Source organism: Noviherbaspirillum album, from assembly GCF_035916955.1.
In the GTDB taxonomy this organism is placed as follows: domain Bacteria; phylum Pseudomonadota; class Gammaproteobacteria; order Burkholderiales; family Burkholderiaceae_D; genus Noviherbaspirillum; species Noviherbaspirillum album.
The window spans coordinates 57,672-169,653 of the sequence record NZ_JAWIIV010000005.1; the positions used below are offsets into that span (position 1 = coordinate 57,672).

The following is a 111,982-nucleotide window of genomic DNA, read 5'->3' on the forward strand; positions in this document are numbered from 1 at the left end:
AGGTCGCGATGCGGTAGCGTCCAGCGCCGCGGCGCAGGGCGGCGACGCTCGGAACGATCCCCTCAACGCATAGCGTAAAAGCTTGTCGCATGTCGACATGCGGACACCAGCCGCATGCGAGGATGCGCTGGCTCCGGGCCTCGGGAAGCGGTGGTGCGATCCCGCGCACTTCCGTGCCCATCGTCGGTCCGACATGCGCCGTGCAGCAATCCGGTATCGCATGCAGTGCCATGCCGGCTTGCCAACTTGCCAGGAAACAGATGACAGAATTTCTACCTATCAGTACCGGCTTCGTCTGGCCGCTTGCCGTGGCGATTGCCTGGGTGCTCGGTGAAATCGTGCACCGCTCGACCAACCTGCCGCGCATCAGCGTCTACAGCCTGACTGGCGTGGTGCTCTCCTATGCGCAGACCGGCATGCTGCCGCGTCCCAGCGAAGGCGAAATCACGCTGATCGCCAACATGGCCTTCGGCCTGATTCTTTTTGAATTCGCCTATCGCATCAACCTGCGCTGGCTCAGGTTGAACTGGTGGCTGGCCGCCAGCGGCCTGGCGGAGTCAGTCGCCACCTTCGTGCTGGTGTACATTGTGGTGGGAATGTTCGGCATTACCGGGCTGCCGGGCCTGCTGATTGCGGCCCTGGCGGTATCCACCTCGCCGGCTGAAGTATTGCGCGTCGTGAACGAGCAGCGCAGTTCGGGCCAGGTGACGGAACGCGTGCTGCACCTGGCGGCGCTCAACTGCCTGTTCGCGGTCTTCATCTTCAACCTCATCGTCGGCCTGTGGTCGTTCCAGCATTCCGGCAGCGTCTGGAGCGCGGTATCGAACAGCCTGCTGGTGCTCGCCGCATCGGGCGCGCTGGGGGTTGCCTTCGGTTATGCGGTGCCGGTGCTGCTGCGCAAGCTCGGCATTCTCGCGCAGGACGCAACCCTGGCATTTTCGATCGCCGTCATTCTGCTGGCCGCGCTGGCCCAGGCTTTCAAGATTTCGCCCATCCTGGCCACGCTCGGCTTCGGCCTGATGGTACGCCACCGGCGCGAAGCGCTCAGCCCGGCGCAGCGCAATTTCGGTGCGCTCGGCGACCTGCTCACCGTGCTGCTGTTCGTCTTCATCGGCGCCAGCCTCGCATGGCCGAGCATCGTGGCCGGTGCGGATATCGCATTGGCCCTGCTCGGCGCGCGCTTTCTTTCCAAGCTGGCCGGCGCCACGCTGTTCGCGCGCTTCAGCGGCACCACCTGGCGCAAGGGCCTTCTGACTGGCGTCGCGATGTCGCCGATGTCGGTGCTGGTGATCGGGCTGATGGTGCAGACCCGGTCCATGGGCATCGATCTGATGGACCAGCTCGCGCCATTGGCCACTGCCACGCTACTGCTCGCAATCTTCGGTCCGGTGCTGACCCAGCTCGCATTGAAGTTCGCCGGCGAAACTTCCGAACCCCAGGAGAAATGACATGCCGCTCGAATCCTTTGGCGTATCCAAACCCCTGACGCTGGGCGTCGAACTCGAACTCCAGCTGGTGAGTCTGAGCGACTTCGATCTCGTCGACGCCAGCCCCGACATGCTGGCCCTGCTGGCGCGCCGCAAGTTTCCCGGCAACGTGGTGCCGGAAATCACGGAAAGCATGATTGAAATTTCAACCGACGTGCACACCAATCATGCGGAGCTGCTGGCGCAGCTGCGCGAGATCCGCGATACCCTGGTGCGTGCCGGCGACATGCTCAATGTCGGCGTCTGCGGCGGCGGCACGCATCCTTTCCAGAACTGGTCGGAGCGCAAGATATTCTCCAAGCCGCGCTTCAAGGAAGTCTCCACGTTGTACGGCTACCTGGCCAAGCAGTTCACCATCTTCGGCCAGCACGTGCATATCGGCTGCAGCTCCGGCGACGTGGCGCTGCGCCTGCTGCACAGCCTCAACCGCTACGTGCCGCATTTCATCGCGCTCTCGGCATCGTCGCCGTATGTGCAGGGCAGGGATACCCTGTTCAATTCCGCGCGCCTGAATTCGGTGTTCGCCTTTCCGCTGAGCGGCCGCGCGCCCTTCCTGCTGACCTGGGAGGAATTTCAGACCGAGTACTTCGCCAAGATGGAAAGCACTGGCATCGTCAAGAGCATGAAGGACTTTTATTGGGATATCCGTCCCAAGCCGGAATTTGGCACGATCGAACTGCGCGTCTGCGACACGCCGCTGACGGTGGAGCGCGCCGCGGCGCTGGCCTGTTACCTGCAGGCGCTTTGCTGCTACCTGCTCGAAGGCATGGAAGCCGCTCCCCGCGAAGAGGATTACCTGGTCTACAACTACAACCGCTTCCAGGCATGCCGCTTCGGTCTCGACGGTACGGTGGTCCATCCGCAGACGCACGAGGCAAAGACGCTGCGCGAAGACATTGCGGCAACGCTGGATCGCATCGAGCCCTTCGCCGCGGCGCTGGGCAGCCAGCAGGCACTGGACCACATACGGCAAACCGCACAGGCCGGCAGCGATGCCAGCTACCTGCGCGACAGGCGCGCGCAATTCGGCAGCACCGAAGGCATGGTCAACGAGGCGGTGCGCCGTTTCCGTGAAGATTTCGTGATCGGCTAGAGCGGATTGCGGGAGGATGTAGGGAAGAATCGGTTTGTCCTGGGATGCAGGGCAAGGCGAAAGGGGCGCTGTGTGGCGGGCGACACAAGCGACGAACAACGCTGCCATGGTGAAGTGGGCCCAAGGCAGGCCGAAGCGACCGTACACCCATTCGCAATCCGCTCTAGGACCGGTTCGCGCATTACGCAAACGACGGCGCTGCCAGCATCTCGGATAGCCGGGCCGCCGTCACCGGCTTGCTGTAGTAGTAGCCCTGCACCTGGTCGCACGAGGCAGCGTGCAGGAAGTCGCGCTGCGCTTCGGTTTCCACCGCTTCGGCCACCACCGTCACGTTCAACGTCTTGCCCATGGCGACGATGGCTCGTGTAATGCCGGCGTCCTTTGCGTCGGCGGGCAGCCCGCGCACGAACGCGCCGTCGATCTTGAGCGTATCGATCGGCAGGTTCTTCAGCGTGGACAACGAAGAGAAGCCGGTGCCGAAGTCGTCGACCGCGATGCGCACGCCCGCTTCCTTGAGCCGCTGGATCGTCCTGAGGCTTTCCTCGAAGCGGTCCATGAACATGCTCTCCGTGATCTCGAGTTCCAGCCGCGTCGGGTCCATGCCGGTCGATTGCAGGATCGCGGCGATGTCGCGATGCAGTCCCTCGTCTCCGAACTGGGAAACCGACAGGTTGACCGCGATGTTCAGATCCCCCAGGCCCTGTTCGCGCCAGGCAACGGCCTGGCGGCAGGACTCTTCGATGGCCCAGCGGCCGAGCTGGCGAATGATGCGGGTTTCCTCTGCCAGCGGAATGAAGCGGCTGGGCGGCACGATGCCCAGCTTGGGATGGGTCCATCGCATCAGCGCCTCGACGCCGACGATGCGGCCGCTTTGCAGCCCGACCTTGGGCTGGTAATGCATCGAGATTTCCTGGCGTTCGATGGCCGTGCGCAGGTAGGTTTCCAGCGTCAGCTTTTCTATCGCATGCTCATTGAGCTCATTGCAAAAGAAGCGGAAAGCATTCTTGCCGTCATCCTTGGCCTTGTACATGGCGATATCCGCGCAGCGCAGCAGCGATTGTTCATTCTGGCCATCCTGGGGAAACAGGCTGATGCCGATGCTGGCCGTCACGTAGAACTCCTGTTCGCTGATGACGAAGGGCCAGCGCGCCACCGCCAGTATCTTTTCCGCGACCACGGCGATCGCCGCCGGCGTATCCACATCCTCCAGCATCACCACGAATTCATCGCCGCCCAGCCGCGCGATGATGTCGCTTTCGCGCAGGCAGTGGCGGATGCGGGTGGCGACTTCCAGCAGCAGCTGGTCGCCGGCCTCATGTCCCATCGTATCGTTGACGGTCTTGAAGCGGTCGAGGTCGATGAGCAGCAGGGCGAGCGTCTTGCCTTGCCTCTGCGCCTGGTTCACCGCATGCAGCAGGTGGCTGCTGAGCATGCGCCGGTTGGGCAGGGAGGTGAGCGTGTCATGGTAGGCAAGATACGCCACCTTCTGTTCGGAGCGGATACGCTCGTCGATTTCCTGGCGCAGCTGGCTGTTGGCCTGCATGAGGTCCGCGGTATTGCGTTCGAGCTCGGCATTCATCTTTTCCAGCTCCAGATTGTGCTGGCCGGAGCGCGCGGCCAGGTAGGAATCGACCATGGAAAGATGGAAGCTGGTCGCAAGGAGCAGGAAAGCAACGCCGCCCACCGCCCCGGCCAGCCACCAGGCATTGAATACCCCGTTGTCCGTGATGCAGACGGCGCCGGCGGGAATGTGCGCGGCCGCCATGCCGGTGTAATGCATGCCGGAGATCGACAGGCCCATGATCAGCGCGCCAAGCAGCTTCAGCGGCAGGCTTGCGGCAAGCCTGTCGCTGCGCACGCGGCGGTTGATCCACAGCGCGCCGGTGGAAGCGGCGGCGGCAATCAGGATGGAAGCCAGCACCAGCCAGGGATCGTAGCGAACAGCGGGATTGAATGTCAGCGCTTCCATGCCGACATAGTGCATGGCGACGATACCGCCGGCCATCACGGCGCCGGCGACAATCAGCTGCGGCGCCCGGCTGGATGCGCGATTGAGGATGTGCAGCGAGTAGCCGCTGGTGCCGATGGCGATCAGCAGGGACAGGACCGTCATGCCGATGCCATAGGCGACTGGAATCGCCAGCGTAAGGGCGAGCATGCCGATGAAATGCATCGCCCAGATTCCGGTTCCCATGCACACCGCGCTGCCCGCAAGCCAGCAGGCGGCGATTCGCCTGGTCCTTGCCGCTGCGACGCGGCTGGTCAGGTTGAAGGCGACAAAGGATGCAAAGACTGCGATGGCAATCGAAAGCATGACGAGCCACGGCTCGTACTGTGATTCCATGTTGTGGTTTTATCCGGCTTGAATTTGGCCGGCTGACCCCATGTCGTCCCGGCGCACCCAGATCAGCGCGCAGCGTACCTGGAAGGCGTGCCTGCATCAGCATTCGGGATGTGGGTCATGATAGCCCGAGCCGTATCCTGCAGGCATCTGTTTTTATGTGGAAACCGGCTGATTTACGACATTTAACGGCGGATTTGCGTCAATCGATGCCGACCTCATGCCGGTTCAGTGAAGATTTGGCATGAAAGTTTTCCTCCGATAAAGGCTTGACGATTCGGCACTGTGATCGGAGAAGTCTGTCAGCTCAGCGGAAAGTGCCAATGGCGATAGGCTCGGCCGGCAGCTGCGCAGGCCGCTTCGTGGTGGCATTGACGATCGAATCGAAGCGGGGCGCACCCACGGAGCCGCATTGGCGCTTGACATTGGGCTGACGGCCGAGAGGCAGGACATAGCCGATACGCATGCTGGTGCTGTCGCTGGCGCCATTCTGCTCGCGAATGAAATGCAGATTCCATTTGTCGCGGGTAAGCGTCAGGTCGAAGCGTTCGGCGCTGGTTGTGCTGGTAAAGCCGCCATGCAGCTGCAGGCAGTTCCCGAAGAAATGGGAATAGCGGATCCGGCTCGAGGATTGCGAGTCGCTGCGGATTGCCGTGGCGTCGGTGAACACGCTGGCCTGGCTCAGGTCATGCTTGAGTTCGAGTTTCGATTCGGACGAGGGCCGCAGATTGAGGCTGAGCTGATAGCCGTCGGTGCGTCCGGAAGAGGGCAGCTGCATGCCGGCCACGCCCGCATCCAGGGTGTCCGGGTCGGTGAGCGTCGATACCGCCGAAGAGGCCGCGGCACTGGCTTCGACCGAATAGGCCGAAATGCCGAGATCGGACAGGTATTGGTAACTGTCCCAGTATTTTTTCGCGCCCAGCAGATACCCCTGCTGCTGTACCGAATCGACTCCCGGCATGCCGGCAGCGTCGCTGCGCAGCTGCGATCCGGCGATGCGGAAGCGCACATTGTTCTTCGGCGCGAAGATGCCGTTGACCACTAGCTCGGATTGCGCTTCCCGGTGGGTGAGGGTGCCGCCGGCGCCAAAGCGCCGCGACAGCGCGCGGCCATAGTCCACGGTCAGTGCCGGAGCGACCGTGTACTGCTCCAGCCTGGCGTCCCATTTCTCCTGCCGGCTGGCATAACCGATCATCGCGCGGTCGCGGGCGAGGCCGAAATAACCGGGTGCATGCATGCCTTCCTGCAGGTCGGGCAGTTGTTCTAAAACATCGACCGGTGTCGAATTCATCCCGGCTCCCATCGCATGGCTCGACAAGGCCAGCATGCCTAGGCCGGCATGCAAACCAGTGCGATTAAAAAATTGAAAAAGCATCCGGCTCCTCCGCTCCCGCTTCCGGCGTCAGGCATCGTGCATCGCGCATCGACATCAATGCGCCTGAAAATTCCGCGAGGAATTGACAGCACTTGGCGGCGATAGTTGCATTGAAAAAACTTCAATACCGGAAATCCGAAAGCCGCGAACTTGCGCGCGGGCAGGAAGCGGACATGACGCGAAAAAAGCTTCTGTCAATTCATTGTCCATGACAGAACGCTTCGCATACAATGTTGGCATCTCTCGCACTGCGCACGCATTGCTCAACTCTCGTACGCCTATTCATATGATTTCTTGCGATGACATTTGACACCAGTCCGCTCAGCATCGGCTCGGTGGAGCGCGAAACCGGTTTGTCCAAGGACACGCTGCGCATCTGGGAGCGGCGTTACGGCTTCCCCCAGCCTGGGCGCGATGCTTTCGGAGAACGTGTCTACGCACTGGAAGATGTGCGCAAGCTTCAGTTGCTCAAGCGGCTGATCGACATCGGCCATCGACCGGGAAAGATCGTTGATCGCAATGTCGAGGAATTGCAGGCGCTCGCGCAAGGCATTCCCCGGACTGCGTTGCCGCTGCAGAACGAGGACGGCGAACGGGAAGAACTGCAGCATTACCTTGAACTTTGCAAGACACACCGCTTCGAGGATTTTCGCCGGGCCCTCGCGCAGGACCTGCTGCGCATGGGACTGTTCGGCTGCGTGGTTAACATCATTGCGCCACTCAACCACATGGTGGGCCGGCACTGGGCCAATGGCAGCCTTGCCGTGTTCGAAGAGCATCTTTATACCGAATCGGTCCAGGTCGTGCTGCGCAATGCGATTGCCGCCATTCCCCGGCACCACGGCGCGGGCGGGCAGCCGCGCGTTTTGCTGACGACATTTCCCCAGGAACAGCACGGCCTCGGCTTGCTGATGGCCGAAGCCATCTTTGCGCTGGAAGGCGCCAACTGCATTTCACTCGGCGTGCAGACACCGATCACCGAGATTGTCAGGGCTGCGCAAACGCAGCATGCGGATATCGTTGCGCTCTCGTTCTCTTCGGCGATGAATGGCAACCAGGCACTCGAGGGATTGCGCAATCTGCGCGCGAGCCTGCCGGCGGATACCGAAATCTGGATTGGCGGCGGCTGCGCATTGCTGGCCCGCCGCCCGCCGCCGGACGTCATCGTGCTCGACCTGCATGATCTGGCGGGGCAGCTTGATGGATGGCACCGACGCCGCAACCCGCAATGAGTGCTTGCTGATCTAACATGCCGAAATGGCATGCATTTCCGGCACTCGGGGCGATTGTTGTGGTCATACTGGGTAATGCCGGAAAAAAGCCCGGTTTTCATTGGCACGGGGCACTTCGGATGGCGGTTGTCATGCTTCAGGCGCGCCGGAAAATCTTCGCCGCCGGACATGTTTGCAGCTTGGACAGACACGATTGCAGAGGTATTCGATTGAAGACATTCCTTGGAGGACTGCTCGGCGATCGGTCCCGTCAAACATGACCGGATGCAGGTTACCGTGCTTTTCTTTGGTAGAATCAATCAGTTAACTAACCTCGAAGGTGCGTGATGCTGTACCCAGAATTATTCAAATCGCTCGAACAAGTCCGCTGGAACATGGAAAAAGACATTCCATGGGACCAGTTTGATGCATCCAAATTGTCAGACGAGCAAGCTCAGACCATCAGGATGAATGCGATCACCGAATGGTCTGCATTGCCTGCCACCGAAATGTTCTTGCGCGATAACCGCGGTGACAGCGATTTCTCCGCGTTCATGTCTGTCTGGTTCTTCGAAGAGCAGAAGCATTCGCTCGTACTGATGGAATATCTGCGCCGCTTCCGCCCGGAACTGGTTCCGACCGAAGAGGAACTGCACAATGTGCGTTTCGAGTTCGATCCGGCGCCGCCGCTTGAAACCCTGATGCTGCACTTCTGCGGTGAAATCCGCCTGAATCACTGGTACCGCTGCGCCTCCGACTGGCATACCGAACCGGTCATCAAGGCGATCTACAAGATCATCAGCCAGGATGAGGCCCGTCATGGCGGAGCCTATCTGCGCTACATGAAGAAGGCGCTGGGCGAAGTCGGCGATTCCGCGCGTGCCGCATTCGCGAAGATCGGCGTACTGATGGCCTCCGCGCGCCGCACCGAAAAGCCGCTGCATCCGACCAACCTGCACGTCAACCAGTCGCTGTTTCCCAACGACACCGTCCAGAGCCGCCTGCCGGATCCGAACTGGCTGGAACGCTGGCTCGACGGCCAGATCAAGTTCGATGGCGAGTGGGAAAAGAAGGTCGTCGACCGCATCCTGCACAACATGTCGCTGCTGTTCGAGCGCACCTTCGAATCGGTGCAGGACCTGAACCGCTACCGCAAGGAAGTCACCGCGCGCCTGCAGCCCGGGCAGCTGAAGCCCGCAAGCTGATCGCCGGCGACCGCAAGGCTGCATGGCGTTATACCCGAACCCGAGGGCCGCAGGCAGTATGCCGCGGCCCTTTCCTTTTGATACCAGGTGATTGTTGTTCCATGCCCGAATTTGAAAAGAAACTCTGTGCCCGCGAAGAACTCGCCGAGCGCACCGCCCGTCTTCCCAAGCCGGTGGTGCTGACCAACGGCGTCTTCGACATTCTGCATCGCGGCCATGTCACCTATCTCGCGCAGGCCCGTGCCCTCGGTGGGTCGCTGGTCGTTGCCGTCAATACCGACGCTTCGGTCAGGCGTCTCGGGAAGGGCAGCGACCGTCCAGTCAATTCCTGCGAGGACCGCATGGCCATCCTGGCGGCGCTGGAATCGGTCAGCATGGTGGTGCCTTTCGACGACGATACCGCGCTGGAAGTGGTGCAGGAGGCGCGGCCGGACATCTATGCCAAGGGCGGCGACTATGACATGAACGCCATTCCTGAAGGACGTGCCGTATCCGCGTACGGCGGCCGGGCGGTGGCCATCGATTTCGAGCATGACCGTTCCACCACCAAGCTGCTGTCCAAGGTGCGGCAGTCTTAAAGGAAAACGCAATGGCGCTGGCTCCCATCGTACCCCTGGTTGAAGCGACCCGCGGCGGGCATACGGAATCGATCCACTACGGCGCGGTCGCGGTCGTCAATGCGCGCGGCAAGCTGCTGTATCACGCCGGCGATGCCGATTTCCCGACCTTCACCCGTTCGACCATCAAGCCTTTCCAGTCCCTGCCCTTGCTGCAGGGCGGCGGACATGAACGGTTCGGCTTCGATGCTCGCGAACTGGCGCTGCTATGCGCCAGCCATTCCGGCGAAGCCATGCATACCGAAACCGTGGAACGCATGCTGCGCAAGGCGGGCTGCGATGAGCATCACTTGCGCTGCGGCTGCCATGTCCCCATCTTCTATCCGACGCACGACAAGATGCCCGAGGCGGGAACGAGCTTCAATCAGCTGCACAACAATTGCAGCGGCAAGCATGCCGGCTTTCTTGCGTGGTGCATCCAGCACGGCGCGCCGCTGGACAGCTACGTGGAGCCAGCCCATCCGCTGCAGCAGGCGGTAAGGCAAAGCCTCGCCGAGGTGGCCGGCCTGGCGCCGGATGCCATGCCGACGGGCATCGATGGCTGTTCAGCGCCGAATTTCGCGCTGCCGCTGTCACGCCTTGCGCTGTCCTATGCCCGGCTGGCGCAAGGTGGGCGCGACCCGGTCTACGGCAGCCTGATGGAAGAATTGTTCCAGGCAATGACCATGCATCCGGAACTGGTGTCCGGCACCGGCCGCAGCGATCTTGCGTTCATGCGCACCGTGCCGGGCGACTGGGTCGCCAAGATCGGGGCCGAGGCAGTGCAGGCGATCGGCATCCGCTCGATGGGCATCGGCATCGCCATCAAGATCGCCGACGGCAACACGCGCGCGCTCGTTCCCGCCGCCATTACCGCGCTGAAGCAGATCGGTGCCCTCGGCGCGGTCGAAAATACGCCGCTGGCTCCCTGGGCCAATCCGCAAATCGACAACTTCAGGGGAATGCATACCGGCGATCTGCGCGCGGTTTTCTCCCTTGCCAAACATTGAAGAGGATTATGATGGACAGAAGAACCATATTGAAGGCGTCGCTGGCCGCGCTGCTGGTGCCTGCATCCGCCCGCGCCGCCGCGCCTGTCATCCAGGTTTACAAGACGCCGACTTGCGGATGCTGCCATGCCTGGGTGGACCATTTGCGCGCCAATGGCTTCGCGGTAAAAGCGACCGACGTGGAAGACACGTCGCCGTATCGCAGCAAATACAAGGTGCCGAACGAATTGGCTTCCTGCCATACCGGCGTGGTGGCCGGCTATGCGCTGGAGGGCCACGTGCCGGCAGCCGACATCAAGCGACTGCTCGCCGAGCGGCCCAAGGCTCATGGCCTGGCAGTGCCGCGCATGCCCATGGGCTCGCCGGGAATGGAAGGCGACCGCAAGGATCCCTTCGATGTCATCCTGATCAGGCAGGATGGCAAGCATGCCGTCTACCGGCATTACGGCGCTTGATACTGCTGGCGGCCGGCGAGCGCCGCTTATTGCTTAATGCTCGCTGCACGCCGTCCAGCAATCAATGGTGATGGTGAGAAGCCGCTGGCTTTGTGGCGGAATCGACCTGGCCGGCCGGCTTGGCGGTTTCTTCCACCACGACCGATACTTCGGCCTTGCCCGCCTTTTCAAAGCTGAGCGTCAGGGGAATCTTGTCGCCGGCCTTCAGCGGCCGGCTCAGCCCCATCAGCATGATGTGATAGCCGTTGCCCGGCTTCATCTCGACCTTTGCGCCGGATGGCAGGCTGATTTCGCCGGCTTCGCGCATCCTCATCACGTTGCCGTCCATCGACATGGTGTGGATCTCGGCCGACTTCGCCGCCGGCGTCGCCACGCCGATCAGCTTGTCGGCAGTGCCGCCCCGGTTTTCAATGCTCAGGTAAGCCGCTCCGCTGGGCTGGTGCGCGATGGTGGGGCGCGCATAGGGATGACCGATCTGCAATTCTTTCACGGTGTATTCGTGGGCATGCGACAGACTGGTGAGCAGCAAGGCGAGCGCGAGCGAGGGAACGTGATGCAGCTTCATGAAAAATCCTGATAAAAAGATGAATAAGCTTAACTTCCGCCGGCGAAGCCATTTTGCCGCCAGGCTTCGTAAACGACTACGGCAACCGTATTGGACAGGTTGAGGCTGCGATTGTCGGGCCGCATCGGCAGCCGGATGCGCTGAGCAGGCGCGAATGCATTGCGCAGTTCCGGCGCCAGGCCGCGCGTTTCCGAACCGAACACGAAGATGTCGCCGGGACGAAAGGCAACGCTTGCGAACGGCGTAGAACCATGGGTCGTCATCGCAAACATGCGCTGTGGGTCGGGCGACTGCGCGGCGAGAAAGGCATCCCAATTTGCATGCACTTTCATTGTCGCGTAATCATGATAATCGAGGCCCGCACGCCGCATCTTTGCGTCATCGAGCGGGAAACCGAGCGGCTCCACCAGGTGCAGCTGTGCGCCGGTATTGGCGCACAGGCGAATGACATTGCCCGTGTTGGGCGGTATTTCGGGCTCGACCAGAACCACATGAAACAAGACGGCCTCCTTGCTAGTTGATCAATGTTGCGGTGTGCGGGCAAAGACGAAGTTCGTCACCCGCGCGGCACCAAAGCGCTTGAGTGTCGCTGCGACTTCATTCAGCGTATCGCCGGTTGTCATGACGTCATCGACCATGCCGACATGGCGTCCGCGAACCAGGTCGATGGATTGCGCGGATACTACGAATGCACCGCGCACGTTCTTTTGCCGCTCGTCGGGGTGCAGCAGCGACTGGGCGCGGGTCTCGCGCTGCCGCAGAAGCAGTTGCGCCTGCAACGGCACGCCAAGCATCCGCGACAGGGGACGGGCGATTTCCAGCGCCTGATTGAAGCCGCGCTCCGCAAGTCGAGCATTTCCCAACGGGACCACTGCGAGCAATTGCGGCAACTCGAGCTTGTCCTGCTGCAGCATGGCGTCGCGTATTACAGCGGCCATGAGCGGCGCAAATTGCAACGATCCACCGAATTTCAATCCAAGCGCCAGCCGGTCATGCGGAGCGGTATAGTTGCAGGCGACGACAGTCGCATCAAAGGAAGGTGTCTTTCGCAGGCATTGACCGCAGATCTCATGTTTGCCGGCCGCCTGGGGCAGTGCCATTGCGCAGCTGCGGCAGCGCGGCGCATGCATCCCGAAAAACCTGCTCTTGCACGCGCCGCACAGATTGTCGCGCGCTGATGCACCGCACAGCGCGCAGGAAGCCGGGAGGAGCAAGGGCAGTCCTGCCAGGGCGGAGCGGGACAAGTGGCGCAGGCTGGAAAGCATGGAGCAGATGGATGTTCAAACGTGTAAACTGGCCGCATTATCTCATTGCTAGACCGGATTTTTCCTTGGCATCATCACATTCTTCCGATAGCGCCGCTTCCAGCGGGCCGATCGACCTGCGGGTAGTGCGCCGGCTTTTTTCAGAGCCCGCGCGAATCCGGGAATCGAATTTTCTCCGTCGCGAGATCGCGCACCGCATGCAGGAGCGCCTGTCGCTGATCAAGCTGCAGCCCCGCGCAGTGCTGGACCTGGGCTGCGGCGAGGGTGCCGACCTGGGCGGGCTGCAAGCGCAATACCCGCAGTCGCGCATCATCGGCATCGACGCATCTCTTCCCTTGCTTGAAGAGGCCCGCCGGCAGCGCGCGCAAGCCAGCTCGTCCGTGCAGCGGCTCTTTGCTAAGTGGCTTCCCGGCAAAGGCGGCGCCGGCGACGCGGCGCACATTATCTGCGGCGACTTCGCCCGGCTGGCGCTTGGGGCGGGCTCGGCCGACCTGGTATGGTCCAACCTCGCGCTGCACTGGCATCCGCAACCCGACCTGGTGTTCGCTGAATGGCGCCGGGTCCTGCGTGTTGACGGTCTGCTCATGTTTTCCTGCTTTGGACCGGATACGTTTCGGGAAATCCGGGAGGCCTTTGCCGGAGTCGATGAGGCGGCCCACGCCTTTTCTTTCGTCGACATGCATGATTTCGGCGACATGCTGGTCAACGCCGGCTTTTCCACGCCGGTAATGGATATGGAAAAAATCACGGTGACCTATGACACGACCGCGAAGCTGCTGGCCGACGTGCGCGCCTGGGGTGGCAACCCCTTGCTGACGCGTCGCCGGGGCCTGCTCGGCCGCGGCGCGCATGCCAGGATGTGCGAGGCGCTGGAAAGCCGGCGCAACGCCGAAGGCAAAATCCCGCTGACCTTCGAGGTGGTCTACGGGCACGCCTTTCGCCCCGCGCCCCGCACCACGTCGAGCGGGGAGGCGATCATCCGCTTCGATCCGCAACGAAGATCCTGATATATACCCGCGACCGGCGGGCGAATCGAAATGTGGCCAAAACATCAATGCCGGCCGTCGAACAAGGACGCTCGAAGCAGGCGGATGCGAGGACGCGGCGCACTCGCATCGAGATGGCAGCGGGAGCCAAAGTGGTTTTTTTCCGCTTGATAAGCGGCTAAGTCTAGCTTTATACTTCCGTGGTTTTGCGTAGTGATTGTGTCCCTTAGTCCGTAGCCCGCAAGTTAGGATTTTCTTATGGCGTCGCGCGAGTGGATCTTGAGGCGCAATTGTTCGATTTCACCGCGGCAGCTGATTACTGTTTATACAGCGCTGTGCATGACCTCGCTGCTCATTGCGATGGTGTTTGCAGTGCGCGGTGCCTGGTACATCCTCGGCTTTGCCATGCTGGAAATGTTGGCGGTTGGAACTGCCTTTTTCCTGTATGCTCGCCATGCCAATGACCGGGAGCGAATCGAACTGGCAGACGACTGCCTCCTCGTCGAGCTGATCCAGGTGGAGCGCATACGACAATTCAGGCTCGATCCGCGCAGCACGCGCGTTGCATCGCCCGAATCGAGACATGCGCTAATTTCGCTGGAAGCACGGAATGGCAGGGTGGAAGTCGGCCGCTTCTTGACAGAATGGAAGAGACGGGAGCTTGCCCGGGAATTGCGGAGCGAGCTGGCGTCGAGAAAAAATACAGGAATCCAATTTTAGGTTTTTGAGGAAAATATGAAACTTGCGAAGCGCCTCCAATCACTGATGCTCGGTGCGTCGCTCCTGATGGCCGGTATGCCAGCATGGGCGGTGGTGGACAGTCAGGGCGGTCCTGCCGTGCGTCAGTTGAATTTCCAGCAGCCGGTTACGAAAATCGCCGAAGAGATCTATTCGCTGCACAACCTGATGCTGGTCATCTGCCTGGCGATCTTCGTCGGCGTGTTCGGCGTCATGTTCTATTCCATCCTCAAGCATCGCAAGTCACTCGGCCACAAGCCTGCCACTTTCCACGAAAGCACCGCCGTCGAGATCGCATGGACGGTCGTTCCCTTCCTGATCGTCATCGGCATGGCTTTGCCCGCGACCAAGACCGTGGTGGCAATGAAGGACACTTCCAATGCCGACATCACCATCAAGGCCACCGGCATGCAGTGGAAGTGGGGCTATGACTACCTGAAGGGCGAGGGTGAGGGCATTTCCTTCCTGTCCGCACTGTCCACGCCGCGCGAGCAGGTGGTCGACGCCACCAAGGTCAAGAGCGACAATTACCTGATTGAAGTGGACAACCCCGTCGTGGTCCCGGTCAACAAGAAGATCCGCATCGTCACCACCGCCAACGACGTCATCCACGGCTGGACGATCCCGGCATTCGGCGTCAAGCAGGATGCGATTCCCGGCTTCGTCCGCGATACCTGGTTCCGCGCCGAAAAGACCGGTGTCTACCGCGGCCAGTGCGTCGAGCTGTGCGGCAAGGAACATGCGTTCATGCCTATCGTGGTCAATGTCGTGACCGAAGATGAATACAAGAAGTGGGTCGACGGCAAGAAGAAGGAAAGCGCGGCCCAGGCCGACGATCCCAACAAGACCTATACCGTCGACGAGCTGAAGCAGCGCGGCGAAAAGGTTTACGCAGCCAATTGCGTGGCTTGCCACCAGGCCAACGGCAAGGGTGTGCCGGGTGCATTCCCCGCGCTCGACGGCTCGCAGAATGTCATCGGTCCCAAGGGCCCGCAGATCGACATCCTGCTCAACGGCAAGGGCGCGATGCCGCCGTGGAAGGGTGTGCTGAACGATACCGATATCGCCGCCGTGATCACCTACACACGCAACTCCTGGGGCAATAAGGCCAAGGAAAACATTGTTCAACCGGCTGAAGTGCTGGCTGCGCGCAAGTAATAGAGAATTAGGAGATTGAGATGAGCACCACCGCAGTTGATCACGCCCACGATCACTCTCACGACCACGCGCACGACCATCCTCACGGCTGGCGGCGCTGGTTGTACGCAACCAACCACAAGGACATCGGTTCGCTGTACCTGTGGTTCTCCTTCATCATGCTGCTGTCCGGCGGCGTGCTCGCGCTGGGGATCCGCGCCGAGCTGTTCCAGCCCGGCCTGCAACTGGTCCAGCCGGAGTTCTTCAACCAGCTGACCACCATGCACGGCCTGATCATGGTGTTCGGCGCGATCATGCCGGCCTTCGTCGGCTTCGCCAACTGGATGATTCCGCTGCAGATCGGCGCCTCCGACATGGCGTTCGCCCGCATGAACAACTTCTCGTTCTGGCTGCTGCCGCCGGCGGCGATCCTGCTGGCCGCATCCTTCCTCGCGCCCGGCGGCGCGACGGCTGCCGGCTGGACGCTGTATGCGCCGCTGTCGACCCAGATGGGCATCGGCATGGACATGGGCATCTTCGCGATGCACATCATGGGCGCATCGTCGATCATGGGTTCGATCAACATCATCGTCACCATCCTCAACATGCGCGCTCCCGGCATGACGCTGATGAAGATGCCGATGTTCTGCTGGACCTGGCTGATCACCGCCTATCTGCTGATCGCCGTGATGCCTGTTCTGGCCGGCGCCATCACCATGACGCTGACTGACCGCCACTTCGGCACATCGTTCTTCAACGCCGCTGGCGGCGGTGACCCGGTGATGTACCAGCACATCTTCTGGTTCTTCGGCCACCCCGAGGTCTACATCATGATTCTGCCGGCGTTCGGCATCGTGTCGCAGATCATCCCGGCCTTTGCCCGCAAGCAGCTGTTCGGCTATGCGTCGATGGTCTATGCAACCGCTTCGATCGCGATCCTGTCGTTCATCGTCTGGGCGCACCACATGTTCACCACCGGCATGCCGGTGACCGCGCAGCTGTTCTTCATGTACGCCACCATGCTGATCTCGGTGCCGACCGGCGTGAAGGTGTTCAACTGGATCGCCACCATGTGGAAAGGCTCGATGACCTTCGAGACGCCCATGCTGTTCGCGGTCGGCTTCATCTTCGTGTTCACGATGGGCGGCTTCACGGGCCTGATCCTCGCGGTCACGCCGATCGACATCCAGATGCAGGATACCTATTACGTGGTGGCGCACTTCCACTACGTGCTGGTGGCCGGTTCCCTGTTTGCCCTGTTCGCCGGCTTCTATTACTGGGGGCCGAAGTGGACTGGCTTCATGTACAACGAAGGCCGTGGCAAGTTCCATTTCTGGGGTTCGATCATCACCTTCAACATCACCTTCTTCCCGATGCACTTCCTGGGTCTGGCCGGCATGCCGCGTCGCTATGCCGACTACCCGGCGCAGTTCACCGACTTCAACATGATCGCCACGATCGGCGCGTTCGGCTTCGGACTGATGCAGGTGTACTTCCTGTTCGCCGTGGTGATTCCGTCGATCAAGGGCGGCAAGCCGGCGGAAGCCAAGCCGTGGGATGGCGCGGAAGGCCTCGAGTGGACCGTGCCGAGCCCGGCGCCGTTCCATACCTTTGAAGTGCCGCCAACCGTCAAGTAAGATGAGGTCGAGGGGCAGGATGCAACTCCTGCCCCAACGCACATATGCCGGATTCGAACAAACCCAAAAACCTGAAGACCGCGCTGATTATTGCCTCGATCGCCGCGGCATTTTTCATCGGTATCTTCATCAAGCGCATCTGGTTCACCTGATATGGAACAGCACCAGCCAAACCCAAACGGGCATCATGGCAGCAAACTGAACAGGCAGATGCTTGGCAAGTTGCTCGTGGTGGCGGTCATGATGTTCGGATTCGGCTATGCACTGGTGCCGATCTACAAGAAGATCTGTGAAATCACCGGCATCAACCTGCTGACGCCGAAGGATTCGATGGTCGGCGACATCAAGAATACGCAAGTCGACAAGACTCGCACGATCACTATCGAATTCGATGCCAACGTGCAAGGGCCGTGGCGTTTCCGTCCGACGGTATCGAGCATGCAGGTGCATCCGGGCGAGATGGCGCAGGTCGTTTATGAAGTCGTGAATACCCAGTCCCGCAGCGTGGATGCGCAGGCAATTCCAAGCTATGCGCCGCAGCAGGCATCCGGCCATTTCAAGAAAATGGAATGTTTCTGCTTCAAGCAGCAGACGCTGGGCCCGAATGAGGCGAAGCAGATGCCGGTCGTGTTTTACATCGATCCGGCCTTGCCAAAGGATGTAAAGACGATAACCTTGTCCTATACCTTCTTTGAAATCGGCGGACTTGGCAAAAAGGCCAGTTGAGCATGGATGACATGGACAAGCCGACGCAGCGCAAGGCATCGTTCGGCGCGACGGTCAAGGCGGTGCTCTGGTCCTTCTTCGGCGTCAGGAAGAAAAGTGACTACGAGAGGGATGCACAGCAGTTGAATCCCGTGCATGTGATCATTGCCGGGATCATTGCCGCAATCATATTCGTCGTGACGCTCCTGCTCATCGTGAAGAGCGTCGTGGCACAGTAATTCAAGTAATCCAAAGTCATTATCTAAAATTTGTATTGGGAGATGGAAATGAGTTCTCAGCACGCAGCAGGCAAGGCACCGTACTATTTCGTGCCCGGTCCTTCCAAGTGGCCGGTTCTGGGAGGTGCTTCGCTGCTCCTGACGATGGCAGGCGCATCGGCATGGATCAACGGCTACAACTGGGGGCCGGCAGCCAACATCATCGGCATCATTGCAACGGTGATCGTGTTGCTGAAGTGGTTCGGCGAGGCATTCGCGGAGTCGGAGAGCGGCCTCTACAGCGCCCGTATCGACGTGTCCTTCCGCTGGAGCATGAGCTGGTTCATCTTCTCCGAAGTGATGTTCTTCGCGGGCTTCTTCGGCGCCCTGTTCTATGCGCGCAGCGTGACCATACCCTGGCTGGCCGACATCGACCACAAGCTGCTCTGGCCCGATTTTTCCGCGCAGTGGGGCAATACGCCGGCGGGAACGATCGACCCGTTCACCAAGATGGGCCCGTTTCCGATCCCGACCATCAATACCGCGCTGCTGCTGCTTTCCGGCGTGACGCTGACGATTTCCCATCATGCACTGCGCGCCGGCGAGCGCGGCAAGACCGCCTTCTGGCTGCTGGCCACTATCGTCCTGGGTGCCATCTTCATGGGCTTCCAGGTCTATGAATACATGCATGCCTACAGCGACCTGAACCTGAAGCTCACTTCCGGCATCTACGGCTCGACCTTCTACATGCTGACCGGCTTCCACGGCTTCCACGTGACGCTGGGTGCCATCATGCTGGCCGTCGTGCTGTACCGCCTGATGAAGGGTCACTTCACGCCCGACAATCATTTCGGTTTTGAAGGCGCCGCATGGTACTGGCACTTCGTCGACGTCGTCTGGCTCGGCCTCTACGTCGTCGTGTACTGGCTGTAACAGATTTGCACCAAAGAAAAAGCCGCACTTCGGTGCGGCTTTTTTACTGCTCCGGCTGAACGAATTGCCATTGTTCTTGCAGTTTTACTGTGCACAGTGACCTTACCGTATCCCGGTCGGCTGGATCCAGCCCTGGCTGTGCGCAACCAGGATCAGGAGGAACAGCATGATCGAAAAGCCCACGCGGAACGCCAGCGCTTTCACGGTACGATCGCTCTTGCCCTTGTCCTTCATCAGAAAGAGCAGTGCGGAGCCGAGACTGGCAAGAATGAGGACAAAGGCAATGGCAACAAATATTTTCATCAACGTATGCGGGACGAATGACCGGTGCCACGTCGCATCGTCGGCGCTTCCCCGGTCCGGTTAAAAAGACATTGTAATGCCATTGACCTTCCGCTTTCGCTGGATTCCCTTCATTGCCGCGGTGACAGTCGCCGCGATCGGTCTGATGCTCGGCAATTGGCAGACGCGCCGCGCCCATGAGAAGGAAGCCATCGAAGCGAAGCTGCTCGAGCGCGCGCAGGCACCGACTGTTGTTGTCGACGCCAAGCCGAAACATCCCGGCGATATGGAATACCGCCGCGTCAGCGTCACGGGAAATTTCGTCGACAACTGGAACATCTATCTGGAGAACCGGCCGCACCAGGGCGTCCCGGGATTTTATGTGCTCACCCCGTTGAAAATCGCGGGGTCCGGCACGCATATCCTGGTAGTGCGAGGGTGGATCAGGCGGGATGTCGCCGACCGCACCCGGTTGCCGCCAATCGCAACCCCGAGGGGACAGGTCGAGATCGGCGGCATCGCGCGCGCCGGCACCGGCCATGTTCTCCAGTTGGGGACGGCGGAGCCTCTGAAGCCGAACGCGATCGTGCAAAATGCCGGCATAACGGACATCGGTCGCGCCGCCGGCATTGAACTGCAGCCCTTCGTGATCGAACAGACATCGGACGCGGCAGACGGATTGATTCGCGACTGGCCGCGCCCGTCGTCCGGCGCGGACAAGCACCGCGGCTATGCTTTCCAGTGGTATGCGCTGGCAGCCACTGCCCTTTTATTTTTTGTTGTCACAGGATTCCGACGTGGAAGAAGCTCAACGTAAAAACTCCGGCCGCTGGAAGCTGTTCGCGGTGCTGGCCGTGTGTGCATCGCCGCTCATTGCCTCCTACCTGACCTATTACGTGATCAAGCCCGAGGGGCGTACCAATTACGGCTCTCTGATCGACCCGCGCGCCCATCCGATGCCTTCGCTCAACACGACCGCGCTTGACGGCAAGCCTGCCGGCCTGCAGCAGTTCAAGGGCAAGTGGATCATGATGTTCGCGGATGGCGGCGAGTGCTCCGAATCATGCCGCAAGCGCCTGCATGACATGCGGCAGCTGAGGCTGGCCCAGGGCAAGGAAAGGGACCGCATCGAACGGGTCTGGCTGGTGACCGACAAGCAGCCGCTCGATACCGTGCTGATGCGCGAGTACGACGGCACCCACATGCTGCGCTCCGACCCGGCAATGCTGAAGACCTGGCTGCCGAGCGAGCCGCCCGCCGCCTTTACCGACCATATCTACATGATCGATCCGCTCGGCAACCTGATGATGCGCTTCCCGAAGGACGCCGACCCTAACAAGATCAAGAAAGATCTTTCCAAGCTGCTCAAGGCTTCACGGATAGGCTAGGTGCGCACATGCTGATTCAACTTGGATTGATGGGCCTGCTTGCGGCATTGCTGCCGCTGGCGATCGTCTGGGTGTCCGGCGATGCCAACAAGTACCGCAAGCTGGTCTGGGTCACCGTCTTCCTGACCTTCGACCTGATCATGTTCGGCGCCTTCACCCGCCTGACCGACTCCGGGCTGGGTTGCCCCGACTGGCCGGGCTGCTATGGCCACGCCAATCCGCTGCAGGCGCATGAACAGATCCGCGCCGCCGAAGCCGCCATGCCGACGGGACCCGTGACCGTGGCCAAGGCCTGGATCGAAATGACCCACCGCTATTTCGCGATGGCGGTCGGGGTGCTGATCATTGCCATCATGGCAATCGCCTGGCGCGGATGGATCAAATCGCGCCGATCCAATCCGCGCTTCGCGCCGTGGCTGCCGACTTTCCTGTTCGGTTTCGTCTGCCTGCAGGGCGCGTTCGGCGCCTGGACGGTCACGCTCAAGCTGCAGCCCGTGATCGTCACAATCCATCTGCTGCTCGGCCTGCTGCTGCTGCTGCTCCTTGCCTGGCTGGGGGAGCGCGAGAACGTCCATGCCGCCGTATCGCCCGAGGCTGCCCGCCTGCGCGTACCGGCGACTGTCGCGCTCGTGCTGCTGTTCGTTCAGATCGCTCTGGGAGGATGGGTCAGTACCAATTATGCGGCGCTTGCCTGCACCGACTTCCCCCTGTGCCACGGCAAACTGCTTCCCGACATGGATTTCGCCAACGGATTCACGCTCTGGCGCCACCTTGGCATGACCGCCGAAGGCGACTATTTGCCGTTTCCGGCACTCACCGCAATTCACTGGGTACACCGCAACTTTGCCTTTGTCGTGATCCTGGCCGTTGCCTGGGCCGGGTACAAGGCATTGCGCACGGAAGGCCTGCGCAACCTGGGAAAGTGGCTGCTGCTGGCCTTGGCATTTCAATTCCTTACCGGCATGTCAACGATTTTCCTGAAGTGGCCGCTGGCGTTGGCGGTGGTGCACAACGGTGGCGCGGCGGTCCTTGTGCTGCTGCTGACCATGCTAAACTATCGGGCTAAGATTCCCCATCAGGCCGCTGCGAGCCGCAGCGCAGCGCAACTTTCGGCCGCATGACACTCAAGTGACTACCCTGACCGTACAAACCAACCGCCTGGCCCAGTACTGGGCCCTGACCAAGCCGCGCGTCACCCAACTCGCCGTGTTCTGCGCGGTCATCGGGATGTTCCTGGCCGTGCCCGGGCTGCCGGACTGGCGTATCGTCGTTGCCGCCACGATCGGCATCTGGCTGCTGGCGGGTGCCGCATTCGCGGTGAACTGCCTGGTCGAGCGCGAGATCGATTCGCGCATGGCGCGCACCGCGCGCCGTCCGATGGCCCGCGGCGAAATCACGGTAGGGCAGACGCTGGTGTTTTCCGGCGTGATCGGCGGCGCCGGCATGTGGATCCTGTTCAATTTCGTCAATCCCCTGACCATGTGGCTGACCTTCGCCACCTTCGTCGGCTACGCGGTGATCTACACCATGCTGCTCAAGCCGGCGACACCCCAGAATATCGTGATCGGCGGGCTGTCGGGCGCCATGCCGCCGGCGCTCGGGTGGGCGGCGGTCGCCAACGACGTGCCGATGCAGGCCTGGATCCTGGTACTGATCATCTTTGTTTGGACGCCGCCGCATTTCTGGGCACTGGCCCTGTACCGGCGCGACGATTATGCGAAATCCGGCCTGCCGATGCTGCCGGTGACCCATGGCTTGAAATTCACGCAATTCCATATCTGGCTGTACACGATTGCGCTGGTCGCCACCACCATGCTGCCGTATGCGGTGCAGATGAGCGGCCTGATCTATCTCGCGAGTGCGGTCGTGCTGGGCGCCATCTTCCTCTGGTATGCATGGCAGATCTACCGCCACTACACCGATCTGATCGCCCGCAAGACCTTTGCCTATTCCATCATCTACCTGTCGCTGCTGTTTGTTGCTCTGCTGGTCGACCACTACTTCAAAATCTGACATATGCGATATCGAATTCCGCAACGTGCCGCAGCACTTGTCCTGGCCAGCCTCGGTCTTTTGCTCTCGGCTTGCGACAGGCAGAGCGAAGGCGGCCAGATGCTGCTGTCCCCGGTGCAGTCGAGCTTCAAGAATACCGACGTGACAGGACTGGAGTACGCCAAGGATTTCTCCCTGCCCGACTTCAACGGCAAGACACGTACGCTGGCAGATTTCAAGGGCAAGGCGGTGGTCGTCTTCTTCGGCTATACCCAGTGCCCGGATGTCTGTCCGACCACCATGGTGGAAATGGCCAACGTGATGAAGCAGCTCGGACCGCAGGCCGACAAGGTGCAGGTCATTTTCGTTACGGTCGACCCGGAGCGCGATACGCCGGAACTGCTTTCCAAGTATGTGCCCGCATTCGATGAGCGTTTCATCGGACTGGTCGGTGACAAGGCCGCGACCGAAAAGGTCGCCAAGGACTTCAAGGTGTTCTTCCAGAAGGTGCCGGGGAAGGAGCCGGGCAGCTATACGATGGACCATACCGCCGGCAGCTACGTGTTCGATCCGCAAGGCCGCATCAGGCTGTTCATCCGTCACGGACAAGGCACCGAGCCCATCGTGCATGACTTGAAACAATTGCTGTCCTGATGCTTCGGCTGATCGGGGCGCAATAAGAAAGCATCAGTAAAGGCAGCAAAAGAAAAGGCGGTAAAAGAAAAGGCGGTAAAAAATAAAAGGCGCTCCGGAGAGCGCCTTTTTGTTTGCTGCATCAAGTTCGGCAAGCCGTCTCGGCCAACCATCCTGCTTCAGGCATGTTCATGCATATGCCGCCAGCGTGCCCTTCATCTTCTTCAGTGCCGCGCTTTCGATCTGGCGAATGCGCTCGGCCGATACGCCGAACTCGTCGGCCAGCTCATGCAGCGTGGCGCCCGAACCGTCATCGTTGGCAAGCCAGCGCGCTTCCACGATACGGCGGGAACGCGGGTCCAGCTTGCCCAATGCCGTTTCCAGACCTTCCGTTTGCAGGCGGTCATACTGCTGGGCTTCCAGGGCACGTGTCGGCTCCTGGGCTTCCGAAGACAGATAGGCGATCGGCGCGAACTTGTCGTCCTCGTCGTCGCTGGGCGCATCGAGAGCGATATCATGGCCCGACATGCGGGTTTCCATTTCAATTACTTCCTCGCGCTTGACGTTCAGAGACTTGGCCAGATCTTCCACCTGTGCCGGTGTCATCGCATCGAGGCCTTCCTTGTGGCTGCGCAGGTTGAAGAACAGCTTGCGCTGCGCCTTCGTGGTCGCTACCTTGACCAGCCGCCAGTTTTTCAGGATGTACTCATGCATTTCCGCCTTGATCCAGTGCATCGCATAGGACACGAGACGCACGCCTTGGTCCGGATCGAAACGCTTGACAGCCTTCATCAGGCCGATATTGCCTTCCTGGATCAGGTCGGCATGCGGCAATCCGTAACCCAGGTAACCCCGGGCGATTGACACCACCAGGCGCAGGTGCGACAGCACCAGCTTCTGTGCCGCGCCAAGATCGTTTTGCTCGCGGAATTCACGCGCGTACCGGGATTCTTCCTCTTGCGTGAGCATGGGGATGCGGTTGACTGCAGAGATGTAAGCCTCGATGTTGCCAAGGTTGCCGGAAAAGCCCAGCGCAAGCGCGCTGTTATTGCTCATCGGAACCAGTGCAGACTGTGCAGATGCTTTCATCGTTTCTCCTTCCTTAACGCGAAACCGCCCAAAAGCGGGCGATTCGCTGTTTGAACAACATATTAGCACTCCCAAATGAAGAGTGCTAATCGTGGTTCTCAACATTCCTCATAGGACCAGTCTATTGCAAGAATGGAATAATCCAGCAAGGAGACTTTAGGCCACAGGCTGGACGGGAAGTTGCGAGGTATCAAAGAAAAAAGCGGGAAAGCGCAAAAAATGTGAAGCGCGGAAACTTGTTCATGGCAGTCTGGCGAGATGCCGGCGAACGCAAAGCAGGGCGCCGATGAGGCCCAGTCCTGCGCTTAGCGACAGCAGGCCCAGTTGCGTTAGTGGCGCCAGCGGGACGAGGCGGAATTCCGATGCGTAGAGTCTTGCAAATTCCGTGATCGCATTGTTCAGCGGCCCCAGCGCCAGGGCGACCGCGCACAGGGCAACGGCGCCCGCCAGCAGTCCCAGCAAGCCGCCCGAATAATAGAAAGGGCGGCAGATGAAGGCATTAGTGGCGCCGAACATGCGGGAGACGGCAATCTCTTCGCGCTGCGTCATGACTTGCAGGCGGATGGTATTGAACACTACGGCAACCACCACCACGCCGAGCGTCACCGCAAGAAACAGCAATGCCAGGCGCAATACCTGCATCAATGCCGCCAGCCGCTTTACCCAGGCGGAATCGATCTGCACATATTCGACGCCGGGCAGCGCCTTGAGCTTTGAGGCAAGCATTTCCACGCGGGTTGCATCGGCAGCATTTTGCACGCCGGACAGTTTCAATACATAGGCATCGGGCAGGGGATTTTCGCCGAGCGCGGTGATGGTGTCCGACAAGCCGGTTTTATCCTTGAGCAGGACCAGTGCCCTTTCGCGCGGGATGAATTCCAGTCTGCCGGCGCTCTCGGATGCCTGGACCACATTGCGGATCTGCGCCGCCAGTGCCGTCGAGCGTTCGCGAGGCGTGTCCATCGACATGAAAATGCTGATTTCGGGCTCCACCGCCAGCTGCTCGGACACCGGCCTCACGTTTTCCAGCAGGGTCAATCCCGCGAAGGGCAGGGCTAGGGCAATGGCCACCACCAGGACGTTAAGGATGAAACTGCCGGTCGACGAAACGACATGGCGCAGGGCATCGGTAAAGGCGGCGGCATGTTCGGCAATCCAGTTCATGACATGGCTCCCGCGAGGCCGGTGCCGATGCTGAGTTCTGCGCCGGATACGACCCGTCCTTTCTCAAGGCGTATCACTCGCCTGGCGCCCTGGAGGATGGACTCGTCATGAGTGGCGATCAGGCAGGTGACGCCCGCTTCATGGAAGGCCCTGAGCGCATCCATGACCTTGTCCGCCGTGCCGCGGTCCAGGTTGGCCGTCGGCTCGTCGGCAAGAATGATCTGCGGACGGTTGACGATGGCGCGGGCAATCGCCACGCGCTGCTGCTCGCCGCCGGACAGCGCAAGAGGTGCCGCCGGGGCCTTGTCTTCCAGCCCTACCCTGGCAAGCGCGGCACGCGCCCGCTTGTCGGCGTCGGCCCGGCTCGCCCCGGTCACCAGCAGCGGCAGCATGACATTGGCCAGCACGCTGCGGTCGTTCAGGAGATCGGCGGGCTGGAACATCAAGCCGAGCTTGCGGCGCAGATAAGGAATGCCGGACGCGCCCAGGCGGCCGATATCCTGGCCGTTGACGGAGATCGTGCCGCTGCTGGGGCGCTCCATGGCGGCGATCATTTTCAGCAGGGTCGACTTGCCGGCGCCGGAAGGCCCGGACAGGTAGACCAGTTCCCCTGTTTCGATGGACAGGCTGACTTCGGACAGCGCGGCGCTGCCGCCGGCGCTATCGCCACGGCTACCATACTGCTTCGACACCTGGCGAAACTCGATCATGTCAGCAGCGCGTCGACGAATTCTTCTGCATTGAACGGCTGCAGATCCTCGATCTTTTCGCCCACGCCGATGAAGTACACCGGAACCGGGCGCGTCTTCGCGATGGCTGCCAGGATTCCGCCCTTGGCGGTGCCGTCAAGCTTGGTCACGACCAGCCCGGTCAGGGTCAGCGCGTCATCGAAAGCCTTGACTTGCGCCAGCGCATTCTGGCCGGTGTTGCCATCGATCACCAGCAGCACTTCATGGGGGGCCGATTCCATGCCCTTGCCGATCACCCGTCGCACCTTTTTCAATTCTTCCATCAGGTGCAGCTGGGTCGGCAGGCGGCCAGCGGTATCGATCATCACGATATTGGTGCCGCGCGCGCGGGCCGACTGCACCGCATCGAAAGACACCGCCGCCGGGTCGCCGGATTCCTGCGCGATCACGGAAACATTGTTGCGCTGGCCCCAGACCGCGAGCTGCTCCCGCGCCGCCGCCCTGAATGTGTCGCCCGCGGCGAGCAGCACCGACTGGCCATGCGACTGCAGGTGCATCGCAAGCTTGCCGATGGTGGTGGTCTTGCCGGCCCCGTTGACGCCGGCGATCATCATCACCAGCGGCTGATGGCGCCCCAGCACCAGCGGCTTCTGCAGCGGCGTCAGCAGGTCGACCAGCAGGACGCGCAGCGCGGCCTTGACCTGCGCGGCATCGGTCAGCTTCTCGCTTTTGACCTTCTTCTTCAGCGCATCGAGGATGTACTGGGTGGCTTCAACGCCGGCATCCGACATCAGCAGCGCGGATTCGAGTTCCTCATACAGGTCGTCGTCGATCTTGGCGCCGACGAACAGCGTGGTCAGGCTGGTCGATGTCTTCGACAGGCCAGCCTTCAGGCGCTGCATCCATGACTGCTTTTCCCCGGGTGCGGCGGCCGGTGCGGGGACGATCTCGCCTTCGTCGCCTTCTTCATCTTCGGCCGGCGTGCCGGCAACGCTCGGTTCGGCGACCGGTGTCGCGTCGGCAACGGAGGGCTCGACCGGCGGCGCGACGTCGCGCCTGAACAGGCCGAACCAGGATTTCTGCTCCGTCTCGCCCGCGTCCTGCGACTTGGCCTCGGCGTTGATATCAGTCTCGGTGCCGGTCAGTGCGGGCAGCTCCTTCGCGTCCTCCTGGGGCGCTGCATCCTGAGGAGCGGGATTGTCTTTCGATTTTTTCTTGAAGAAACTAAACATCGGCAAAGGGAAGCACTGGGAAGGATGGGCGGCCGGCATGCGGAGAGCCGCGTCGCCGAAAGAAGATACAATCGGAACCACATCTTTATGCGCGACGCCGCAAATGCAACAGAATGCGTGTCGCAGCATCAAACAATTCCGTATTTTATCAGAGCACACAATATGAAATTCCGGATCGCCTCAATGCTGGCGGCGTGGGCCCTCTGCTGCTTCCAGGGTTCCGCAGTTGCCGCAGAGACCAGGACTGCACAGGAGTTCATGCTGAACAACGGCATGAAAATCATCGTCAGGGAAGACCGCCGGGCGCCTACCGTGGCTCACATGATCTGGTACAAGGCCGGATCGATGGACGAGCAGAACGGCACCACCGGCCTGGCGCATGCGCTTGAGCACATGATGTTCAAGGGAACCAAAACGCTCAAGCCGGGCGAGTTCAGCCAGCGCGTCGCGGCACTCGGCGGCCGCGAGAATGCCTTCACCAGCAAGGACTACACCGCCTATTTCCAGCAGATCGAAAAATCCAAGCTGGAAAGCGTGATGTCGCTGGAAGCCGAGCGCATGGTTAACTTGAAGTTCGACAAGGACGAGTTCGCCCGGGAAATCCGGGTCGTCATGGAAGAACGCCGCTGGCGCACCGAGGACCAGCCCATCCCGCAAGTGTATGAACTCCTGAACGCGACGGCCTTCATTGCCCATCCCTATCACCATCCGATCGTGGGCTGGATGGCCGATCTGCAGAGCATGACCGTGCAGGATGCCAAGAACTGGTATGACCGCTGGTATGCGCCCAACAACGCGGTCATGGTGGTGACCGGCGATGTGGATGCGAAGCAGGTGTTCAAGCTTGCGCAAAAGCATTTCGGCAAGATTCCCCGCAAGGCAGTGCCCACTACCCGGCCGCAGGAAGAACCGGAGCAGCGCGGCATGCGCCGGGTGGTCGTCAAGGCGCCTGCGGAAAACCCGTATGTAGTACTGGCATTCAAGGTGCCGGCGTTGCGCGATGTCGAGAAGGACGACGAGTCGCATGCGCTTGACGTGCTGGCGGCGATCCTCGACGGCTATGACAATGCCCGCCTGAACGCCAAGCTGGTACGCACCGACAAGGTGGCCAACTCGGTCGGGGCCGGCTATTCGAACGTGGCTCGCGGGCCGGTCACTTTCCTGCTCGACGGCACGCCGGCCAACGGCACCACCACCGAACAGCTTGAAAAGCTGCTGCGCGCCGAAGTCGAGCGGATTGCGAAGGAAGGCGTGTCCGAACAGGAGCTCAAGCGGGTGAAGGCGCAGCTGGTCGCCGGGCAGATCTACAAGCGCGATTCCATCTTCGGCCAGGCGATGGAGATCGGCGTGATGGAAATGAGCGGCCTGTCGCATACCAAGATCGACCGCGTGATCGAAAAACTCAGGGCTGTCACCGCCGAGCAGGTGCAGGCCGTCGCCCAGAAGTACTTCGGCGATGAAGCCCTGACGGTCGCCACCCTGGTGCCCCTGCCGCTGTCCGAAAAGAAAGCAGCCCCGCCGCCGAAAGGCTTGCGTCACTAATGCCGGAATCCAACATGATGAAGCGATTTTTCCTAGTACTGAGCCTGGCATTGAGCCTGGCGTTCATCGGCATCGCGCCGGCGCGCGCAGCGCTCCAGATCCAGTCCTGGACCCTGTCCAACGGCGCCCGCGTCCTGTTCGTCGAAAGCCATTCCATTCCCGTACTCGACCTCAGCGTGGAATTCGATGCCGGCTCACGGCGCGATCCGCAAGGCAAGCCCGGCGTCGCCGAACTGACCAATGCGATGCTTGCCCGCGGCTTGCGCGAGGCTGACGCAGGTGCCGCATCGTCTGCATCGTCTGCATCGGCTGCATCAGGCGCGGAGCCGGCGATGAGCGAGGCGCAGATCTCCGACACCCTCGCCGATACCGCCGCGCAGCGCGGCGGCGGAGCGGGCGCGGACCGTGCCGGCGCTTCGCTGCGCACGCTGGTCTCCCAGCCCGAGCGCGATACGGCCGTCAGGCTGCTGGCGCGCCTGCTCGCGCATCCGAGTTTCCCGGAGAATCTGCTGGCGCGCGACAAGGCGCGCATCACCGCCGCCATCCGGGAAGAGGACACCAAGCCGGAAGCCATCGCGAGCAAGGCATTCTGGCGGCTGATGTACCCCAGCCATCCTTACGGCCTGCAGCAGACGGTGGCCTCGGTGGAATCGATCACGCGCGACGACCTGGTGGCGTTCCACAATACCCACTATGTCGCCAACCGGGCCATCGTTTCCATCATCGGCGACATCAGCCGCGCCGAAGCCGATGCCATCGCCCAGCAGCTGACCGCGCGCCTGCCCCAGGGCGCGCCGCTGCCCGCGCTGCCCCCGGTGGAATCGCCGCCGGCGCGCAATGAAAGCATCGCGCATCCCGCCTCGCAGGCGCATATCCTGCTGGGCATGCCGGCGATCGCGCGCGGCGACCCGGATTACTTCCCTCTGCTGGTCGGCAATTACACGCTCGGCGGCGGCGGATTCGTATCGCGGCTGACGCGCGAAGTGCGGGAAAAGCGCGGCCTGTCCTACAGCGTCTACAGCTATTTCAACCCAATGGCGCAGCCGGGCCCGTTCCAGGCAGGCCTGCAGACGCAGAAGGACCAGGCCGGCAATGCGCTCAACGTGGTGCGCGACACCATCTCCACCTTCCTGCGCGACGGACCGACCGAGCAGGAACTCAAGGCGGCGAAGGACAACCTGACCGGCGGCTTCGCGCTGCGCATCGACAACAACAGGAAGATTCTCGACAACGTCGCCGCCATCGGTTTCTACAACTTGCCGCTGAATTACCTCGACACCTGGACCGCCAATGTCGCCAAGGTCAGCGCGGCAGACATCAAGGCGGCATTCAACCGGAATCTGGCGCTGGACAAGATGTCAACCGTGGTGGTCGGCAATGGCCAGTAAGCCCATGAGAGAGTCCATGAGAGCGGCATCCAGGCCGGCGCCTGCGCCGCCAAAGCGAGGCGGCGGCCCGGCGCGCCAGGTACGCATCATCGGCGGCCAGTGGAAGCGCACGCCGCTGCCGGTGCTCGACGCCGAAGGCCTGCGGCCGACGCCGGACCGGGTGCGCGAGACAGTGTTCAACTGGCTGAATCATCTGTTCGACGGCGCATGGAGCTCGGTCGACTGCCTCGACCTGTTTGCCGGCACCGGCGCGCTCGGTTTCGAGGCGGCCAGCCGCGGCGCCGCGTCGGTAACCATGATCGAAGAGAATGCCGCCGCCGTCAGGCAGCTGGAAGCCAATGCGGCAAAGCTCAAGGTCGGCGCCGGGCAACTGAATATCCGACGCGGCGACGCCCTGGCGGCCGCCCAGGCGCTGGCCGCCCGCGGACAGCGCTTCCGGCTGATATTCCTGGATCCGCCCTATCACCAGGACTGGCTGGTAAAAATACTGCCCCTGTGCCGCCGCCTATTGGCCGATGGCGGCTTGGTATATGCTGAAGCTGAAATACCTCTGGATGGCGAGGATGCACCGGATTGGCTGCAGGGCTGGTCGGTGGCGCGGGCGGACAAGGCGGGCATGGTGTATTACCACTTGCTGCATCGCAATAGCGCGCCCGAAATTGAGGCATAATGCGCGTTCCGATTTTGTTTCGTTACTGGACAGGGAGCCAAGATGGTCACAGCAGTTTATCCGGGCACGTTCGATCCACTTACACGCGGCCACGAGGATCTGGTCCGGCGCGCATCGGGGCTGTTCGACAAGCTGGTCGTCGGCGTTGCCGACAGCAAGAACAAGCGTCCGTTCTTTTCGCTCGATGAGCGGCTGTCGATCGCCAATGAAGTGCTTGGCCATTATCCCAACGTGCAGGTGGAAAGCTTTTCCGGCCTGCTCAAGGACTTCGTGCGCGCCAACGATGCGCGCGTGATCGTGCGCGGCCTGCGGGCGGTATCCGATTTCGAATACGAATTCCAGATGGCGGGCATGAACCGCTACCTGCTGCCGGACGTCGAAACCCTGTTCCTGACGCCGTCGGACCAGTACCAGTTCATCTCCGGCACCATCGTGCGCGAAATCGCCACCCTGGGCGGCGATGTCTCCAAATTCGTTTTCCCTTCGGTCGAGAAGTGGCTGAAGGACAAGATGGCTGCGGGCGGCAAGCAAGGCTAAACCGGGCAAGGCAAGGCCGGAGCGCTTGCGATCCTGCAGCGACCATAGAGGTTGTCATGGCATTAATGATCACGGACGAGTGCATCAATTGCGACGTATGCGAGCCCGAGTGCCCGAACGACGCGATCTACATGGGTCCGGAAATTTACGAGATCGATCCGAACAAGTGCACCGAGTGCGTCGGGCACTTCGATGTGCCCCAGTGTCAGCAGATATGTCCGGTCGAGTGCATTCCCTTCAATCCGGCGTGGCGGGAAACGCCGGAGCAGCTGCTGGCGAAATACGAGCGCCTGCAGGCCGAGGCGGATGCCAAGGCTAGCGCCGTCGCCGACAACAGCACCGACCAAGCCTAGGCCGCGATCACGCGGTTGCGCCCCGCCTGCTTGGCCTTGTATAGCGCCTGGTCGGCGCGGGCAACCAGCGCCTGCGCGACGCTCTCCACCGCTCCGCCGTCCACCGGCGATTCCAGCGCGGCCACGCCCAGCGATACCGTCACATCGAGCTTGTCGCCGTTGATCAGCATGACCGGATGTTCCGCGATCCCGAGCCGGATGCGTTCAGCCACGTTGATGGCATCGGCCTGTTCGGTATCGATCAGCAGCACGATAAATTCCTCGCCACCGAAACGGCCGAGCGCATCGCTCAGGCGCAGCTCGGCCTTGATTCGCGCCGCCACGCCGCGCAGCACTTCATCGCCGGCCTGATGGCCGATGCGGTCATTGATCTGCTTGAAATGATCGATGTCGATATACATGCAGGTCAGCGCGTAGCCCTGCCGGCGGGAGCGTCCGATTTCCTCCAGCATCCGCCGTTCGATATAGCGGCGGTTGTTCACGCCGGTGAGCGGATCGGTCAGGCCGATGTGCTTGAGGCGCTCGGTGTTGATGACGTTCTCGACGCAGATCGCCACGATGGAGGCGAGATGTTCGATGAATTCCGTGCTCAGGTTCGGCGCAAAGCGCGCACCGTCGGCGCTGCCTAGGTTCATGCAGCCGATCAGCCGGCCATGCCGTATCAGCGGCAGCACCGCCACGCTGGCCGGCGGCGTGATCGGTTCCGGAAACATGCGGCCGTGCAGCTGCTCGGCATAAGTGCCGAGCACCGGCTTGGCAAGTCGTTCCGCCAGTTCGCCGAACTCGGCTTCCTCCTGCATGAAGAGCAGATGCGGCAATTCGGTCAGGCGGATATTGAGGTCGACCAGGATGCGGCGGATGTCGTAGTCGGGGTCCAGCAGGCACAGGGTAACCACGTCGAGGCCGGCGGAGGTGGCAAAGGTATGGAAAACCGTATGGAGCAGTTCACGGAAGCTGTCGGCCGAGATGAACTGCAGGTCGAAGGCCTGGTGCCGCTGCAGGATGGCCTGGTTCTGCTGCGCCTGCGCCAATAGCTGCGCCAGCTGCTCGCGCAGCCTCCGGTTCTCAGCGACCAGATCTTGCGTCATTGGCGAAGCTCGCTCTCAGGACTTGTGGGACTAGGACTAGTGGCTTGGGGCTTGAAACGGCCTATGCGCCCGAATGTTTCCGCATAGTACCGTGTCGTACCTCAGCTCACAAGGCTCACCGGGCCTGGAGCGGCGCAGCGAATGTTCAGAAGGCAAGCGTGAGGTCGATGTCTTGTCCGATTTTCAACAGCTGGCCTTCACCCTTGAGCAGGATGGCATTCATGCCGAAGCTGATGCCGCCGTCGAGCCTGGGATTGGCGCGATAGGTCCGCAGGATGTCGATCGGGTCCGGTCCGAATTCCCCGGTCGCTTGGTCGATCGAAGGCATGGGGCAGCGCGCGCACGGCTTGACCGGCTTGAGCACGGCCTCGCCGATCGTGAGCGATTCGGCGACATCCTCGTCGAAAGCCTCGACGCCGCCGATGACGATGTTGGGGCGAAAGCGGTTCATCGGCAATGCGGAACGTCCCTGTGCCTGCAGCTTGCCGTTCAGGTCGTCGAGCGACGCCTGCGATATGAGCAATACCGGGTAGCCGTCCGAGAACAGCGTGGGCGCCTCGACGCCGGCGGTCCATTTGGCGCTCGCAAGGCGCTTGGCTTCGGCATGGAAACGCACCAGCCGGCACGGCACGCCGAGGAATTTCGAAAACCAGGTGGCGGTCACTTCGTCGCAGTCGTAGGCCTGCAGCGATTCATCCCATATCGTCACCGTCAGCGTCTTTTCATCCTCCGGATCGGGCAAGCCCAGCGGCACCTCCAGGCGCAGCATGCCGGGCGCGCGCAGTTCCAGCGTATCGGCCTTGATGCGCGGGGTGATCAGTGCCATCCGGGGAAAGTCGCGCTGTGTCATGTAATGACCCTGCGCGTCGACAACCATCCATTCGCGGTCATAGATGTGCTCGCTCATCAAGCCTGCTGCGGTGAGGGTGGCTTCGCGCAACGAGACGGCGGCGCAGGACTTGACGGGGTACAGGTTGAGTTCGGTGAGGATAGGCATGGACAGGGACGTTCCTGGAGCGAGATGAGGCCTTTTCCGGCAGGCCGCGGTCCAGCCTGCCGGAGGGCGCGATGAAGTTAGACGTTGAACAGGAAGTTCAGCACATCGCCATCCTTGACGACATACTCCTTGCCTTCGGCGCGCATCTTGCCGGCCTCCTTGGCGCCTTGCTCGCCCTTGAAGGCGATGAAGTCCTCGAAGGAAATGGTTTGAGCGCGGATGAAGCCGCGTTCGAAGTCGGTGTGGATCACGCCGGCCGCCTGCGGTGCGGTGGCACCGACGGGGACCGTCCAGGCGCGCACTTCCTTGACGCCTGCGGTGAAGTAGGTCTGCAGGCCGAGCAGCTTGAAGCCGGCGCGGATCAGGCGGTCCAGGCCGGGTTCTTCCATGCCCATGTCGGCCAGGAAGGCGCCCTTGTCCTCGTCTTCCAGGTCGGCGATCTCGGCCTCGATGGCAGCGCAGATGGCGACGATGGGCGCGTTCTGCTCCTTGGCATAGGCGCTCAGCTGGTCGAGCAGGGGATTGTCCTTGAAGCCAGTATCGGAGACGTTGGCGACATACATGGCCGGCTTGGCGGTGATCAGGCAGAGCGGCTTGATTAGCTCCATTTCCTCGGCATCGAGGCCCAAGGCCCGTACCGGCTTGGCATCGTTCAGCTGCGGCAGGATACGCTCGAGCAATGCCACCAGCTTGACCGCGTCCTTGTCGCCCGACTTGGCTTTCTTGTTTTCACGATGTATCGCTTTCTCGACGGTGCCCATGTCGGCCAGCGCCAGCTCGGTCTGGATCACGGCGATGTCGTCGAGCGGGCTGACCTTGCCGGCCACGTGTACGACATTCGGATCCTCGAAGCAGCGCACGACGTTGACGATGGCGTCGGTCTCGCGGATGTGGGCAAGGAACTGGTTGCCCAGACCTTCACCCTTGGACGCGCCTGCCACCAGGCCGGCGATGTCGACGAACTCGACCACGGCCGGAACGATGCGCTCGGGCTTGACGATCTCCGCCAGCTGCTTGAGGCGCGGATCGGGCACCTCGACGATGCCGACATTGGGCTCGATGGTGCAGAACGGATAATTTTCCGCAGCGATGCCCGCTTTGGTCAGCGCATTGAAGAGGGTGGATTTGCCGACGTTAGGCAGGCCGACGATGCCGCATTTGAGACTCATGGTGTGTACTTCGCTAAGTATATGAATTAACCCGGTATTTTACCGTAGCCGCCGCTGATCAGATCGGCTGCACGACGGCGGTGTCCGGCTTTTCGATAAAGCTTGCCAGCGCGTCTCGCAGGCGTTCGCCTTCGCTGATGGCGAGTTTCCAGTTTCGTATGCGGGCCGCATGGTTCAGGCCGTAATAATGAAAGTCATTGCGGTCGGGAAGCTTGCCCAGAGGCAGAGTCTGCAGGAAGGATTGCGACGGCGATACCAGAATGACATTTTCCAGCCAGTCGCGGTTCGGCCCCCGATGGGCGCGCCGCCATGGCAACGATTTATCCAGCCAGCCCGGCACGATATGGTCGGTGAAATGCGGATAGAGCACCAGGCCGCCGTCGGGATTGTGCGCGATCCGGGAGTAGGGCAGCGCGAGATGGTAATCGATCAGGCCGCCGTCCCAGTAGGTGCCTGCGGGTGCCATCGGGATATCGCATACCGGTTCCATGGTGAATGGCAGGGTGCCGGACGCCAGCAGCGCGCACTGCAGGTTTTCCGCCGTGAGGGGAGCGAACTGGGTGTCGAAGGCGTCGAATTTCGCCTTGAGCCAGAACGCCGGGTCGCGCTGGTCGCCGACCACCACGCGCGCAAGGTGGCGCGCGAGTTCCGAGCGCGATGTCAGGTTGCCGAGGATGGCGAGGCCGAAACCGGCGCCGATGCCCAGCCTGCGGCCGGGCGTCTTCAGCAGGCCGCGTCCGCGCGAGACGAGGATCTGCATCCGGTGCCAGGGATGCGCCGCCGCGTCATGCTCCCTGCCGCCGAGAAGTCCGCCGAGTACGGTATTGCAGGTTTGCGTCACATATGCTGCCGATGGACGTCGCGGATACGTTTGCTCGCAGTACAGGTCTCCCAGGCGTTCGAATGCCGCAACCGGCTCCGGATGGCAGGCGGCAGCCATCCGCCAGGCGCCGATGGAAGCGCCGATCAGGGTGCGCTCGCGCGGCGCCGATGGCAGCCAGCTGCCGAACAGCCACTGGTCGAGTTTCTGCAGGATCAGCCCCTTGGGGCCGCCGGCGGCACCCGGAACGATGGCCACGTCCTGCGCGCGCAGCCCGTGCGTACGCAGATGCGAACGCGCCTTTGCCCCCGCATGGATGACAAGCGGGTTCATTTAGAGGAATGCAGTTTCATCATCGCCGCTTCGAATTTGCCTTCGCAAAGCATGGGAATGATATCGATGCTCTTGCCGATGGCCTCATCGATCAGCGGCTGTTCCTCCTTGCGCGGGCGGTGCAGCACGAAGTCAACCACCGGCTGCTGCAGGTTGAGCGTACGCGGATGGCCGATGCCGATGCGCAGGCGCCAATAGTCCTGCGTGCCTAGCGCTGCGGTGATGTCCTTCAATCCGTTGTGTCCGCCGGAGGAGCCGCCTTTCTTGATCTTTGCCGCGCCGGGCGGCAGGTCGAGCTCGTCGTGCACCACGAGGATGTCATCGGCGGGTATTTTGTAGAAGCGCGCCAATGCGCCGACGGACTGTCCGGAGCGGTTCATGTAGGTCTGCGGTTCAAGCAGCCAGACTTCCTGGCCCGCGATGCTGGTTTTCGCGGCCAGCGCGTTATAGCGCGATTCGCGCACCAGACGATGTCCCGCCAGCTGGTCGACCAGCCAGAAGCCGGCGTTGTGGCGGGTCTGTTCATATTCCGGGCCCGGGTTTCCGAGGCCAACGATCAGGCGGATAGGCATGCTTGAAATCGCCCGCGGCCGTGCAGGTCGGCGGCAGCCAGGCGAGAAGTAAAAGACTGCGATTATCGGGGAAACGGGCGGCTTGCGTCCAATTTCCCCGTGAATGGAGGGCGACGGAAACAAAAAACCCTGCCGCCAGGGCAGGGTTTTCAGGATGCGGCAATGGTAATCGAAGATTACTTCTTGTCGGCTTCGCCTTCGGCAGCGCCGTCAGCCGAAACCTGTCCGGCGGGGATGCTTGCGGTGGCGATGGTCGGGTTGTCCTGGCCATGCAGCACTGCGGTCACGCCCTTCGGCAGCGTGATGTCGGACAGGTGAACCGATGCGCCTGCTTCGACCTTGGACAGGTCGACTTCGACGAACTCAGGCAGGTCGCCCGGCAGGCAGCTGACGTCCAGCTCGTTCATCACGTGGCTGATCACAGCGCTGCTCAGCTTGACGGCCGGGGAGATCTCGGCGTTCACGAAGTGCAGGGGCACCTTGACGTGGATCTTCTGGTTCTGGTCGACGCGCTGGAAGTCAGCGTGCAGCACCAGTTGCTTGAACGCGTGCATCTGGAAGTCGCGCAGCAGAACCTTTTCTGTCTTGCCTTCGATTTCCATGTCGAGGATCGACGAGTGGAATGCCTCTTTCTTCAGCGCGTGGAACAGCGCATTGTGATCGAGAGCGATAGCGACCGGCGCAGCCGTGCCACCGTAGATGATGCCCGGTGTCTGGCCAGCATTGCGCAGGCGGCGGCTCGCTCCGGACCCCTGCTCTTTGCGTGGGAATGCAACAACTTTCATTTTCATACTCCAGTAATGGCAAGGCAAAGCCTCGCGTTGTCGTCCCCCGCGACCAGGAGACGAAAAAACCTGCGGCCTTTCGGGGCCGCAGGGAAATTCTGATTGCTTAGTCGATGAAGAGCGAGCTGACCGAGTCGCCCTTGGTGATGCGCTTGAATGTCTCGGCCAGCAGTTCCGCGGCGGTCAGCTGGCGGATCTTCGGGCATGCCCGGGCGGCGGCGGTCAGCGGGATGGTGTCGGTGACGACCAGTTCATCGAGCGGGGAAGAGGCGATGCGCTCGATCGCGGGGCCCGACAGCACCGGGTGGGTACAGTAGGCCACCACCTTCTTCGCGCCGCGCTCCTTCAGCACTTCGGCCGCCTTGGTCAGCGTGCCGGCGGTATCAACCATGTCATCCATGATCACGCAGTTGCGGCCTTCGACTTCGCCGATGATGTGCATCACCTCGGAGACATTGGCCTTCGGACGGCGTTTGTCGATGATGGCGAGGTCGCAGTTCAGGCGCTTTGCCAGCGCGCGGGCGCGGACCACGCCGCCGACGTCCGGCGACACGACCAGCAGGTCGTCGTAGCTCTTTGCCACCAGGTCGGACAAAAGGATGGGGGACGCATAGATGTTGTCGACCGGGATATCGAAGAAGCCCTGGATCTGGTCGGCATGCAGGTCCATGATCAGGACGCGCTCGACGCCGGCCTGCTGCAGCATGTTGGCAACGACCTTCGCGGAAATGGCGACACGTGCGGAACGCGGGCGGCGATCCTGGCGCGCATAACCGAAATAGGGAATGGCAGCGGTGATGCGGCCTGCCGATGCGCGCTTGAGAGCATCGACCATCAGCATGATTTCCATCAGGCTGTCATTGGTGGGTGCGCAGGTCGACTGCAGGACGAACACATCCTTGCCGCGGACGTTTTCGTTGATTTCCACCATCACTTCACCGTCGGAGAACTTGGAAACGACGGCCTTGCCAAGCGGGATGCCAAGCTGCTTGGCCACTCCCGCGGCCAGCTCCGGGTTTGCGTTGCCGGTAAAGACCATCAGGTTTTCAAGCGCCATGGAACACCTAGGTGAAAGATAGGGTTAAAAATTTGAAAAGCCGCCAAGGCTTTGACGTGTCGTCTTGCGTTGGCGGCTTTTGGTTTCTTCTGTATTTAATGGCAGAGGAGGAAGGATTCGAACCTTCGAATGCCGGAATCAAAATCCGGTGCCTTGACCAACTTGGCGACTCCCCTACGCAACCTGGTGCTCAATCTTGCCGATACACCGGCAACACTGAACGAATCCTTGACTTGCTACCGACCTAACAAATGCGAGAGCGGGTGATGCTCGATCGCCTGGGCCTTCCATGCTTTCCAGCTCGAACGCCCGGTTTTTCTCGCAGCTTGAAGCGCCTCATCTGCCTCATTTTCTTGCGAAAAGGCGCAAAACACACATGCGCCGGAACCAGTCATTCTTGCGTCGCCATATTGTCGTAGCCATTGCAGTGCTTCGTCAATCGGCGGATACAGCTTGGTCGCCACGACTTGCAGGTCGTTTTTCCCGAATTGATTTGTCGCTTCAGGAAAGTCCGTTATTCTGACGGCTTTCGTATCTCTTGTCAATTCCGGATCGGAAAATATCGCAGCCGTCGGCGCAGCGATGCCGGGTTCAATGACAATGTACCAAAGTTTGGGTGTGCTCAGAGCGGTCAATTCCTCTCCGATGCCTTCCGCAAACGCATTGGTGCCGAAGATGAAAAACGGCACGTCGGCGCCGAGTTTCACGCCGAGCCCCATCAGCGCCCGGCGGTCCAGTCCGGTTTCCCACAAGTGATTCAGCGCGATCAGGGTGGTGGCGGCGTCGGACGATCCGCCGCCCAGGCCTCCGCCCATCGGCAATATCTTGTCGATGCCGATATCGGCGCCCAGGGAAGTGCCCGTCGCCGATTGCAGCAGGCGCGCGGCGCGCACCACCAGATCTTCAGCCTCGGCCACGCCCGCCACCTCGGTGGTGCGCCGGATCGTGCCGTCGCCGCGCACGGAGAAATGCAGGGTGTCGCCCCGGTCCAGCAGCTGGAATGCGGTCTGCAGCAAATGATAGCCATCCGCCCGGCGCCCGATGACATGCAGAAAAAGATTGATTTTCGCGGGAGCCGGGCAGTTGTTCAGTGTTCTTGCCATGTGTCGATTGCAATACGGATGGAAACCTCGCCAGCCTGCTGCGTATTGCGGACGAGATCGATGCGTCTGGGCCTTGCCTGCGGCGACACGGTATCCGGCTGCCAGTTCGCATAGCGGATACGCCAGCCGTCTTGGGTGGTCACTTCGCTGTCCTGCGGCGTGGCAATGAAACGCTGTCCGGAAGACGTAAGCGCAATGCCTTGCAGCCATTCCCGCAGTCCGGAAACCGGCAAGGGCCAGCCGAGCGTCTGCGCGGTCAGCGCATCGACATCGGCGGCACGCCGCACCGGCTGTCCCGCCTGGCTGAGGCTGGCACCTTGCGGCGACGCTTCGATGAGCGCGATGGTTTGCCCGAGCGGGGAAAGCAGGGTGATCCGGGTTTGCGAAGGCGTCTGCATCCAGGTGAAGCTGCCATGCACGGCTTCTTCCCTCTGCGTACCCTGGTAGCGTAGCGACAGGCGTCCGGCCACCTCGATGTCCTCGGCAAGGCGGCGCTCGGCAGCGGTGGATGCAGAGGGCGTCGGCGTTGTCGAAGTGGTCGGCGGAACAAGAGTGCTGCAGGCGGCAAGCGGCAGCAGCAGCGCCACGCTCAGCGTGCGCCGCCAGTTGGGCAGTGATTTCATAGATTTACGTTAAGCCGCGCCAGCGTATTCTTGAGCGTGTCGTTCTGCGGGTCCTTGTTCCGGGCATCGCGCCAGAGCTTTTCGGCGTCGGCGCGCTGTCCCTTGACCCAGAGAACTTCGCCGAGGTGGGCGGCAATTTCGACATCCGGGCGTATTTCATACGCGCGCCGCAGCAGGGCTTCGGCTTCCTTCAGCCTTCCGAGCCTGAATTGCACCCAGCCCATGCTGTCCATGATGAAAGGATCGTCCGGTGCGAGCTTGAGCGCCTTGTCGATCAGCGTGTAGGCTTCCTCAAGCCGGATATTGCGCTCGGCCAGCGAGTAGCCCAGCGCGTTGTAGGCATGGTGGTTGGCCGGTGCCAGCTGCATGATCTTGCGCAGCGAGGCTTCCATCGTGTCCCACTGGCTGCTTTTTTCCGCAAGCATCGCATAGTCGTACAGCAGATCGGTATTGTCCGGAGATTGCCTGATCCCTTCCTGCAATACTTTCATTGCTTCCGGCACCTGATTGGCGTCCCGCAACAGCTGCGCCTCGGCCAGTATGACCTGCCCCTGTTCGCGCTCTCCGCTAACGGTGATTTCATGCAACAGTTTGCGCGCCGCTGGAAGGTCTCGCTTGGCGATTACCTGGGCACGTTTCAGCTGCGCATTGAGATAGGCTTCGCCCGGCTCGATCTGCGACAGCCATTTGAGAACGCCTTCAGTATCCTTGCGCTCTTCGGCGATTTGCGCGAGCAGGAGCAGCGCCTGGGATGGATCCCGTTCCTCATCGGGATTGGCGGCCAGTACCTTCAGGTAGGTGGTCAGGTGCTGTTCGGCCGCATTGAGATCATTGGCCTGCACTTCCAGCACGCCGAGCGCGTAGAGCGAGGTCAGATCCTGCGGCTGTTCCTTGAGCAATGCTTCGAACTGGGCGCGCGCCTTCGCATACTCCTTCTGCTCAACCAGCATGCGGGCATAGGCCAGGCGCACTTCCCGCGTCTTGGGGTTCTTTGCAATGAAGTCCTGCAGGATTTTCCCGGCCTCGGTCTTGTCCGGGGTGACCTGCGCCAGCGCCAGCACGGCGATCTCCGAATCGGGCTTGGCCGTGAGGGCCAGTTGCGCTTCCCTGCGAGCCCGCTGGCTGTCGCCCGCGGCGAAGGCGCCTTGCGCAAGCGCGAGGTGCGCCTCCGGCATGTCGAGGTAAGGAGCGAGGACTTCGTCGAGCAAGGCCAGCGCCGCCGCCTTGTCTTTTGCGCGGGCCAGCAGCCGCTGCATCTGGAATGCCAGCAGTCCGCGCGTCTGCGGACGGGCCTCCCTCAACCTCTGCTCGAGAATCGGCTTGGCTTCGGCAAGATTGTCGCCGAGGATGATGAAGCTCAGGTAATACTGCGCCGCTTCGTCGGAGTTGGGCGCCAGGCTGCGCCACAGCCGCACCGCATTCATCGCTTCGTCCACCTGCTTGGCGCTCAGGGCGATTTCGGCGGCCCGCTTGGCCAGGCGCGGGTCGCGCGTCTGCTGCGCCGTGCCCAGGGTAGTGACATAAGCGCTCTGCCAGTCTCCGCGCTGGAAGGCGAATTCCGATGCGAGCAGCTTGTAGAGCAGTTCGTCGGTCAACTGCACCGTGGGCAGGCCTTCATCCTCGTTCTGCTCCGCCGGGCCGGCGCCTGTCCTGCGTACTGCGGAAACCGGTCTGCGCATCGCAGCGTCAGCCGTCTGGACGGCCGGTGTCGCCGCGGACGCAGCCGGGACGGCACCCGATGCTGCGGGCGCATTCATGCCGCCGGTGGCGCAGGCCGACAGCGCAATCGACAGCGTTACAATAGGAAGAGTGTTTTTCAAGGGATATTCCCGGCTAATCTAGCAGATTCCAATTCTACGCCTAAGCCTGCATGCTTTGCCCGCTGCGTGAAACCGGGCCCGAACATGCTTCCATTCGGCGGCATCGCCCCCAATTAGGAACTGAGTCCAGTCATAACATGCTTGTTCCCCATCAAATTTGTCTTTCTACAAAGAGTCTTTCCAACCATGCCTGAATTACCCGAAGTCGAGGTCACGCGGCGCGGCGTCGCCCCGCATTTGGAAGGCCGCACGGTAACGGGTGTAACCCTACGCCATACCGGGTTGCGCTGGCCTTTTCCGGAAGGCCTCGAGCAAATGCTGCAGGGCAGGAAAATTCTTGGCACCGGTCGCCGCGGGAAATACCTGCTTATCGTTTTCGAACATGGAACGCTAATCGTCCACCTCGGCATGTCCGGGCACCTGCGGATTTTGCAAGCCGGCGAGCCGCCGCAAAAGCATGACCATTTCGACCTGCTGGTCGGCGACCAGCTACTGCGCATGACCGACCCGCGGCGTTTCGGCGCTGTGCTCTGGCATGCGCATGATGAGGGCGAGGTGGACGAACATGTCTTGTTGCGCAGCTTGGGCGTGGAACCGCTGGACGATGCCTTTTCCGCATTGATGCTGTATCGTCAGACCCGCAAGCGCACCGCGCCGATCAAGCAAGTGTTGCTGGCAGGAGACATCGTGGTCGGGGTGGGCAATATTTATGCGTCCGAAAGTTTGTTCAGGGCCGGCATCAATCCCAGAACGCCGGCCAACCGGATCGGCCTGGTCCGCTATGAAAAGCTGGCCATCGCCATACGCGAAACGCTGGCAGCCGCGATAGAGAAGGGCGGCAGCACGCTGCGCGACTTCATGGCAGCCGACGGACAACCCGGTTATTTCCAGCAAAGCTACTTCGTCTATGACAGGACCGGGCAGCCTTGCCGACAATGCAGTGTCGAAATTCGCCAACTGAAACAGGGCCAGCGCTCCACTTTCTACTGTCCAAATTGTCAAAAGGTGTGACGGGTGCTAGATTCTTGGCTACAACTCAGATGAATTGGGGAAACTGTGAGTGAACTGGTACAACGCTTCCAAGAGTACAGCAGCTGGCGCAACGGAGTGCTGGCGTCCTTGGAACGCTATCGCGCATGCGTCGGCGCATCGGATCTGGCGGATGCCGCCAGCGACCAGCGCTTCGCTCGGCTGCAGGCGCGGCTGGTCGACGACAAGCTGTCGATCGCCTTCGTCGCCGAATTTTCCCGGGGCAAGTCGGAACTGATCAACGCGATCTTCTTCGCCGATTACGGCCAGCGCATCCTGCCATCGTCGGCGGGGCGCACGACCATGTGTCCGACCGAACTGCTGTACGACGAAACCTTTCCTCCTTCGATCCGCCTGCTGCCGATCGAAACCCGGGCGGAAGCGGCTTCCACCAGCGATTTCAAGGAACAGAGCCATGTCTGGACGGTGCTGCCGCTCGATATTTCATCGGGCGAAGGCATGCTCGAAGCCTTCAAGCAGGTCAGCCTCACCAAGCGCGTCAGCATCGAGGAGGCCAAGCGCTACGGTCTTTACCAGGAAGACGATCCCGATGCCATGCTGTCGGTGGACCAGAACGGACTGGTCGAGATTTCGCAATGGCGCCATGCCATCGTCAATTTTCCGCATCCGCTGCTCAAGCAGGGCCTGGTCATCATCGACACTCCGGGCCTCAACGCCATCGGCACCGAGCCCGAGCTGACGCTGAACCTGATTCCGAATGCGCATGCGGTACTGTTCATTCTCGCCGCCGACACCGGCGTCACCAAGAGCGACATCGACGTCTGGCGCAATCATATCGGCTCCGGGCCGGCGCGCATGGTCGTGCTCAACAAGATCGACAGCATGTGGGATGAACTGCGCAGCGCGGCCGAAGTCGAGCAGCAGATCTCGCGTCAGGTCGACACCGTGGCCCAGACGCTCGGTCTTGCCAGCGACCAGGTGTTCCCGATCTCCGCCCAGAAGGGATTGGTAGGCAAGGTGAATCACGATCCGGCTCTGCTGGCGAAAAGCCGCCTGCCGCTGCTGGAATCGGCCTTGTCCGCGGAACTGATCCCCAGCAAGCAGGAGATCGTGCGCGAACAGCTGCTGGCCGACCTGAACGAAATGGCGGCCGCCAAGCAGGCGCTGCTGGCATCGCGGTCCCGCAACGTGGTTGAACAGCTGGTCGAGCTCAAGAGCCTGCGCGGCAAGAACCAGAACATCATCGAACACATGATGAAGCGGGTCGACCTGGAGAAGAAGGACTTCGACAGCAGCCTGCTGAAGCTGCAGGGCACGCGCGCGGTCTTCACCCGCCTTTCCACCGAAGTGTTCACCAGCCTTGGCATGGATATCCTGAAGGAAGACATCGCGCTCACCCGCGAGGACATGGAAAAGAGCAGGTTCTCCACCGGCCTGCGCGCTGCGGTCAAGGATTTCTTTGCGCGCATCCGCAACAATCTCGTCGTATCGGGCCGCAAGACCGAGGAAATCACCGAAATGATGACGATCATGTACCGCAAGTTTTCAACGGAACATGGTCTGGCTTTGTCCGCGCCCATGCCTTTTTCGCTGGACAAGTACCTCAAGGAGATCGAACTGATCGAAGGCGTGTATCACAAGCAGTTCGGCACTGCGGTCATCCTCACCACGCCGCAGGTCGTGCTGATGACCAAGTTCTTCGATTCGATCGCGTCACGCGTCAAGCAAAGCTTTCTGCAGGCGAACCGTGATGTCGAAGCCTGGCTCAAGGTCGTGATGGCGCCGCTCGAAGCGCAGATCTGGGAGCACAAGGCGCAGTTGAAGAAGCGCAGGCAGTCGATCGAGCGCATCCACATGGCGACCGAAAGCCTGGAAGAGAAAGTCGAAGCGCTGGAGCAGATGCAAGCCGACCTGGATGCCCGCAAGAAGACCCTGTCGCTGCTGGAATCCGAACTGAGGAATGCCATCATCATGGAACTGGCGGCACTGAAGGCCGCAGCATAGGATGAAGCAAGTCGTCGAAGCGCCGGACCGTGCAGCGTCCGGCGCGAAGAAGGCCCGCCCGCGGGCCGCGCGCCCCGCCGTCAACCATTCCGTCGACTATGCCGACCCGGGGTTTTCCGAAGCGGTCATCCGCTGGCAGAGACAGCATGGACGGCATTCCCTGCCCTGGCAAAATACCCATGACGCCTATCGCATCTGGCTGTCGGAGATCATGCTCCAGCAGACCCAGGTCGCGGCGGTGATCCCCTATTACCAGCGTTTCCTCGATCGCTTTCCCAATGTCCAGGCGTTGGCCGAGGCACCGTCCGAGGATGTGATGGCGCACTGGGCCGGCCTCGGCTACTACACCCGCGCGCGCAATCTGCATCGCTGCGCGCAGCGCGTCGTCGCCGAACATGGCGGCATCTTTCCCCGCGATCCCGGCCTGCTCGCAGAATTGCCGGGCATCGGCCGCTCCACCGCTGCGGCGATCAGCGCATTCGCTTATGGCACGCGCGCGGCGATCCTGGACGGCAATGTCAAGCGGGTCTTCTGCCGGGTGTTCGGCATCGACGGTTTTCCTGGGGCGAAGCCGGTCGAAGACCAGCTATGGCTGCGCGCCGTCGCCTTGCTGCCCGAGCAGGACGTCGGCGCCTATACGCAAGGATTGATGGACCTGGGCGCCACGCTCTGCACGCGCGGCAGGCCTGCTTGCGAACGTTGTCCGCTGGCCGCGCAGTGCGTGGCGAGGGCCACCGGCCGCACCCACCTGCTGCCGACGCCGAAGCCGAAGAAGGCAGTGCCGGAAAAGAGCACGACGATGCTGGTCATCGCCGACCGGTCCCATGTCCTGCTCGAGCAGAGGCCGGACAGCGGCATCTGGGGTGGCCTGCTGTCGCTTCCGGAGATCGATGTGCTGAGCCCCGACGATGTCGACGCGGCCGGAAGGGAGGAGCGCCTGGCGCCGGCGGTCGCCAATTACGGATTGCCCCGGTCTTTCGACAGGCTGCAGCCCTTCACCCATGTCTTCACGCATTACAAGCTGCATGTCTGGCCGTACCACGTGCGGCTGGACAGCCGCCGCGAATTTGCCGGCGAAGGCAATCGCGTGTGGTATCCGGTTGCCCGGCTGGCGGATGCGCCGTTGCCGGCTCCCGTAAAGAAGCTGCTGCTGGCGATATTCGGCGAGCCTGACCTGCTGTCATGAGGCGGTGATAGGAAGGAGGGGCAGGACGGGCAGGACGGGCAGGACGGCGGCGCTTATTGGCCTTCTATCCACTCCACCCGGTTGCGTCCCATCTGCTTGGCCTGATACAGCGCCGAATCGGCGCGCGATATCAGGTCTGTGATCTTTTCCCCGCTTCGGTACTCGGCTACGCCGATCGACAGGGAAATGTTTTTCTGGACGAGCAACTCCTGGAAGTCCAGGAAGTGCGTATACACGCGCAGGCGTTCGGCATGCATTACCGCACCCTTGATGCCGGTGTCCGGCAGGATCAGCAGGAATTCGTCGCCGCCGTAGCGACCCAGGATATCGGTATCGCGGATGCTTTCCCGCGCTGTCCTCGAGAAGTCCTTCAGGATGGTGTCGCCGGTCAGGTGGCCATTCCTGTCATTGATTTCCTTGAAATGATCGATGTCGATCAGGCAGATCGAAAACGGCGCTCCCGACGTATCGGCATGCAGCCGGGCCTGCGCCAGTTCGGTCTGCAACTGGCGGCGGTTGTACAGGCCGGTCAGTTCGTCGCGCGCGGATTTTTCCTCATAGTGCTGGAGCTGGTAACGCGTCGCGCGCAGTAGCTGGCGCATGTTCTGAATCTGCTTGCCGACCAGGATCATGCCCGGCAAGGTCAGGGCCAGCACGCACCACTGCACCAGGTCGGTGCGGAAAGCCTGGACGAAGCCTTCCGCCTGGCCGCGCAGCAGGATGATGCTCAGGTAGGCAGCAAGGCAGGCGAGGGATAGCCCGATCAGCGAGGCGGTCGACAGGCGGAAGATGCCGAACGAGAATGCGATCAGCATGAAGGGGACGAGCGCCATCTGTGTGGTCCGCTCGACGTAGGCGACCACCAGCATGATGAGCAGCGATGCCGCCAGCTGCGGCAGCATCAGGCTCGGCTCCCGGAAGCGCTGATTCAGGCCGAATCGGAAAATTCCATAGAACAGGACGACGACGGCAAGAACAATGGCGGCCACGCTGATGAAGGTCGCGCCGCTGATGAATCCCTGTCGATAGAAGATGTAAAGGCTGAGCGCGTACAGCAGCGAGATCAGGCTGATGGGCGAGATCTGCGGAATACGCACGGACGGCATATTCTTGCGGCGGTTAATGGATTCTGTCCGCATGGGTTCGCGTGCGTCATCCAGAAGCATAGGGTTAGCGCTCAAGGTAATCGGGTCGGGGCTGCTGGCTTTACGAAAGGGATTGCTGAAACGGCGGGCGACTGTGCATTTATCCTATGAATGCAAGTTCGCGATTTTGCGCGGTAACAAACGAGTGGAAGAAAAGAAAGGCCTGCGCCGCCTCGCGAAATACGCTTATCGGAAATGACACATGGCTGGACGGACCAGCGTTTGAACGGCCGGTCGGTGCATGCGGTTGGGCTTATAGATCCGGCTCGAAAAATGAGCTTTTTTCGGGCCGAATCAATAATTGGATGGACACCGCCGAAGCGGTCAGAGAATCTGGTGCTGCTTCAGGTACTGATGAACAATTGACAAGCGTGTCTGCGCATCGTCAAGTTCGAGCAGCTTTTGCCTTGCCTTCAAGGGGATGGGCAGGATCTCGCACCAGCGGTTGGCGACCCAGCCGGCGCTGTCGAGGCGAATGGGCTGCGCGAACGGGCTGATGAATTTTTCGCCGTCTTCGAGCCGACCCTTCTGGTCGACATCGTCGATAACCGTCTTCAGCGCCTTCGCGCATTCGACATGCATGTCGCTGACGGGCGGAGAAGAATCGGCGGGCAGCATCGCGGTGCGCGCTTCGAGCCGCTGGTCGGGGAGCACCCGCGTTTCAAGTATGCGAAAGCGTTCTCCGCCTTCGGTGCGCAGCATCATCACTCCGAGGTTTTCCATGTCCCAGTCCGTGATGCGCGCCAGGCAGCCGGTCGATTCGGGCTCGGCCGCCTGTCCGACTTCCTGTCCCGACTTGATCAGCACCACGCCGAACGGCGCGTTGCGTTTCATGCAATCGCGCACCATGTCGATGTAGCGGGTCTCGAACACCTTCAGCGGCAGCACGCCGCCGGGGAAGAGCACCGTCTTCAGCGGGAACAGCGCAATCCAGTCGTCGTTGGGCAGCATGGTGGGAGTAACCTTCAGTTCAGCCTGCTCAGCTCGGTTCGCAGCTCAGTTCGGCAAGTTCAGTTCGCGGTGGCGCAGCAGGACGCGCTCGCTCGCGCGGAAATGCCTAGCCAGCTGTTCGACCATGTACACCGAACGATGCTGGCCGCCGGTGCAGCCGATGGCCACGGTCAGGTAGCTGCGGTTGTCGTTCTTGAAAGCCGGCAGCCACTTTTCGACGAAGTTGCGGATATCCGCCAGCAGTTCGGCAACATGGGCCTGGGTGTCGAGAAAGGCAATCACCGGCTCGTCGCGGCCGGTAAGCGGGCGCAGCGCCGTGTCGTAATAGGGATTCGGCAGTACCCTGACATCGAATACCAGGTCGGCGTCCAGCGGCACGCCGAATTTGAATGCGAAGGATTCGAACAGCAGGGTGAGCGGCGTGCGGTCGGTCTCGACCAGGTCCTTGATCCATGCCCGAAGCTTGTTCGCGGACAGGCCGGAGGTGTCGATGACATGGCCGATGCCTTCTATCGTCGACATCATTTCCCGTTCGCGGAAAATGCACTCGGTCAGGGTCGGCTGCCCGCCGGGACCGGATTCGGGCTGGACGCGGTGCGACAGCGGATGGCTGCGGCGGGTTTCGGAAAAGCGCGTGATCAGGGATTCCGTCTTCGCGGTCAGGAACAGGACCTTGACATCATGGCCTTCCTCCTTGAGCGCACGGATATCGGCGGGCAGGCCGGCAAGGGAATCGGCACTGCGCGCGTCGACGGCTACGGCAAGGTTGTCGCCGCCCTCTTCCTGGCGGGTTTCAACCAGGTGTCGCAGCAGTTTGGGAGGCAGATTGTCGACGCAGAAGTAACCTGCATCTTCGAGAGCATTGAGTCCGACCGATTTCCCTGAGCCGGATATGCCCGTAATAAGGATAAGGCGCATAGTCGATAATCATACCGCAAGCGCGCGTCGGGCATTTTATGTGCTCGTTCGAAGCCTTGTAGCGTGAGAAACTGTTGCTTTCCAGCTAGTCATTGCTAGTCGTTGCCCATGGCCTTCTGCTGGCGTTCCATGAATTCCTTCAGCGTGTCGATCCCGCGCAGCTGCAGGATAGTGTTGCGCACCGCCGCCTCCAGCAACACGGCAAGGTTGCGTCCGGCTTCCACCGGGATGATGACCTTGCGGATCGGCAGCCCAAGCACTTCCTCCGTCTGGGAATGCAGGGGCAGGCGCTCGTAGTTTTCCTCGAGCGTGCTGCGCCGGACCAGATGCACGATCAGCTTGAGCCGCATTTTGCGGCGCACTGCGGTTTCGCCGAAGATGGTCTTGATGTCCAGCAGGCCGAGGCCGCGCACTTCCAGCAGGTTTTGCAGCAGGGGCGGGCAGCGGCCTTCGATCATGTTGGGCGCGATGCGCGCGAATTCGACGGCGTCGTCTGCCACCAGGCCATGATTGCGGGACACCAGTTCCAGCCCCAGTTCGCTCTTGCCGAGTCCGGATTCGCCGGTGATGAGTACGCCGACGCCCAGCACATCCATGAAAACCCCGTGCATGGTGATGCGCTGGGCAAGTTCCTTGGACAGGTAGACACGCAGGTAATCGATGACCTGCGCAGCAGGCAGCGGCGTGGAAAACAGGGGAATGTTCTTCTCGTCGCAGATGGCCAGAATATACGGCGGGGTTTCCAGGCCTTGCGCGATGATGAAGGCCGGAGGTTCGCCGGCCACCAGTTCTTCCGTCTGGTATTTGCGCGACGCCGGCGACAGCTTGTTGTAGTACTGTATTTCCTGGTGTCCGAACACCTGCAGGCGACCGGGGTGGATCAGGTTGAGGTGGCCCACCTGGTCGGCGGCGGAAGTGGCATCGCCGGAAATGCGCCGCTCGCCGCCCGGGAAGCCGGCGAACCAGCCGAGTTGCAGCGCCTCCCTGGTATCGTCGAATAATTGCTGGATAGTCAGATGCGTGGAAGAGGGCATTGCGGATGCTTGGCGATGGCGGAAATGTCAGGCGTGAATGCTGGGTTGCCACGCGAGGATGCGTGCGTGTACCGAAGCCGCATCGGGATCGGCTGCCAGCTGGTTGCGGAAGTTCTCGTCGGAGAACATTTCGGCGACTTCCGACAGGATTTCGAGATGCTGCTGCGTCACGTGATCCGGGATCAGCAGGAAGATCAGCAGCTTGACCGGCTGTCCGTCAGGGGATTCGAAGGGAATCGCTTCCTTGAGCCTGACAAAAGCCGCCAGCGGCGCCTTCAAACCCTTGATCCTGCCATGGGGAACCGCAACGCTGTGACCCAGGCCGGTGGAACCGAGGCGCTCGCGCGCGAAAAGATTGTCCGAGACCATCGAGCGGGCAATGCCGCAGTTGTTCTCGAATATCAATCCTGCCTGTTCGAATGCGCGTTTCTTGCTCGATACCTCAAGATCAAGAACGACATTGTCCAATGTCAGGATTTTTGCAAGATTGGTCATGTTACGCGGGCTTATGGTGCAATGCACAAAATGAGCTGTCGAGACGCATTATAGGCCTGTTTCCAGAATACGTAATCCACAGCATAGGATGGTAGACATAAAGCTTCTTGACTGTAAGCAGAATGCCGACGCAAATGATTCAATTTTGATCAGCATACGATTCGTCGTGCCAAGGAATTCCAGCTACAGACCCGAAATATGCCCAATAGTTTCTTTTGGGGAAAAGCGTGCGTTGCATGCCACACCGCATCCGCACCTTCCCCCATCCTAGTCGGGCCGGCTTTCACCAGTCTTACTGGCTTACTGGCGGCCGTTGCGCAGGTTCGACGGACGCTGCGAGGTAGTGAAATTGCTGCGCCAGGGATTGATGTCGAGTCCACCCCTGCGCGTATAGCGCGCGTAGACCGCAAGTTTCTGCGGGTGGCATTGGCGCAAGATATCCATGAAGATGCGTTCTACGCACTGCTCATGGAACTCGTTGTGCTCGCGGAAACCAATCAGATACCGAAGCAGGCCCTCCTGGTCTATCTGCGGACCGACATAGCGGATCTGCACGCTGCCCCAGTCCGGCTGGCCGGTCACCAGGCAGTTCGACTTGAGGAGATGCGATACCAGGGTTTCCTCGACGATGGCTTCCTCGGCATTGGCCTTGAGCAGCGAGGCATCCGGCTGGTAGCCGTCGACTTCGATATCGAGCCGGTCAAGCAGCAGACCCTCTAGCTCTCCCATGCCGAGCTTGGAAAAGTCTTCCGGCAAGGTCAGCTTCACCGACACCGAGGCGCCGAAGCCGTCGGACAGGTCGGCGCGCAGCATGTCGGCCAGCGCCTCAGGGCTGGCGATGCGCGTCTGGTTCAGGGAGTTAAGATAAAGCTTGAACGACTTCGACTCGATGATGTTGGGCGACTCCGCCGGCACGGTGAACGTCGCGATGGCGACCTGCGGCTTGCCGCGCATGTTCAGCCATGACAGTTCATAGGCGTTCCAGATATCGACGCCGAAGAAGGGCAGGGTGCCGGTGACGCCGATCTCTTCGCGCTTCTGCTGGCGCGCGATCGGAAACAGCAGCGATGGATCGTACTGGGTCTGGTAGGCGGTGGGCTTGCCGAGCGGCGACGCTTCGGGCTGGTTGGAGCTGGTCATGATCAACGGGAAGTGAGAATGGGGAGACGTGGGCAGAGCGGGCACTTATGGCACGGCGCGTCACGGGGCCGATCAGTGTTTGCCGACGCCTGTCCACAAGCCTGAAAAAACGAAATGCGCGACGAAAATACGGTAAGAAGCGTCAAAAACCTGCTGTCAACGCCGTCAAAAGCCATTTCGACCCTGCGTCATGGCACCGGTTCAAGCCGACGCCGTGATGCAGGAGAGTAGATGGGACCGCAGATTCCGGATCACAAGAACAGTTTGTAAGCCGGATTCTCGCTTTCGTCCCAGTAGCGGTAACCAAGACCGGACAGGAACTGGCGGAACAGTTTCATTTCCTTCTTCGGCACCTGGATGCCGACCAGGATCCGGCCCACATCGCCGCCCTGGTTGCGGTAATGAAACAGGCTGATATTCCAGTTCGGCGCCATGCTGTCGAGGAAGCGCATCAGCGCGCCCGGCCGCTCCGGGAACTCGAATCGGTACAGCAGCTCGTCCTGCGCCAGCGGGCTCTTGCCGCCGACCAGGTGGCGCACGTGCAGCTTCGCCAGTTCGTCGTGCGTGAGATCGAGCGTGCGGAAGCCGTGCTTCTCGTAGTTCTTGGTGATGCGGCCGGGTTCGTCGCGGCTGGAAATCGTCATGCCGACAAAGACATGCGCTTCCCTGGCGTCGCTGATGCGGTAGACGAATTCCGTCACGTTGCGCGGGCCGACCAGTTCGCAGAAGCGCTTGAAGCTGCCGCGCTCTTCCGGGATGGTGACGGCGAATACCGCTTCCCGAGCTTCGCCCACCTCCGCCCGCTCGGCAACGAAGCGCAGCCGGTCGAAGTTCATGTTGGCGCCGCAGGCGATGGTCACCAGCGTCTGGCCGCGCACCGGCTTCTTGGATGCCCTGGCGCGCTCGATGTATTCCTTGGCGCCGGCAATCGCCAGTGCGCCGGCCGGTTCGAGGATGCTGCGGGTATCCTGGAACACGTCCTTGATGGCGGCGCACACCGCATCGGTGTCGACGATGATGATGTCATCGACCAGCTTCTTGGCGATGCGGAAGGTTTCCTCTCCCACCAGCTTGACCGCGGTGCCGTCGGAGAACAGGCCGACGTCGGGCAAGGCCACGCGGCGTCCGGCCTTGATGCTGCGCGCCATCGCATCGGAATCGACGGTCTGCACGCCGATGATCTTGATCTCCGGGCGCACCGCCTTGATGTAGGAGGCCACGCCGGAAATCAGGCCACCGCCGCCGATGGCCACGAAGATCGCATCGATCGGGCCGGTATGCTGGCGCAGGATTTCCATTGCGATCGTGCCCTGGCCGGCAATGACGTAAGGGTCGTCGAAGGGATGGACGAAGGTCAGCTTCTCCTTCTTTTCCAGCGTCAGCGCATGGTTGTAGGCGTCGGTGTAGGAGTCGCCGAACAGCACCACTTCGCCGCCGCGTGCCCTGACCGCATCGATCTTGACCGGCGGCGTGGTGGTCGGCATCACGATCACCGCGCGGCAGCCCAGCTTCGCCGCCGACAGCGCCACTCCCTGGGCGTGATTGCCGGCCGAGGCGCAGATGACGCCGCGCTTCAGCTGCGCCGGCGTCAGGTGCGCCATCTTGTTGTAGGCGCCGCGCAGCTTGAAGCTGAACACGCTCTGAATATCCTCGCGCTTGAGATAAATCTGGTTGTCCATGCGCTCGGACAGCGTAGGCGCAAACTCCAGCGGCGATTCAACGGCAACATCGTAGACGCGGGCGGTCAGGATTTTCTGTAGATAGTCGGTAGTCATAGGCTCGGCTTGGCTGCATGCCTTCCCCAATGCGGCATGCGAACCCGCAATTATAATGGACGCCCCTTGCCAGTCCCCCGATTGCATCGCATACCGGGGCTGGGCTCAATCTGATAATCCGATGATCGAATCCGCAGTCCGCTGGCTGTTGAATGTCCTTGCCGTGCCCGATGTCGGGCTGAGCTCCGTCTTCCTCATCAGCATCCTGTCGGCGACGCTGCTGCCGCTCGGGTCGGAACCGGCGGTGTTTGCCGTCACCAAGGCCAACCCGGCGCTGTTCTGGCCAGCCATCCTGGTCGCCACGGCGGGCAATACCATCGGCGGCATCATCGATTACTGGATGGGCTACGGCGCCAAGATGGCGCTGGCCAAGGAGCGCGAAAGCCGCTGGTTCGGCTGGCTGCAGCGCTACGGCGCCAAGACTTTGCTGCTGGCCTGGCTGCCGGCGATCGGCGATCCGCTGTGCGCGCTGGCCGGTTGGCTGAAGCTGCCGTTCTGGCCATCGGTGTTCTATATGACGATCGGCAAATTCCTGCGCTATGTGACCATGACCGCCGCACTGTTGTACGTTCCCGACGGTTTCTGGCGCGGGCTTGTCAATTTGTTCTGAAAAACGTTGCCCTGCTGCCAACTTTCGCCCAACGGATGGCAAATCGGCCATGTTTGCCGCCTTTTAGGCGCACGGATCGTAAGGCTGTTGCCGACTGCTGCATTGCATTAAGCTAAAATGCGCCTTTAAGGGTTCAGTCCTACCTATTCTTGATGAACGCCCCAGCTCAAATCCAAGTTCTGCTTTCCGAAACGCCCGGCGATGCACTTCCAGATCGCGTGCGCGAGATTCCCTACAACTACACTTCGTTTTCCGACCGCGAGATCGTCAAGCGCCTGCTCGGCGACGAAGCTTGGCTGCTCCTCGACCAGTTGCGCGGCGAACGCCAGACCGGCCGATCCGCGCGCATGCTGTATGAGGTGCTCGGCGACATCTGGGTAGTGCGCCGCAATCCCTACCTGCAGGACGACCTGCTGTCGAATCCGAAGCGCCGCCAGTCGCTGATCGATGCGCTCAACCACCGCCTCACCGAAGTCGAAAAGCGCCGCCTGACCACCGACCTGGCCGACGCCGGCGACGCCCATGCGCGCCTTCGCAGCGCCAATGTCGAGCTGCTGGTCAAGGCCGCCCGCAAGGCGGTGGCCGACTTCGGCGAAGAATTCCGCAACATGTACGACCTGCGCAAGCGCGCCACCCGCGTGCTGGGCCGCTACACCGCCAAGGACAACATCAAGTTCGACGGCCTGTCGCGCGTCTCGCACGTGACCGACGCCACCGACTGGCGGGTCGAATATCCGTTCGTCGTGCTGACGCCGGACGGCGAGGACGAGATGGCCGGCCTGGTCAAGGCCTGCATCGAGCTCGGCCTGACCATCATCCCGCGCGGCGGCGGCACCGGCTACACCGGCGGCGCCATTCCGCTGACGCCGATGTCGGCCGTGATCAACACCGAAAAGCTGGAACAGCTAGGCGAGGTCGAAATGACCATGCTGCCCGAGGTCGACCGTCCGTACGCGACCATCTATTCCGGCGCCGGCGTGGTGACCAAGCGCGTTTCCGATGCCGCCGAAAAGGCCGGCTTCGTGTTCGCGGTCGACCCGACCTCGGCCGAGGCATCCTGCATCGGCGGCAACGTCGCGATGAATGCCGGCGGCAAGAAGGCCGTGCTGTGGGGCACGGCGCTCGACAATCTGGCGAGCTGGCGCATGGTTGATCCGAACGGCGACTGGCTGGAAGTCACCCGCATCGGGCACAACCTCGGCAAGATCCACGACGCGCCGACAGCGAAATTCAAGCTGGAATGGACCAAGCCGTCCGAGCGCGGCGGCAAGGCCGGCGCGCCGTTCAAGACCGAATACCTGGAAATCGAAGGCCGCCGCTTCCGCAAGGAAGGGCTGGGCAAGGATGTCACCGATAAATTCCTTTCCGGCCTGCCGGGCGTGCAGAAGGAAGGCTGCGACGGGCTGATCACGTCCGCGCGCTGGATCCTGCACAAGATGCCCAAGCACACCCGCACCGTCTGCCTGGAATTCTTCGGCCAGGCGCGCGACGCGATTCCGTCCATCGTCGAGATCAAGGATTTCCTCGATGCGGAAGCGAAGAAGGGCGGGGCGATTCTCGCCGGCCTGGAGCACCTCGACGAGCGCTACCTGCGCGCGGTCGGCTATGCCACCAAGTCCAAGCGCGGCGTGCTGCCGAAGATGGCGCTGTTCGGCGACATCGTCGGCGACAACGAGGAAGCCGTCGCCCGCGCCGCTTCCGAAGTAATTCGCATGGCCAATACCCGCGTCGGCGAAGGCTTCGTCGCGGTGAGCCCGGAGGCGCGCAAGAAATTCTGGCTCGACCGCGCCCGCACCGCGGCGATCGCCAAGCACACCAATGCGTTCAAGATCAATGAAGACGTGGTCATCCCGCTCGACCGCATGGGCGAGTACACCGACGGCATCGAACGCATCAACATCGAACTGTCGATCCGCAACAAGCTTCAGCTGATCGACCAGCTGGCCAAGTTCTTCGCCACCGGCCATCTGCCGCTGGGCAAGAGCGAGGACGCGGAAGCCAACGACATCCCGGCCGAAGAGCTGCTGGGCGACCGCGTCGCGCAGGCGCGCCAGCTGATCGACGACACCGATGCGCGCTGGGGCTACCTGCTGGCCAACCTCGACAAGCCGCTCGTCGAGGCGCGCGACGACCTCGCCGCGCGCGGCGTATCTATGACCTGGATCGACGAGCGCCTGCAGCGCCAGCCCGACGCCAAGGTATTCCACGTGGTGCAGGACCGCACCATCCGCGTATCGTGGAAAGCGGAAGTGCGCGCGCCGCTGCGCCAGATCTTCAACGGCGGCGCGTTCAAGCTCATCGTCGACGAATGCAGCGCGATCCACAAGCGCGTGCTGCGCGGCCGCGTCTTCGTGGCCCTGCACATGCATGCGGGCGACGGCAACGTGCATACCAACCTGCCGGTCAACTCCGATCATTACGAAATGCTGCAGGATGCGCATGCGGCGGTCGAGCGCATCATGGTGCTGGCCCGTTCGCTCAACGGCGTCATCTCCGGCGAGCATGGCATCGGCATCACCAAGCTGGAATTCCTGACCGAAGAGGAGATCCAGGATTTCCGCGACTACAAGCTGCGCGTCGATCCGGAAGGCCGCTTCAACAAGGGCAAGCTGCTCAACGATCCGGCCATGCCGGCCGACCTGCGCAATGCCTACACGCCGTCGTTCGGCCTGATGGGCCATGAATCGCTGATCATGCAGCAGAGCGACATCGGCGCCATCGCCAACAGCGTCAAGGACTGCCTGCGCTGCGGCAAGTGCAAGCCGGTCTGCTCGACCCATGTGCCGCGCGCCAACCTGCTGTACTCGCCGCGCAACAAGATCCTCGCAACCTCGCTGCTGGTCGAAGCCTTCCTGTATGAAGAGCAGACCCGCCGCGGCGTGTCGATCAAGCACTGGGAGGAGTTCGAGGATGTGGCCGACCATTGCACCGTCTGCCACAAGTGCGTGACACCTTGCCCGGTCGATATCGACTTCGGCGACGTCTCGATGAACATGCGCAACCTGCTGCGCAAGATGGACAAGAAATCCTTCAACCCCGGCACCACTGCGGCGATGTTCTTCCTGAATGCGACCGATCCGGCCACCATCAATGCCACCCGCGCGGCGATGACCGGCCTCGGCTACAAGGCCCAGCGCATCGCCAACGACATGCTGAAGAAGTTTGCGAAGAAGCAGACCAAGGCGCCGCCGGCCACCCACGGCAAGCCGCCGATCAAGGAACAGGTCATTCACTTCGTCAACAAGAAGATGCCGGGCAATCTGCCGAAGAAGACCGCGCGCGCGCTGCTCGACATCGAAGACGACAAGATCGTGCCGATCATCCGCGATCCGAAGAAGACCACCGCCGATACCGAAGCGGTGTTCTACTTTCCGGGTTGCGGCTCGGAGCGCCTGTTCTCGCAGGTCGGCCTGGCCACGCAGGCGATGCTCTGGCATGTCGGCGTGCAGACCGTGCTGCCGCCGGGCTACCTGTGCTGCGGTTACCCGCAGCGCGGTTCCGGCCAGTACGACAAGGCCGAGAAAATGATGACCGACAACCGCGTGCTGTTCCACCGCATGGCCAACACGCTGAACTACCTCGACATCAAGACAGTCGTAGTGTCGTGCGGCACCTGCTTTGATCAGCTGCAGAGCTACGAATTCGAGAAGATCTTCCCGGGCTGCCGGATCATCGACATCCACGAATATCTGCTCGAAAAGAACGTGAAGCTGGAAGGCGTGGCGGGCACCCGATACATGTACCATGACCCCTGCCACACGCCGATGAAGCAGCAAGATCCGCTGAAGACGGTGAACGCGCTGATCACCACCGGCGACGGCGTCAAGGTCGAGAAGAACGACCGCTGCTGCGGCGAGTCCGGCACCTTCGCGGTAAGCCGGCCCGACATCTCGACCCAGGTCCGCTTCCGCAAGGAAATCGAAATGAAGAAGGGCGCGGACAAGCTGCGCGGCGACGGTTTCGGCGGCGACGTGAAGATTCTCACTTCCTGCCCATCGTGCCTGCAGGGCCTGAACCGCTACAATGAAGATTCCGGTACCACCGCGGACTATATCGTGGTGGAAATGGCCCGGCATCTGCTCGGCGAGAACTGGCTGCCCGACTATGTGGCGCGGGCAAACAGCGGCGGTATCGAACGCGTTCTCGTCTAAGCGGCGGCCGGGCTCGTTCAACCTGTCGACAGGAAAAAGATGGCTAAAGAAGCGTGTGAACTGTGCATGCATCCCGGTGGCGAAGTCATCTACCGGGATGACAATTACCGAATCGTGCTGGTCGACGACGAGCGTTATCCCGGCTTTTGCCGCGTGATCTGGAACGCGCACGCCGCCGAGATGACCGACTTGTCGACCGCGGAACGGGCGATCCTTATCGCCGCCGTGTGGCAGGTCGAGGAAGCGATCCGCGAAACCATGCAGCCGCACAAGATCAACGTCGCCAGCCTCGGCAATGTCGTTCCCCACCTGCACTGGCACGTGATCCCGCGCTACGAGAACGACGCGCATTTTCCCAATCCGATCTGGGGCGAGATCAAGCGCACCCCGGTCTCGAGCGAACTGGCCAAGCGCAAGGCCATGGTGCCGCGCCTGCGCGAAGCGCTGCAGGCGCGCTTCGAGGAGTCGCTGCTGTAGGCAGTGCAACGACACGATCAGCCTTTTACATTCACCGACCCAGCCCATGGCCAATACCAAGACAGCGGCACCCGCACCGACCTCGCTAACCGTCCGCAGCCAATCCCGGGTGCTGGAAATTGCCTTCGATTCGGGCGAGGAATTCTCCCTGCCCTTCGAATTCCTGCGCGTCTATTCGCCGTCCGCCGAAGTACGCGGGCATGGCGCCGGCCAGGAAGTGCTGCAGACAGGCAAGCGCAACGTCACGATCAACCAGATGGAGCCTGTCGGCAACTATGCGGTGAAGCCGGAGTTCTCGGATGGCCACAACTCCGGCCTCTTTTCCTGGGATTACCTGTACTGGCTGGGCAGCAACCAGCCAGAGCTCTGGGAAGACTACCTGCAGCGCCTGGAAGCTGCGGGGCATACCCGTGAGAGCGGCCGCGATGCGCCAATGCCGGAAGCCGGCGGACATGCCTGCGGACATCACCACTGATCAACACTGAAGCACCTTCAGGTGCGCTATAACGCGCGCCTCATGGAACGCTTGGCGGCGGCGCGTGTCTGCACTTGTATAATGCGCGCTGGACCAATCAGCCTGACGCCATGACCAATACCACCCATTTCGGTTATCAGACCGTTTCTGAAGACGAGAAGGTACACAAAGTCGCCGAAGTCTTTCATTCCGTCGCCGCAAAATACGACGTGATGAACGACCTGATGTCCGGCGGCCTGCACCGTGTGTGGAAGGCATTCACCATTGCTCAGGCAGGCGTGCGTCCAGGCTTCAAGGTGCTCGACATCGCCGGCGGCACCGGCGACCTGTCCAAGGCCTTCGCCAGGCAGGCCGGTCCGACCGGCGAAGTCTGGCTGACCGACATCAACGAATCGATGCTGCGCGTCGGGCGCGACCGGCTATTGAACAAGGGGCTGATGACCCCCACCTTGTTATGCGATGCGGAGAAGCTGCCGTTCCCGAGCAATTATTTCGACCGCGTCAGCGTGGCCTTCGGCCTGCGCAACATGACGCACAAGGATGCCGCGCTGGCCGAGATGCGCCGCGTGCTCAAGCCGGGCGGCAAGCTGCTGGTGCTGGAATTTTCGAAAGTCAACGAGGCCTTGCAAAAGCCGTACGATCTTTACTCGTTCTCCGTGTTGCCGTGGCTGGGCAAGCGGATCGCCAACGATGCCGAGAGCTATCGCTACCTCGCCGAATCGATCCGCATGCATCCCGACCAGGAAACGCTGAAGAGCATGATGGAAACCGCCGGGCTGGAACGTGTCGAATACTTCAACCTGACCGCCGGCGTGGCGGCATTGCATACCGGTATCAAGCTGTAGGGCCAAATTGTAGGACCACACCGCAGGACAACTGCAAGACAACCGTAGGAGAGTGCCATGAAGAAGTATCTGATTGCATTGATGATCGCGCTCAGTTCGGCCACCATGGTGGTCGCCGACGCGGAAGCCAAGCGTATGGGCGGCGGCAGTTCCATCGGCCGCCAGTCGCAGGGTGTCAGCCGCCAGACTCCGCCGGCCGCGCCGAACCAGGCGACCCAGGCCAGTCCTTCTTCTCCTGCGGCGGCCCCGGCGGGCGTCACGCCCAGGCCGGCCAGCCCATGGCGCAACATCCTCGGCGGCGCGCTGCTCGGCCTCGGCCTCGGCGCATTGCTGTCGCATTTCGGCATCGGCGGCGCCTTCGCCAGCGCCATCGCGACCATCCTGATGATCGCGCTGCTGGCCTTCGCCGTGATGTTCATCATCCGCATGATCCGCAACCGGAACGGCGGCGGCCAGCGCCAGCCGGCCTACTCGGCCGCACATAGCCCGGGCGGTTCCTCCGGGCCCATGATGCGCACGCCGGAAATCGGCTCGCGCATCGAGCCGCAGGCGCGGCCGGCAGCCTTCCAGGCCGAGCCGATGGCGGGAGCAGCAACGGCCGCCGCGGCCGCCACGTCCAGCCTGCCGGCAGGCTTCGATGTCGACGGCTTCCTGCGCCATGCCAAGACTTACTTCATCCGTCTGCAGGCAGCCTGGGACCGTGCCGACATCGACGACATCCGCGAATTCACCACGCCGGAAATGTTCGCCGAACTGCGCCTCCAGTTGCAGGAGCGCGGTGCATCGCCCAACCATACCGATGTGGTGTCGCTCAATGCGGAGCTGCTGAAGGTCGATCAGGTCGGCGACGACTACCTGGCCACTGTACGCTTCTCCGGTATGATCCGCGAAGCCCAGAATGCGCCGGCGGAATCCTTCGTCGAGGCATGGAACCTGAGCAAGCCGGTCGCGGGACAGGGCGGCTGGGTACTGGCCGGCATCCAGCAGCTCTCGGACGTCGCCTGACAAGAACTTGCAAGACATTGCCGAAGCGCATACCGGCAAACTGGTAAACTGGGACCGCCCGTGGATAATCACGGGCGGTTTTCTTTTGCGATCATGATTCGTTTTCCGATGCCTCCCCCCATGCGTTCTTCACTGCTTTCGCCCATTCCGGCCGCGATCAATCATCTCCTCGACCGCGAGCCCTGGGCGCGCGACAAGCTGGCGCGCCATGCCGGGAAGGTCGCCGTGTTCGACGCCGGCGTCATCGCGGTGCGGCTCAGGATCGCGGGCGACGGCATGGTGCAGGCCGCCGACCCGGATGAAGTGCCCGGCGTCACCATCCGCGCCAGGCTTTCCGACCTGCCGCTGATCGCCCGCAACCGCGAACAGGCCTTCTCCTACGTGCAGATCGAAGGCGACGCCGACTTCGCCAACACCATTTCCCAGCTCAGCCAGTCGCTGCGCTGGGAAGCCGAGGAAGACCTGGCGAAGCTGATCGGCGACGTGCCGGCGGTGCGGGTGGTGGGGGGGGTGAAGGCGGCCATCGGTACCGCCCGGGCGACGCAGCAGAAACTGGCCGAAAACCTTGCCGAATACTTTCTCGAGGAAAATCCCATGCTGGTCAGGCCGCAGTCGGTCGCCGACTTTTCCGCCGACGTGAACCGGTTGCGCGACGATGTCGAACGGCTGTCCAAGCGCATTGAACGCCTGAAGGGAAGCCGCTGATGTTTTTCAAGGTATTGCGGCTTGCAAAAATTACCCGCGTGGCACTGAAGTATGGTCTGGACAACATTGCCATGTCCGGCCTCACTAGCCCGCGCATCGCAGGATTGCTCAATGCGCTGGTGTTCTGGCGTGACATTTCCACCCCGCGCGGCGTCAGGCTGCGCCGGGCGCTTGAGGAACTGGGACCGATCTTCGTCAAGTTCGGCCAGGTGCTGTCCACGCGGCGCGACCTGATGCCGCCGGACATCGTCGATGAGCTGGCCAAGCTGCAGGACCGGGTGCCGCCCTTCGATTCGCAGCTGGCGATCGCCCAGATCCGCAAGGCCCTGGGCGCGCATCCCGACCAGTTGTTCGCCAGTTTCGACCCGGTGCCGGTGGCTTCCGCTTCGATCGCGCAGGTGCATTTCGCCACGCTCAAGGATGGCACCCAGGTCGCGGTCAAGGTGCTGCGCCCGGGCATGAAGCGTTCCATCGATGAAGACGTGGCGCTGATGCAGATCGCCGCCGGCCTGGTCGAAAAGCTGTGGGCCGACGGCCGCCGCCTGAAGCCGCGCGAGGTAGTCGCCGAATTCGACAAGTACCTGCACGATGAACTCGACCTGATGCGCGAGGCCGCCAACGCCAGCCAGCTGCGCCGCAACTTCATCGGCTCCGACCTGCTGATGGTGCCGGAAATGTTCTGGGACTACTGCTCGACCTCGGTGATCGTGATGGAGCGCATGCGCGGCATCCCGATCTCGCAGATCGACAGGCTGGTAGCCGAGGGCGTCGACATGTCCAAGCTGTCGCGCGACGGCGTTGAAATCTTTTTCACCCAGGTGTTCCGCGACGGCTTCTTCCATGCCGACATGCACCCGGGGAACATCCTGGTGTCGGTCGAGCCGGAAACCTTCGGCCGCTACATCGCACTGGACTTCGGCATCGTCGGCACGCTGACCGACTTCGACAAGGATTACCTGTCGCAAAATTTCCTTGCCTTTTTCCGCCGCGACTACAAGCGGGTGGCGGAAGCCCATATCGAGTCCGGCTGGGCGCCGAAGGAAACCCGGGTCGACGAGCTGGAGTCGGCGGTGCGGGCCTGCTGCGAACCGATTTTCGACCGGCCGCTGCGCGACATCTCCTTCGGGCAGGTGCTGCTGCGCCTGTTCCAGACCTCGCGCCGCTTCAATGTGGAAGTGCAGCCGCAGCTGGTGCTGCTACAGAAGACCCTGCTCAACATCGAGGGCCTGGGCCGCCAGCTCGATCCCGATCTCGACCTGTGGAAGACGGCCAAGCCCTACCTGGAGCGCTGGATGGAGGAGCAGATCGGCTGGCGCGGCATGATTGCCCGCTTCAAGGAAGAGGCTCCGCATTACAACAAGGTCATCCCGCAATTGCCGCGCCTGGCGCATCAGTTGATGACCGCCAAGGTCGACGAGCCGCGCGAGAATGCCGAACTGCTGCGGCAGCTGATCGCAGAACAGCGGCGCACCAACCTGCTGCTCGGCTTCGCGGTGTATTTCGGCGGCGGACTGGCCGGCGGCATCCTGGTGGCGCAGCTGGCCATGCGCTGGTATCACTTCCTGCATTGATGCGATGAGTATCCGATGACAGCCAAATTCGACAGCCGCGATCCCCGGGCGCCGGAATTCTGGACCGAGCGCTTCGAGAAACAATTCACGCCCTGGGACCGTGGCGGCGTGCCGCAGGCCTTGCGGGATTTCGCGGCACGTTCGCCGGAGCCGCGCGAGACCCTGATCCCGGGCTGCGGCACCGGCCATGAAGCCGTCTACCTGGCCGAAGCCGGGTGGAGCGTGACCGCCATCGACTTTTCCGAGGCGGCCGTGGATGCCGCCCGCGCCGCCGCCGGCAAATGGGCGGACCGCATCGTGACCGCCGACTTTTTCACTTTCGTACCGGCGCGCCCGCCGCAGCTGATCTATGAACGCGCCTTCCTCTGCGCGCTGCCGCCGGAGCGCTGGATCGCCGTCGCGCGGCGCTGGTCGGAACTTCTGGAGCCCGGCGCGCTTCTTGCTGGATTTTTCTATTTCGACAAAACGCCCAAGGGGCCGCCTTTTGGCACGTCGGAACACGATTTGCATGCGCTGCTGTCGCCGTCTTTCGACCGGATCGAGGATGCCGGCGTCACCGATTCGGTGCAGGTGTTCGCCGGCAAGGAGCGCTGGCAAGTATGGCGCCGCAAGTAAGGAATGGAGAACCATGCGTGAACCAGGCACGAACTATGCGCGAACTTAGCCACATCGTCGCCGGGATTCTGTTCATTAAGGAGAACACGCCGCTATAATGCCGGCAAACAATTTCTGCCGACTGTTCTTGACCAAGGATCGCCGATGAACACTTTGCTCTGGTTTGTTGTCCTCTACTGGATAATTTCGGTCGGCATCGGCATCTATGCTGCCCGCCGCGTCAAGAACTCCAAGGATTTCGCGGTCGCGGGCAGGGCGCTGCCGATGTATGTGGTCACCGCGACGGTGTTCGCCACCTGGTTCGGCTCCGAAACGGTGCTCGGCATTTCTTCCACTTTTGTCAAGGAAGGCCTGCGCGGCGTAATTTCCGATCCGTTCGGCTCTTCGCTCTGCCTGGTGCTGGTCGGCCTGTTCTTCGCCCGTCCGCTGTACCGGATGAACCTGCTCACCATCGGCGACTTCTTCCGCAACAAGTACGGCCGCACGGTGGAGGTGCTGATCACCCTGTGCATCGTGGTTTCCTACCTCGGCTGGGTCGCGGCGCAGATCAAGGCGCTGGGGCTGGTGTTCAGCGTGGTGTCGGGCGGCATGTGGTCGGTGGCCATCACCGACTTCCTGCAGATGATCATCATCGTGATCGGCATGCTCTATATCGGCTGGGAAGTGTCAGGCATGACCGGCGGCGTCGGCGTGGTGATTCAGCATGCCTCGGACGCCGGCAAGCTCAATCTCTGGCCCGAGCCCACCGGAAGGGAAATCCTCTGGTTCATCGCCGCCTGGATCACCATGATGCTCGGATCCATTCCGCAGCAGGACGTGTTCCAGCGGGTCGCCTCGTCCAAGAATGAAAAGATCGCCGGCAATGCGTCGGTGCTGGGCGGCGTGCTGTATTTCTGCTTCGCCTTCATCCCGATGTTCCTCGCCTACTCGGCAACCCTGATCGATCCCAAGATGGTGTCGGAACTGATCGACGTCGATCCGCAGCTGATCCTGCCGACCCTGATCATGACCCAGGTGCCGGTATTCGCCCAGGTGATGTTCTTCGGCGCGCTGCTGTCGGCCATCAAGAGCTGCGCCAGCGCCACGCTGCTTGCGCCATCGGTCACCTTCACCGAAAACATCCTGAAGGGAATGATGCCGAACCAGACCGACAAGCAATTCCTGCTGACGATGCGCATCGTGGTGGTGATCTTCACCGTCATCGTCACGTCCTTCGCGATGAATACCGAAGCGAGCATCTTCCATATGGTCGAAAATGCCTACAAGGTCACGCTGGTCGCTGCCTTCGTGCCGCTCGCCTTTGGCCTGTACTGGAAGCGCGCCACGCGCCAGGGCGCGCTGACCGCGATCGCCCTCGGCCTGAGCTCCTGGCTGCTGCTGGAAATCTTCAGCGGGGAAGAGGGTTACTGGCCGCCGCAGCTGGTCGGCTTCCTGTTCAGCCTCGGCGGCATGCTGGTCGGCTCGCTGCTGACCCAGGCGCAGCCGCGCCAGGCAACGGTGTCCCACTAAGCCTGGAGGGCGCATGCCCATCCGGCACCGATGGAAAAGCCGCGGAGGATTCCGCGGCTTTTTTATTGATGGACAGCCTGTCAATGACAGACTGTCCAGGGCTGCTCCAAAGTAAATCAGTCCGCAACGTCTTGCCGAAAGCCTTTATAATTCAGGGTTTTGGATGATTTTTGCGGGGTTATTCGATGCCAATTTATGCTTATCGCTGCGAATCTTGCGGTTTCGCTAAAGACGTATTGCAAAAAGTGTCCGACGCGCCGCTGACGGATTGTCCGTCCTGCGCCAAAAGCACCTTCAAGAAACAATTGACCGCGGCCGGCTTCCAGCTCAAGGGCACCGGCTGGTACGTGACCGATTTCCGCAACGGCAGCGGCGGCACGTCGGCACCGGCCGCTGCCGGCACGCCCGCAGCTGCCGCGGACAAGCCTGCCGCCGGCTCCGATTCCGGCACGGCATCAGGGTCGTCCGCAAGCCCGGCCGATTCGACCGTTTCAACCGGATCAACTGCGACGACATCGGCCACCTGACGCAAGCACGCGCCTGCGACGCTCACGGATAACAACAACCATGCGTAAATATTTTGTCACCGGCCTGCTGATCCTGGTTCCGCTTGCAATCACATTGTGGGTGCTGAACCTGATCATCAGCACGATGGACCAGTCGCTGCTGCTGCTGCCGGAGCGCTGGCAGCCCAAGCAGCTGATCGGCTTCCATATTCCCGGCATGGGCACGATGCTGACGCTGGTGATCATCTTCGTGACCGGCCTGCTGACTCGCAACTTCATCGGCAAGAAACTGGTGTACGCATGGGAACTGCTGCTGACGCGCATTCCCGTCGTCAACTCGATCTATTCGAGCGTCAAGCAGGTGTCGGACACGCTGTTCTCTTCGTCCGGCAATGCCTTCCGCAAGGCGGTGCTGGTGCAGTATCCGCGCCAGGGTTCCTGGACCATCGCCTTCCTCACCGGCACGCCCGGCGGCGATGTGCGGAACCATCTGGTGGGCGACTATATCAGCGTCTATGTGCCCACCACGCCGAACCCGACCTCGGGATTTTTCCTGATGATGCCGCGCTCCGATGCCATCGAGCTGGACATGACCGTCGATGAAGCCCTGAAGTACATCGTGTCGATGGGCGTGGTGTCGCCCGAATACGTTGTTGCCGCTTCCAAGAACCTGAAGGCGGTTCCGCCGCCGATCTGATACCCGAACACAAGCGTTTTTCCCGGGGTCCCGAACGGCGGTCCATGATGGCGGCGACGGGATCATCCCCAAGAATCTGAACTGGAAACTGAATATGTCTATGCGAACCCATTATTGCGGCCTCGTCACCGAGGAGCTTCTCGGCCAAACCGTCAGCCTGTGCGGCTGGGTGCATCGCCGGCGCGACCACGGCGGCGTGATCTTCATCGACCTGCGCGACCGCGAAGGCCTGGTGCAGGTCGTCTGCGACCCGGATCGCGCAGATGTATTCAAGACCGCCGAAGCGGTGCGCAACGAATTCTGCGTGCGCATTACCGGCCTGGTGCGCAACCGTCCGGAAGGCACCACCAACGCCAACCTCAAGTCCGGCAAGATCGAAGTGCTTGCGCACAACCTGGAAGTGCTGAACGCCTCGGTTACGCCGCCGTTCCAGCTCGACGACGACAACCTGTCCGAGACCACCCGCCTGACGCACCGCGTGCTCGACCTGCGCCGTCCGCAGATGCAGAACAACCTGCGCCTGCGCTACAAGGTCACGATGGAAGTGCGCAAGTTCCTCGACGCCAACGGCTTCATCGACATCGAGACGCCGATGCTCACCAAGTCCACGCCGGAAGGTGCGCGCGACTACCTGGTGCCGTCGCGCGTCAACGCCGGCAACTTCTTCGCGCTGCCGCAGTCGCCGCAGCTGTTCAAGCAGCTGCTGATGGTGGCCAACTTCGACCGCTACTACCAGATCACCAAGTGTTTCCGCGACGAGGACCTGCGCGCCGATCGCCAGCCGGAATTCACCCAGATCGACTGCGAAACCTCGTTCATGAACGAACAGGAAATCCGCGACATGTTCGAAGGCATGATCCGCGGCGTGTTCAAGAACACGCTCGACATCGACCTGCCGAATCCCTTCCCGGTGATGGAGTATGCGGAGGCGATGGGCCTCTACGGTTCCGACAAGCCGGACATGCGCGTCAAGCTGCAGTTCACCGACCTCACCGCCGTGATGAAGGATGTCGACTTCAAGGTCTTCTCCGGCGCCGCCAACATGGAAGGCGGCCGCGTGGTCGGCCTGCGCGTGCCGGGCGGCGGCGCGATGCCGCGTTCCGAGATCGATGCCTACACCCAGTTCGTCGCCATCTACGGCGCCAAGGGCCTGGCCTACATCAAGGTCAATGAAAAGGCAAAGGGCCGGGACGGCCTGCAGTCGCCGATCGTCAAGAACATCCATGACGCCGCGCTGACCGCCATCATCGAGCAGACCGGCGCCCAGGATGGCGACCTGATCTTCTTCGGCGCCGACAAGGCGAAGGTGGTCAACGATGCGATCGGCGCCTTGCGCGTGAAGATCGGCCACAGCGATTTCGGCAAGAAGAGCGGCCTGTTCGAAGACGCCTGGAAGCCGCTGTGGGTCATCGACTTCCCGATGTTCGAGTACGACGAGGACAACCAGCGCTACGCCGCCGCGCACCATCCGTTCACCTCGCCGAAGGATGGTCACGAGGACCTGCTGGAAACGGATCCCGGCAAGGCGCTGGCGAAGGCCTACGACATGGTGCTCAACGGCTGGGAACTGGGCGGCGGTTCGGTCCGTATCCACCGCGCCGACGTGCAGAGCAAGGTGTTCCGCGCGCTCAAGATCGATGCCGAGGAAGCGCAGCTCAAGTTCGGCTTCCTGCTCGACGCGCTGCAGTACGGCGCGCCGCCGCATGGCGGCCTGGCATTCGGCCTCGACCGCATCGTCACCATGATGACCGGCGCCGAGTCGATCCGCGACGTGATCGCCTTCCCGAAGACCCAGCGCGCGCAGTGCCTGCTGACCCAGGCGCCGTCCGAAGTCGACGAGAAGCAGCTGCGCGAACTGCACATCCGCCTGCGCAACGTGGAGCCGGCGGTCAAGGCTTGAGCTTGGCAACCGATTGAAGAAAAGGCGCAGGCAACTGCGCCTTTTTCTTTTTTCGCCTTGCCGTGCTCGCATTCCTGCGGTGCAAAATTAGGCATGGCATCCCTTCGGGTATCATTTCCCTACCGCTTCATTGCGCATTCCACGCCAACGCATGCACAAGCCTTACAAAATCCCGGAATCCGTGCTGGTCGTGATCCACAGCCCGGAGCTTGACGTCCTCCTGATCGAACGCGCAGACAAGCCGGGTTTCTGGCAATCGGTGACCGGCTCCAAGGATGCGGAAGACGAGCCGGTGCAGCAGACCGCCGTCCGCGAAGTCTTCGAGGAAACCGGCATCCGCATCATCGATGAAACTTCGGACATCGAAGGCCAATCCAACAGCGTGTCCATCAGCAATCTGAACAATTGGCAACTCTCCAACGTCTACGAAATCTATCCCGTCTGGCGGCACCGCTACGCACCCGGCGTGACGCGCAACATCGAGCACGTATTCGGACTGCTGGTGCCGCGCGATATCCCGGTAGTGCTCGCGCCGCGCGAACACATCAGCCAGATGTGGCTCCCTTACCGGGAAGCGGCGGACAAGTGCTTTTCTCCATCGAATGCGGAAGCCATCCTGCAGCTGCCGAAATACAGCCAGCGGCAGCGGCCGGAAAAGGCCTGATGCGTAGCGCTGCGCCAGGCATGCACCAATCGAGTGCGGCGCGCAAGCCCGCACATCGCCGCTCATCACCCAGAATGCCCACATGAAAATCCGGATAGCCACTTACAACATCCATAAAGGCGTCAGCTCGCTGCGCAGCATGCCTCGCGTACATGCGCTGAAGCAGGCGCTCACCTCAATGGAAGCCGACATCCTGTTCCTGCAGGAAGTGCAGGGCCGGCACGACAAGTTCGCGATGCGCCATGCCTCGCTCTGGCCAGAGCAGGAGCAGCATCACTTCCTGGCCGGCGAATCGCACCAGGCGGTGTATGGCATGAATGCGGTGTACGACCACGGTCATCACGGCAATGCGCTGCTCAGCCGCTTTCCGGTGTTGTCCTCGACCAATCAGGACGTGTCCGACCATGCCTACGAATCGCGCGGCATCCTGCACTGCGTGGTGCAATTGCCCGAGACCGAGCTGCATTGCTATGTGATCCATCTCGGGCTGTTTGCGCGCAGCCGCAAGCGCCAGACCGATGCGCTGATCGAAGCCGTCAGCACCTCGTCGCCGCCGGACGCGCCGCTGATCATCGCCGGCGATTTCAACGACTGGACCAACCAGCTCAGCGACTCGCTGCGCAATCGTCTCGGTGTATGCGAGGTATTCGACGAGAACCTGCCATCGCGCGGTTTCGGACTCTACCTGCGCAGCCTGAGCGGGCGGGGGCCAAAGGCCATGCCGGCGCGCACCTTTCCCGCCGCGTTGCCCTGGCTGCGCCTTGACCGCATCTATGTGCGCGGCCTGCAGATTGAAAGCGCGCAAGTTCTGCGCGGACCGATATGGGCCAAGCTGTCGGACCATGCGCCCATCGTCGCTTCGCTTGCGTTGAAATAGGCTTCGATAGCGCCGCCGGGTTAGAATCGATTGCAATGTCGTTGTCGGATCCTGGTTCCGGGCCTCCCATCCTTGCCATGCGTCCCACCGAATTCCTTGCTCATAACCATGTCGCGCTTCTGCATCGCGGCATCGAATTCTTCCCCGCGCTGATTTCCGCGATCGATCACGCGCGCACCGAGATTTACCTGGAGACCTACATCTTCACCCTCGATGCCACCGGCATCCGGGTCAGGGATGCGCTGCTGGCTGCCGCCGCGCGCGGCGTCACGGTCAACGTCATCACCGACTGGCTCGGCACCGGCCACCGGCAATCGGTGGCGCTGCGCAACCAGCTGCGCGCGGGCGGCGTGCATCATCGCATCTTCAACAGCTGGTTCCACCGGGGCGTGGCGCGTACCCATCGCAAGATCTGCGTGGTCGACCGCGAAGTCGCCTTTCTGGGCGGACTCAACATCAATGACGACTTCCTCTCCGACGACGGATTCGAAACGCCGCTGCCGGCGCCGCGCTGGGACTTCGCGGTACGCATCCACGGCCCGCTGGTGGAAACCATCCATTTCGACATCCAGTCGCAGTGGCTGCTGCTGGGCGGCGTGAATCTGCGCTACCGGTGGGAACGCTTCCGCGAGCGCCAGACCAAGTCGGCCACGGCGGTCCAGCATGAAGCCCATGAAGCGATGGCGGCGCTGGTGCTGCGCGACAACCTGCGCAACCGGCGCACCATCCAGCGCACCTATCTAAAGGCATTGGGCAATGCGCGTCACAGCGCCTGGCTGGCCAATCCCTATTTCGCGCCGGGGCGCAAGCTGCGCGACGGACTTGCCGCCGCTGCAAGGCGCGGCGTCAAGGTCACGCTGCTGCTCGGCGTCGGCCAGTTCCGCATCCAGGATGCGGTGGCCCATTCCTTCTATCCCAAGCTGCTCAAGAGCGGCGTGCGCGTGGTCGAATACCGCAAGACCCAGCTGCACGGCAAGGTCGCCGTCATCGACGATGAATGGGCAACGGTCGGCTCCAGCAACTGGGACGGGCTTAGCCTGTTCGTCAACCAGGAAGCCAATGTCGTCGTGCGCCAGCACGACTTCGCCCGCACCTTGCGCGGCCATATCCAGGATGCGGTGGAAGAAAGCGTGACGATACGGCCCGAAGACTTTGCCAATATTCCCTGGCACCAGCGGGCCTGGTATGGCGCCGCCTATTTCCTCTACAAGAGCATTCTGCGCATCATCACGCTCGGCCGCTATACCGAGTGAAGGCTCATTCAGCGCAGCCGGGACCACACGGCAGCCAGCCGCTTCGTCGCATCGCGTATCTGGCCCGGCGTGAGCGCGCTGAATCCCATCACGAAACCTTGCCGCGCATGCGGGCCGAGATAAAGCCGCGACAGCATGGGCAGGTCGATGCCAACGCCTTCGGCGATTGCTGACAGCTTGCGGTCGGAGCCGCGCTGGTCCGGCAGCAGGCAGCTCATCTGCAGGCCGCCGGCGGCGGCTCCGGGCAGCAGCCGGCTGCCAAGATGGCGTTCCAGTTCATCGAGAAAGATGTCGCGCCGCGCCCGGTACAGTTCGCGCATGCGCCGCACATGCGCCATGAAATGCCCGTCCTGCATGAAGTCGGCCAGCACCGCCTGGGTCAGCGGAGAGGTGTGGCCGTCGATCTGGCTGCGCCCTGCCACGAAGGCCGTTACCAGCGGTTTCGGCACCACCAGGTAGGCGACCCGGATGCCAGGAAACAGCACCTTGGAAAAGGTGCCGACGTACAGCACCCGCTGATGGCGGTCGAGGCCGTGGATGGCAGCCAGCGGCCGGCTGTCGTAGTGGAACTCGCTGTCGTAGTCGTCTTCCACGATCCAGGCCTGTTCGCGCCGCGCCCAATCGATCAGCCGCAGCCGGCGCTGCAGGCTCAGCGCCATGCCCAGCGGGTACTGGTGAGACGGCGTCACATAGGCCAGCCGCGCCTTCGGCGCGGCGCGCAGTGCATCGTCGATGCGCATGCCGTCGTCATCCACCGGCACCGGGACCAGTGCGGCGCCAGCGCCGGCGAACGCGGTCTGCGCCCCGCGATAACCCGGATCCTCCAGCCAGACCTGGTCTCCGGGATCGAGCGTCATCATGGCGATCAGCGTCAGCGCCTGCTGCGAACTGGTCAGCACCAGCACCTGCTCCGCATCGCAATCGACGCCGCGCGACAGCGACAGGTATTGCGCGATGACTTCGCGCAGCTGCGGCAAGCCCTGGCGGTCGCCGTACATCATCCAGCGCTGCGGCGCATGCCGCGCATGGCGGGCGAGAAGACGCTGCCAGATAGCGGCGGGAAAGGAATCCAGCGCCGGCATGCCGGCGGAAAAGGCGCGCACTTCCAGCGCATCAATGCAGCCGCCCATCGCTGCGATGCGGTGGCCGCGCGTTGAAAGCTGCGCCTCGGGCACAGTCTGCGACATGACGATCTTGCGGCGTGCCGGGATGCGCGCCGCGCTGGCGCCGCTGACGAAGCTGCCGCTGCCGATGCTGCGCTCAAGGTAACCTTCTTCCTCCAGCTGGGCATAGGCCGCTTCGGCGGTGCTGCGCGAGACGCCAAGATCCGAGGCCAGCGCCCGCGTCGACGGCAGGCGGTCGCCGGCGTGCAGAGTCGCATCGACGATGGCGGTGCGGATCGCGCGGTACAGCCGGGTGGACAGATTGGGCTGCGTGTCGTGGTTGTGCTCAAGCAGGGTCAGCAATACCCCGCTCAGCTTGCGGCCGGATGAAGGCATGGGGACGTTCCAAGTGGTCTGCGGTGTTGGTTGAAAATGGTCTGCCCGGGCAAACCAATCGCAGGTAGCATGATGGCATGGATTCAACTTCAGGCACAGGGAAGGGCACCGCAATGCAAGCGCAACAAGCACAACTCCAGCACTACCTTGACAAGCTCGCCTACGAGATCGATTCCTGGGATCTCAGCGTGGCGCTGAAAGCCAATGACAGGCTCATCGTCATCGACACCCGCGCACCGGAACTGTATGCGCGCGAGCACATACCCGGCGCCATCAACCTGCCGCACCGGACCATGTCCGAGGACAGTACCCGCGGCTTCGACCGCGAGGCGCTGGTGGTGAGCTACTGCGACGGTATCGGCTGCAACGGCTCGACCAAGGGCGCGCTCAACATGACGCGCCTGGGCTTCCGGGTCAAGGAACTGATGGGCGGACTCGACTGGTGGAAGCGCGACGGCCATCCGACGGCGGGCACGCAGGGGTCTCAGGGGGACAGCGAGAAGATTTGCGGGTGCTGAAGGCGAGGCAGGGAAGGTGTCAGCGAATACTGTCGTCTGCCTTATTGCAGATGCGCACGCAGAGTCGGCGGATAAGCATCGCTCCCGTCGCCGAAATACACAGTGCACCCGCAAGTGTGGCCAGCAATTCGATATCAGACGCAAGACCGGGATTCTGTCCATCTTCAATCCGGACATTGATCCATGTCCAGATGGATTCCGACATGCCGGTCGACAGCCACCATTGTGCGAGAAATATGGAAGATAGCAGGATGAGAACCAGGAAGGCCATGCGTTGCAGCGGATTCATCTGACCACCAGACGGCCATACGCTTTCAGTTTCGTGCCGGGCACGCTGATTGGTTTTGCGCTCGTGAGAATTGCTCGAAGCTGAATGAAGTCGGACTCTTTGTCAATAGCGACGCAGCCTTCGCTTCGACCGGTAACTCCCTTGGGGTGAAGTCTGAAATTGCCTCGCTTGACCTCCTCGCAAAACGTTTCGTCGTCAATGCTGTTGTCTGCAGCATAGAGCGCAAACCAGTCGTTTCTCCCATTGATCATATCTCTTATCGGGCCAAGCATCTCCCCGGACTGCCTGTCGAAAATATAGTAGGCCCCGGGTGGGATTGGGCCTGTGCCCTTGACACATGCGACGGCGCGTTGATTTGCATGACGCCCTAGACCGGAAAATGCCGGATAGGAGCTTGCACCGAGACGAAAGGCGCTCATGGCTTGGTTGTTCAATTCAAAGCTGCATTGAAACATCGCTTCTCCTTAAGACTGCGTTGAAGCCTTGATGGATGAAAGGGCCATCACAGGCACATGGGAAAACGCATCGTAGAAGAATTCTTGCAAAAACGTCAATTCTTTACCTGCTACACCGTGGCCCCCGCGACACCCTCTGCCTCGCTGCCGCGTGCTTCCTCCATCACCCAGTCGCAAAACGCCTTCACCGCCGGCCGCGCCTCCGCCTCCGGCAGCCGCAGCAAATGAAAGCGGTAGGGCCCGCGCATCCTGTGCGGCAGCAGCCGCACCAGCCGGCCGCTGCGCAGGTCTTCCTCGATGAACGGTTCCGCCGCGATGGCCACGCCCTGACCGGTGGCGGCGGCTTCCAGCGTCAGGTAGGTGTGCGAGAAGCTGGGGCGGTTGCTGCCGGCATAGCGCACGCCGAAATGCTGCAGCCAGCGCGGCCAAAGGATTTCATCCGGGATGCGCGGCTCCAGCTCGTCATGCAGCAGCGGATAGCGCAGCAGGTCGGCCGGCTCCTTCAGGTCGGGCGCGGCCGCCTTGAAGGCTGGGCTGCAGACCGCCGAAAACCATTCCTCCATCAGCACATCGGCCTTCAGGCCGGGGTAGGGGCCGGTGCCCAGGCGTATCGCCACATCCACGCCTTCATTCAGGAAATCGACCGGATGCAGCGATGCCAGCAGCCGCATGTCTATCTCGGGATGCCTTTCGCGCAGGCGACCGAGCCGCGGCAGCAGCCAGCGCGACACCAGCGAAGGCACGGAAGTCACAGTCACCACCCGCTCGTCACCCTGGCGCCGCGCCGCTTCCGAGACTTCCGCCAGGCCGTTGAGCAGCGGGCGCAGCGCCTGCGCATACTGCCGGCCGGCGCCGGTCAGCACGACACCCCGCGCCAGGCGCTGGAACAGGGGCACTCCGAGCCAGGCTTCGAGCTGCTTGACCTGATGCGCGACCGCGCCGGCAGAGACATGCAGTTCCTCGCCGGCGGCCTGGAATCCGCCGAGGCGGGCGGCCGCCTCGAAGGCGCGCACGGCGGGCAGAGGAGGAAGGCGATAATGCATAAGGGGCAAAAATATTGGGGCAGACCAGCAAGAATATTGGTTTGTGGCACCGGGTGCAAGCTTCTAGACTGCAGCATGCGTGATTGTCCCCACCCTCAAAACATTTTGCCCTGAAAGCCTGCAAGCCATGTCCCGCAATACCGCCATCAGCCTTATCCTGCTGTCTGCCCTCGGTTTCGGCAGCATGGCTCTTTTCGCCAGCATCGCCTATGACGCCGGCGTCAGCCCGAGCATGCTGCTGACCTTGCGTTTCGCCATCGCGGTGGCCCTGCTGGCGCCGCTGGTCTGGCTGCGCCGCGCCGCATTGCCGCGCGGCCGCACGCTAGCCGGCTTCGTGCTGATGGGATTGCTGTATACCGGCCAGTCGCAGGCTTACTTCACCGCGCTCATGCATGCCAGCAGCGGCCTGGTCGGACTGTTGCTCTATACCTATCCGGTGCTGGTCACCATGCTGGCGGTCGCCATCGGCAGCGAGAGGCTTGACCGCCGTACGATGGTGCTGCTCATCGTGGCCGTGGCCGGCATGGCGGTCATGCTCGGCGGCGACCTGCAGGGAACGCCTCTGGGCATCATGCTCGGCCTTGCCGCCGCCGGCATCTATGCGGTCTATATCCTGCTCGGCGGGCGTATCACGCCGGGCGTGGATCCGTTAGCCGGCACGCTGGTGATCATGAGCATCGCGGCCCTGGGCAACGGCGGCTTCGCGCTCGCCCATGGATCGTCGCTGCCTCCCACGGCGGCGGCCTGGCTGGCGATTGCCGCCATCGCGGCGCTGTCGGCGGTTGCCGTCGCCACCTTCCTGGTCGGCATCCGGCATGTCGGCCCGTCTCAGGCGTCGATCATTTCCACGCTGGAGCCGGTGATCACGCTTTGCCTGGGCGTCGCCGTACTGTCGGAATCGGTCAGCGGGGGGCAGTTGCTGGGCGGCGCCATGGTGCTGTCTGCCGTGATCCTGCTGGCCATGCGCGTGCGCGCCAAGCCGCACGCTGCACGGACACAGCCGGCACCGGGCTGAAGCCAGACGGCACGGGAGCGGCAGCGATGCAGTTATACTGGGACCGTCTTCCCGCACTCTCATTCGCCCATGCTCTTCGACTTCGTCCTGCTGGACAAGCTGCGTGACGCGCGGCATATCGCCATCTTTTCCGGGGCCGGCATGTCCGCTGAAAGCGGCATCCCCACCTTCCGCGAGGCGCATACCGGCCTGTGGGCCAAGTACCGGCCGGAGGACCTGGCCACGCCCGACGCCTTCCTGCGCGATCCGGTCACGGTATGGAACTGGTATGCCTGGCGGCGCGAACTGGTGCAGCAGGCCCAGCCCAATCCCGGCCATCTTGCGGTCGCGCGGCTCGAGGCGCTGGTACCGAAGGTCACGGTCATCACCCAGAACGTCGACGGCCTGCATCAGCGCGCCGGCAGCAGCGACGTCATCGAATTGCATGGCAGCATCCTCGAGACCCGCTGTTTCGACTGCGGCCAGCCGGCCGACATCGCGGCCGTCGCTGCAACGGATCGCGAGGTGCCGCCGCGTTGCAGGCACTGCGGCGGCATGCTGCGCCCGGGCGTGGTCTGGTTCGGCGAGTCCCTGCCGTCGGACGCCTGGAGCCGTGCCGCGGAAGTGCTCGACGATGCCGACGTGTTCTTCTGCATCGGCACCTCCAGCCTGGTCGAACCTGCCGCCAGCCTGCCGCGGCATGCGCGCTCCTGCGGCCGTACCGTGATCCAGATCAATCCGGAAGCCACCAGCCATGATGAGATTGCCCAGTACATCCTGCGCGGCAAGGCGGGCGAGGTGATGCCCGAACTGCTTTCCGCCGCATGGTCCAACCATGGCGCCTGATCGATAGCGGCCATCCGTTCCCTGACAAGGAGAAATTCATGCCGACCGATGAACAGTCCATACGCGATCTTTTCTCGGAGTGGCAAAGCGCGTCCGAGGATGGCGACGCAGATCGCCTGGCGCGGCTGATCTCGGACGACGTGGTATTCCTGACGCCGGGCCAGCCGCCGATGCGCGGCAAGGAAAGCTTCCTGGCCGCTTTCCATGAAGGCATGCAACATTACCGCATCGAATCGGAAGGCGAGATCAGGGAGCTGCATGTGCATGGCAGGATCGCGTATTGCTGGAGCCAGCTCAGCGTGACCGTGACGCCGCGCCGCAACGGCCTGCCGATGCGGCGCTCGGGGCCCATTCTCACCGTGCTGCGCAAGGAGGCCGACAATGCCTGGGTCATCGTGCGCGATGCCAACATGCTGACTCCTCAACCGGCCGCCGCATAGCGCCTCGCTAGCGCAGGAACTTAATCGCCCGGTCCGGGTTCTTCCTACTGTCCCGATTTACCCGAATTGATTTGCAGAGGAGAAGCTTATGGACGTGCAACAGCAGGCGCACCAGGAATTGCAGGATGTCGCTCAGCTGGTGGAGGAAATCAAGTTCGCGATGATGACCACCGAAGAGGAGGACGGCACTCTGCGCAGCCGGCCGATGTCGACCATGCAGATGGATTCCGCCGGCAATCTCTGGTTCTTCACCGGGCTCGACTCGCCCAAGGTCGACGAGGCGCTGCATCACCGTCAGGTCAACCTGAGCTATGCGCGTCCCGACAAGCAGGATTACCTGTCGGTATCGGGCGTGGTCGAAGTGGTGCGCGACAAGGAAAAGATGCGTTCGCTATGGACGCCGTGGATCAAGCCCTGGTTTCCCAACGGTCTCGACGACCCCAACCTGGTGCTGCTGAAGGTGGCCATCACCGAGGCGGAATACTGGGTCGCGCCCGGCAGTGCGGTCAAGCGCATGTATGGCCTGGCCAAGGGCATCATGACCGGCAATACCGATGCGCTGGGCGACAACCGCAAGGTCATCATGTAATTTCAAACCGTTCCATGCGACCGTGGACGATTGCAGATGAGGACAGCATGAAACAGCCATCCGAAAAAAGCCGGCGCCGCGCGTCCGGCGCCGCAGCCACCGCCGCTCGCCAACCACCGGAACTGCTGCTCGACAAGCTCGGCGAGCGGCTTGCCTTCGAGCGCAACGGCGTCCAGTTCTACGATGCGCTCATCGCCAAGTTCGAAACCTCGCAGGACAGCTCCACCAGCATGACGCTCGCGGACCTGCAGAAGATTCGGCAGGATGAGGCGCGGCATGCCGACATGCTGGCCGCGGCCATCGCCGGCATCGGCGGCGACCCGGAGGCGCGCACACCGTCGGCCGCACTGGTCGGCGTCGAAGCCCAGGGGTTGAAGCAGGTGCTGGCCGATCCGGCTTCCACGATCGCGCAATCGCTGCACGCGCTGCTGGTGGCCGAGATGACCGACAACGCCGGCTGGGAACTGCTGATCGCACTGGCCGAGGATCAGGAACAGATGGCGCTGATCAGCGATTTCAGCGTGGCGCTGGACGAGGAGCGCGCGCACCTGATGCAGGTGCAGAACTGGTACGAGGAAGCGACCATCGGCAAGGCGGTATCGGACGGCGCGCTCATCGATGACGTCAGCGACATGAATCCGTCTTCATCGCTGCATTGAGATGCGCCTGCGCCTGCCATTTCCGTTGAATCGCCGCTAGAGATTTATCGCGGCCGTGCGCCGACCGGCTCGCTCAGGTAGTTGACCAGCTGCCTCGCCTGCGCCGACAGCCGGTCGAGATCGCGCACGCCGAGTCGGAGTTCGCGCGTGGCCCACGGATCGTCCAGCGCGACGATCGCGGTGGCGGTGCCGGACTGGTGCCGCCGCGCCACCTCCTCCGGCAGCACCGCCAGCCCGACACCCTGCGCCACCAGTTGCGTCAGCGCGGAAAAGCTGGGAATGCGCACGCGCATGGTCAGCGGCCTGCCGAGTCGGGTGGCCCTTTCTTCCACGAAAGCCTGCAGCGCACGCTCGCGCGGCATGCCGACGAATGGATAGCCTAGCGCCTCGCGCAGCAGGCAATGGCCCTGGCCGGCCAGCGCATGATCGCTCGGCACGAACAGCACCAGCCGGTCATGGCGGAAGGGCAGCGTCATGATGCCGGCCAGGGAAATATTGCCGTCCAAGACCCCGAGATCGACTTCGTCCGCCAACACGGCCTGCAATACCTGTTCACTCGGCTTTTCCTCGATCTGCAGGTCGACCTCCGGAAAGTCGATCAGGAAGCTTCCCAGCGCCGGCGGCAGGAAGGTGCTGTTGGCCACCGTGTTGGCAGCCACCCGTACCGTGATGCGGCGCTGGCCGGCCAGCACCTTGAGCGCCTCGCCGAGCTGCTGCGATTCGCCCACGACGCGGCGCGCATGGTCGAGCGCGATCCTGCCGGCCGGAGTCGGCGTCATGCCGTCGGCATGGCGGAGAAACAGCGGCAGGCCGATGCGCTGCTCCAGCAGCCGCAGCCGGTTGCTGGCCGCCGACAGGGCAATCGGAAAACCGGCCGCGGCGCGGCTCAGGCTCCCGGTGTCGGCAATGGCCATCAGCAGGCGCAGATCCGTCAGGTCGAAATGCATGCCTTCTCCATTCGAGAATGGTGGCTACAGAAAATACGCATTTTAGCTGGCTTGGCTTCGCTTCAGAATAAGGCTGTCAGTCACCAACGGATCAATGATGGTCAATTCCCCGCAATCTGCCGCACCCGCCTGGACACAAGACGGCCGCCTGTATGCCTTTCTTGCCGCCGCCGGCTTTTCGCTGAAGGCCATCTTCGTCAAGCTGGCCTACCAGTCGCATCCCGTCGAGCCGCTGACGTTGCTCGCGCTGCGCATGGCCTTTGCCCTGCCGCTGTTCCTGTGGCTGATCTGGTACAGCCGTGCACCGGACAGCCGTCCGCCGTCGCGCGGCGATGCCGGACGGATCTGGATGCTGGCCCTGCTCGGCTATTACCTGTCCAGCCTGTTCGATTTCCACGGCCTCACCTATATCAGCGCCGGGCTGGAGCGGCTGATCCTGTACCTGTATCCGACCATGGTGCTGCTGCTCGACGCCTGCCGCACGCGCAAGGCTCCGTCTGCGCGCACCTGGCTGGCGATGGCGGTCTGCTATGCCGGGCTGGGCATCGCCTTCAGTCACGACCTGCGGCAGGCCGGGCAGGGCATCGACGTGCTCAAGGGTTCAGCCTGGGTGTTCGCCAGCGCCGTCACCTATGCGCTGTATTACCTGGGCACCGGCGACATGGTCAAGCGCATGGGCTCGATGCGTCTTGCCGGCCTGGCCGGGAGCGCCTCCTGCGTGCTGGTGCTCGGCCACTTCCTGCTGTTCGGGCACCCGCGCGCACTGGCGCAGCTGCCGGCGGACGCCTACGGCTGGTCGGCGCTGATGGCCGTGCTATCGACCGCCTTGCCGATCTACTGGCTGGCGCTCGCCATCCAGCGCCTGGGGGCGGCGCAGGCGGCGGCCGTCGGCACGCTGGGCCCGGTGCTGACCGTGTTCGCCGCCTGGGCGATGCTGGCTGAATCGCTGTCCCTGCTGCAGCTTGCCGGGCTTGCGCTGGTAATGCTAGGGGTTACGCGCCTGAAACCTGCGGCGCCAGCCAAACCGGTGCTGCCCGCTAGCCTGCCGGCACGCTCATCATGATGGCGGAGATTTCCATGACGGGCCTGGCCGTTGCCCTGGTGTTCCTGCTCGCCGGATTCGTCAAGGGCGTGATCGGGCTGGGGCTGCCGACGGTGGCGGTCGGATTGCTGGGACTGTTCATGACGCCGGTGCAGGCGGTTGCCTTGCTGGTGGTGCCTTCGCTGGTAACCAACGTCTGGCAATTGCTGGCTGGCCCAACATTCCTGCCGTTGATACGGCGGCTGTGGCCCATGCTGCTGGGATTCGGCATCGGGACCTGGGCGGCGGCGCTTGCGCTGGGCGCGGATGCCGGCGCGCAGGCGGGAAGACTGCTGGGCATCGCGCTGGTGGCCTATGCGCTGGTCGGCCTGAGCAGGAAGCGCTTTTCGGTATCTCCCGCCCGGGAGCGCTGGATGTCGCCGCTGGTCGGTGCGGTCACCGGCCTGATCGCCACGGCGACCGGCGTGTTCGTGGTGCCGGCGGTGCCTTACCTGCAGGCCCTGAACCTGGAGAAGGAAGAACTGGTGCAGGCGCTCGGCCTGTCGTTTACGGTATCGACGATAGGACTGGCCGCGGTATTGATGGCGCAGGGGAATTTCCAGCCGTCGCTGGCCGGCGCGTCGCTGGCTTCCCTGATCCCCGCGCTGGGCGGTATGTTCCTCGGCCAGTGGGTACGCGGCCGCATACGTGCTGAAACTTTCCGGCTGCTGTTCTTTATCGGACTGCTGCTGCTGGGCGCGCACCTGGCGCTGCGCTGAGCGCGGCCAGGAACGCCCCGCCGCGGCCAGCCGCAACGCCGGGCCGCATTCTCAGATGCGCACCCAGGTGCCCTTGTAGATGACCGGTCCGCTCGGCGCGTTCGGGTTGGGCGAACCGCCCTTGGGTTCCAGGCTGATGGCCAGCACCGGCGTCGATTCCGGCGTCGCGTTTTCCGGCAGCGGCAGGGTCACCGTGCCGTTCGCCGCGACCAGGCCAAGCGAGCGAGGCGCGCCTTCCTTTGGCAGCGCCCACAATTCCAGGCTCCTGTCGGCAGCTACCTGCTGCTGTGTCACGACCTTCACCGTCAGCTGGCGGCGGCGTGCGTCGCCAGTGATCACCATGACGGTTTGCGCCTTTTCATCCGCCAGCGTGGCGACATAGTTGGCCGCCGGCGCGGCCAGTTCCGGCGCCCGGATCAGCAGGACGGTGGCGAGGATGGTGGCCAGCGCCGTCGATGCCATGCCGAGACCGCGCCAGAAGCCGAGATCTTCGCGCAGGCCGAGCCAGAAGGATTTGCGCGACTGGTTGATGGGCGCGCTGCGCAGGTCGAGCTGCTTTTCTATCGCTGTCCAGACAGCGGGCGAAGGCTGGGCGGCCGGGGCGAATTCAGCCATCGGATGCAGCCGGCCCTGCCACTGCGCAACGGCCTGCCGCAGCGTCGCATCGTCTTCCAGCCAGCGCTCGAAGCGCCGCCGGGCGCCGCCGCGCAGGGTGCCGAGAACGTATTGCGCGGCCAGCATGTCGCGCAATGGCTCATTGTTTTGAAGGTGCCGGAGATTCATGCGCCCTCCAGCCTGGACAGGCAGGTGCGCAGCCGTTCAAGGCCGCGGCGGATCCAGGTCTTGACGGTGCCGATCGGCAGCTTCAACTGCTCGGCGACCTCGCTGTGCGACAGGTCATGGTAGAAAGCCAGCGCGATGGCCTGCCTGTGCAATCCTTCGAGGCGCGACAGGCAATGCGCCAATGCCTTGGCATCACCGCTCATCTGCAGTGCATCGATCGGCGTCGGCGCGGTGCTTTCCAGTGCTTCCATTACATCCTTGTCGAAGGTGTCGGCGTCGATTTCAACGGTGTCGTCGACGCGGCGCAGCATGTCGAATGCCTTGTTGCGCACGATCGTGGTCATCCATGTCATCGGCGCAGCCAGGCTTTGGTTATAGCTGCCGGCGTTGTTCCAGATATTGACGAAACTTTCCTGCAAGACTTCTTCGGCTAGTTCCCTCTTCATCAATATACGCAAGGCAAAGCCAAACAGTTTCGCCGAAGTAGCGTCGTACAGTGAACGGAAGGCAATGGCATCGCGACGGGCCACCGCGGCGAGAAGGCTTCTGAGCTGCGTATTGAGGTCGTCGTTTGACAAAGTCTGTCCGGTTCGAGGGAAAAGTGAAGCCTTTCGGCAATAAGCTGGGATTATAGTATGAGCGGCAACAGCTGTATCGCGCAGCCCGGGAACGGAAGGCGCGTTCCGGGCCGGCATGGGAATCCAGCAACACTAGTCCGCCTCATATTGCACCGCAAGTGGAAAAAGTCCGGCCACGCTATAGAATGCAGGCTTGTTACCTGCATATACATACACATGACGTCAGAATCCGTCCGCATCGATAAGTGGCTGTGGGCCGCCCGCTTTTTCAAGACCCGCTCGCTGGCGACCGACGCCGTCGACAGCGGCAAGGTCCGTCTGAACGGCGACCGCGTCAAGCCGGCGCGCAGCGTCAAGCCCGGCGATACCCTGGAAATCGACAATGGCTCGACCGAATGGGAGGTCGTGGTCAGGGATCTCGCGGATAAGCGGGGCTCGGCCGCCATCGCCCAGACCCTTTACGAAGAAACGGCGCGCAGCATTGCAGAACGCGAGAAAAAGGCGGAACAGCGGCGCTTTTTCCGGGAGCCGGGAGAGTCGATCAAGGGGCGTCCGACCAAGCGCGACAGGCGCCTGATTGACAAGTTCTGAAACGTTTTTCCGAGGAAAGCGGGCCGGCCGCGCAAGGGCTGCGCGGCGTTTCATGCTGCACCGCACGACTAGAATTCTCCCTCTAAGTTCCTGTTTGACATTTATACTACGGTAGATAATAGTACGAGCGTTCGCTTCAGGTTATGCGCCGTGCTGAATTTTGATTTTTTATTTAGATAGGGCACCACTGTGGCAACCAACATGACTGACTCGACAACCAAACTGATGCGCAAGGGCGAGCTTACCCGTGCCGCGATTCTCGACGTCGCACTCGACCTCGCCAGCCGTGACGGGCTGGAAGGGCTGACCATCGGTTTGCTTGCGGACAAGATGAACATGAGCAAGTCGGGCGTGTTCGCGCATTTCGGGTCGCGTGAGGATCTGCAGATCGAAGTCGTGAAGCTGTATCACCACCACTTCGAACAGGAAGTGTTCTATCCCAGCATGAAAGAACCGCGCGGCTTGCCCCGCCTGCAGGCCATGTTCGCCCGCTGGGTCAAGCGCGTGTCGGTGGAGATCGCATCCGGCTGCATCTATATCAGCGGCGCCGTCGAGTACGACGACCGCCCGGGTGCGATCCGCGAAGAGTTGGCCGGCATGGTGCGCGCATGGAAAAACGCCTTGCGCCGCTGCGTCGTGCAAACCATCGAGATGGGGCATCTGTCGGCCGATACCGATCCTGACCAATTGGTCTTCGAGACGTACGGCCTGATCCTCGCCCTGCATCACGATGCGCGTTTCCTGAAGTTGCCCGGCAGCGTCAACCGCGCCGAGGTCGGGTTCGAACGACTGATCAAGAGTTATGAAAATCGGCAGTCCGCGTCCGAACAGGACGCGCCTGCAAAACCGAATCCCAAATCCGCTGTCAAGTAGACAGCTTAGTCAGACTTCAGGAGAAAACACCATGGGTCAATACGTCGCTCCCTTGCGCGACATGCAGTTCGTGCTGCATGAGCTGCTGAAAGTGGAAGATGAGTTCAAGCAACTGCCGAAGCATGCGGAAATCGACAGGGACATCATCAACCAAGTACTGGAAGAGGGCGGCAAGTTCAGCTCCCAGGTGATTTTCCCGCTGAATCATTCCGGCGACCGCGAAGGCTGCCGCCTCGACAAGGAAACGCATGTGGTGCAGACGCCGACGGGTTTCAAGGAAGCCTATCAGCAGTATGTGGAAGCCGGCTGGCCGGCACTGTCCTGCGATCCGGAGTTCGGCGGCCAGGGCCTGCCGATCGTGATCAACAATTCCTTCTACGAGATGCTGAACTCGGCCAACCAGGCCTGGACCATGTATCCCGGCCTGTCGCACGGCGCCTACGAGGCACTGCATGAGCACGGCACGCCGGAACTGAAGGCGCTGTACCTGCCCAAGCTGGTGTCCGGCGAATGGACCGGCACCATGTGCCTGACCGAACCGCATTGCGGCACCGACCTCGGCCTGCTGCGCACCAAGGCCGATCCGCAGGCCGACGGCTCCTACAAGCTCACCGGCGGCAAGATCTTCATCTCCGCCGGCGAACATGAAATGTCGGCCAACATCCTTCACCTGGTGCTGGCCCGCCTGCCCGATGCGCCGTCGGGCACCAAGGGCATCTCGCTGTTCCTGGTGCCGAAGTACATTCCCGATGCGAACGGCAATCCGGGCGAGCGCAATCCGATCTTCTGCGGCGCGATCGAAGAGAAGATGGGCATCCATGGCAACTCGACCTGCCAGATGAACCTGGACGGCGCCCGCGGCTGGCTGATCGGCGAGCCGAACAAGGGCCTGAACGCGATGTTCGTGATGATGAATGCAGCCCGTCTCGGCGTCGGCATGCAGTCGCTGGGCCTGACCGAAGTCGCCTACCAGAACGCGGTCACCTATGCGAAGGACAGGCTGCAGATGCGCAGCCTGTCCGGCGTCAAGGCACCCGACAGGCCGGCCGACCCGATCATCGTGCATCCCGACGTGCGCCGCATGCTGCTGACCGCGCGCGCCTATGCCGAAGGAGGCCGCGCTTTCTGCTCGTATGTCGCGCTGCAGATCGACCGCGAACTGAACCATCCCGACGAGGAAGTGCGCAAGGAAGCCGCCGATGAAGTCGCGCTGCTGACACCTATCATCAAGGCCTTCCTCACCGACAACGGCTGGATTGCCACCTCCGAGGCGATGCAGGTCTACGGCGGCCACGGTTTCATCTCCGAATGGGGCATGGAGCAATATGTGCGCGACGCTCGCATCAACATGATCTACGAAGGCACCAACACCATCCAGTCGCTCGATCTGCTGGGCCGCAAGATCCTGATGGACAACGGCGCCAAGCTGCGCAAGTTCGGCGCCAAGGTGCAAGCCTTCGTCGAAGAGAACGGCACCGATGAAGCGATGTCGGAATTCATCACGCCGCTGGCGGATCTGGGCGAGAAGGTCACCAAGCTGACCATGGAAATCGGCATGAAGGCCTTCCAGAACCAGGACGAGGTCGGCGCCGCCGCCGTGCCTTACCTGCGCGTGGCCGGCCACCTGGTGTTCTCCTACTTCTTCGCGCAGATGGCGAAGATCGCGCTGGAAAAGCAGGACTCCGGCGACAGCTTCTACAAGGCCAAGCTGGCAACGGCGCGCTTCTACTTCGGCCGCCTGCAGCCGGAAACCGCAATGCTGATCCGCCAGGCGCGCTCGGGCGCGGCGAATCTGATGGCGATGGACGAGGATTTGTTCTAAGCCGCACCTTCAGAATTAAACGCAGCAAGGCAAAAATCGTCATCGTTTCACTCCTCCACCTCAAGGGGGCGTAGCAGGGGTTTCGCAACGCATGCGTTGCGCCTGCGAAGTCCGAGCGGCTTGCAAGCCGCGAGGTGGAGGTTTGGTGGGGGATGGGTTGCGACGGCAGTCAGTGCATTATTCAACCCATCCCCACCCTAACCCTCCCCTTGAAGGGGAGGGAACTTCCGCTACGAATTCAAAGATTCAAAGGAATCCTCCCATGACCAACTTCATCGTCAAGAAAGTCGCCGTCCTCGGCGCCGGCGTGATGGGCGCGCAGATCGCGGCCCACTGCGTGAACGCCAACGTGCCCGTCGTGCTGTTCGACCTGCCAGCCAAGGAAGGCCCGAAGAACGGCATCGTGCTGCGCGCCATCGAAAACCTGAAGAAGCTCAGCCCAGCGCCGCTCGGCAACAAGGATGATGCATCGCTGATCCAGGTCGCCAACTACGAAGACAACCTCGAAGTGCTCAAGGGCTGCGACCTGATCATCGAAGCCATCGCCGAGCGCATGGACTGGAAGCATGACCTGTACAAGAAGGTCGCTCCCTTCATCGGCGCCAACACCATCTTCGCTTCCAACACTTCCGGCCTGTCGATCACCGCGCTGTCCGAAGGCTTCGACGCCGACCTGAAATCGCGCTTCTGCGGCGTACACTTCTTCAACCCGCCGCGCTACATGCACCTGGTCGAACTGATCCCGACCGTGTCCACCCGCCCGGAAATCCTCGACCAGCTCGAAGGCTTCCTGACCACCGCGCTCGGCAAGGGCGTGGTGCGCGCCAAGGACACGCCCAACTTCATCGCCAACCGCGTCGGCATCTTCAGCATGATGGCCACGATGTTTGAAGCGCAGAAGTTCGGCCTGCCGGTCGACGTGGTCGACGACCTCACCGGCACCAAGCTCGGCCGCGCCAAGTCGGCCACCTTCCGCACCGCGGACGTGGTCGGCCTCGACACCATGGGCCACGTGATGAAGACCATGCAGGACAACCTGAAGGACGATCCCTTCTACCCGGTCTACCAGACGCCGGAACTGCTGGCCAAGCTGATCGCCGCCGGCGCGCTCGGCCAGAAGACCGGTGCCGGCTTCTTCAAGAAGGTCGGCAAGGACATCCTGCGCTTCGACGGCGAGAAGGGCGACTATGTGCCGTCCACCGGCAAGGCCGACGACATCGTGGTGCGCATCCTGAAGGAAAAGGATCCGGCCAAGAAGATGAAGACGCTGCGCGAGTCGGGCAATCCGCAGGCGCAGTTCCTGTGGTCCATCTTCCGCGACACCTTCCATTACATCGCCGTGCACCTGGAATCGATCGCCGACAATGCGCGCGACGTCGACTTCGCGATGCGCTGGGGCTTCGGCCAGAAAAACGGCCCGTTCGAAGGCTGGCAGGCCGCCGGCTGGCAGCAGGTCGCCACCTGGATCAAGGAAGACATCGACGCCGGCAAGGCGCTGTGCAATGCGCCGCTGCCGCAGTGGGTGTTCGACGGCCGCGACGGCGTGCACAAGCCGGAAGGTTCCTGGTCGCCGGCGAAGAGCGCCTACGTGCCGCGTTCCGACCTGCCGGTCTACCAGCGCCAGGTCTTCCGCGCCACGGTGCTGGGCGAGAGCGCGCCCGACGGCGGCAAGGCCGGCACTACTGTGTTCGAGGATGAATCGGTGCGCATCTGGCACCAGAACGACGACGTACTGATCCTGTCGCTCAAGACCAAGATGCACGTGATCGGCCAGGGCGTGATCAACGGCCTTGCCAAGGCCATCGCCGAAGCCGAGCAGAACTACAAGGGCCTGGTGATCTGGAGCGCGGATGCGGCCGACGGCGGCGCCTTCTCCGCTGGCGCCGACCTGCAGTCGATGCTGCCGGTCTTCATGTCGGGCGGCGTCAAGGCCATCGAACCGGAAGTTGCCAAGCTGCAGCAGGCGCACCAGGCGCTCAAGTATGCGAACGTGCCGGTTGTTGCCGCGGTCGCCGGCCTTGCGCTGGGCGGCGGCTGCGAATTGATGATGCATGCGGCCAAGCGCGTGGCCTCGATCGAGTCCTACATCGGCCTGGTCGAAGTCGGCGTCGGCCTGGTGCCGGCGGGCGGCGGCCTGAAGGAGGCTGCGGTGCGCGCGGCGGCCGATGCCAAGGGCACCGACATCCTGCAGTTCCTGAAGAACTACTTCACCAACGCAGCCACCGCCAATGTGTCGAAGTCGGCCCTGGAAGCGCAGAAGATGGGCTACCTGTCGCAGAACGACGTGATCGTGTTCAACCCCTACGAGCTGCTGCACGTGGCCAAGGTGGAAGCCCGCGCGATGTTCGACGCCGGCTATCGTCCGCAGCTGCAGAAGCTGGTCCCGGTCGTTGGCCGCACCGGCATGGCCACCATCATGGCGCAACTGGTCAACATGCGCGACGGCGGCTTCATCTCCGCCCATGACTACAAGCTGGGCGCGATGATCGCCGAGATTGTCTGTGGCGGCGAGGTCGAGCAGGGCAGCCTGGTCAGCGAGCAGTGGCTGCTGGATCTGGAGCGCAAGGCCTTCATGGAACTGCTCAACAATCCGAAGACCCAGGAACGCATCATGGGAATGATGCAGACCGGCAAACCGGTACGCAACTAATCGATCCGAGAACGGAAACGACATCATGGACATGCTGCAGCTCGGACAACAGGCGCTGGCTTCGCAACCCTTCAGCCGCCTGGTCGGTACGGCGCTCACCCGCTTCGACGCCGAAGGCACCGAACTGCGCGTGCCTATCCAGGAGTCGCTGAAGCAGCAGCACGGCTTCGTGCATGGCGGCGTGGTCAGCTACCTCGCCGACAACGCCCTCACGTTCGCCGGCGGGGCAGCGCTCGGCACTGGTGTCGTCACTTCCGAGTACAAGATCAATTACGTGCGTCCGGCCATCGGACAGGAACTCGTCGCCCGCGCCGCCGCCGTGCATGCGGGCAAGTCGCAGGCGGCCTGCCGCTGCGATATTTATGTCGTCAATGAAGGCAAAGAACTGTTGTGCGCGATAGCGCAAGGCACGATCGCACGGCTCGCCGCCGCGTCGACGGCTGAATGAACCAGGAGAAATTCAAATGACCAAACAATTGCAAGAAGCCTATGTAGTCGCCGCCGCCCGCACCCCGATCGGCAAGGCGCCGCGCGGCATGTTCAAGAATGTCCGTCCGGACGATTTGCTGGTGCGCGCGATCCAGGCGGCGCTGGCGCAGGCGCCCGGACTCGATCCCAAGACCATCGAAGACGCGATCGTCGGCTGCTCGTTCCCGGAAGCGGAGCAGGGCATGAACATGGCGCGCAATGCGGTGATTCTCGCCGGCCTGCCGAACACCGTCGGCGGCGTCACCATCAACCGTTACTGCGCGTCCGGCATTACCGCCGTAGCCATGGCGGCCGACCGCATCCGCGTCGGCGAAGCCGATGTGATGATCGCGGCCGGCGCCGAGTCGATGTCGATGGTGCCGATGATGGGCCACCACCCAGCGATCAACATGAACGTGTTCAAGGACGAGAACATCGGCCTCGCCTACGGCATGGGCCTGACCGCGGAAAAGGTGGCGCAGCAGTGGAAGATCACCCGCGAGGCCCAGGACCAGTTCGCACTGGAATCGCACCGCCGCGCCATCGCCGCGCAGCAGCCGGGCGAGCGCACCAATGAAATCGCGCCGGTGGAAATCGTCGAGCGCTTCCCCAACCTGGAAACCGGCCAGATCGACATCAAGACCCGCACCGTCAGCCAGGATGAAGGCGCGCGCGCCGATTCCAGCATCGAGGCGCTGGCCCGGCTGAAACCGGTATTTGCCGCCAAGGGTTCGGTCACCGCCGGCAACAGCTCGCAGACTTCGGATGGCGCGGGCGCGCTGATCCTGGTCTCTGAAAAGATCCTCAAGCAGTTCAACCTGACACCGCTGGCCAAGTTCTCGTCGTTCGCGGTGCGCGGCGTGCCGCCGGAGATCATGGGCATCGGTCCGAAGGAAGCGATTCCCGCCGCCTGCCGCGCCGCCGGCATCACCCAGGACCAGCTCGACTGGATCGAACTGAACGAAGCCTTCGCCGCGCAGGCGCTGGCCGTGATCCAGGATCTCGGCCTTGATCCGGCCAAGGTCAACCCGTATGGCGGCGCCATCGCCCTCGGCCATCCGCTGGGTGCGACCGGCGCGATCCGCGCCGCGACCGCGATCCATGCGATGCGCAACAAGAACCTGAAATACGGCATGGTGACCATGTGCGTCGGCGCGGGCATGGGCGCGGCCGGCATCTTCGAACGGGTTTGATGTGCATGGCGCCGGCGGCAATCGTGGTTGCGCCGGCGGGCATCCAATGCCTGAATGCCTGCACGGCGCCGCCTGGCCAGGAAGCCGGGCGGCGTTTTTTGCTTTGAAGCGCTCGCACCGATTTAACCGCAGTCATCGGTAATCTTCGGCAATCTTTAGCCATGAGCACCGCATGACAACCGATTCAACGGACTTAACAGGAGAAGACATGGACATCCAGACCAGCAAGGAAAACGGCATCCTCACCATCGAATTCAACCGGCCTGACAAGAAAAATGCGATCACATCGGCGATGTACCAGAGCATGGCCGATGCGCTCAAGGATGCCGAGGATGATATGGCGGTTCGCGCCATCCTGATCGTCGGCAAGCCCGAAATCTTCACTGCGGGCAATGATCTCGAAGACTTCATGAAGCACTCGTCGGCGATGACCGGCGACCGCCCGGTGGCGCAGTTCATGCGTCATCTCAGCACCGCGACCAAGCCGGTGATCGCAGCCGTGTCCGGCTCCGCGATCGGCATCGGCACCACCATGCTCATGCATTGCGACATGGTCTATGCTTCCGAGACCGCCAAGTTTTCCATGCCCTTCACCCAGCTTGGACTGTGCCCGGAATTCGCGTCCAGCATGCTGTTCCCGCAGTTGGTCGGTTATCAGCGCGCGGCCGAAAAGCTGCTGCTCGGCGAAGCCTTCACCGCGCAGGAAGCGCTGGAGATCGGCCTGATCAGCCGCGTGCTGCCGCTGGCCGACCTGCTGCCGTTCGCACAGGGGCAGGCCGCGAAGCTGGTCGCGTTGCCGGCGTCCTCGCTGCGTACCACCAAGCGCCTGATGAAGAGCGCCCAGGTGGAAGCCGTGCAGCAACGCATGCTCGAGGAGAACAAGCATTTCGGCGAGATGCTCGGCGCCGGCGAAGCCAAGGAAGCATTCACCGCTTTCTTTGAAAAGCGTCGTCCCGATTTCACGAAGTTTTCCTGATCGTGATGGTTTGATGCGCCTGCCTTCTCTCGCGGGGCGGGCGCATCCCTGTTCCGGATTTCCCCTCAGTTCCCCTTCAATTCCCCTTCGATCAAGCCTTGTCTTTCCCCCCGGCTATGCCCGATGCGCGCAAATCACCACCTTATGTTTGAGGCATGACAGACCTCGACATAACGGAATGATAAGTTAGTCCTTCTTTCGCTGAATGCGTTACGGCGCAGCATTCGCCCGTGTCCGCATTCGCTTCATAGAACTCATGTCGAAGCCCGTACGCCCATTACCGGCAGTTCCATCCGCCGGACGCGACGGCCATCGATGCTCAATCCAGAAAGGTCATCATGGAAATTACCCAGGAAATGGTGGATGCGGCAGTCAAGAAGGCGATCGAGGCAGGAATTCTTCCCCGCCGAAGCTGTCCCGAAGACATAGAAACCAATGTGGAAATCATGCTGCAGATACTGGAAGCGGCTTTCGAGCACTTGCCTTTTCCGCTGGCGGCCGAACCGAGCGTCTACCGTCCCAGCGTGATGGAACACGCCCATTGAGCTGAGCTTGTCGATGCAGCGCGCGCCTGCATCCTTTCCCATCGGGTCCGATCCGGTTCAAGTCATGAAAGGAATCGCGTGAATGATGAAAAAGACCGCAGGCGCTTTCTTCAATATTCCCTCGCGGCGCTCGCCGCTCCCGGGCTGGTGAGCGCCGCCTCCCGCACCGGCGCGAATGATGCAGGCACCGCAGGCAGGGCCGCGCCGCACATCGTCCTGCTTGGCGACTCGATTTTCGACAATGCCTCCTACACCGGAGGCAAGCCGGATGTCATTGCCCAGTTGCGCAAGATACTCCCCGCCGAATGGAAGGCCACGCTGCTGGCGCGGGACGGCGCCACGACCGAAGGCATTCCGGACCAGATCGACAGGCTGCCGCCGGACGCCACGCATCTGGTGCTCAGCGTCGGTGGCAACAACGCATTGATGCAGCAGCACCTGCTGCAGGCAAGGACGGCGACCGTCTCTGAAGGGTTGACAGTGCTCGCGGATGCCGTTCACCGATTCGAAGCCGCTTACCGAAAGGTGATCGCCGCCTGCCTGGCGCGCAAGCTGCCGTTCACCGTCTGCACCGTGTACAACGGCAATTTTCCGGACCCCGGCTATCGCATCGTCACTTCGAGCGCCATTGCCCTCTTCAACGATGCCATCCTGCGATCCGCAGTCGAGCACAAGCTCAAGGTGATCGAATTGCGCCTGGTATGCACGCTGCCGGAAGACTATGCCAATCCGATCGAGCCATCGAGTGCCGGTGCCGCCAAAATAGCGCGCGCCATCCTGGCGAGCCTGAATGCCCGCGCAGCAGAGAACGGCGCGACCATCCTCTCATGACCGGTCGCGGCTGCACGGCACTTGCCGGATGCCGCGCGACCGGTCTGGAAATCAATGTTTCATCATTCCGTGCTGCGAAGGAAAGCGATCGAGCCTGGCGGCGAGATAAACCCGGTCCACCGTTTCCCCGGAATCAAGGGTGATAGTCCCGAAGGGTTCGAGATCCTCGGACATCCATGGCCGCATGCTTGCTTTGAACGATTTCATGATGGAGTCAGTGAAAGGGCATGATATGGCGAACAATCATGCGCCCTCATGCATGCGGCTTCAGTCCGATCAATGACATACGCGTAAAAAGTTGATGCTTTGATATATGGCGGCAAGTAAACCGCCATCAAACCATGCAAGCCGGAACATGCATATGTAGGCATCGATACTTACCGGCCAGCTTCTTGTTCCGAATTCGCCAGATATGTCAGCGAGCAAACAGACTGCGAGCATGCCTAGCTGTCACAATCCGCCGCATTAAAACAACGGGCACACATAAAGAGTTGCAGCCAACTGGCCAATCATGTCTTCGCCGACCGAAAGCGGTCTTCCTCCAGTTCATGGCAAACCTTCACCATGCAAAAGCGGATCCGGCCTTTTGTTCTTTTGTTGTTTTGTTGATCCGGCCAGCAGCTTTTGATGCGTCATTTTTCGCCCTCATCGTGATTATTGCCAATGCCCGCTTTGCCTACGCCCGTCCGTACTTGCAGTAACCACTTGCTATCCCTGCTTCCCGAAGACGAATTCCAGCGTATTTCGCCCTTGTTGCAGCTGGTACGCACGGACTTCAAGGAAGTATTGTTCAAGCGGGATAATCCTATCGAGTACATATACTTTCCCTGCGACAGCGTCTTCTCCGTCCTGACTTTCATGCAAAACGGTACGGCGGTAGAGGTGGGAACGGTCGGCAACGAGGGTTTTTCCGGCATCGAACTGCTGATTGGCGCCGACACCGCGATCGATACGACGATCTGCCAGGTGGCCGGGAACAGCTTGCGCATGCGGGCCGCCGATTTCAAGGAGGCCATCCACGGCGACACCGTCATGCGGCGCCTGGCGGAGCGCTTTCTCCAGGCCTTCCTGAGCCAGGTATCGCAATCGGTTGCCTGCAACCGCCTGCACACCATCGAAGAGCGTTTTTCCCGCTGGGTGCTGCTGACGCATGACCGGGTCAAGGGCGAGCACTTCCATCTCACCCAGGAATTCCTGGCCGACATGCTCGGCGTTCATCGTCCCAGCGTCAGCTTGGTGGCTGGCGCCTTCCAGCAGGCCGGCCTGATCAAGTACACGCGCGGCAACCTGACCATCCTGAACAGGAAGGGGCTGGAGGATGCTTCGTGCGAATGCTATGCGGTGGTGAAGAAGCGGCTGGTGCAGCTGCTGGGACTGGACCGCAGCTAATACCAATCCCAGGTTCTGCCGCCTATTTGTGCAGCGGCGGCTTTTTCTTCTTCTCGATCAGCATCTTCCACCAGCGCTGCTTCGCCGGCGCAGCGGGCGCAGGCTCGGCCGGGGGCATGGTTTCCATCTTCGGCACATGGGGCGGCGTCATTTCGCGCGGCATCTCGGTGTGGAACACCTTGATGCGGGAGCGGTCGGGCTCGAGCCGGTCTTCCATCGATGACGGAGAAGAAACGGCGTGCCGGGGAGCGGGCGTGGCGATGGGCGGCCTTGCCTCCTCGGGCGGTGCTTGCGGCCGGTCGTCGTGTGATGCGTCGGGGGCCGTGGCAGCAGGGGAAGCTGTAGCAGCAGGGGAAGCTGTAGCAGCAGGGGCAGCTGTGGCGGCAGGTGCCGGGGAGGATTGCAGCGGCCGGGCATGCGCGCTTTCCGGCATCGGCTCCGCTGCCTTGGTCTGCGGCGCCGCTTCCTGTTCCTCCTTTTGCTTCAGCGATTCGACCTGCCGGTCATACTCGAGAAAAAGCACCTTGCTTTCCAGCACCTTGATGACGCTTTCCTTGTCGGCGATCCGCGCCCGCAATTCATTGGTGACCTGATCCTTCACCTTGCGCAGTTCCGCTTCCAGAGCCAATGCCCGCTCCAGCGAACGGTTGCGCTCCTCCAGCAAGGCGATGCGCAGCTGCTCGCGCGACTGCGCATCATCGAAATCGTCATCCGGGAGATGCAGGCGGCCGTAGGTGCGCAGCAGCTCCGAAGTGTCGATCTGGGCTTCCCCGTCCTGGGAGACGGTCTTGCTCAGCCTGCCGCGCTCGATATCGCGGTAAATCGTTGATCGGTTCCTTCGAACAAGTTTTGCAGCCTCTGAAATCGAAACGAGTGCCATATGCCTGTAAGCGGCCGTCATGGCCGGGTAGAGTAGGGACGAACGCATGCCGGGCCTGCGCCTGACTTGGTAGGGTGGACAAGCTTTTTCGGAAAAGATTCTCGAACACCGCTTCGCGCCCGCTGCTGCAGCGCCGGCTGCGTTACAATGCCGCCTGAAGCAAGCCAGACAGCCGCTGGTCATCGCAAGATGGCGGGAGGAAGGTCCGGACTCCATAGAGCAGGGTGACGGCTAACGGCCGTCCGCCGCGAGGCGCGGAATAGGGCCACAGAGACGAGCGTATTAAGTTACGGTGAAACGCGGTAACCTCCACCTGGAGCAATTTCAAATAGGCACGCATTGATGCTGCTCGCGGAGCGTGCGGGTAGAAAGCTTGAGCCGTGGAGCAATTCACGGCCTAGAGGAATGGCTGTCATAGCGCAAGGGATCAAACCTGCGCGCCGTAACAGAATCCGGCCTATCGGCTTGCTTCAATCTTCCTTTTCCGGTCGTCGCCGGACATTTGTGTTTTCGTCGGTCATCGAATGCAACTTGAGCCTGCTCAATGCGGCATCGTTCTCCTGACTACAGTGAAGCCTTCTACAATCCCCGGGCTGCGCTGGACTAGTTAGCCAACGTAATACCAACCCCAAGCCATGACATGACATGCCGTGAAATTGCGTCTTTTTCCGTCTGGCCGCGTTGCACTCGTCATCCATAGCCCCGCTATGGATTCCTGCTGCGCCTCGCCAGCCGAAAAAATCCATCAATTTCATTTGTCATGTCATGACTCGGGATTGGTATAAGACTTTCTCGACGTTTAACTCAGCCACGAGAATTTCATTTGTTACAACATCTTCACTATAATGACGTGCATTTTTGTTAACTATTAGGGATGGCCGTGGCATCCAAACAGCATGAAGAAGAAGTTAAGGCGATGATTGATTCTTTATATAAATTCGCTGGTGTGGCACCTTCTTGGGACGGGGAAGTGAATGAGAAGGTTGCCGAAGTTTTCGGAATCATGATCCACGAGACTGCTAGATGCTCGAATGCGATTAAGTGGCTTCCCGCCCCTCCCGGGGGGCCTGCCTCTATTCTTTGGCTTGCTATGAATTTCGGCAAAGCGTTATTCAAACACTTTCAGAGTAAGGTCTCTATTACGTGTGCAAAGGGTGTCATTTACAAATGGAAGCATGAGCTCGATATGGCGTCAATGGGCTTGGCTTATCAAGGTTCGACGACGAAATGGGTATGACCAGAATGCGGAGGGGTACCTACAGTGCGGTGGGTTGTGTTGTCATGTCCTTTGCACATGGCGCAACTGCTGAAGGTGTTAGCTTGGAGGAAGTGCCTTGGCCCGAAGTCGCACAATGCGCGCCGTGCGTGAACGTTCAGTTCGGCAAATTACAGCTTCATTTTTCTCCTCATGAAATAGAAAATCTTTTGGTTGTCAATAGCGAGGCGTCTCCTCTGCACGTCTTTTACCTGTCGCCTGACAAGACTACTGTTAGCGCGACTTTTCTGAGTCAGCGGCAGGAGCGATTTGCTTCATATGTCCAGCGGGGTTTCTTTTCTCAATATGGGATCAAAAGCAATCGCGATTTTTTTGAAGCGATAGGCCGTGTGCCTGATACAAATGACAGTGCGCTCGCGCTTATGCGCAAGGTCGAGGGATTGGGGAAAGCGGTTAAATATTTGGGCGCATCAAAAGGCTCATTGCATGTGTATTGGATTCAATCCCCGGCTGGCGAGACGCAACACGTCTATTTTGCAATTGATGGTCAAGATGAGCTATATCAACTATCCGGGAGTATCTCTGAAACGTTCTTTCAAACGGTATTAGGGCGATTGGAAATAAAAGAAATACCGTAACAAAAGCCGATTGGCCCTGCATGGTATCCAACTCGAACGTGCCTGCACGGCGACCATGCGCACGAAACTGCTCAAGTTCAGCAGGCCAATTGTGCATAGCAGGCGCCAAGGCCCGTGCTGGTGGCGTTGCACCATCGGCTCAAGCAGTGTTCTTCGCCTCCGCATAGGCGCTCGCCCCTTTGTACCAATCCCAGGCCATGCCATTCCATGGCATGAGATAGCGCTTTTCCCGCCAGGCGGCGTTGCGCTCGTCATCCATAGCCCCGCTATGGATTCCTCCCGCGCCTTGCCAGACGAAAAAATCCATCGATCTCAACTGTCATGCCATAACTTGGGATGGGTATCACACCGTCCTTGCCCTGTACTCCAACGCAGACCCATGCTTCCCTGCACTTACCCGCAATCCACTCTAACGTGCGGTAATGCTGAAGACTTTTCCTTGCCATCTTCCGTTGCGTTTGTGCCCGCAGCCCTTTTCCATGTGGAAATTCAAAATGAGGAACAGCAAGGACTTAACGCGTCAATTGTGTTTCTTCCGAGAATCAAAACACATGTAAGTTCCTCAGGCAACACCTTCACAGTGTGACGTAAGTGCTTAATTTTCCTCAAGATTCAATCGAGACGTTTCTTGAATGAAACGCGCTAAGTCATTGACTTCATTAGAAAAATTCACATTTTTGTTTCCTGATATTACTTGACCGCAAATTGGGCTCCCTTTAAAGTGGGCGGCAGTGTGAAATAGTGTATTTTTGTGGGTGAAAAGTGGTTTGAAAGCCCCTAAAACTTGTTTCACAGACATGACAAAAAACGACAACCACAAGGGTGAATCAGGGTGTTTCAGGGCGCGTCAGCACTGAGTCTCGATGCAAAAGGGCGGATGACCATCCCCGCCAAGCATCGCGACGCCTTGTCGCTTCAGTGCGAAGGCCGCGTCACGCTGACCAAGCATCCTCACGGCTGTCTGCTCTTTTTTCCCCGCCCCGTCTGGGAATCCCATCGCGAACAGATCGCCGCCTGGCCGATGTCCGCCCGCGCATGGCAGCGTATTTTCCTGGGCAATGCCTCCGATGTCGAAATGGATTCCGCCGGCCGCATTCTGATTGCGCCGGAACTGCGAAGTGCCGTGGGCCTGACGCGAGACGTCATGCTGCTGGGCATGGGCAGCCATTTCGAGATCTGGGATGCGGAAAAGCTTGCCGAGAACGAGGCCGAAGCCGTCTCGGGCGGCATGCCGGACGCATTGAGTAACTTTTCCTTCTGACGGGCCGTATGACTGAAAATCCGGTGCCCGAATTGCAGCACCGTACGGTGCTGCTGGAAGAAGCGGTGGATGCGCTGCACATCGACGGAGAACGCGTCAATGGCGTGTATGTCGATGGCACCTTCGGCCGCGGCGGTCACAGCCGCCGGATCCTCGAGCGTCTCGGCCCGCAAGGCCGATTGATCGCTTTCGACAAGGATCCGCAGGCGATTGCGACCGCGGAGGCGATTGCCGACGCACGGTTTCAGATCGTGCACGACAGTTTCGCCACGATGCGCGAGGCGCTTGCCGAGCGCGGCATCGGGCAGGTGAACGGCATTTTGATGGACCTGGGAATCTCTTCGCCGCAGGTGGACGAAGCGGCGCGGGGATTCAGTTTTCGGCTGGATGGCCCGCTCGACATGCGCATGGACACCACGCGCGGCATGTCGGCGGCGGAATGGCTCGCGACCGAGTCTGAACAGACGATAGGAAAGGTGATACGAGATTATGGGGAAGAACGGTTTGCTTTTCAGATTGCAAAGGCGATTGCTGCTCGCAGGACAGTCGGCCCAATTTCAACCACACGACAGCTTGCCGAGATCGTGGCACACGCCGTCAAAACCCGCGAGAAGGGCAAGGACCCGGCCACTCGCACATTTCAGGCTATCCGGATTTACATCAATCAAGAGCTTGAAGAACTCGAAGTAGGACTCGACGCCGCACTGGAAAAACTGGCTTCGGACGGGAGATTGGCTGTGATCAGCTTTCATTCGCTGGAAGATCGCATCGTCAAGCGCTTCATGGCTTCCAAAGCCAACGCGCCCCAGCCCGACCGTCGCCTGCCCATCCGTGCGGTTGACTTGCCGCAGCCGCAGCTGAAGCTGCTGGCAAAGATGAAACCCTCGGACGCCGAAGTCGCCGGCAACCCGCGCGCCAGATCGGCGATCATGCGGGTTGCCGAGCGCACATCGGTGCCGATTGCACTATCCGGGAGCGCTCCGTGAGCGGCCGCATCAATACCGTTTTGACCATTGCCCTGGTCGCCTGCGCCCTGTCCGTCGTCAACGCACAGTACACGTATCGCAGCCTCTTCATCGAGTTGGAGCGGGCGCAAGCGTCCGCACGCCAGCTTGAGATCGAATGGTCGCAGCTGCAGCTCGACCAGTCCACGCTCGGCAAGCATGCGCGCATCGAAGAAAACGCGCGCCGCAACCTGGCCATGGTGCCGGTGACGCCGAACCGCACTCAATACCTCATTCCGGGAGCGAAGTAATGCGCACCGCGTCCCGTACCGCCGCCGGAAAAGGCGTGCAATTCAGTGCAAGCCCGGTGCTGGCCGTCAAGCTTCCCGTCTGGCGTTCGCGCGTGGTCCTGTTCGTGCTGTTCGCCGCGTTCGCCTCGCTGGCCGGCCGCGCGCTCTGGCTGCAGGGCTTGTCGACCGAATTCCTGCAGAAGCAAGGCGCCGTCCGCTATGCGCGCACGCTCGAACTTCCCGCCACGCGCGGCAAGATCATTGACCGCAACGGCCAGGTGCTCGCGTCCTCGCTGCCGGTGAGGGCTGTCTGGGCAATCCCGGAAGACGTGTCCGAAGCGCCGCCCGAGAAGCTGCGCGCGCTGGCCAAGCTGCTCGACATGAGCGAAGCCGACCTGCGCAAGAAGCTCAACTCCGACCGCACCTTCGTCTACCTGAAGCGCCAGGTCGAGCAGGAAACCGTCGACAAGATCCTGAAGCTCGGCATTGCCGGCATCGAAACCCGCAAGGAATACAAGCGCTACTATCCCGACGGCGAAGTGATGGCGCATATCGTCGGCTTCACCAACGTCGAGGACGTCGGCCAGGAAGGCATGGAGCTGGCCTACCAGAAAAACCTGGCGGGCATGACGGGCAGCCGCAAGGTCATCAAGGACCGTCTCGGCCGCGTGGTCGAAGACTTGCAGTCTACGCGGCCGCCGCATGACGGCAAGGACCTGCCGCTGTCGGTCGACCGCAAGATCCAGCACATCGCCTTCACCCATCTGAAGGAAGCGGTTGAGAAGCACAAGGCCAAGGCCGCCGGCATCGTCGTGCTCGACGTGAAGACCGGCGAAGTGCTGGCGCTGGCCAACCTGCCGACCTACAACCCGAACGACCGTTCCGGCCTGACCGGCGCGCAGCTGCGCAACCGGGTGCTGACTGATACTTTCGAGCCGGGGTCGACTCTGAAGCCCTTCACCATCGCGCTCGGACTGGAAAACAAGCTGGTCACGCCCGCCACCAACATCCAGACCGCGCCGGGACGCCTCACCATCGGCAGGGCCACCATCGGCGATGCGCATCCGCACGGCATGCTGACCGTCTCCCAGGTGCTGGAAAAATCGTCGAACGTCGGCACCGCGAAAATCGCGCTGCAGATGCAGCCGCAGACCATGTGGGAAATGTTCACCGCGGTCGGCTTCGGCCAGCAGCCCAAGCTCGGATTCCCCGGCGCCGTTGCCGGCCGCGTTCGTCCGTACAAGTCGTGGAAGCCGATCGAGCAGGTCACCATGAGCTATGGTCATGGCATTTCGACCTCGCTGATCCAGGTTGCCCACTCGTACATGATCTTTGCGCGCGACGGTGAAATGATCCCGCTCACCTTCCAGAAGAGCAGTGACCATCCGATCGGACAGCGAGTGATTTCCGAAAAGACGGCGCGCGACGTGCGCGCCATGCTGGAACTGGCCGCCGGCCCCACCGGCACCGCGCCGCAGGCCCAGGTCCCCGGCTACCGCGTGGGAGGCAAGACCGGCACCGCGCACAAGCTGATCGGACGCCAGTACGGCAACAAGTACGTGGCATCGTTCGTCGGTTTCGCTCCGATTTCCAATCCGCGCATCATCGTTGCCGTCATGGTCGACGAGCCGTCCAACGGCATGCATTACGGCGGCCAGGTTGCGGCTCCGGTGTTTGCCGCGGTCACCGCCAATGCGCTGCGGGCATTGAACATCGCACCGGATTCCTCGGTGACCGACATCATCATTCCGGCGGATAGCGTGAAGGAGAGCCTGTGATGAACGTCGCCGCTCCGCTGAACGGCCCGGCCGGTTCGAGCATCGATGCCACCCTGGCCTGGCTGCATGCCGAGGCGCCAGCGGCCCAGCTGTCGTCCGACTCGCGCACGGTACGGACCGGGGATGTTTTCTTCGCCTATCCGGGCGACGCGTCGGACGGCCGCCGTTACATCGAACAGGCGATCGCCAATGGCGCCCGCGCCGTCATCTACGAGGCGGAAGGCTTCGATTGGAATGCCGCCTGGAGCGTCGCGCATCTGGCCGTGCCGCAGCTGAAACAAACCGCCGGGCCGATCGCCAACGCCTATTACGAGCAGCCGGATGCCGGCCTGTTTACCGTCGCGGTCACGGGCACCAACGGCAAGACCTCCTGCACCCAATGGCTGGGCAAGGCGCTGTCGCGCCTGGGGCAGCCGACCGCGGTGATCGGCACGCTAGGCGTCGGGATGTACCAGCGCGGCAACCATGCCGGCTTCAATGCCACCGGCTACACCACGCCGGATGCGGTGATCCTGCAGCGCGCGCTGGCGCAGCTGCGCGATCGCGGCGCGCGTGCGCTGGCCATCGAGGCATCGTCGATCGGCATCGACCAGGGCCGGCTGAACGGCATGCATGTCGATGTCGCGCTGTTCACCAACTTCACGCGCGACCATCTCGATTACCACGGCGACATGGCGGCCTATGAAGCCGCCAAGCGCGCATTGTTCGACTGGCCCGGCCTGCGCCATGCGGTGATCAACCTCGACGACGATATGGGACGCCGGCTGGTGCAGCACCTGCAGTCCAGCCGGCCGGGCGTTGCCATCACCGGTTACACGGTGGACGGGCGCGGCCTGCCGGGAGTTGCCGTCGTGTCAGCTGGCGACATCCGCATGCAGCACTGCGGCACCACGTTCAGGCTGGACAGCGAAGCCGGCAGCGCGCAGGTCAGGACGCAGCTGGTCGGCCAGTTCAATGTCAGCAACGTGCTCGGCATTTTCAGCGTGCTGCGCGCCAAGGGCATCGCCTTCAAGGCATCGGTTGATGCGGTCGAAGGGCTGACTCCCGTGCCGGGCCGCATGGAGCAGCTGGGCGGTCAGGATGCGCCGCTGATGGTGATCGATTATGCGCACACGCCGGATGCGCTGGAAAAGACGCTCGCCAGCCTGCGCCAGGTCGCGCAGCAGCGCGGCGGCCAGCTGTGGTGCGTGTTCGGCTGCGGCGGCGACCGTGATCCGGGCAAGCGTCCGGAGATGGGCGCAGTGGCCCAGGCGGCCGACCATGTCATCGTCACCAGCGACAATCCGCGCAGCGAGGATCCTTCGGCCATCCTCGCGCAGATCGTGGCGGGGATCGACCGGTCGAAGCTGAACAAGGATGCATTGCATGTCATCGAAGACCGCGCCGCCGCCATTCTGTGGGCAGGCAGGCATGCGGCGAAAAATGACGTGGTACTGCTGGCAGGGAAGGGCCACGAGTCTTACCAGGAAATCAAAGGCAAGAAATTGCCGTTTTTGGATGCAGACCATGCCGCGCTGGCACTGGCTGCAAGGGCAACAATGAAGGGGATGATGTAATGAAATCGTCATTGGCTGCATTGCAGCCATGGATTTCTGGTGCGTCGGTGGTCAACGGCACCGGGGCGGACGCCGCATTCGACGGCGTGCTGACCGATAGCCGCCAGGCCGGCGCCGGCAATCTGTTCGTCGCATTGCGCGGCGAGCGTTTCGACGCGCACGATTTCCTGAACGACGTCGCGGCCAGGGGCGTCGCGGCCGTCGTGGTGGAACGCGTGCCGGACGGCCTGACCGTGCCGGCGCTGGTGGTCCCGGATACGCGGATCGCGCTCGGCGAGATCGCCGCGTTCTGGCGCCGCCAGTTCACGCTGCCGGTCATCGGCGTCACTGGCAGCAATGGCAAGACCACCGTCAAGGAAATGATCGCTTCGATATTGTCGGCCGCCTACGGCGCCGACAATATTCTCGCTACCCGCGGCAACCTCAACAACGACATCGGCGTGCCGCTCACCGTGTTCCGTCTCAATGCCTCGTACCAGGCGGCGGTGGTGGAGCTGGGCATGAACCACCCGGGCGAGATCGCGGCCATCACCGGCATCGCTAAGCCCACGGTAGGGCTGGTGAACAACGCACAGCGCGAGCACCAGGAATTCATGGAGAGCGTCGAGGCGGTCGCGAAGGAAAACGGCGGCGTCATCCTCGGCCTGCCGGATGACGGCGTCGCGGTGTTCCCGGCCGATGATACTTACACCACGCTCTGGCGCGGCTACGCGGGGCAACGCAAAACAATGACATTCGGTCTTGCCGAACAGGCACAGCAAGGGCAAGAAGCCGATGTGAGCTGCACATTTCAGGTGAACGATTTCGGCAGTGACCTGTCCATTACTGCCTGTGGGAAACAGTTCCAGGTGACACTTTCCGCGGCGGGCATGCACAACGTCCGCAATGCACTTGCTGCAACAGCTTGCGCGCTTGCCATCGGCGTGCCCGAGGAAGCGATCAAGCGCGGCCTCGAAGCATTCGCCCCGGTTAGCGGACGGCTGCAGCGCAAGACGGCGAAGAGTGGAGCCCTGGTGATCGACGATACGTACAACGCCAATCCGGATTCGGTGCGCGCGGCCATCGATGTGCTGTCGCGTACGAACGGACCCCGCGTGCTGGTGCTGGGCGACATGGGTGAAGTGGGCGACGAAGGCCCGCAGTTCCATGTCGAGATCGGCAACTACGCGCGCGAGCAGGGGATCGAGCATCTGCTGACGCTGGGCGAACTGGCCAGGCATGCGAGCGCCGCGTTCGGCGCGGATGCGCGGCATTTCGACGATATCGGATCGATCAACCAGGCGGCCGAAGCATTGGTTTCCTCAGGCAGGACGGCGCTGGTGAAGGGCTCGCGTTTCATGAAGATGGAGCGCGTGGTCCAGCACCTCGTCAATCAAATGGATCAAGGACAGGGAACCCACTGACATGCTGCTCTGGCTGGCGCAATACTTTCAACAAGACTTAAATACGCTGCGGGTCTTCAACTTCATCACCTTCCGCGCGGTGTTCGCCACGCTGACGGCGCTTGTCATCGGGCTCATCGCAGGTCCCGCCATGATTCGCATGCTGACCCGCATGAAGGTCGGCCAGGCGGTGCGCACCGACGGCCCGCAGACGCACCTGATCAAGACCGGCACGCCGACCATGGGCGGCGCGCTGATCCTGCTCGCCATCGGGATCTCCACCATTCTCTGGTCCGATTTCAGCAACCGCTTCGTCTGGGTGGTGCTGGTGGTGACGCTCGGCTACGGCGCCATCGGCTGGGTCGACGACTACCGCAAGGTGGTCTACAAGAACCCGGAAGGCATGTCGTCGAAGGAAAAATATTTCTGGCAGTCGCTGATCGGCATCGCCGCCGCGATCTATCTCGCGTTTTCGGTGTCGGCGCCGACCAATACCCAGGTGCTGAACCTGTTCTTGGAGTGGGTAAGCTCAGGCTTCAACCTCGCCTTGCCGCCCAAGGCCGACCTGATCGTCCCCTTTTTCAAGACCATCAGCTACCCGCTCGGCGTCTGGGGCTTCATCGCGCTGACCTACTTCGTCATCGTCGGCACCAGCAATGCGGTGAACCTGACCGACGGCCTCGACGGCCTCGCCATCATGCCGACCGTGATGGTCGGATCGGCGCTCGGACTCATTGCCTACCTCACAGGCAGCGCAATGTACTCGAAATACCTCTTTATTCCTCACATTCCCGGCGCCGCCGAGCTGTTAATCTTCTGTGGCGCGATGGCAGGCGCGGGGTTGGCGTTCCTGTGGTTCAACGCCCATCCGGCGCAGGTGTTCATGGGCGACGTCGGCGCGCTGGCGCTGGGCGGCGCGCTCGGCACGGTCGCTGTCATCGTGCGCCAGGAAATCGTCCTGTTCATCATGGGTGGCATCTTCGTGGTGGAAACGCTGTCGGTGATGCTGCAGGTGGGCTATTTCAAGTATTCGAAGAAGCGGTATGGAGTCGGGCGCCGCATTTTGCTGATGGCGCCGCTGCATCACCACTTTGAACAAAAGGGATGGAAAGAGACCAAGGTCGTGGTGCGCTTCTGGATCATCACGATGATGCTGGTGCTGTTCGGTCTCTCAACTTTGAAGCTGCGGTAAATGGAAGGCTGCGTGGAAAACGTCGTGAACTACCAGGGGAAGAAGGTTCTCGTGCTCGGGCTCGGTGAATCCGGGCTGGCGATGGCATTGTGGCTCGCGCGCTGCGGCGCCGCGCTGCGCGTCGCCGACACCCGCGCCGAACCGGACCGCCTGCCGGCGCTGCGCGAGGTCGTTCCGGACATCGAGTTCGCCAGCGGCCCCTTCAACGCGGCGCTGGTCGAGGGCGTCGATTTTGTGGCCGTCAGCCCAGGTCTGGCGCCTAACCGTGAACTTGCGCATATCATTCCGGCCGCGCAGGAAAAGAACATTCCGCTGTGGGGCGAGATCGAGCTCTTCGCACAGGCGCTGGCCGCGCTGCGCGAGCAGCGCGCCTATGCGCCGAAAGTCATCGCCATCACCGGCACCAACGGCAAGACCACGGTTACCAGCCTGACCGGCCTGCTGTGCCGCCGCGCCGGCCTGAAAACCCAGGTCGCCGGCAACATCAGCCCGGCCGCGCTCGATGTGCTGCGCGAAGCACTCGATAAAGACGAATTGCCGCAAGCCTGGGTGCTGGAACTGTCCAGCTTCCAGCTGCACACTACCACCAGCCTGCAGGCGGACGTGGCCACCGTGCTCAACGTCACCCAGGACCATCTCGACTGGCACGGCGACATGGACGCCTACGCCGCCGACAAGGCACGCATCTTCGGTGCCGAGGGCGCCAATACCATCCGCGTGCTCAACCGCGACGATGCGCGCGTGATGCAGATGGCCGCGCCGACGGGGACCAACATCAGCTTCGGCAGCGACGAGCCCGACCAGGCCGAGTGTTTCGGGCTGGTCGATGACAACGGCATGCAATGGCTGTCCACCGCGATTGCAGCGGAAGAGGGTGAAAAACGCCGCCGCAGGAAGGACAGCGTCGAATTGCCGGTCATCGTCAACCGCCTGATGCCGGCCGACGCGCTCAAGATCCGCGGCCAGCACAATGCCGTCAACGCGCTGGCCGCGCTGGCGCTGTGCCGCGCGATCGGCCTGCCGCTGGCGCCGCTGCTGCACGGCCTGCGCGAATACCGGGGCGAACCGCACCGGGTCGAACTGATCGCCACCGTCGCCGGCATCGACTATGTCGACGACAGCAAGGGCACCAATGTCGGCGCCACCGTTGCTGCCCTGGTCGGCCTTGGCGTCAACCAGAACAGCAGGCGCCTGGTGCTGATCGCCGGCGGCGACGGCAAGGGACAGGACTTCACGCCGCTGGCCGAGCCGGTTGCGAAATACGTGCGCGCCGTCGTCCTGATCGGCAAGGATGCCGCCGAGATCCGTGCCGCGATTGCTGGCACAGGCGTTGAAGCCATCGACTGCGCCACCCTGGAAGAAGCCGTGCAGAAGGCGACCGAGCTTGCCCGCGAAGGCGATTCGGTGCTGCTGTCGCCGGCCTGCGCCAGCCTCGACATGTTCCGCAACTACGCGCACCGCGCCGAGGTATTCATCGACGCGGTCCGTGAAATCGGACTCGCCCGCGGCGAGGTGATTGCATGAAGTTCGCGCTGCCATCCTTTTCCTCGCCCGCCGAGAAGGCGCCGATCCCGGGCGTCGTCCAGCGTTCGCGGATGATGGAATACGACCAGCCGCTGGTCTGGGTCGTGGTCCTGCTGATGCTGTTTGGCATGGTGATGGTCTATTCGGCATCGATCGCCTTGCCCGACTCGCCGAAATATGCCAACTACAAGAACACGCATTTCCTGATGCGCCAGGCAAGTTTCATATCGATAGCGATGATCGCAGGCCTGCTGGCCTTCCGCGTACGCATCGCCACCTGGCAGCGTCTGGCACCCTATCTTTTCGTCGCAACCATGGTGCTGCTGGTACTGGTGCTCGTGCCCGGCGTCGGCAAGGGCGTCAACGGCGCGCGCCGCTGGTTGTCGCTCAAGATATTCAACCTGCAGCCGTCGGAAATGATGAAGCTGTTCGTGGTGCTGTACGCCGCCGACTACACGGTGCGCAAGCAGCAGTACATGCACAAGCTGACCAAGGGATTCCTGCCGATGACGGTGGCGATCGGTTTCGTCGGCCTGCTGCTGCTGCTCGAGCCCGATCTCGGTGCCTTCGGCGTGATCGTCTGCATCGCGATGGGCATCCTGTTCTTGGGCGGCATCAACGGCATCTGGTTCGGCGGCATCGGCGCCACGCTGGTCGGCATCTTCACCATGGTGATCGTGCTGTCGCCCTGGCGGCGCGAGCGCATCTTCGCCTACCTCAATCCCTGGACCGAGGAAAACGCGCTCGGCAAGGCCTACCAGCTGTCGCATTCGCTGATCGCTTTCGGCCGTGGCGAGCTGTTCGGCGTCGGCCTCGGCGGCAGCGTGGAAAAGCTGCATTACCTGCCGGAAGCCCATACCGACTTCCTGCTGGCGGTGATCGGCGAGGAGCTCGGCTTCGTCGGCGTCATCGTCGTGATCGCAATGTTCTACTGGATCGTCAAGCGATCCTTCGAAATCGGCCGCCAGGCGATCGCCATGGACCTGACCTTCGCCGGACTCGCCGCCAAGGGCATCGGCATCTGGATCGGCGTGCAGACCTTCATCAACATGGGTGTGAACCTCGGCCTGCTGCCGACCAAGGGCCTGACCCTGCCGCTGATGAGCTACGGCGGCTCGGGCGTGGTGCTGAACTGCGTCGGACTCGCGATCCTGCTGCGCATCGATTATGAAAACCGCGTGCTGATGCGGGGAGGGCGCATATGAAACAAGTTCAGCACGCAAAGCGCCTGATGATCATGGCGGCCGGCACCGGCGGCCATATCTTCCCCGGCCTCGCCATCGCGCAGACCATGCAGGCGCGCGGCTGGGAAGTCAGCTGGCTCGGCACCATGCACGGCATGGAGCGCGAGATCGTGCCGAAGCACCGCATCGCAATGGATTCGATCGATTTCGCGGGACTGCGCGGCAAGGGCATCAAGCACACCCTGCGCGGCGTGGTCAAGATGGCGGCTGGCTTCGCCTCCTGCTTCAGCATCATCGGCCGGCGCAAGCCGAGCGTGGTGCTGGGCATGGGCGGCTACGTGACCGTCCCCGGCGGCATGATGGCAAAACTGCGCGGCGTGCCGCTGGCGCTGGTCAATGCCGACGCCGCCCTGCTGCTGTCGAACAAGACGCTGGCGCCTGCCGCGCAGCGGGTGCTGTTCGGCTTCCCGGCCGATTTCGGCAGCGCCGCTTCCAAGGCGCTGGTCACCGGCAACCCGGTGCGCCAGGAAATCATCGACGTGCCGGCGCCGGAACAGCGCTATGCGGCGCGCACCGGCCCGCTCAAGCTGCTGGTGGTGGGCGGCAGCCTCGGCGCCAAGGCCCTGAACGACTGCCTGCCGGCGGCGCTGGCCATGATCCCGGAAGGCATCCGGCCGGTCGTCACCCATCAGTCGGGCAAGCTGCATATTGAAGTCCTGCGCACCGCGTACCAAAACGCGCAGGTGCAGGCCGAAGTGGTCGACTTCATCGACGACATGCCGCGCCGCTACGCGGAAGCCGACCTGGTGATCTGCCGCGCCGGCGCGATCACCGTGTCGGAGCTGACCGCGGCCGGCGTGCCCAGCGTGCTGGTGCCGCTGGTCGCATCGACCACGTCGCATCAACGAGACAACGCACAGTGGATGGCCAAACAGCAGGCCGCCATCCATTTGCCGCAAGGCGAACTGACGCCCCAGAAACTGGCGGATCTACTGCAATCGATGACGCGCGAGCGCTGCCTGGCCATGGGCCAGGCCGCTTACCGCATCGGACGGCGCGAGGCCAATGAAGCCATCGCCAACGTACTGGAAGAACTGGCAAACAGAGCATGAAGCACAAAGTCAAAAACATTCATTTCGTCGGCATCGGCGGTTCGGGCATGAGCGGCATCGCGGAAGTGCTGCTCAACCTCGGCTATACCGTATCGGGCTCCGACCTCGGCAGCAATGCCGCCACCAAGCGCCTGGTCGAACTCGGCGCCAAGGTGACGCAGGGCCACGCCGCCGAGAACGTCCAGCATGCCGACGCCATCGTCACCTCGACTGCGGTCAAGGGCGACAATCCGGAAGTCCTCGCCGCCCGCGCCAAGCACATTCCCATCGTGCCGCGCGCGGTCATGCTGGCTGAACTGATGCGCCTGAAGCAGGGCATCGCCATCGCCGGCACCCACGGCAAGACCACCACCACCAGCCTGGTCGCCAGCGTGCTGGCCGAGGGCGGGCTCGATCCCACCTTCGTCATCGGCGGCCGCCTCAACAGCGCCGGTGCCAATGCCAAGCTGGGCGCGGGCGATTTCATCGTCGCCGAGGCGGACGAATCGGATGCGTCCTTCCTCAACCTGTCGCCGTGCATCGAAGTCATCACCAACATCGATGCCGACCACATGGAGACCTACGATCACAGCTTCGCCAAGCTCAAGCAGGCCTTCGTCGAATTCACGCAGCGCCTGCCGTTCTACGGCGTGGTCATGCTGTGCATCGACGACGCCAGCGTGCGCGAGATCATGCCCTTCATTTCCAAGCCCATCCTGACCTACGGTTTCCACCAGGATGCGCAGGTGCGCGCGACGGACGCGAAGGCAATCGACGGCAAGATGGAATTCACCGTGCTGCAGCAGGGTTATGCGCCGCTGACGGTGCAGCTGAACCAGCCCGGCATGCACAATGTGCAGAACGCCTGCGCCGCGATTGCGATCGCGCGCGAGCTCGGCGTGGCCGACACTGCCACCCAGAAGGCCCTGCGCGAGTTCAACGGCGTCGGCCGGCGCTTCACACGCTACGGCGATATCAAGCTGCCCGACGGCGGCGCCTTCACGCTGGTCGACGATTACGGCCACCATCCGGTGGAAACCGCGGCCACGCTGGCGGCGGCGCGCGGCGCCTATCCGGGACGCCGGCTGGTGCTGGCTTTCCAGCCGCACCGCTATACCCGCACGCGCGACCTGTTCGAGGATTTCGTCAAGGTGCTGTCGAGCGCCGATGCGCTGGTGCTGGGCGAGGTCTATGCGGCGGGCGAGCAGCCCATCGTGGCCGCCGACGGCCGCGCGCTGGCGCATGCGCTGCGCGTGCTGGGCAAGGTGGAACCGATTTTCGTGGAAGACATCGCCGACATGCCGTCGACCATCATGAACATGGCCAGGGATGGCGACGTGGTGATCACGATGGGCGCGGGTTCGATCAGCGGGGTGCCGGGCAAGCTGGCGCAGGTTTGAGTTTTGAAGAAGGCGTCCCTTTCCGCACCGGCGGCAAGGGAACGGGCAGCACAATTTTTAAGCGAGTTGGACATGGCAAGTGAATTTGGAAAAGTCGGTGTTCTGTTCGGCGGTCGTTCCGCCGAGCGGGAAGTATCGCTGATGTCCGGCAAGGGCGTCCTGGCGGCGCTGCGCAGCAAGGGCATCGATGCGCACGGCTTTGATCCGGCGGAGCGCAGCATCGCCGAACTGGCGGCGGAGAAGTTCGACCGCGTGTTCATCGCGCTGCACGGCCGCTACGGCGAGGACGGCACGCTGCAGGGCGTGCTGGAGCAGCTCGGCCTGCCCTATACCGGCTCCGGCGTGATGGCGTCCTCGATCGGCATGGACAAGGTGATGACCAAGCGCATCTGGCTCAGCCTTGGATTGCCGACGCCGCGCTTCATCGTGCTCGATTCCAAGGACGCGACCCATGATGAACTGCGCAAGGTGCCCGACGAACTCGGCCTGCCGCTGATGCTGAAGGCGCCGCACGAAGGTTCGACCATCGGCATCAGCAAGGTGATCGGCTATTCCGAGATGCAGAGCGGCTTCGACCTGTGCGCGAAATACGACGACGTGGTGCTGGCCGAGGAATTCATCACCGGCCGCGAACTGACGGTTCCGGTACTGGGCACCGGCCGCAACGCGCGTGCATTGCCGATCGTCGAGATCCGCGCGCCGCAGGGCAATTACGACTATGAACACAAGTACTTCAGCGACGACACCCAGTACCTGTGCCCGGCGCCGCTGGACGCGGAACTGACCAAGCGCATCCAGTCGCTGGCGGTGCGCGCATTCAATGCGGTGGGCAGCTCGGGCTGGGCACGCGTCGATTTCATGCTGCGCGCCGCCGACAATGAGCCTTTCCTGCTGGAGATCAATACATCGCCGGGCATGACCGGACATTCTCTCGTGCCGATGGCGGCGAAGGCGGCGGGCGTGAGCTATGAAGACCTGTGCGTCGAGATCCTGCGTTCCGCGGACCTCGACCTGATACCGTCGCAAGACTGGAAACCGGCGTAAGGAAAAGAGCATAAACCATGTGGCACGACGTCCGAATGCTCAA

Annotated in this window: 115 protein-coding genes, 1 tRNA gene and 1 other RNA gene (1 of these 117 running past the window's edge); 79 read left to right on the forward strand and 38 right to left on the reverse strand. The window is 62.1% G+C overall.

Going from position 1 to position 111,982, the window contains the following annotated elements:
- The first annotated feature begins 260 nt into the window (after positions 1-260).
- Together RY831_RS07925 and RY831_RS07930 are read left to right on the forward strand one after the other, a co-directional pair.
- Positions 261-1,448, forward strand: a complete 1,188-nt coding sequence (locus RY831_RS07925) for a cation:proton antiporter (RefSeq protein ID WP_326505791.1) — start codon at positions 261-263, stop codon at positions 1,446-1,448.
- 1 nt (position 1,449) lies between these two features.
- Positions 1,450-2,580, forward strand: coding sequence for a YbdK family carboxylate-amine ligase (locus RY831_RS07930; RefSeq protein ID WP_326505792.1), 1,131 nt, complete (start codon positions 1,450-1,452; stop codon positions 2,578-2,580).
- A gap of 181 nt (positions 2,581-2,761) precedes the next feature.
- On the opposite strand, the gene RY831_RS07935 is transcribed toward RY831_RS07930, so the two are convergent.
- Positions 2,762-4,924, reverse strand: coding sequence for a putative bifunctional diguanylate cyclase/phosphodiesterase (locus RY831_RS07935; protein ID WP_326505793.1), 2,163 nt, complete (start codon positions 4,922-4,924; stop codon positions 2,762-2,764).
- A 304-nt stretch (positions 4,925-5,228) separates the two neighbouring features.
- A complete protein-coding gene (locus tag RY831_RS07940) occupies positions 5,229-6,212 on the reverse strand; it encodes a hypothetical protein (RefSeq protein WP_326505794.1) in 984 nt (327 codons plus the stop codon).
- A 383-nt stretch (positions 6,213-6,595) separates the two neighbouring features.
- Between RY831_RS07940 and RY831_RS07945 the strand changes: the two genes are divergently transcribed.
- From RY831_RS07945 to RY831_RS07965, 5 genes are all read left to right on the forward strand, one after another.
- On the forward strand, positions 6,596-7,528 hold the full coding sequence (locus RY831_RS07945) for a MerR family transcriptional regulator (RefSeq protein ID WP_326505795.1): 933 nt from the start codon (positions 6,596-6,598) through the stop codon (positions 7,526-7,528).
- A gap of 326 nt (positions 7,529-7,854) precedes the next feature.
- Entirely contained in the window at positions 7,855-8,712 is an 858-nt protein-coding gene (locus tag RY831_RS07950) for a ferritin family protein (protein WP_326505796.1), read from the forward strand.
- A gap of 101 nt (positions 8,713-8,813) precedes the next feature.
- Positions 8,814-9,290 carry a D-glycero-beta-D-manno-heptose 1-phosphate adenylyltransferase gene (gene rfaE2, locus RY831_RS07955; protein ID WP_326505797.1) on the forward strand — a complete coding sequence of 159 codons (477 nt, stop codon included), beginning with the start codon at positions 8,814-8,816 and terminating at the stop codon, positions 9,288-9,290.
- An 11-nt stretch (positions 9,291-9,301) separates the two neighbouring features.
- Positions 9,302-10,318 (forward strand): asparaginase, encoded by a 1,017-nt coding sequence (locus RY831_RS07960; protein WP_326505798.1) that lies wholly within the window; start codon positions 9,302-9,304, stop codon positions 10,316-10,318.
- 11 nt (positions 10,319-10,329) lie between these two features.
- On the forward strand, positions 10,330-10,773 hold the full coding sequence (locus RY831_RS07965; protein ID WP_326505990.1) for a DUF411 domain-containing protein: 444 nt from the start codon (positions 10,330-10,332) through the stop codon (positions 10,771-10,773).
- A 61-nt stretch (positions 10,774-10,834) separates the two neighbouring features.
- Here the strand turns inward: RY831_RS07965 and RY831_RS07970 are convergent, their stop codons facing one another.
- From RY831_RS07970 to RY831_RS07980, 3 genes are read right to left on the reverse strand one after another with little or no spacing between them, the layout of a single operon-like run.
- On the reverse strand, positions 10,835-11,338 hold the full coding sequence (locus tag RY831_RS07970) for a copper chaperone PCu(A)C (RefSeq protein WP_326505799.1): 504 nt from the start codon (positions 11,336-11,338) through the stop codon (positions 10,835-10,837).
- Positions 11,339-11,367: 29 nt separating this feature from the next.
- Positions 11,368-11,838 (reverse strand): tRNA (uridine(34)/cytosine(34)/5-carboxymethylaminomethyluridine(34)-2'-O)-methyltransferase TrmL, encoded by a 471-nt coding sequence (trmL, locus tag RY831_RS07975; RefSeq protein WP_326505800.1) that lies wholly within the window; start codon positions 11,836-11,838, stop codon positions 11,368-11,370.
- A gap of 21 nt (positions 11,839-11,859) precedes the next feature.
- On the reverse strand, positions 11,860-12,603 hold the full coding sequence (locus RY831_RS07980; RefSeq protein WP_326505801.1) for a ComFC family protein: 744 nt from the start codon (positions 12,601-12,603) through the stop codon (positions 11,860-11,862).
- 65 nt (positions 12,604-12,668) lie between these two features.
- Between RY831_RS07980 and RY831_RS07985 the strand changes: the two genes are divergently transcribed.
- From RY831_RS07985 to RY831_RS08020, 8 genes are all read left to right on the forward strand, one after another.
- Positions 12,669-13,610 (forward strand): methyltransferase domain-containing protein, encoded by a 942-nt coding sequence (locus RY831_RS07985; protein WP_326505802.1) that lies wholly within the window; start codon positions 12,669-12,671, stop codon positions 13,608-13,610.
- A gap of 237 nt (positions 13,611-13,847) precedes the next feature.
- Positions 13,848-14,309 carry a DUF2244 domain-containing protein gene (locus RY831_RS07990; protein WP_326505803.1) on the forward strand — a complete coding sequence of 154 codons (462 nt, stop codon included), beginning with the start codon at positions 13,848-13,850 and terminating at the stop codon, positions 14,307-14,309.
- 15 nt (positions 14,310-14,324) lie between these two features.
- Entirely contained in the window at positions 14,325-15,485 is a 1,161-nt protein-coding gene (gene coxB, locus RY831_RS07995; protein ID WP_326505804.1) for a cytochrome c oxidase subunit II, read from the forward strand.
- 20 nt (positions 15,486-15,505) lie between these two features.
- Positions 15,506-17,101 carry a cytochrome c oxidase subunit I gene (gene ctaD, locus RY831_RS08000; RefSeq protein WP_151635463.1) on the forward strand — a complete coding sequence of 532 codons (1,596 nt, stop codon included), beginning with the start codon at positions 15,506-15,508 and terminating at the stop codon, positions 17,099-17,101.
- Between the two features lie 44 nt (positions 17,102-17,145).
- Entirely contained in the window at positions 17,146-17,253 is a 108-nt protein-coding gene (locus tag RY831_RS08005) for a cytochrome oxidase small assembly protein (RefSeq protein WP_326505805.1), read from the forward strand.
- Position 17,254: 1 nt separating this feature from the next.
- Entirely contained in the window at positions 17,255-17,827 is a 573-nt protein-coding gene (locus tag RY831_RS08010) for a cytochrome c oxidase assembly protein (protein WP_326505806.1), read from the forward strand.
- A gap of 2 nt (positions 17,828-17,829) precedes the next feature.
- Complete coding sequence (locus RY831_RS08015) at positions 17,830-18,045, forward strand: DUF2970 domain-containing protein (protein ID WP_326505807.1); 216 nt, start codon at positions 17,830-17,832, stop codon at positions 18,043-18,045.
- A 48-nt stretch (positions 18,046-18,093) separates the two neighbouring features.
- Positions 18,094-18,957: a cytochrome c oxidase subunit 3 gene (locus RY831_RS08020; protein WP_326505808.1), complete on the forward strand. Its 864-nt coding sequence runs from the start codon at positions 18,094-18,096 to the stop codon at positions 18,955-18,957.
- A 102-nt stretch (positions 18,958-19,059) separates the two neighbouring features.
- Here RY831_RS08020 and RY831_RS08025 read toward each other — a convergent pair whose 3' ends face one another.
- Complete coding sequence (locus RY831_RS08025; protein WP_326505809.1) at positions 19,060-19,260, reverse strand: twin transmembrane helix small protein; 201 nt, start codon at positions 19,258-19,260, stop codon at positions 19,060-19,062.
- Between the two features lie 76 nt (positions 19,261-19,336).
- On the opposite strand from RY831_RS08025, the gene RY831_RS08030 reads away from it, so the two are divergent.
- From RY831_RS08030 to RY831_RS08050, 5 genes are read left to right on the forward strand one after another with little or no spacing between them, the layout of a single operon-like run.
- Positions 19,337-20,056, forward strand: a complete 720-nt coding sequence (locus RY831_RS08030) for an SURF1 family protein (RefSeq protein WP_326505810.1) — start codon at positions 19,337-19,339, stop codon at positions 20,054-20,056.
- A complete protein-coding gene (locus tag RY831_RS08035) occupies positions 19,986-20,627 on the forward strand; it encodes an SCO family protein (RefSeq protein WP_326505811.1) in 642 nt (213 codons plus the stop codon). The genes RY831_RS08030 and RY831_RS08035 overlap by 71 nt, the downstream gene beginning before the upstream one ends.
- 8 nt (positions 20,628-20,635) lie before the next feature.
- Positions 20,636-21,748 carry a COX15/CtaA family protein gene (locus RY831_RS08040; RefSeq protein WP_326505812.1) on the forward strand — a complete coding sequence of 371 codons (1,113 nt, stop codon included), beginning with the start codon at positions 20,636-20,638 and terminating at the stop codon, positions 21,746-21,748.
- Positions 21,749-21,755: 7 nt separating this feature from the next.
- Positions 21,756-22,640, forward strand: coding sequence for a heme o synthase (gene cyoE / locus RY831_RS08045; protein WP_326505813.1), 885 nt, complete (start codon positions 21,756-21,758; stop codon positions 22,638-22,640).
- Between the two features lie 3 nt (positions 22,641-22,643).
- On the forward strand, positions 22,644-23,273 hold the full coding sequence (locus RY831_RS08050) for an SCO family protein (RefSeq protein WP_326505814.1): 630 nt from the start codon (positions 22,644-22,646) through the stop codon (positions 23,271-23,273).
- A 168-nt stretch (positions 23,274-23,441) separates the two neighbouring features.
- On the opposite strand, the gene rpoH is transcribed toward RY831_RS08050, so the two are convergent.
- The 4 genes from rpoH to ftsY form a co-directional block, all read right to left on the reverse strand.
- The gene (rpoH, locus tag RY831_RS08055; RefSeq protein ID WP_326505815.1) at positions 23,442-24,341 is read right to left on the reverse strand and encodes an RNA polymerase sigma factor RpoH; all 900 of its coding nucleotides are present in this window, start codon (positions 24,339-24,341) and stop codon (positions 23,442-23,444) included.
- A gap of 240 nt (positions 24,342-24,581) precedes the next feature.
- Entirely contained in the window at positions 24,582-25,505 is a 924-nt protein-coding gene (locus RY831_RS08060) for a cell division protein FtsX (protein WP_326505816.1), read from the reverse strand.
- Positions 25,502-26,215 carry a cell division ATP-binding protein FtsE gene (locus RY831_RS08065; RefSeq protein ID WP_326505817.1) on the reverse strand — a complete coding sequence of 238 codons (714 nt, stop codon included), beginning with the start codon at positions 26,213-26,215 and terminating at the stop codon, positions 25,502-25,504. Before RY831_RS08065 ends, RY831_RS08060 begins: the two co-directional genes overlap by 4 nt.
- The gene (gene ftsY / locus RY831_RS08070) at positions 26,212-27,426 is read right to left on the reverse strand and encodes a signal recognition particle-docking protein FtsY (RefSeq protein ID WP_326505991.1); all 1,215 of its coding nucleotides are present in this window, start codon (positions 27,424-27,426) and stop codon (positions 26,212-26,214) included. Before ftsY ends, RY831_RS08065 begins: the two co-directional genes overlap by 4 nt.
- A gap of 162 nt (positions 27,427-27,588) precedes the next feature.
- Here ftsY and RY831_RS08075 point away from each other — a divergent pair, with 162 nt between their 5' ends.
- The 5 genes from RY831_RS08075 to RY831_RS08095 are packed head-to-tail and all read left to right on the forward strand — an operon-like array spanning position 27,589 to position 31,916.
- Positions 27,589-28,968, forward strand: coding sequence for a M16 family metallopeptidase (locus RY831_RS08075; RefSeq protein ID WP_326505818.1), 1,380 nt, complete (start codon positions 27,589-27,591; stop codon positions 28,966-28,968).
- 17 nt (positions 28,969-28,985) lie between these two features.
- Positions 28,986-30,356 (forward strand): M16 family metallopeptidase, encoded by a 1,371-nt coding sequence (locus RY831_RS08080; protein WP_326505992.1) that lies wholly within the window; start codon positions 28,986-28,988, stop codon positions 30,354-30,356.
- A gap of 16 nt (positions 30,357-30,372) precedes the next feature.
- Positions 30,373-31,026 (forward strand): 16S rRNA (guanine(966)-N(2))-methyltransferase RsmD, encoded by a 654-nt coding sequence (gene rsmD / locus RY831_RS08085; RefSeq protein WP_326505819.1) that lies wholly within the window; start codon positions 30,373-30,375, stop codon positions 31,024-31,026.
- A gap of 42 nt (positions 31,027-31,068) precedes the next feature.
- A complete protein-coding gene (gene coaD, locus RY831_RS08090) occupies positions 31,069-31,563 on the forward strand; it encodes a pantetheine-phosphate adenylyltransferase (protein ID WP_151635491.1) in 495 nt (164 codons plus the stop codon).
- A gap of 56 nt (positions 31,564-31,619) precedes the next feature.
- Positions 31,620-31,916 (forward strand): YfhL family 4Fe-4S dicluster ferredoxin, encoded by a 297-nt coding sequence (locus tag RY831_RS08095; RefSeq protein ID WP_326505820.1) that lies wholly within the window; start codon positions 31,620-31,622, stop codon positions 31,914-31,916.
- On the opposite strand, the gene RY831_RS08100 is transcribed toward RY831_RS08095, so the two are convergent.
- From RY831_RS08100 to RY831_RS08150, 11 genes are all read right to left on the reverse strand, one after another.
- On the reverse strand, positions 31,913-33,004 hold the full coding sequence (locus RY831_RS08100; protein WP_326505821.1) for a GGDEF domain-containing protein: 1,092 nt from the start codon (positions 33,002-33,004) through the stop codon (positions 31,913-31,915). The two genes, RY831_RS08095 and RY831_RS08100, sit on opposite strands and share 4 nt — an antisense overlap.
- A gap of 145 nt (positions 33,005-33,149) precedes the next feature.
- Entirely contained in the window at positions 33,150-34,001 is an 852-nt protein-coding gene (locus tag RY831_RS08105; protein ID WP_326505822.1) for an MOSC domain-containing protein, read from the reverse strand.
- 77 nt (positions 34,002-34,078) lie between these two features.
- Positions 34,079-35,170, reverse strand: coding sequence for a redox-regulated ATPase YchF (gene ychF / locus RY831_RS08110; protein WP_326505823.1), 1,092 nt, complete (start codon positions 35,168-35,170; stop codon positions 34,079-34,081).
- 58 nt (positions 35,171-35,228) lie between these two features.
- Complete coding sequence (locus RY831_RS08115; protein WP_326505824.1) at positions 35,229-36,323, reverse strand: patatin-like phospholipase family protein; 1,095 nt, start codon at positions 36,321-36,323, stop codon at positions 35,229-35,231.
- Positions 36,320-36,895, reverse strand: coding sequence for an aminoacyl-tRNA hydrolase (pth, locus tag RY831_RS08120; RefSeq protein WP_326505825.1), 576 nt, complete (start codon positions 36,893-36,895; stop codon positions 36,320-36,322). Before pth ends, RY831_RS08115 begins: the two co-directional genes overlap by 4 nt.
- 176 nt (positions 36,896-37,071) lie before the next feature.
- The gene (locus RY831_RS08125) at positions 37,072-37,680 is read right to left on the reverse strand and encodes a 50S ribosomal protein L25/general stress protein Ctc (protein ID WP_326505826.1); all 609 of its coding nucleotides are present in this window, start codon (positions 37,678-37,680) and stop codon (positions 37,072-37,074) included.
- Between the two features lie 106 nt (positions 37,681-37,786).
- Positions 37,787-38,737 (reverse strand): ribose-phosphate pyrophosphokinase, encoded by a 951-nt coding sequence (locus tag RY831_RS08130; RefSeq protein ID WP_326505827.1) that lies wholly within the window; start codon positions 38,735-38,737, stop codon positions 37,787-37,789.
- A gap of 99 nt (positions 38,738-38,836) precedes the next feature.
- Positions 38,837-38,913, reverse strand: a tRNA-Gln gene (locus RY831_RS08135).
- Between the two features lie 60 nt (positions 38,914-38,973).
- Positions 38,974-39,840 carry a 4-(cytidine 5'-diphospho)-2-C-methyl-D-erythritol kinase gene (gene ispE / locus RY831_RS08140; RefSeq protein ID WP_326505828.1) on the reverse strand — a complete coding sequence of 289 codons (867 nt, stop codon included), beginning with the start codon at positions 39,838-39,840 and terminating at the stop codon, positions 38,974-38,976.
- Entirely contained in the window at positions 39,825-40,463 is a 639-nt protein-coding gene (gene lolB, locus RY831_RS08145; RefSeq protein ID WP_326505829.1) for a lipoprotein insertase outer membrane protein LolB, read from the reverse strand. Before lolB ends, ispE begins: the two co-directional genes overlap by 16 nt.
- Positions 40,460-42,283, reverse strand: coding sequence for a tetratricopeptide repeat protein (locus RY831_RS08150; protein ID WP_326505830.1), 1,824 nt, complete (start codon positions 42,281-42,283; stop codon positions 40,460-40,462). Before RY831_RS08150 ends, lolB begins: the two co-directional genes overlap by 4 nt.
- 186 nt (positions 42,284-42,469) lie before the next feature.
- Here RY831_RS08150 and mutM point away from each other — a divergent pair, with 186 nt between their 5' ends.
- From mutM to mutY, 3 genes are read left to right on the forward strand one after another with little or no spacing between them, the layout of a single operon-like run.
- Positions 42,470-43,294 carry a bifunctional DNA-formamidopyrimidine glycosylase/DNA-(apurinic or apyrimidinic site) lyase gene (gene mutM, locus RY831_RS08155; RefSeq protein ID WP_326505831.1) on the forward strand — a complete coding sequence of 275 codons (825 nt, stop codon included), beginning with the start codon at positions 42,470-42,472 and terminating at the stop codon, positions 43,292-43,294.
- A 45-nt stretch (positions 43,295-43,339) separates the two neighbouring features.
- The gene (locus RY831_RS08160; protein WP_326505832.1) at positions 43,340-45,277 is read left to right on the forward strand and encodes a dynamin family protein; all 1,938 of its coding nucleotides are present in this window, start codon (positions 43,340-43,342) and stop codon (positions 45,275-45,277) included.
- A gap of 1 nt (position 45,278) precedes the next feature.
- Positions 45,279-46,463 (forward strand): A/G-specific adenine glycosylase, encoded by a 1,185-nt coding sequence (gene mutY / locus RY831_RS08165; RefSeq protein WP_326505833.1) that lies wholly within the window; start codon positions 45,279-45,281, stop codon positions 46,461-46,463.
- 53 nt (positions 46,464-46,516) lie between these two features.
- On the opposite strand, the gene RY831_RS08170 is transcribed toward mutY, so the two are convergent.
- The 7 genes from RY831_RS08170 to ilvA form a co-directional block, all read right to left on the reverse strand.
- A complete protein-coding gene (locus RY831_RS08170; protein WP_326505834.1) occupies positions 46,517-47,602 on the reverse strand; it encodes a GGDEF domain-containing protein in 1,086 nt (361 codons plus the stop codon).
- A 330-nt stretch (positions 47,603-47,932) separates the two neighbouring features.
- Entirely contained in the window at positions 47,933-48,559 is a 627-nt protein-coding gene (locus RY831_RS08175) for an LON peptidase substrate-binding domain-containing protein (RefSeq protein WP_326505835.1), read from the reverse strand.
- 45 nt (positions 48,560-48,604) lie between these two features.
- A complete protein-coding gene (rapZ, locus tag RY831_RS08180) occupies positions 48,605-49,477 on the reverse strand; it encodes an RNase adapter RapZ (RefSeq protein ID WP_326505836.1) in 873 nt (290 codons plus the stop codon).
- A 95-nt stretch (positions 49,478-49,572) separates the two neighbouring features.
- Complete coding sequence (hprK, locus tag RY831_RS08185) at positions 49,573-50,511, reverse strand: HPr(Ser) kinase/phosphatase (protein ID WP_151635523.1); 939 nt, start codon at positions 50,509-50,511, stop codon at positions 49,573-49,575.
- Positions 50,512-50,538: 27 nt separating this feature from the next.
- The gene (locus RY831_RS08190) at positions 50,539-51,006 is read right to left on the reverse strand and encodes a PTS sugar transporter subunit IIA (protein WP_326505837.1); all 468 of its coding nucleotides are present in this window, start codon (positions 51,004-51,006) and stop codon (positions 50,539-50,541) included.
- 300 nt (positions 51,007-51,306) lie between these two features.
- The gene (gene queF / locus RY831_RS08195; RefSeq protein WP_326505838.1) at positions 51,307-52,146 is read right to left on the reverse strand and encodes an NADPH-dependent 7-cyano-7-deazaguanine reductase QueF; all 840 of its coding nucleotides are present in this window, start codon (positions 52,144-52,146) and stop codon (positions 51,307-51,309) included.
- 251 nt (positions 52,147-52,397) lie between these two features.
- Positions 52,398-54,008, reverse strand: a complete 1,611-nt coding sequence (gene ilvA, locus RY831_RS08200) for a threonine ammonia-lyase, biosynthetic (RefSeq protein WP_326505839.1) — start codon at positions 54,006-54,008, stop codon at positions 52,398-52,400.
- A 34-nt stretch (positions 54,009-54,042) separates the two neighbouring features.
- Here ilvA and RY831_RS08205 point away from each other — a divergent pair, with 34 nt between their 5' ends.
- The 16 genes from RY831_RS08205 to clsB all read left to right on the forward strand — a co-directional run bounded on the left by RY831_RS08205 (position 54,043) and on the right by clsB (position 71,781).
- Positions 54,043-54,531, forward strand: coding sequence for a YqaA family protein (locus tag RY831_RS08205; protein ID WP_326505840.1), 489 nt, complete (start codon positions 54,043-54,045; stop codon positions 54,529-54,531).
- 152 nt (positions 54,532-54,683) lie between these two features.
- Entirely contained in the window at positions 54,684-58,682 is a 3,999-nt protein-coding gene (locus RY831_RS08210; RefSeq protein WP_326505841.1) for a DUF3683 domain-containing protein, read from the forward strand.
- Between the two features lie 39 nt (positions 58,683-58,721).
- Positions 58,722-59,159, forward strand: coding sequence for an HIT family protein (locus RY831_RS08215; protein ID WP_326505842.1), 438 nt, complete (start codon positions 58,722-58,724; stop codon positions 59,157-59,159).
- Between the two features lie 46 nt (positions 59,160-59,205).
- Positions 59,206-59,634, forward strand: coding sequence for a gamma-butyrobetaine hydroxylase family protein (locus RY831_RS08220; RefSeq protein WP_326505843.1), 429 nt, complete (start codon positions 59,206-59,208; stop codon positions 59,632-59,634).
- Positions 59,635-59,744: 110 nt separating this feature from the next.
- Positions 59,745-60,479 (forward strand): bifunctional demethylmenaquinone methyltransferase/2-methoxy-6-polyprenyl-1,4-benzoquinol methylase UbiE, encoded by a 735-nt coding sequence (gene ubiE / locus RY831_RS08225; RefSeq protein WP_326505844.1) that lies wholly within the window; start codon positions 59,745-59,747, stop codon positions 60,477-60,479.
- Positions 60,480-60,536: 57 nt separating this feature from the next.
- Positions 60,537-61,484: a Tim44 domain-containing protein gene (locus RY831_RS08230; RefSeq protein ID WP_326505845.1), complete on the forward strand. Its 948-nt coding sequence runs from the start codon at positions 60,537-60,539 to the stop codon at positions 61,482-61,484.
- 120 nt (positions 61,485-61,604) lie between these two features.
- Positions 61,605-62,189, forward strand: a complete 585-nt coding sequence (locus RY831_RS08235; RefSeq protein WP_326505846.1) for a ubiquinone biosynthesis accessory factor UbiJ — start codon at positions 61,605-61,607, stop codon at positions 62,187-62,189.
- Positions 62,189-63,760: a ubiquinone biosynthesis regulatory protein kinase UbiB gene (ubiB, locus tag RY831_RS08240; protein WP_326505847.1), complete on the forward strand. Its 1,572-nt coding sequence runs from the start codon at positions 62,189-62,191 to the stop codon at positions 63,758-63,760. Before RY831_RS08235 ends, ubiB begins: the two co-directional genes overlap by 1 nt.
- Before the next feature lie 15 nt (positions 63,761-63,775).
- Entirely contained in the window at positions 63,776-64,375 is a 600-nt protein-coding gene (locus RY831_RS08245) for a methyltransferase domain-containing protein (RefSeq protein ID WP_326505848.1), read from the forward strand.
- A 144-nt stretch (positions 64,376-64,519) separates the two neighbouring features.
- Positions 64,520-65,884 (forward strand): high affinity choline transporter 1, encoded by a 1,365-nt coding sequence (locus tag RY831_RS08250; RefSeq protein WP_326505849.1) that lies wholly within the window; start codon positions 64,520-64,522, stop codon positions 65,882-65,884.
- 185 nt (positions 65,885-66,069) lie between these two features.
- Entirely contained in the window at positions 66,070-66,411 is a 342-nt protein-coding gene (locus RY831_RS08255) for an FmdB family zinc ribbon protein (protein ID WP_326505850.1), read from the forward strand.
- 40 nt (positions 66,412-66,451) lie between these two features.
- Positions 66,452-67,087 carry a DUF502 domain-containing protein gene (locus RY831_RS08260; RefSeq protein WP_326505851.1) on the forward strand — a complete coding sequence of 212 codons (636 nt, stop codon included), beginning with the start codon at positions 66,452-66,454 and terminating at the stop codon, positions 67,085-67,087.
- 94 nt (positions 67,088-67,181) lie between these two features.
- Positions 67,182-68,987, forward strand: a complete 1,806-nt coding sequence (gene aspS, locus RY831_RS08265; protein WP_326505852.1) for an aspartate--tRNA ligase — start codon at positions 67,182-67,184, stop codon at positions 68,985-68,987.
- A gap of 151 nt (positions 68,988-69,138) precedes the next feature.
- Positions 69,139-69,651 (forward strand): dihydroneopterin triphosphate diphosphatase, encoded by a 513-nt coding sequence (gene nudB / locus RY831_RS08270; protein ID WP_326505853.1) that lies wholly within the window; start codon positions 69,139-69,141, stop codon positions 69,649-69,651.
- A gap of 82 nt (positions 69,652-69,733) precedes the next feature.
- Positions 69,734-70,528, forward strand: a complete 795-nt coding sequence (locus RY831_RS08275) for an endonuclease/exonuclease/phosphatase family protein (RefSeq protein WP_326505854.1) — start codon at positions 69,734-69,736, stop codon at positions 70,526-70,528.
- 77 nt (positions 70,529-70,605) lie between these two features.
- Positions 70,606-71,781: a cardiolipin synthase ClsB gene (clsB, locus tag RY831_RS08280; RefSeq protein WP_326505855.1), complete on the forward strand. Its 1,176-nt coding sequence runs from the start codon at positions 70,606-70,608 to the stop codon at positions 71,779-71,781.
- Between the two features lie 8 nt (positions 71,782-71,789).
- On the opposite strand, the gene pdxR is transcribed toward clsB, so the two are convergent.
- Positions 71,790-73,280 (reverse strand): MocR-like pyridoxine biosynthesis transcription factor PdxR, encoded by a 1,491-nt coding sequence (gene pdxR / locus RY831_RS08285; protein ID WP_326505856.1) that lies wholly within the window; start codon positions 73,278-73,280, stop codon positions 71,790-71,792.
- A 113-nt stretch (positions 73,281-73,393) separates the two neighbouring features.
- On the opposite strand from pdxR, the gene RY831_RS08290 reads away from it, so the two are divergent.
- Positions 73,394-73,798 carry a rhodanese-like domain-containing protein gene (locus RY831_RS08290; RefSeq protein WP_326505857.1) on the forward strand — a complete coding sequence of 135 codons (405 nt, stop codon included), beginning with the start codon at positions 73,394-73,396 and terminating at the stop codon, positions 73,796-73,798.
- Between the two features lie 19 nt (positions 73,799-73,817).
- Here RY831_RS08290 and RY831_RS08295 read toward each other — a convergent pair whose 3' ends face one another.
- From RY831_RS08295 to gcvA, 3 genes are all read right to left on the reverse strand, one after another.
- Positions 73,818-74,087, reverse strand: a complete 270-nt coding sequence (locus RY831_RS08295; protein ID WP_326505858.1) for a hypothetical protein — start codon at positions 74,085-74,087, stop codon at positions 73,818-73,820.
- Complete coding sequence (locus tag RY831_RS08300) at positions 74,084-74,542, reverse strand: DUF2778 domain-containing protein (protein WP_326505859.1); 459 nt, start codon at positions 74,540-74,542, stop codon at positions 74,084-74,086. The genes RY831_RS08295 and RY831_RS08300 overlap by 4 nt, the downstream gene beginning before the upstream one ends.
- Positions 74,543-74,652: 110 nt before the next feature.
- Entirely contained in the window at positions 74,653-75,585 is a 933-nt protein-coding gene (gene gcvA, locus RY831_RS08305) for a transcriptional regulator GcvA (protein WP_326505860.1), read from the reverse strand.
- 127 nt (positions 75,586-75,712) lie between these two features.
- Between gcvA and RY831_RS08310 the strand changes: the two genes are divergently transcribed.
- From RY831_RS08310 to RY831_RS08330, 5 genes are all read left to right on the forward strand, one after another.
- Positions 75,713-76,600 carry a DMT family transporter gene (locus tag RY831_RS08310; protein WP_326505861.1) on the forward strand — a complete coding sequence of 296 codons (888 nt, stop codon included), beginning with the start codon at positions 75,713-75,715 and terminating at the stop codon, positions 76,598-76,600.
- Between the two features lie 69 nt (positions 76,601-76,669).
- Positions 76,670-77,425: an SIR2 family NAD-dependent protein deacylase gene (locus RY831_RS08315; RefSeq protein WP_326505862.1), complete on the forward strand. Its 756-nt coding sequence runs from the start codon at positions 76,670-76,672 to the stop codon at positions 77,423-77,425.
- Positions 77,426-77,463: 38 nt separating this feature from the next.
- Positions 77,464-77,865 (forward strand): YybH family protein, encoded by a 402-nt coding sequence (locus RY831_RS08320; protein WP_326505863.1) that lies wholly within the window; start codon positions 77,464-77,466, stop codon positions 77,863-77,865.
- 88 nt (positions 77,866-77,953) lie between these two features.
- Positions 77,954-78,454 (forward strand): pyridoxamine 5'-phosphate oxidase family protein, encoded by a 501-nt coding sequence (locus RY831_RS08325; RefSeq protein WP_326505864.1) that lies wholly within the window; start codon positions 77,954-77,956, stop codon positions 78,452-78,454.
- Between the two features lie 47 nt (positions 78,455-78,501).
- On the forward strand, positions 78,502-79,113 hold the full coding sequence (locus tag RY831_RS08330; RefSeq protein WP_326505865.1) for a ferritin-like domain-containing protein: 612 nt from the start codon (positions 78,502-78,504) through the stop codon (positions 79,111-79,113).
- Positions 79,114-79,157: 44 nt separating this feature from the next.
- Here RY831_RS08330 and RY831_RS08335 read toward each other — a convergent pair whose 3' ends face one another.
- Entirely contained in the window at positions 79,158-80,060 is a 903-nt protein-coding gene (locus RY831_RS08335) for a LysR substrate-binding domain-containing protein (RefSeq protein WP_326505866.1), read from the reverse strand.
- Between the two features lie 94 nt (positions 80,061-80,154).
- Here RY831_RS08335 and RY831_RS08340 point away from each other — a divergent pair, with 94 nt between their 5' ends.
- Positions 80,155-81,123, forward strand: a complete 969-nt coding sequence (locus RY831_RS08340; protein WP_326505867.1) for a DMT family transporter — start codon at positions 80,155-80,157, stop codon at positions 81,121-81,123.
- A gap of 14 nt (positions 81,124-81,137) precedes the next feature.
- Positions 81,138-81,860 (forward strand): sulfite exporter TauE/SafE family protein, encoded by a 723-nt coding sequence (locus RY831_RS08345; protein ID WP_326505868.1) that lies wholly within the window; start codon positions 81,138-81,140, stop codon positions 81,858-81,860.
- A 51-nt stretch (positions 81,861-81,911) separates the two neighbouring features.
- Here RY831_RS08345 and RY831_RS08350 read toward each other — a convergent pair whose 3' ends face one another.
- Both RY831_RS08350 and RY831_RS08355 read right to left on the reverse strand, forming a co-directional pair.
- Positions 81,912-82,643 carry an anti-sigma factor gene (locus tag RY831_RS08350; RefSeq protein ID WP_326505869.1) on the reverse strand — a complete coding sequence of 244 codons (732 nt, stop codon included), beginning with the start codon at positions 82,641-82,643 and terminating at the stop codon, positions 81,912-81,914.
- On the reverse strand, positions 82,640-83,221 hold the full coding sequence (locus RY831_RS08355) for a sigma-70 family RNA polymerase sigma factor (protein WP_326505870.1): 582 nt from the start codon (positions 83,219-83,221) through the stop codon (positions 82,640-82,642). The genes RY831_RS08350 and RY831_RS08355 overlap by 4 nt, the downstream gene beginning before the upstream one ends.
- A gap of 216 nt (positions 83,222-83,437) precedes the next feature.
- Between RY831_RS08355 and RY831_RS08360 the strand changes: the two genes are divergently transcribed.
- From RY831_RS08360 to RY831_RS08400, 9 genes are all read left to right on the forward strand, one after another.
- Entirely contained in the window at positions 83,438-83,812 is a 375-nt protein-coding gene (locus RY831_RS08360) for an RNA-binding S4 domain-containing protein (RefSeq protein ID WP_326505871.1), read from the forward strand.
- 225 nt (positions 83,813-84,037) lie between these two features.
- Positions 84,038-84,685, forward strand: coding sequence for a TetR/AcrR family transcriptional regulator (locus tag RY831_RS08365; RefSeq protein ID WP_326505993.1), 648 nt, complete (start codon positions 84,038-84,040; stop codon positions 84,683-84,685).
- Positions 84,686-84,716: 31 nt separating this feature from the next.
- The gene (locus RY831_RS08370) at positions 84,717-86,507 is read left to right on the forward strand and encodes an acyl-CoA dehydrogenase C-terminal domain-containing protein (RefSeq protein ID WP_326505872.1); all 1,791 of its coding nucleotides are present in this window, start codon (positions 84,717-84,719) and stop codon (positions 86,505-86,507) included.
- A 262-nt stretch (positions 86,508-86,769) separates the two neighbouring features.
- A complete protein-coding gene (locus tag RY831_RS08375; protein ID WP_326505873.1) occupies positions 86,770-89,157 on the forward strand; it encodes a 3-hydroxyacyl-CoA dehydrogenase/enoyl-CoA hydratase family protein in 2,388 nt (795 codons plus the stop codon).
- A 31-nt stretch (positions 89,158-89,188) separates the two neighbouring features.
- Positions 89,189-89,605 carry a PaaI family thioesterase gene (locus RY831_RS08380; RefSeq protein ID WP_326505994.1) on the forward strand — a complete coding sequence of 139 codons (417 nt, stop codon included), beginning with the start codon at positions 89,189-89,191 and terminating at the stop codon, positions 89,603-89,605.
- Positions 89,606-89,621: 16 nt separating this feature from the next.
- A complete protein-coding gene (locus RY831_RS08385; protein WP_326505874.1) occupies positions 89,622-90,818 on the forward strand; it encodes an acetyl-CoA C-acyltransferase in 1,197 nt (398 codons plus the stop codon).
- A gap of 208 nt (positions 90,819-91,026) precedes the next feature.
- The gene (locus RY831_RS08390; protein WP_326505875.1) at positions 91,027-91,794 is read left to right on the forward strand and encodes an enoyl-CoA hydratase; all 768 of its coding nucleotides are present in this window, start codon (positions 91,027-91,029) and stop codon (positions 91,792-91,794) included.
- Between the two features lie 338 nt (positions 91,795-92,132).
- Entirely contained in the window at positions 92,133-92,339 is a 207-nt protein-coding gene (locus RY831_RS08395) for a hypothetical protein (RefSeq protein WP_326505876.1), read from the forward strand.
- A gap of 78 nt (positions 92,340-92,417) precedes the next feature.
- A complete protein-coding gene (locus tag RY831_RS08400) occupies positions 92,418-93,170 on the forward strand; it encodes an SGNH/GDSL hydrolase family protein (protein WP_326505877.1) in 753 nt (250 codons plus the stop codon).
- A gap of 51 nt (positions 93,171-93,221) precedes the next feature.
- On the opposite strand, the gene RY831_RS08405 is transcribed toward RY831_RS08400, so the two are convergent.
- Positions 93,222-93,377 carry a hypothetical protein gene (locus RY831_RS08405; RefSeq protein ID WP_326505878.1) on the reverse strand — a complete coding sequence of 52 codons (156 nt, stop codon included), beginning with the start codon at positions 93,375-93,377 and terminating at the stop codon, positions 93,222-93,224.
- A 341-nt stretch (positions 93,378-93,718) separates the two neighbouring features.
- Between RY831_RS08405 and RY831_RS08410 the strand changes: the two genes are divergently transcribed.
- Positions 93,719-93,871, forward strand: a complete 153-nt coding sequence (locus RY831_RS08410) for a hypothetical protein (RefSeq protein WP_326505879.1) — start codon at positions 93,719-93,721, stop codon at positions 93,869-93,871.
- A 4-nt stretch (positions 93,872-93,875) separates the two neighbouring features.
- Positions 93,876-94,559, forward strand: coding sequence for a Crp/Fnr family transcriptional regulator (locus RY831_RS08415; protein ID WP_326505880.1), 684 nt, complete (start codon positions 93,876-93,878; stop codon positions 94,557-94,559).
- A 22-nt stretch (positions 94,560-94,581) separates the two neighbouring features.
- On the opposite strand, the gene RY831_RS08420 is transcribed toward RY831_RS08415, so the two are convergent.
- Entirely contained in the window at positions 94,582-95,487 is a 906-nt protein-coding gene (locus tag RY831_RS08420; protein ID WP_326505881.1) for a hypothetical protein, read from the reverse strand.
- Positions 95,488-95,595: 108 nt separating this feature from the next.
- Between RY831_RS08420 and rnpB the strand changes: the two genes are divergently transcribed.
- The 3 genes from rnpB to RY831_RS08435 all read left to right on the forward strand — a co-directional run bounded on the left by rnpB (position 95,596) and on the right by RY831_RS08435 (position 97,293).
- An RNA gene (gene rnpB, locus RY831_RS08425) (RNase P RNA component class A) lies at positions 95,596-95,915 on the forward strand.
- A gap of 404 nt (positions 95,916-96,319) precedes the next feature.
- Positions 96,320-96,676: a hypothetical protein gene (locus tag RY831_RS08430; RefSeq protein ID WP_326505882.1), complete on the forward strand. Its 357-nt coding sequence runs from the start codon at positions 96,320-96,322 to the stop codon at positions 96,674-96,676.
- A gap of 44 nt (positions 96,677-96,720) precedes the next feature.
- Entirely contained in the window at positions 96,721-97,293 is a 573-nt protein-coding gene (locus RY831_RS08435; RefSeq protein WP_326505883.1) for a hypothetical protein, read from the forward strand.
- A gap of 139 nt (positions 97,294-97,432) precedes the next feature.
- Here the strand turns inward: RY831_RS08435 and RY831_RS08440 are convergent, their stop codons facing one another.
- Positions 97,433-97,600 carry a hypothetical protein gene (locus RY831_RS08440; RefSeq protein WP_326505884.1) on the reverse strand — a complete coding sequence of 56 codons (168 nt, stop codon included), beginning with the start codon at positions 97,598-97,600 and terminating at the stop codon, positions 97,433-97,435.
- A gap of 525 nt (positions 97,601-98,125) precedes the next feature.
- Here RY831_RS08440 and mraZ point away from each other — a divergent pair.
- From mraZ to RY831_RS08505, 13 genes are all read left to right on the forward strand, one after another.
- Entirely contained in the window at positions 98,126-98,554 is a 429-nt protein-coding gene (gene mraZ, locus RY831_RS08445; protein ID WP_326505885.1) for a division/cell wall cluster transcriptional repressor MraZ, read from the forward strand.
- Positions 98,555-98,562: 8 nt separating this feature from the next.
- Positions 98,563-99,540, forward strand: coding sequence for a 16S rRNA (cytosine(1402)-N(4))-methyltransferase RsmH (gene rsmH, locus RY831_RS08450; protein WP_326505886.1), 978 nt, complete (start codon positions 98,563-98,565; stop codon positions 99,538-99,540).
- Entirely contained in the window at positions 99,537-99,809 is a 273-nt protein-coding gene (ftsL, locus tag RY831_RS08455; protein WP_326505887.1) for a cell division protein FtsL, read from the forward strand. Before rsmH ends, ftsL begins: the two co-directional genes overlap by 4 nt.
- Positions 99,809-101,566, forward strand: a complete 1,758-nt coding sequence (locus RY831_RS08460) for a peptidoglycan D,D-transpeptidase FtsI family protein (protein ID WP_326505888.1) — start codon at positions 99,809-99,811, stop codon at positions 101,564-101,566. The genes ftsL and RY831_RS08460 overlap by 1 nt, the downstream gene beginning before the upstream one ends.
- Positions 101,566-103,122, forward strand: a complete 1,557-nt coding sequence (locus RY831_RS08465; RefSeq protein WP_326505889.1) for a UDP-N-acetylmuramoyl-L-alanyl-D-glutamate--2,6-diaminopimelate ligase — start codon at positions 101,566-101,568, stop codon at positions 103,120-103,122. The genes RY831_RS08460 and RY831_RS08465 overlap by 1 nt, the downstream gene beginning before the upstream one ends.
- Positions 103,122-104,525 (forward strand): UDP-N-acetylmuramoyl-tripeptide--D-alanyl-D-alanine ligase, encoded by a 1,404-nt coding sequence (locus tag RY831_RS08470; protein WP_326505890.1) that lies wholly within the window; start codon positions 103,122-103,124, stop codon positions 104,523-104,525. The genes RY831_RS08465 and RY831_RS08470 overlap by 1 nt, the downstream gene beginning before the upstream one ends.
- Position 104,526: 1 nt before the next feature.
- The gene (mraY, locus tag RY831_RS08475) at positions 104,527-105,696 is read left to right on the forward strand and encodes a phospho-N-acetylmuramoyl-pentapeptide-transferase (RefSeq protein ID WP_326505891.1); all 1,170 of its coding nucleotides are present in this window, start codon (positions 104,527-104,529) and stop codon (positions 105,694-105,696) included.
- A 24-nt stretch (positions 105,697-105,720) separates the two neighbouring features.
- Positions 105,721-107,220, forward strand: coding sequence for a UDP-N-acetylmuramoyl-L-alanine--D-glutamate ligase (gene murD / locus RY831_RS08480; protein WP_326505995.1), 1,500 nt, complete (start codon positions 105,721-105,723; stop codon positions 107,218-107,220).
- On the forward strand, positions 107,217-108,425 hold the full coding sequence (gene ftsW / locus RY831_RS08485) for a putative lipid II flippase FtsW (protein WP_326505892.1): 1,209 nt from the start codon (positions 107,217-107,219) through the stop codon (positions 108,423-108,425). The genes murD and ftsW overlap by 4 nt, the downstream gene beginning before the upstream one ends.
- Positions 108,422-109,516 (forward strand): undecaprenyldiphospho-muramoylpentapeptide beta-N-acetylglucosaminyltransferase, encoded by a 1,095-nt coding sequence (gene murG / locus RY831_RS08490; protein ID WP_326505893.1) that lies wholly within the window; start codon positions 108,422-108,424, stop codon positions 109,514-109,516. Before ftsW ends, murG begins: the two co-directional genes overlap by 4 nt.
- Positions 109,513-110,895, forward strand: coding sequence for a UDP-N-acetylmuramate--L-alanine ligase (murC, locus tag RY831_RS08495; RefSeq protein WP_326505894.1), 1,383 nt, complete (start codon positions 109,513-109,515; stop codon positions 110,893-110,895). The genes murG and murC overlap by 4 nt, the downstream gene beginning before the upstream one ends.
- Before the next feature lie 72 nt (positions 110,896-110,967).
- Positions 110,968-111,939 (forward strand): D-alanine--D-alanine ligase, encoded by a 972-nt coding sequence (locus RY831_RS08500; RefSeq protein ID WP_326505895.1) that lies wholly within the window; start codon positions 110,968-110,970, stop codon positions 111,937-111,939.
- Positions 111,940-111,956: 17 nt separating this feature from the next.
- Positions 111,957-111,982, forward strand: partial view of a cell division protein FtsQ/DivIB gene (locus tag RY831_RS08505; RefSeq protein ID WP_326505896.1) — the 5' end (the start) only. It continues 748 nt past the right edge of the window; 26 of the gene's 774 nt are visible here — the first part of the coding sequence; it begins with the start codon at positions 111,957-111,959; the stop codon falls past the right edge of the window.

Bases quoted from the DNA above. Each gene is read 5' to 3' on its own strand.
- ychF (WP_326505823.1), bottom strand. From the start codon at position 35,170: ATGAGTCTCAAATGCGGCATCGTCGGCCTGCCTAACGTCGGCAAATCC.
- RY831_RS07945 (WP_326505795.1), top strand. From the start codon at position 6,596: ATGACATTTGACACCAGTCCGCTCAGCATCGGCTCGGTGGAGCGCGAA.
- RY831_RS08175 (WP_326505835.1), bottom strand. From the start codon at position 48,559: ATGCTGCCCAACGACGACTGGATTGCGCTGTTCCCGCTGAAGACGGTG.
- ftsW (WP_326505892.1), top strand. From the start codon at position 107,217: ATGAAGTTCGCGCTGCCATCCTTTTCCTCGCCCGCCGAGAAGGCGCCG.
- RY831_RS08255 (WP_326505850.1), top strand. From the start codon at position 66,070: ATGCCAATTTATGCTTATCGCTGCGAATCTTGCGGTTTCGCTAAAGAC.
- ispE (WP_326505828.1), bottom strand. From the start codon at position 39,840: ATGGCAAGAACACTGAACAACTGCCCGGCTCCCGCGAAAATCAATCTT.
- RY831_RS08130 (WP_326505827.1), bottom strand. From the start codon at position 38,737: ATGGCGCTTGAAAACCTGATGGTCTTTACCGGCAACGCAAACCCGGAG.
- rsmH (WP_326505886.1), top strand. From the start codon at position 98,563: ATGACTGAAAATCCGGTGCCCGAATTGCAGCACCGTACGGTGCTGCTG.
- clsB (WP_326505855.1), top strand. From the start codon at position 70,606: ATGCGTCCCACCGAATTCCTTGCTCATAACCATGTCGCGCTTCTGCAT.
- RY831_RS08115 (WP_326505824.1), bottom strand. From the start codon at position 36,323: ATGAACCCGCTTGTCATCCATGCGGGGGCAAAGGCGCGTTCGCATCTG.
- ilvA (WP_326505839.1), bottom strand. From the start codon at position 54,008: ATGCAATCGGGGGACTGGCAAGGGGCGTCCATTATAATTGCGGGTTCG.
- mraY (WP_326505891.1), top strand. From the start codon at position 104,527: ATGCTGCTCTGGCTGGCGCAATACTTTCAACAAGACTTAAATACGCTG.
- RY831_RS08260 (WP_326505851.1), top strand. From the start codon at position 66,452: ATGCGTAAATATTTTGTCACCGGCCTGCTGATCCTGGTTCCGCTTGCA.
- RY831_RS08220 (WP_326505843.1), top strand. From the start codon at position 59,206: ATGGCCAATACCAAGACAGCGGCACCCGCACCGACCTCGCTAACCGTC.
- RY831_RS08250 (WP_326505849.1), top strand. From the start codon at position 64,520: ATGAACACTTTGCTCTGGTTTGTTGTCCTCTACTGGATAATTTCGGTC.
- RY831_RS08215 (WP_326505842.1), top strand. From the start codon at position 58,722: ATGGCTAAAGAAGCGTGTGAACTGTGCATGCATCCCGGTGGCGAAGTC.
- RY831_RS07990 (WP_326505803.1), top strand. From the start codon at position 13,848: ATGGCGTCGCGCGAGTGGATCTTGAGGCGCAATTGTTCGATTTCACCG.
- RY831_RS08245 (WP_326505848.1), top strand. From the start codon at position 63,776: ATGACAGCCAAATTCGACAGCCGCGATCCCCGGGCGCCGGAATTCTGG.
- RY831_RS07980 (WP_326505801.1), bottom strand. From the start codon at position 12,603: ATGCTTTCCAGCCTGCGCCACTTGTCCCGCTCCGCCCTGGCAGGACTG.
- RY831_RS08385 (WP_326505874.1), top strand. From the start codon at position 89,622: ATGACCAAACAATTGCAAGAAGCCTATGTAGTCGCCGCCGCCCGCACC.
- pdxR (WP_326505856.1), bottom strand. From the start codon at position 73,280: ATGCCTTCATCCGGCCGCAAGCTGAGCGGGGTATTGCTGACCCTGCTT.
- RY831_RS08100 (WP_326505821.1), bottom strand. From the start codon at position 33,004: ATGACGCAAGATCTGGTCGCTGAGAACCGGAGGCTGCGCGAGCAGCTG.
- RY831_RS08440 (WP_326505884.1), bottom strand. From the start codon at position 97,600: ATGGATTTTTTCGTCTGGCAAGGCGCGGGAGGAATCCATAGCGGGGCT.
- rfaE2 (WP_326505797.1), top strand. From the start codon at position 8,814: ATGCCCGAATTTGAAAAGAAACTCTGTGCCCGCGAAGAACTCGCCGAG.
- RY831_RS07930 (WP_326505792.1), top strand. From the start codon at position 1,450: ATGCCGCTCGAATCCTTTGGCGTATCCAAACCCCTGACGCTGGGCGTC.
- RY831_RS08170 (WP_326505834.1), bottom strand. From the start codon at position 47,602: ATGCGGACAGAATCCATTAACCGCCGCAAGAATATGCCGTCCGTGCGT.
- nudB (WP_326505853.1), top strand. From the start codon at position 69,139: ATGCACAAGCCTTACAAAATCCCGGAATCCGTGCTGGTCGTGATCCAC.
- RY831_RS08105 (WP_326505822.1), bottom strand. From the start codon at position 34,001: ATGCCTATCCTCACCGAACTCAACCTGTACCCCGTCAAGTCCTGCGCC.
- coxB (WP_326505804.1), top strand. From the start codon at position 14,325: ATGAAACTTGCGAAGCGCCTCCAATCACTGATGCTCGGTGCGTCGCTC.
- coaD (WP_151635491.1), top strand. From the start codon at position 31,069: ATGGTCACAGCAGTTTATCCGGGCACGTTCGATCCACTTACACGCGGC.
- RY831_RS08340 (WP_326505867.1), top strand. From the start codon at position 80,155: ATGATGGTCAATTCCCCGCAATCTGCCGCACCCGCCTGGACACAAGAC.
- RY831_RS08380 (WP_326505994.1), top strand. From the start codon at position 89,189: ATGCTGCAGCTCGGACAACAGGCGCTGGCTTCGCAACCCTTCAGCCGC.
- RY831_RS07965 (WP_326505990.1), top strand. From the start codon at position 10,330: ATGGACAGAAGAACCATATTGAAGGCGTCGCTGGCCGCGCTGCTGGTG.
- RY831_RS08435 (WP_326505883.1), top strand. From the start codon at position 96,721: ATGTCCTTTGCACATGGCGCAACTGCTGAAGGTGTTAGCTTGGAGGAA.
- RY831_RS08470 (WP_326505890.1), top strand. From the start codon at position 103,122: ATGAAATCGTCATTGGCTGCATTGCAGCCATGGATTTCTGGTGCGTCG.
- RY831_RS08010 (WP_326505806.1), top strand. From the start codon at position 17,255: ATGGAACAGCACCAGCCAAACCCAAACGGGCATCATGGCAGCAAACTG.
- RY831_RS08050 (WP_326505814.1), top strand. From the start codon at position 22,644: ATGCGATATCGAATTCCGCAACGTGCCGCAGCACTTGTCCTGGCCAGC.
- RY831_RS08080 (WP_326505992.1), top strand. From the start codon at position 28,986: ATGAAGCGATTTTTCCTAGTACTGAGCCTGGCATTGAGCCTGGCGTTC.
- RY831_RS08320 (WP_326505863.1), top strand. From the start codon at position 77,464: ATGCCGACCGATGAACAGTCCATACGCGATCTTTTCTCGGAGTGGCAA.
- ubiE (WP_326505844.1), top strand. From the start codon at position 59,745: ATGACCAATACCACCCATTTCGGTTATCAGACCGTTTCTGAAGACGAG.
- RY831_RS08205 (WP_326505840.1), top strand. From the start codon at position 54,043: ATGATCGAATCCGCAGTCCGCTGGCTGTTGAATGTCCTTGCCGTGCCC.
- pth (WP_326505825.1), bottom strand. From the start codon at position 36,895: ATGCCTATCCGCCTGATCGTTGGCCTCGGAAACCCGGGCCCGGAATAT.
- queF (WP_326505838.1), bottom strand. From the start codon at position 52,146: ATGACCAGCTCCAACCAGCCCGAAGCGTCGCCGCTCGGCAAGCCCACC.
- RY831_RS08030 (WP_326505810.1), top strand. From the start codon at position 19,337: ATGCCATTGACCTTCCGCTTTCGCTGGATTCCCTTCATTGCCGCGGTG.
- RY831_RS08465 (WP_326505889.1), top strand. From the start codon at position 101,566: ATGAACGTCGCCGCTCCGCTGAACGGCCCGGCCGGTTCGAGCATCGAT.
- RY831_RS08460 (WP_326505888.1), top strand. From the start codon at position 99,809: ATGCGCACCGCGTCCCGTACCGCCGCCGGAAAAGGCGTGCAATTCAGT.
- RY831_RS08350 (WP_326505869.1), bottom strand. From the start codon at position 82,643: ATGAATCTCCGGCACCTTCAAAACAATGAGCCATTGCGCGACATGCTG.
- rapZ (WP_326505836.1), bottom strand. From the start codon at position 49,477: ATGCGCCTTATCCTTATTACGGGCATATCCGGCTCAGGGAAATCGGTC.
- ctaD (WP_151635463.1), top strand. From the start codon at position 15,506: ATGAGCACCACCGCAGTTGATCACGCCCACGATCACTCTCACGACCAC.
- gcvA (WP_326505860.1), bottom strand. From the start codon at position 75,585: ATGCATTATCGCCTTCCTCCTCTGCCCGCCGTGCGCGCCTTCGAGGCG.
- RY831_RS08410 (WP_326505879.1), top strand. From the start codon at position 93,719: ATGGCAAACCTTCACCATGCAAAAGCGGATCCGGCCTTTTGTTCTTTT.
- RY831_RS07960 (WP_326505798.1), top strand. From the start codon at position 9,302: ATGGCGCTGGCTCCCATCGTACCCCTGGTTGAAGCGACCCGCGGCGGG.
- rsmD (WP_326505819.1), top strand. From the start codon at position 30,373: ATGAGAGCGGCATCCAGGCCGGCGCCTGCGCCGCCAAAGCGAGGCGGC.
- RY831_RS08365 (WP_326505993.1), top strand. From the start codon at position 84,038: ATGCGCAAGGGCGAGCTTACCCGTGCCGCGATTCTCGACGTCGCACTC.
- RY831_RS08210 (WP_326505841.1), top strand. From the start codon at position 54,684: ATGAACGCCCCAGCTCAAATCCAAGTTCTGCTTTCCGAAACGCCCGGC.
- RY831_RS08060 (WP_326505816.1), bottom strand. From the start codon at position 25,505: ATGAACTGGATTGCCGAACATGCCGCCGCCTTTACCGATGCCCTGCGC.
- lolB (WP_326505829.1), bottom strand. From the start codon at position 40,463: ATGAAATCACTGCCCAACTGGCGGCGCACGCTGAGCGTGGCGCTGCTG.
- murC (WP_326505894.1), top strand. From the start codon at position 109,513: ATGAAGCACAAAGTCAAAAACATTCATTTCGTCGGCATCGGCGGTTCG.
- RY831_RS08315 (WP_326505862.1), top strand. From the start codon at position 76,670: ATGCTCTTCGACTTCGTCCTGCTGGACAAGCTGCGTGACGCGCGGCAT.
- RY831_RS08300 (WP_326505859.1), bottom strand. From the start codon at position 74,542: ATGTTTCAATGCAGCTTTGAATTGAACAACCAAGCCATGAGCGCCTTT.
- mutM (WP_326505831.1), top strand. From the start codon at position 42,470: ATGCCTGAATTACCCGAAGTCGAGGTCACGCGGCGCGGCGTCGCCCCG.
- RY831_RS08025 (WP_326505809.1), bottom strand. From the start codon at position 19,260: ATGAAAATATTTGTTGCCATTGCCTTTGTCCTCATTCTTGCCAGTCTC.
- RY831_RS08075 (WP_326505818.1), top strand. From the start codon at position 27,589: ATGAAATTCCGGATCGCCTCAATGCTGGCGGCGTGGGCCCTCTGCTGC.
- RY831_RS07970 (WP_326505799.1), bottom strand. From the start codon at position 11,338: ATGAAGCTGCATCACGTTCCCTCGCTCGCGCTCGCCTTGCTGCTCACC.
- RY831_RS08395 (WP_326505876.1), top strand. From the start codon at position 92,133: ATGGAAATTACCCAGGAAATGGTGGATGCGGCAGTCAAGAAGGCGATC.
- RY831_RS08375 (WP_326505873.1), top strand. From the start codon at position 86,770: ATGACCAACTTCATCGTCAAGAAAGTCGCCGTCCTCGGCGCCGGCGTG.
- murG (WP_326505893.1), top strand. From the start codon at position 108,422: ATGAAACAAGTTCAGCACGCAAAGCGCCTGATGATCATGGCGGCCGGC.
- rpoH (WP_326505815.1), bottom strand. From the start codon at position 24,341: ATGAAAGCATCTGCACAGTCTGCACTGGTTCCGATGAGCAATAACAGC.
- RY831_RS08235 (WP_326505846.1), top strand. From the start codon at position 61,605: ATGCGTTCTTCACTGCTTTCGCCCATTCCGGCCGCGATCAATCATCTC.
- RY831_RS08370 (WP_326505872.1), top strand. From the start codon at position 84,717: ATGGGTCAATACGTCGCTCCCTTGCGCGACATGCAGTTCGTGCTGCAT.
- RY831_RS08345 (WP_326505868.1), top strand. From the start codon at position 81,138: ATGACGGGCCTGGCCGTTGCCCTGGTGTTCCTGCTCGCCGGATTCGTC.
- ubiB (WP_326505847.1), top strand. From the start codon at position 62,189: ATGTTTTTCAAGGTATTGCGGCTTGCAAAAATTACCCGCGTGGCACTG.
- RY831_RS08020 (WP_326505808.1), top strand. From the start codon at position 18,094: ATGAGTTCTCAGCACGCAGCAGGCAAGGCACCGTACTATTTCGTGCCC.
- RY831_RS08125 (WP_326505826.1), bottom strand. From the start codon at position 37,680: ATGAAAGTTGTTGCATTCCCACGCAAAGAGCAGGGGTCCGGAGCGAGC.
- aspS (WP_326505852.1), top strand. From the start codon at position 67,182: ATGTCTATGCGAACCCATTATTGCGGCCTCGTCACCGAGGAGCTTCTC.
- RY831_RS07935 (WP_326505793.1), bottom strand. From the start codon at position 4,924: ATGGAATCACAGTACGAGCCGTGGCTCGTCATGCTTTCGATTGCCATC.
- RY831_RS08035 (WP_326505811.1), top strand. From the start codon at position 19,986: ATGCGCTGGCAGCCACTGCCCTTTTATTTTTTGTTGTCACAGGATTCC.
- RY831_RS08190 (WP_326505837.1), bottom strand. From the start codon at position 51,006: ATGACCAATCTTGCAAAAATCCTGACATTGGACAATGTCGTTCTTGAT.
- RY831_RS08335 (WP_326505866.1), bottom strand. From the start codon at position 80,060: ATGCATTTCGACCTGACGGATCTGCGCCTGCTGATGGCCATTGCCGAC.
- hprK (WP_151635523.1), bottom strand. From the start codon at position 50,511: ATGCCCTCTTCCACGCATCTGACTATCCAGCAATTATTCGACGATACC.
- RY831_RS08405 (WP_326505878.1), bottom strand. From the start codon at position 93,377: ATGAAATCGTTCAAAGCAAGCATGCGGCCATGGATGTCCGAGGATCTC.
- RY831_RS08330 (WP_326505865.1), top strand. From the start codon at position 78,502: ATGAAACAGCCATCCGAAAAAAGCCGGCGCCGCGCGTCCGGCGCCGCA.
- RY831_RS07940 (WP_326505794.1), bottom strand. From the start codon at position 6,212: ATGAATTCGACACCGGTCGATGTTTTAGAACAACTGCCCGACCTGCAG.
- RY831_RS08005 (WP_326505805.1), top strand. From the start codon at position 17,146: ATGCCGGATTCGAACAAACCCAAAAACCTGAAGACCGCGCTGATTATT.
- mutY (WP_326505833.1), top strand. From the start codon at position 45,279: ATGAAGCAAGTCGTCGAAGCGCCGGACCGTGCAGCGTCCGGCGCGAAG.
- RY831_RS08360 (WP_326505871.1), top strand. From the start codon at position 83,438: ATGACGTCAGAATCCGTCCGCATCGATAAGTGGCTGTGGGCCGCCCGC.
- RY831_RS08420 (WP_326505881.1), bottom strand. From the start codon at position 95,487: ATGCGTTCGTCCCTACTCTACCCGGCCATGACGGCCGCTTACAGGCAT.
- RY831_RS08390 (WP_326505875.1), top strand. From the start codon at position 91,027: ATGGACATCCAGACCAGCAAGGAAAACGGCATCCTCACCATCGAATTC.
- RY831_RS08230 (WP_326505845.1), top strand. From the start codon at position 60,537: ATGAAGAAGTATCTGATTGCATTGATGATCGCGCTCAGTTCGGCCACC.
- RY831_RS08325 (WP_326505864.1), top strand. From the start codon at position 77,954: ATGGACGTGCAACAGCAGGCGCACCAGGAATTGCAGGATGTCGCTCAG.
- RY831_RS08065 (WP_326505817.1), bottom strand. From the start codon at position 26,215: ATGATCGAGTTTCGCCAGGTGTCGAAGCAGTATGGTAGCCGTGGCGAT.
- RY831_RS08295 (WP_326505858.1), bottom strand. From the start codon at position 74,087: ATGAATCCGCTGCAACGCATGGCCTTCCTGGTTCTCATCCTGCTATCT.
- RY831_RS08290 (WP_326505857.1), top strand. From the start codon at position 73,394: ATGCAAGCGCAACAAGCACAACTCCAGCACTACCTTGACAAGCTCGCC.
- RY831_RS08275 (WP_326505854.1), top strand. From the start codon at position 69,734: ATGAAAATCCGGATAGCCACTTACAACATCCATAAAGGCGTCAGCTCG.
- RY831_RS08015 (WP_326505807.1), top strand. From the start codon at position 17,830: ATGGATGACATGGACAAGCCGACGCAGCGCAAGGCATCGTTCGGCGCG.
- RY831_RS08040 (WP_326505812.1), top strand. From the start codon at position 20,636: ATGCTGATTCAACTTGGATTGATGGGCCTGCTTGCGGCATTGCTGCCG.
- RY831_RS07950 (WP_326505796.1), top strand. From the start codon at position 7,855: ATGCTGTACCCAGAATTATTCAAATCGCTCGAACAAGTCCGCTGGAAC.
- ftsY (WP_326505991.1), bottom strand. From the start codon at position 27,426: ATGTTTAGTTTCTTCAAGAAAAAATCGAAAGACAATCCCGCTCCTCAG.
- RY831_RS08095 (WP_326505820.1), top strand. From the start codon at position 31,620: ATGGCATTAATGATCACGGACGAGTGCATCAATTGCGACGTATGCGAG.
- RY831_RS07925 (WP_326505791.1), top strand. From the start codon at position 261: ATGACAGAATTTCTACCTATCAGTACCGGCTTCGTCTGGCCGCTTGCC.
- RY831_RS08500 (WP_326505895.1), top strand. From the start codon at position 110,968: ATGGCAAGTGAATTTGGAAAAGTCGGTGTTCTGTTCGGCGGTCGTTCC.
- RY831_RS08310 (WP_326505861.1), top strand. From the start codon at position 75,713: ATGTCCCGCAATACCGCCATCAGCCTTATCCTGCTGTCTGCCCTCGGT.